The organism is Bacillus cereus group sp. BfR-BA-01382 (assembly GCF_022663475.1).
Lineage (GTDB): Bacteria > Bacillota > Bacilli > Bacillales > Bacillaceae_G > Bacillus_A > Bacillus_A thuringiensis_S.
The window spans coordinates 1-90,374 of sequence record NZ_JAKUFQ010000014.1; the positions used below are offsets into that span (position 1 = coordinate 1).

Below are 90,374 nucleotides of genomic sequence, written 5' to 3' on the forward strand. Positions count from 1 at the left end.
AAGAACAGCAAGAGTGGTTTAATAAAGTGAAAGAGTGGATTCCATCGTTATGGTAAAAGAAAGAGGCGAATTTCGTTATTCGCCTCTTTCTCATGTAAAAAATGAAGTGAGCTCATAATTAGTGGGGTAAATGCTACTATTCATTAAGAGTAATGTTGGTACTGCCAAAGGATTGAGAATCGTATGTGATGATTATTGTTCCTTTACTAATCGGTTCGTATGGTAATTCTTCTTCATAACTACCATTATTTTCATTATGGATAGTCAGCGTGATTTCATCAATTCCTTTATTTGTATACTGATCTTTAATCGTTTCAGTAATTTGAAGTAGAGTTTCGTAACTAGAAGCTTTCGTAATAAGCATTCCTTTTATAACTTTTTTTTCATTATTTGTGGAATTGGAATAAAGGATGTTGTTTTGTTTCGTATACAAAAGTGTGTATGGAACTGTTTTTCTCTCTGCTTTTGAAATAGTAGAATATTTTAGAGTTAAAAAAAACCCTACACATAAAATAATGCATATCATAAGAGCAATCCAAATGCGTATCGGTGACATAACTCTCATTTTTCATCCCTCTTTCATATCTTTGACTTCATTATTTATCATACAAAATGAGGATTAAGATAGAGTAAATTTGAGGTAAAGAAACGTAAAGAAGGAGCACTTATCCTCCCAAATAAGTGCTCCTTTTTATTAAAAGAGAGATTTAATAGACAATCAAAAACACACCTATTACTTATAAATGTGTTTAGTCCTCCCAAAATATTATCGGAAATTGTGGTTAGTAAATTCGGAGTACAGATAGTGTCGCAGTTGTATCGCCCGTGTTAGGAATAGAAATAGTATTTGCTGTAGGTTGTACAGAAATCGTTGTACCAGCTTGTAAAGTAACAATTGTAGAGAAAGAAACAGCACTACCGATAACATTAGTTGAAAAATTACGAGTAGGTGGTTGGCCATTGAATGAAATACCGAATCCAAACGGTGAAGAGCCTGGGAAAGTTGTAGATGCCGAGAAACTAATATCATATACGCCTGTAAAGTATGTGTAGTGTCATTAAAGTTAATATTATTTATTTCAAAAACTTGATTTAATTGAATATTAATTCCAGTTGATATTGTTTGAGCATTGGAGTTTCCTATTGCAGCTATAGTTACCCGAATCGGAGTACCCGCTGGTCCAGTAGCGCCTCCACCTAGGAACCAGATCCATATTGAACTAAGACAGCTTGAATAGCTTGGCCGAGAGCTTGAAGAAGTCTAACAAATTATTTAAGTTCGGACTTAGAGATGTTGATATAACTACAAGCTCTTACTTCGCAACAATCATTACCATAAAATACTTTCCCTTTATTTTTGTTGTTTATCTTTGCATTCCTTTCTTTCATAGAATAATAGTCGTTACTATGTATTATAATGAAATTTAAATTAAATTCGTGATGGACAAACTACTATTTCTCAAAAAATAAGAAGTTTACCTACCTAACACGAACAATAAAGAAGTAGAGAAAAATCTATATGTTTTAAAAAACTCCCTTTAATTGTTAGAGTGTGCTTAACAATTAAAGGGAGTTAATAGAACAGCATTCTCATTTTATAAGTTAATTGCTTCACGATTTACTTTAGGTAAAATCGGAATAGAAACAGTGAAGGTTGTACCGTCTGGATCACTAGTCATTTTGAGCGTACCGTTATGATTTTGGATGATTTTTTTTGTTACTGATAAGCCTAGTCCTGTCCCCGAATCCTTCGTTGAGAAGAATGGATCAAAGATATATTCTTGAATAGCTAGAGGAATACCAATTCCATTGTCTGTGAAAGTAATCCGAACGAAGTTATCTAGGCGATAACTAGTGATTTGAATAGAAAGAGGCTTTTCGCCTTGAGCATCGACGGCATTTTGAAATAGGTTTAAAAATACTTGAACAAGTTCATGTCGATCAATATTGACTAAAATATCATCTAATTCATTAGAAAAGTTATAATCAATTGAAATGTTATGCAAGAAGACTTCACTAGCTAGTAACTGTTGAATATAGTCGCATAAAAATGTATTAATAGGAAACGGTTCTCTTGTAAATTCACGTGTTTTTGAAATGGCTAAAAATTTTGTAATAATACTATTTGCACGATCTAATTCAGGGATAAGTAAGCTTTTAAATAACTCTTTATTTGATGGAGAAACACTTTCTTGTAAAAATTGTAAGTATCCTCGTACTGTCGTAAGAGGGTTTCGTACCTCGTGTGCAATTCCGGCTGCGATTCGTCCTGCTAACGAAAACTTCTCTGCATCACGCTCTGTGTTTAAATAATGAAAGACACTAATAACCCTAAAAATCTCCCCGTTATAATCGCGAATAATTCGGTTGTTTATAATGCCATAGTTTTTGTCTAAAACTTCTTCATTATATATTTCTGTTCCCGTTCTTAATGTTTCAATCGCTTTAATTTTTTCTTCCGGCAAGTTTAGTAATTGTTGAATCGGTTTTCCGATAATATCATTTCGTATTACACCGAAATCATCTGCGGCAACTTGATTACATAAAGTAATATTCCCTTTACTATCGACAAAGGTTACATGATGTGAAAAGGCATCAAAAATATGTACAAAGTGTTTTTCAAGTTGTTCAAATAAGAATAATGAATCACAAGTAAGTTGAAAATGAGCCTCTTTATTCTCTTTTGGTATTTCTTGAATGGAATGAGTTGCTCTAGTTTTCTTTATTTGTAAACCAATATGTGGATTTTTGTATGTGAAATGATGTGGTAATTGATTTACAAGTTCTTCATAAAAACGCACTTTATTTTCTAGTTCTTCAATTCGTTTTTCATGAGATACAGTAGCATCGTTTGGAAGCATAAATAAATAACCCCTCATTTTAAAAATTCTTCCATATAGTATATCATATTTTAATAAGGATACTCTTAAAGAAAGGGCCACTTAATGAAATTGATTAGCAAAAGTGTTTGGGGAGTGAATAGAAGATAAAGTTAAAAAGGGAGGAATATATGTGCTGTTCATTGGAGTGACAGGATGGGGAGATCATGATTCTTTATACGTAGATTCCTATGAAAATAGAAATAAATTACGAACATATAGTGAGTATTTTCCTATTGTGGAAGTGGATAGTTCATTTTACGCGATGCAACCTGCACGAAATTATATAAAATGGGCAATGGAAACGCCGAAAGATTTTTCTTTTGTCGTAAAAGCGTATCAAGGAATGACAGGACATATGAAAGGGGAATTTCCTTTTTCTACGTTTGATGAGATGTTTGATGTGTATAAGCAGTCCATTCTTCCTTTAATAGAAGCTAATAAATTAAAAACAATTTTATTTCAATATCCACCATGGTTTGATTGCAAAAAGAAAAATGTAGATTTTCTTCGATATACGAAAGAAAAAATGGAAGGTTTACCATGTGCAATAGAATTTCGAAATCAAACATGGTTTTATCCAGAAATGAGAGATAAGACGTTACAGTTTCTAGAACAGGAGAAATGGGTTCATACAATTTGTGATGAACCACAGGCTGGGATAGGTTCTGTGCCACTCGTATTAGAGGTTACGAATTCAAACATGGCATTAATACGTTTTCACGGTCGAAATGTTCATGGTTGGCTTGATAAAGGGGAAAATTGGAGAGCGGTTCGTTGTTTATATCGCTACAACAATAAAGAACTGGAAGAATGGGTGGAACGACTAGAGCAATTAAAAAAGAAAACAAAGGATATATACGTACTGTTTAACAACAATTCAGGTGGGGATGCAGCAGATAATGCGAAACAGCTTATGAAAATGATGAACATTACATATGGTGAGCCGAAGCCGGAGCAATTAAATTTTTTTGAATGATAATAAACAAGAAAGGCACTGTACAAACAGGGGGAATGTACAGTGCCTTTCTATATGAAAAAGAGGGGTAACAATGTTACTGAGCGTTTGGTTGATTCATCAATTGTTGGCTTCATAATAAATGATAATGGTTATCATTATCATTGTCAATGGTTTTTCTAAAAATATATAAAAAACTTTGTATATTTTAAATAGAGATAAAAAAAGAACAGCATTAATGCTGTTCTTTTCCGTTGATGAATTGTTGTAAATCAAAAGGAGTTATCGCCTGGATAAATTCTTTTGAGATAAGTGTTTGCACGAGAGTGCTCTCAGAGATAGAAGCACCTGTTTTCTTTTCGTAAGCTTGTTTTAATAAATCAAGTTTTTCAGCCGTTTCTTTTGGTAATTCAATTGTAAGTGTGTTCATAATTTCTCCCCCTTATTATTAGAGTACCACTACAGTATAGGAGAGACAAGAAAAGAGAATATGAAATATAAAAAAGGTTACCAAATTTTCAAATGGTAACCTTTTTTATGTATAAGAGTTATTAAGCAATACCGATATACTTTAAAGTTTTTGATGGAGTACTGTGATCAAAGAAGTGTTGTAAAAATGCAATATCAACACCTGATTTGTATGCACAATAACCCCAAGTTTTTCGAAGTGTATGTGAGCTAATCCCTTCTAATCCAACTTCTTTTGCAGCTTTGTTTAAAATGTACCATGCATGTTGTCTCGTAATAGATTTTGTTCCTTTTTGAGATTTTAACAATGGTTCATTACGTTTCCAAGTTTTACGTTCTTTCATGTAGTCTTCGATTGCGTGCTGTAAGTCTTCATTTACAGCAAACCATTTATGTTTCTTCACTTTTTCATTGTAAAATAAAATGGAATGGCGAACATTTTCATTTTCATCGATTACATCACTAACTTTTAATTGTAAGATTTCACTTACTTTTAAGCCAGAATTTACAGCTAATACGAATAATAAGCCATCACGTTTCGAAGATTGTAAAAGTATATTTTTGATAGTTTCTAATTGTTTTTCATTTTGAATAGGTTGTCCTGCTTGTTTCATTTCACGCACTCTCCTCTTTTATATGTGTAAAGGAAAGGATTAACTTGTTTCTTACTATAAAGGGAGAGTGTGAATTTCATGTGAACTCCTAGTGAAATTAAGACAAATTATTTGACTTCTTTTACTTTTTGTAAATTGAAATAGAATACAACACTGTTAGTCGTATTATACACACCGTACTCGGCATGATGGAGGTCTAAAATGTTTTTTACAATAGATAATCCGAGACCGGTACCTCCGGTGTGACGGCTACGTGATGCATCTAGGCGATAGAAGCGATCCCAAATTTTTTCAAGACTTTCTTCAGGGATAGGGTTTCCTGTATTTTCGATTTCGATTTTTACGGTATCTTCTGCTTCTATAATGGAGACTTGTATTTTTTCTCCATCCGGCGTATAGCGGATTGCATTACTTAGTAAGTTCACAACTACTTGCTCAATACGGCTACGATTTGCTTTAACAAGTATAGAAGGGTCTGCATCGACGTTCACTTGTAGATGCTTTTCTTCCATGCTAAATAATAATTTTGTATAGACTTGTTGCGTTAATTCACCAATTGAGAACGTCGTCATATCTAGTTTGTAAGTACCAGATTCTAACTTTGCTAATTCTAACATTTCAACAATCAGCCTGTTCATATTTTCTGTTTCTTCTAAAATAACATCAGTATAATACGAAGTATCCTTACTAACACCATCTTTAATACCTTCTGCAAAACTTCTAATTACACTCAGTGGTGTTTTTAATTCGTGTGATACGCCAGAAATGAATTCTTTTCTTGTTTTCTCTAATTGACGTTCACGTTCAATGTCTTGTTGTAACTTTGTATTGGCAACATTTAATCGATCGATTCGATCTTTTAAATTTACAGATAATGTATTGATACTGCCGGAAAGCCCACCAATTTCATCGTCGGCTGTAACAGGTAATTTCTCGCTGAAATCAAAATTAGCCATTTTTTTTGTAACACGATTCATTTTAATTAATGGCTTAACAATGATTTTTGAGTAGTAGAAGGATAACAAAATAATAACGAGAAACACGATGATTAAGGCATAAACATAATAGTCTTTTAAAACTAGCATCGCTTCATTAACGGGTTGTAAAGACGCTATCGCAAAAGCATATTCTGTAATCTTTCCGTTTTCTATAATCGGCTTTACAAAGATACTATTTTTTATATTTTCGCCGCCATCTAATATGAACGTGTTTAATTGGTTCGAGTTAGAAGTGCCATCTCTAATAATATCTGCAAAATATTGAACGGCTTGTAATGTTTCAATATCATTTGCAAGACGAACCTCAGCTTTTGATGGGAGCTGTAACTTAGTTATAACACCTGTAAAGACGATACGAGTTGTAGATTTGTATCGGCTTGCAAGTCTATTCTTAGAAGGATTACCATTAATTGACTGAAAATCCGAATAGAAATGTTCGTTTTGCCATTGATTATAATTCGTTCCTAATTTTTGTGGTGTAATAATATTATTCTCTTGTACGACTCCATCAACATTAATTATTACATCTTTTTTTAAACCTAAATTTTCGAATTTATTATATTCTTCTGGTGTTAAAAGGTTATTGAGTGGAATGGAATACTGTTTATTATTGTTGGGATTAAATACATCGATATAGTAATTGTTATCACTTTTAATAATACCGTTAGAATCCAAAAACTGCATATCGGCATTTGTTTTATCATGAAATTCTTGTTTTAGTTTTCTAACTTTCTCATAACTTTTATCACTTTTGTCATAATTATCTACGAATTTTTCAAAAGCAGTTTGAACTGTTTTTACTTTTTTATTAATATAAAATTTCTCTAAAAATAGAGATTGTCCTAGGAAAAAAAGTAGGAATATTATTGTAAATAAAGTTGATGTTAATAAAAATAGTTTAAAGACGATACTTCTGTTTTTCACTGCGTCACCTCTTATGAGAAATACTGTAAATGATTTCTTTATCCCGCTCGGGCAATAAGACTTCCACTTCAAAATTCGGCGAATACAAGGGAGTTAGTAGGTGGGAGATCAACTGTCCGTAAAAGCCTGATTGGTTCAACTAATAATCAGTGGGGGATGGAAAAAAACCACTGATTAAAGTTTCACTTTATTATAACAAACGTTACAATAAAGTAGAGGGGAGAAATCTGTCTCTTTATAAAATAGTTATTTATAAAAAGTCACATAAAAAGAACTCGCCAGACGCATGACAAGTTCTTTAGTGTATTATTGTTGAATTGCTGCATCTAAAGCGATTTCAATCATTTCGTTAAATGTAGTTTGACGCTCTTCAGATGTTGTTTCTTCGCCAGTGAAGATGTGATCGCTAACTGTTAATACAGATAATGCATTTACGCCGTATTTCGCTGCTAATGTATAAAGAGCAGTTGTTTCCATTTCTACTGCTAATACACCGTAATCTCCAAGTTTTTTAACCATGTCCATGCTTTCGCGATAAAACACATCTGCTGTTAAGACGTTACCGACACGAACGTGTAATCCTTTTTCAGTTCCAGCATCGTAAGCTTTCTTTAAAAGATCAAAGTTTGCAGCTGGTGCGAAATCAAATCCTGGGAATGTTAAACGGTTCATATTAGAATCAGTACAAGCCGTCATTGCGATAATAACATCACGAACTTTTACATCTTTTTGAATTGCACCGCAAGTGCCAACGCGAATTAAATTTTTAACTCCGTAGCTTTGGATTAATTCGTTTACATAAATAGAAATAGAAGGAACACCCATACCTGTACCTTGAACAGATACACGTTTTCCTTTATAAGTTCCAGTAAAACCTAACATACCACGTACGTTATTATAGCAAGTAACATCCTCTAGAAATGTTTCAGCGATATATTTTGCACGTAATGGATCACCTGGTAATAGAATAGATTCAGCGATTTCGCCTTGTTTTGCTTCGATATGTACACTCATGAAAAGTCCTCCTTATAATGTATTGATAGAAATCAATATCATTTGCATTATACACTACGAATCCTTTCAATTAAAATCTTTTTATTATTTGTAATATGTGCAAAATAGGAGGATTTCATAAATCATAATCTAGAATATATAGCTTAAGAAGTTTTATGTGAACAGAGACAATAAAAATGGTAGGTGATGTTTTGAAAAATCTTGTCATTGGGCTTATTGCGTTAGTACTTATTGTGGCAGGAGGATTTTACATAAAAAAATATCAAGAAAACGAAGAGACTGTAGGAGATGTTCAGGAAGTAAAGTGGGATGTGTCAAATGGAAAGGGAAATGAGAAAGTAGATATTGTATTTCAGTTGTTAAACAAAAAGAATAATGAAATTCGTGGTGTAAATGATCAAATACGGGCAGTGATTGTAGATGGACAGTTAAAACACATACAACAAATTAAACCTACATTTGCAGGGAACGGGTCATATAAGTTATCTTCCAAAATAGCGAAAGATGAAGAATATACGATATTTTTATACGAAGATAAAAATAAGTCCGTAGAGTCATTCGCTAGGAAAGATTTTGGTAGAACGAAAGAGGAGAACAATAAGAAAAAAGTGAAATTTCCAATCGACAGTGTACTTACAAAAAAAATAGGGGAGTATGAAGTTTCTCTTTTATTTGGCGCATTACATCCGAATGAACCAGTTACGTTAACATTTCAGTTTCAAGCGAAAAAGGGTGAAAAATTGAAATTACATTCAGAGAGAGGAGAAGTAGAGTCACTCTATATCGTGGATGAAACGAAGGAGAACTTTTTATACGCTATGCCTGTGGATACGGATGAACAATTACAATACCGTATTACATTTCCTGCCGAGGGTACGTATAAAATGTGGGGGAATTTCTATATAAATGGTAAGAAATATGAAAAAGAATTTATTGTACAAGTTCAAAAAAGAAAAAACAGCTAAGAATTTAGCTGTTTTTTCTTTTTCCTATTAATTTTGTTACAGAGAGCATTGTAATTGGTAAAGAATGATTCTTCCTAAATGCTAAATATTTACCGCTCCATGCTGGTTTATATTTTTCTTTAAAATGTCGTAATCCGCTGAAACTATACGTATAACGAACGTTATTAAAGATTGCAGCAGCCACTCGTTCAGACCAGAAAGACTGTGTGGATAAACCAACATTTGAAAGTGGTGCCATACCAATATTAAAGGAGTGGTATTCATTTTCTTTTGCCCATTGGAATAAGTGGATGAAAATTGCGTCCATAATGCCGCTAGGCGCATCTGGATAATATCGCATTAAATCGACAGATAATGATCCGTTTTGATATACGGGCATGAATGTTGTGAATGCAATAATTTTTCCATCCGCATCAGATAATGTTGCAATGGGAGCGCGACTAATATATTCACGATCGAAGTATCCGAGTGAAAAACCTTTCTCTTTTTTTCCACCAAGCCATGCATCTGAAACTTTTCTTAACTCTTCATATAATTCGTCTGAGAAAGGTGGCTCATGAATAGAGAATGTATAGCCTTCTCTTTCAAAACGGTTGAAAGTAGCTCGCATGCCAGCGCGTTTCTTTCCTGTTATTGTAAATGTATTTAAATCAACAACAGCTTCTTCACCGAGCTTAAAGAAGTTATAACCAAAATCGTGATATAAACTCATCCATTTACTTTCAATTTGGTAGAATACACAAATGTATCCAAATCGATCAGCCTCAGCTAAAAACTCTTGCAATACAGTACGATAGGAGGAAGGGTCCCCGATTGGATCACCTAGTACAATAAGTCGTTTTCCAGTTATTGAGAAGAGAATGAGTGCTTTTCCATCACTACTGAAAAAGAACTGTTTATCTCCTAAAAAACCTAAATGACTAAGTACATTTCCACCATGTTCATCTAAGAAGTTTTGTAATCTTTTATCATTAGCTGGTTGCCCGGGAAATTCATTTCGATAACGATTTGCAATGAGTGAACCAATTAGTAAAAAAGTAGGAACAAAAAAGGCAGCTGCTAATGCACTTCGTTTCACTTGTGTAATATTACGAACGACAAAATCAGGTTGGAAAGCTTCTTTTGCACTTGCAAATAAAATACCTAAGTTTTTATATAAATATAACGTTACAAGTAGGAATATAAAAACTTTTACGATATCGGAAAGTGAGACTTCCATTTTCTCACGTACAAACCTTTTACGAAGCATATACAATACAGCGAGTACGATTAATAAAATAAAAGTTTCTTCAACATCAATTCCTTTTAGTGTATTAAAAATAGCCGCTCCAATTAAAGAAACAATCGTCATATAATAAGAACGTTTTGTTCCGTAATATATCCCTCGTGAAAGAATGAGGAGGAGAATACCGAATGTTAGCGATAAGCTAAAAGAAAATTGAATAAGATGTTTTGGAGCTAGAATATGTAAGGCGTGTGCCCGATTTATACTTGTCGGTAGAATAGTTGATAAAATAACCATTAAGCCAGCAAATACTGTTAAAGCAGCAGATGCCCAAGAACCTAACTTTCCTAGAAAGTCACGCTGCAAAGTCCATATAACACCAGTTGTCTCTAATGCAGGCGCAATAAAGGGTTTATCTTCAAACTTTTTAATGGCTACTCCTGTCATTTCAAAAGCTGCAAAAATGAGACCAAGGCAGAATGGTAAGATGTAATAGACGAGACGATATAATAACATAGCAGGAAGCAAAACACCTGTATCGATGCCGTATTGCCCAAGCCCAGTTAAGAAGACAAGATCAAATGATCCAAGACCACCAGGAACAAGACTAACGACACCAGCTAAAGCAGCAATGACATATACGCCTAAAAACTTTTGGAATTCGATTTCAATGCCAAATAATAGTAATATGACGTACATAACAATACCAGCAGATACCCATTCGACTAATGAAACTAATGAGTATAAAACAGTTGGGTTTTTCTCCTCTTCTTCTTGTCCCTCTGTTTGCATCGCTTTTCTATTTTTTAATTTAGAAAATCCGATATATATAGGGACGAAAAGAGCAAAGAAGATAAGAACAGGCCATAGCCATGGTTTTTCATGCAAAATAAATCTCGTGTCTAATATTCCGATAAGACCAAGAAATGAAAGAATGGCTAATCCATTAATAAAGGCAGTTGTCATCCAAGCGATACTTTTAATAAGTTTTCCATTTTCTTTTATGTATGGACGATAAAGCATTGTGCGTACGCCAGCTCCAACTAGACCACCAAACCCGATAAATCCATTTAAAGTATTAGCAATCCACGAGATACGGAAAATCTTTTGGACAGGGATATCAGCTTTTAAGTAACGAAGCATAACATAGTCATAAAAGAACATTGTTGATACAGCGAATGCACCAAGTGTAATTGCTAAAAAGACTCCTCCAGTTGGAATGTTTTTAATTGTATCAATCGCTTCTAAAAAAGAAATGCCCGCTAATTCTTTTTTTGCTTGAAAGAATACAATTGTTAATACAACAAATGGGAAGATAATTTTCCCGATTTGTAAGAAACGTTTCCATGAAAACGACATAAATACAACTCTCCTTGTATAAGAAAACTGAGACAATAATATTATTATGACAAACTTCAAGAAAAATAAAAAGGTAAATTCCTGTATAGGGGAGCTATTTTTTATATAGGTATATTTAAAAGAATATTTTGTTTATCAGAAAATTAAGTTAGAATAAGATGAAAGAAGGTGGAGGGGAGTATATGATTATAAAAGGTTATGTAGGATATGAGTTAGAAAAGGCGAAACCTAATACATCAGAAGATTTTTTTAACAGATCTGAAGTGACATATATATTAAATGATAAAGAGAAAACTTTTTCGGTTTTATACGTTCGATATTTTGAAGAAGTTTTACAAGAAATTACTCCTTTTGAAGGAAATCCAGTGTATAAAGTAGAAGAACAAAACATATATTTGCGCGATATTGTAGCGATATGTTGTTTAGTGAAGGATAGGGAACTTCGTGCGCAAAAACGTTTGTATTTAAATAACCTGGAAGAATTTCAACAATATTTTGATGAGGGAACGGTGTCGAAAGTACAAGAAATATTGGCTGAATTACATAAAAATAAAAGAGTAGAAATAGCGTGAAATGGCAAAGGAGAGAGAAAAAATGTCTAATTTGATGGTTGAAAATCAAACAGAACAAGTTTCTATATTTTTAGAAGATGCTATTAATTTGATAACCAATTATGTAAATTATCATACGTTGCCTTCTTTATTAGAGGAAACACCAGCAGGGAATGAGCAATATTATAAAGGGTTATTAGCATCAATGAGACGACTTCTCGTTTTTTGCGAAGAAGGACATGATGCATGTTTTGTTTTGTTGAATAGTCAGCCATTTCGAAAAACAGCAGCTGAAAAAATTTTATATAAGATTTACCATCAAGTAATTGCAGAGTTTTTTTCACCAAAGAGTGATTATTGGTATGAAAATAGTCGGTCTGCATATACAGGAAAAAATTCTATCGTTTTTCAACAAACACCACCTGCATCTTTGGGGCAAGTGATGAAGAGTTTAGAAGGTAAATTTCAATTGATGCGTGAAGAACTAGAATATTATGAGACGGATTATCAGACAAAGATGTTACACAAATATTGATTGCGGAAAAGAAGCTAAGGTGACTTAGCTTCTTTTCCTTTTGTACAGTTATATAAGGGATTTTCATTGAATATAGTTAAGTGGATAGCATTAGGGAGGTGCAACATGAATCAGCAAGGTGTATTTACAGATTACTTTCATGAAGTAGAAAATTGGTGTGAAAGTGTTCTTCACGTATTAGATAGCCGCGCAATGGAAGTGTATGATGTCCATATGCTTGCTTATAAAATTCAGGCGTTGTTAGAGCGTATGAAAGAGCATGAGTATGAAACAGATGCAGAGTTTATGTATGAAATAAGTGATGATGTAGAACATATTCAGCATCACTTGCAGGAAGTATTTATGCAAGAAGAAGAGGAATATGAATTATATGAAAGAGGGGATAGCGAACGAGCTGTTCCAATTGGAGGACATACACTCCCGCCATTACCTTATCCGTATAATGCGTTAGAACCTTATATTTCTAAAGAAATTATGATGTTACACCATGATAAACATCATCGGAGTTACGTGGAAGGATTAAATAAAGCAGAGAAGATGATGGAAGAAGCGAGAAAAACAAATCAATTTGATTTAATTAAGCATTGGGAAAGAGAAGCGGCTTTTCATGGGTCAGGTCATTACTTACACACGATATTTTGGAATAACATGAAAAAAGACGGTGGTGGGAGTCCAAGAGGTGCTTTTTCACAACAAATCGAACAAGATTTTGGGAGCTTTTTACGTTTCCAAAAACATTTTACAGAAGCGGCCTCTAAAGTAGAAGGTTCAGGCTGGGCAATTCTCGTTTGGGTGCCCCGGTCTGGAAGGTTAGAAATTTTGCAAAGTACACTTCATCAATTATTTACACAATGGGATACGATACCACTCCTTGTACTAGATGTCTGGGAACATGCGTATTATTTACAATACCAAAATCGAAAAGATGAATATATTAAAAACTGGTGGAATGTTGTAAATTGGCCTGATGTAGAAAAAAGGTTTGAAACTGCGAAACAAATTGAATGGACACCATATTAGACGCAAATTCTCTGCGTCTTTTTTAATGGAAGCAGAAGGAAGATTTCGTTCATATTTTAAAAGGCCAAGCATACACTTGTACAAAAAGTGCCAAAAGGACGTGGGGGGAAATATGAGACGAATTTGTGTAATCATTACGCTTCTTATTATGTACGCAAGCGTTATGCCGATTCCTACATATGCAAAGATGAACAGCAATGTCAGTGCTCGAAATGCTGTATTAATGGAGCAACAGTCTGGTCGTGTATTATACGGAAAAGCAGAACATGAACCTCAAAAAATTGCTAGTATAACAAAAATTATGACTGCCTTGTTAGCTGCTGAATCAGGGAAGATGAAAGAAATGGTGTCAGTTAGCAATGAAGCGGTGAGGGTGGAAGGATCAGCAATCTATTTAAAGCCTGGACAAAAAGTGAAGTTAGAAGATTTAGTATACGGACTCATGCTTAGATCTGGTAATGACGCAGCGCAAGTAATTGCTGAAAGTGTGGGTGGGAGTATAGATGGATTCGTATATTTAATGAATGAAAAGGCGAAAGAAATTGGAATGAAAGATACTCACTTCTCAAACCCTCATGGTTTAGATGGAGATGGATCACATTATTCGTCGGCTTACGATATGGCGTTATTAACGAAGTATGCAATGGGAAACGAGTCATTTAAAAAAATCTTTGGAACAAAAACGTATAAATCCGATTCTTGGGATTACCCGTGGAAAAATAAACATAAGTTGGTAACGTCTTATTATGAATTTGCAACAGGAGGAAAAACAGGCTTTACGAAGAAAGCAGGAAGAACGCTTGTTACAACGGCATCAAAAGATGGACTAGATTTAATTGTCGTAACTTTGAGTGCTTCTAGTGATTGGGATGATCATATGAATCTATTTGATAAAGGATTTGAACGTTTCAAGCAAACGAAAGTTTTAGGACAAGGAGCAATTGCTGAAATAAATGAAAAGAAGTATGCCAACCATGTTTATACGAAAAATAGTTTTTCCGTGCCGTTAACTGAAGAGGAAAGAAAGAACGTATTATTAAAAGTTGAACTGGATAAAAGTATAACGCTTGAGGATGGAGTAAAGGTTGGAAAGACAGATGTTTATGTTGGCAATGAGAAAGTTGGAGAACGGAATTTATTTTATAGTAAACGGAAGTTAGTAGCTACAACGGGACTTTACTGGAATAATGTGAAAGAAATTTTTTCTTACATGATAGGTGTTGGGAACAATGGTTAATCTCGTATGGGTAGCGATGGCTGTCATTGGGATTGTATACGCCATGATAAATGGAACGATGGAAGAAGTGAATAAGGCTGTATTTGACGGAGCAAAAGATGCAGTAACGATTTGTATAGGACTTATTAGTGTTTTAGTATTTTGGCTTGGTTTAATGAAAATTGCAGAGGAAGCCGGATTGTTAAAAAAATTAGTTTCACTTTTTATGCCGATAGTAAAAAGGTTGTTTCCAGAAATACCAAAGGATCATCCGTCCATGGGATTTATTCTATCAAATATGATGGCAAACTTTTTTGGTCTAGGTAATGCAGCAACCCCTCTTGGTATTAAAGCGATGGAACAACTAAAAGAGTTAAATGGAGGAAAGGATTCGGCGAGCCGTTCTATGGTGACGTTTCTAGCATTAAATACATCAGCTATTACATTAATTCCTACGACAGTCATTTCAATTCGAATGACATATGAATCAGCCAATCCTACTGAAATTGTTGGGGTAACATTTATTGCACAAGTACTTTCTATGATTGGAGCAATTTGGATTGACCGCTATTTTTACCGAAGAAGGAGTAGAAAGGGGCGGAAAAAATGAGTATTGTAAATACAATTTCCTTATGGGTAATCCCTTGTGTAATTGGTTTTATCCTTTTATATGGCACGATAAAGAAAGTGCCGACGTATGAATCGTTCGTTGAGGGAGGAAAAGAAGGGATTCAAATTGCAATTTCCATTTTACCGTTTATGGTTGGAATGCTTGTGTCTATTTCTATATTCCGATCGTCAGGTGCGCTAGATGCAATGATATCAGTAATGAAGCCAATGCTAGATTTAATTCACGTTCCAGCAGAAATCGTTCCATTAGCACTAATACGTCCTATTTCAGGTTCTGCTGGTCTAAGTATTACGACTGATTTAATTGCTACATATGGGCCAGACTCATTCATTGGGAGATTAGCTTCTACGATGCAAGGGAGTACAGATACGACTTTTTATATTTTAACAGTATACTTCGGAGCTGTTGGTATTAGAAAAATGGGAGATGCATTAAAAGTAGGTCTTTTTGCAGATTTAATCGGAATTATTTGCTCTATTGTCTTTGTTTCCCTATTGTTTCAGTAAAGCTATTCATTTTTTATGCTATTTCGCGTATAATACGTATACGACCACTATTAAGGTGTAGCTTAATAGTGGTTTTTTTATGCAGTATTTTTGACAAAATGATGAACTTTTATTGTGAGAAATATGAAAAATATGGACAATAATAAAGGATAAAAACATGATTTGACCTTTATATGTTTAATATCATCGCTATGTTGTTTAAGGGAGATGGAGCGAATAACCGTAAAGCGTATGCGGTTGCCAAGTCTTTCTAATGTAAGGTAAGATAAATTCGAGGTGAAAAAAAGAAATGGAACGATTACAAAAAGTGATTGCGCAAGCAGGTATTGCATCGAGAAGAAAGGCTGAGGAATTAATTCAGCAAGGAAAAGTGAAAGTTAACGGAAAAATAGTGAAAGAGTTAGGAACAAAAGTAACTCCTCAAGATAAAGTAGAAGTAAATAACATCCCTCTTGAAAAAGAAGAACCTGTTTATTTTTTACTATATAAACCAACTGGTGTAATTTCAAGTGTATCAGATGATAAAGGTAGAAGTGTTGTAACAGACTTTTTCCCTGAAATTACACAACGTTTATTCCCAATCGGACGTCTAGATTATGATACGTCAGGAGTATTATTAATGACAAACGACGGGGACTTCGCAAATATATTAATGCATCCTAAATATAAAGTTGAAAAAACGTATGTTGCAAAAATAAAAGGCCCATTAACAGGTGAGAAAATTCGCATGTTAGAACGCGGTGTTGCATTAGAAGATGGTAAAACAGCACCAGCACATGTGAAAATTATTTCTTGGGACAAGCGTAAAGAGATGGCTATTGTACAATTAACAATTCATGAAGGACGTAATCGTCAAGTACGTCGTATGTTTGAAGCGTTAGACTGTAAAGTAGTGAAATTAAAACGTGAACGTTATGCTTTCTTAGAAGTAGGAAGCCTGCGACCTGGTGATGCGAGAGAATTGACACCACATGAGGTGAAACAATTACGCGCGCTTGCTTCTACAAAGCCAAGATAAGCTATAGAGTTAAAAATTCACCAGTGGAGTGCTCTGCTGGTGATTTATTCAATACAACATTTACAGAAGATAATACATAACATTTACCGAGGAGAGGAGAGGTAATATGAAGAAAAATCGCTTATTATTTCGCGTTATTATTCTACTCATTTTATGTGGTGCTGTAGGATTTACCCTTTATCAAGGATTCTTTGCTAATAAAGAGAAAATGCAAATCGGAAAAGAAGCACCTAACTTTGTTGTGACAGATTTAGAAGGGAAGAAAATTGAACTAAAAGATTTAAAGGGAAAAGGTGTATTTTTAAACTTTTGGGGTACGTGGTGTAAACCTTGTGAAAAAGAAATGCCTTATATGAATGAATTATATCCAAAGTATAAAGAAAAAGGCGTTGAAATCATAGCGTTAGATGCAGATGAAACGGATATTGCAGTAAAGAACTTTGTGAACCAATATGGTTTGAAATTCCCAGTTGCTATTGATAAAGGACAAAAGATTATAGGAACATATGGAGTAGGTCCATTACCGACAAGCTTTTTGATTGATAAAGATGGAAAAGTAGTGGAGCAAATTATAGGTGAACAAACGAAAGAACAGTTAGAAGAGTATTTAAAGAAAATTACTCCGTAATAAAGAAAGCCTTTACATAAGAGGTGCGTGTCTATAGTGCCTCTGATTTAAAAATTCTGAGTATTGCGGTAACTCGAGGTTAGAATATACAATAGTACATATAGATACAGGGGCGGTGAGAGTGTTGAAAGAAATTAAATGTGAATGTGGACATGTTAATCCGATAGGAACCGTTTTTTGTGAAGCTTGCGGGAAACCATTTGAAAGCAATGAAAATGCAAAACTATTGGATATGCGCTATGAGGGGAGTGCACGGAGATCTCTCACGCAAACAAAAACGATAGTCGATAAAATTTGGAGCTTTTTCTCTTCTGTAAAAGTCGGTGTATGGCTAATCGTAATAACTTTAGCTGCATCAGCGATAGGAACTATTTTTCCGCAAGAAATGTACATAACTCCAGGGATTGCACCAGCTGAATATTATAAGCAAGAATACGGATTTTTAGGGCAATTATACTATCAATTAGGATTTAATAATTTATACGGTTCATGGTGGTATATGATTTTGATTGCTTCTATCGGTATTTCACTTGTGATATGTAGTTTAGACCGCGTTATTCCACTTTATAAAGCTTTAAAAAAGCAAGGCGTAAAAAGACATCCTAGTTTTTTAAAGAGACAGAGATTATATGGGACTGGTACACCGCAAGATGGTGACCTGGAAAGAGTGCAAAAGAATTTAAAGAAAAGAAACTATAACGTGAAAGTGGAAGACGGAAACGTTTTAGCAGAAAAGGGACGCTTCTCGCGTTGGGGTCCATATGTAAATCATATCGGTCTTATTATCTTTTTATTCGGTGCGATGCTTCGTTTTTTACCGAGTATGTACGTAGACGAAGCACTTTGGTTACGTGATGGTGAAACGAAAGAAATACCAGGGACGGATGGACAATACTACTTAAAAAACGAGAAATTTATAAAAGAAGTTTATGATAAAAGTAAGGACAAGGAAGTTTTTGAGGAAGCGATTGATCGTGTAGGCGATAAAATGATTGCGAAAAACTTCCAAACGAATGCTGTATTATATAAAGCTGTGGGCGAAAATATAGCAGGGCAAAAACCAAAGTTGGAAAAAGTAAAAGAAGCGGAAATTCGAGTAAATGAACCACTGAAATTTGATCAATTTGCAGTGTATCAAGTGGATTATAAAGAAAGTGAATTTAAAAGTATGTCCTTCAACTTGCAAAATAAAGAAAATAATCAAAAATGGGGACCGATTAAAGTAGATTTAACGAATCCTAAGGAAAAATATGATTTAGGAAATGGTTATTCTCTAGAACTATTAAGCTATTTTCCTGATTTTTATTTTGATGAGAATGGAAAACCGAATACAAAAACGAAATTACCGAACAATCCTGCATTTGTATTTAAAATGTTTACACCTGAAACACCAGATGGTGAAGTGAGTTTTGTTGGTATTCAGCAAAATATAGAACCTGGTGGAAACAACAAATATAAAATGTCGTTTGCGGGTGTTGAAATGCAAAATGCAACAGCACTTACTGTAAGAAAAGATTTAACGCTTTGGATTCTCGGTATTGGAGGATTTATATTTATGGTTGGTGTCATTCAAGGTATGTATTGGAATCATCGCCGTATTTGGATACAACGTGTTAATGATGAATGGTGGATTGCAGGGCATACGAATAAAAATTGGTTCGGTTTAAAGAAAGATATTGAAAGAGTAATAGAAGGTACAGCAATTCCACAGCCAAATGATAAAGTAATCGATAAAAAAATTAGTTAAGGTGGGGAAACGATATGGTGCAAATAAGTAGTAACTTTCTCTTTACCGCATTTATTTTATATTTAATTGCGACTCTATTTTTTGGTGGAGCCATTAAAGAAAAGGGTCATAAATGGGCAAATGTAGGAATAACAATTACAATTTTAGGGTTTATAGCACAAACAGTATATTTTGTTACAAGGTGGATTGCATCAGGGCATGCGCCAGTTAGTAACTTTTTTGAATTCGGTACATTTTTCGGCATGATGCTTGTAGGAGCATTTATTGTAATGTATTTTATGTACCGCGTAAGTATAATTGGACTATTTGCATTACCAGTTGCGCTTTTATTAATTGCCTATGCAAGTATGTTTCCGAGGGAAATATCTCCGCTTATTCCATCTTTAAAAAGTAATTGGTTACATATTCACGTGACGACTGCAGCAGCAGGACAAGCAATTTTAGCGATTAGTTTTATTACGGGCGTCATGTATTTATTAAAAAATGTAGATCAATCAACGAGAAGTAAACGGACATTTTGGCTAGAGACGGTAGTGTTTACGCTTGTTTGTACAGTTGGATTTATTGGAGTAACAACGGTATTTTCTAGTATGAAATATGAAGCGAAGTTTCAATGGGTTGATAAAAATGAACAACAACTGGAAATGAAGTACAATCTTCCAGCTTTAGTAGGACCGCATGAAGGGAAGTTACAGACAGAAAATAAATTAGAACCGGTAGTTGAAGTTCCAGCGATTGTAAATGCGAAAAAATTAAATACTGTTATTTGGTCAGTGTTAGTTGGAACATTACTTTATATTGTATTAAGGCTTGTTTTACGGAAGCGAGTATCGGCGGCACTTCAGCCGTTAGTAAAGAATACGAATAGTGATTTACTAGATGAAATCGGATATCGATCTATTGCAATTGGATTCCCAGTTTTCACATTAGGAGCGTTAATTTTTGCAATGATTTGGGCTCAAATAGCGTGGACGCGTTTTTGGGGCTGGGATCCGAAAGAGGTTTGGGCACTTATAACGTGGCTCTTTTATGCTGCAGTACTACATTTACGATTATCTAAAGGGTGGCATGGAGAGAAATCAGCTTGGCTTGCAGTAATTGGTTTTGCAATTATTATGTTTAACTTTATTGTAGTAAACTTAATTATTGCCGGTTTACATTCATATGCATAGAGAAATAAAATAGGAGAGTGCATGTCACTTTCCTATTTTATTTTTGTCAACTTTTCTTCTTTTTTGAGAAAAACATGACAAAGTAGCGGTTGATTTTGTAAAATGATGTCGAGGACATTATATACTGTTCAAAAAAAATACATAGTTTTGGAAAAAAATTGAACAAAATTTATTATTCTTGTGAAGCATAATATGGGAAGTGAAACATTTAGAAGATTGCTTAAATAAACGAGAATAGCGCAACATAATAGTAAAGAAGGGTAGGTGTGAACCGCTGAGGTGAGAGTACGCAGCGGGTAGAGATGGAAAATGAATCAAGAATTTTAATTGTAGATGATGAGGATCGTATTCGTCGTTTATTGAAAATGTACTTAGAAAGAGAACAATACACAATTGAAGAAGCAGATAATGGTGATACAGCTTTAGAAATGGCGTTGCAAAATGATTACGATTTAATCTTATTAGATCTTATGATGCCTGGTAAAGATGGCATTGAAGTATGTAAAGGGGTTCGTGAGAAGAAAGCGACACCAATTATTATGCTGACAGCAAAAGGTGAAGAAGTAAATAGAGTACAAGGATTTGAAGTTGGAACAGATGATTATATTGTAAAGCCATTTAGTCCACGTGAGGTCGTGCTACGTGTGAAAGCGGTATTACGTCGTGCTGTACCAACAACATTCTTTACACAAGATACAACGACAAAAGATGTTACTGTATTCCCGCACTTAACAATTGATAACGATGCACACCGTGTTACTGCAGATGGTAATGAAGTAAACTTAACGCCGAAAGAATATGAGTTACTATTATTTTTAGCGAAAGCTCCTGATAAAGTATTCGATCGTGAGCAATTGTTAAAAGAAGTATGGCAATATGAATTCTTCGGAGATTTACGTACAGTTGATACGCATGTAAAGCGTTTACGTGAGAAGTTAAGTAAAAAATCACCAGATGCTGCGAAGATGATTGTTACCGTTTGGGGCGTAGGTTATAAATTTGAGGTTGTGAACGACTGATGCTTTGGAGAAGTGTAGTAGGGAAGTTATGGATGACTATATTACTTCTCGTTTCGTTTGTGCTTGGATTTGTTGCGATTTTACTTTCACAGTTTTTTAGAACATATTATGTTGATATGAGTGAAGATAGGCTTCAAAAAGTTGCAACAAGTGTTTCAGAGTTAATTGAAGAAGGTGCCGATGTAAAAACGATTGAGAATATCGCGTACAAATTCTCTGATTCACTTTCAAGGATCATTATTGTAGAAGATGGTAAAGAAATATCATCTTCGCCGAAACAAGAAGGGTTAGTCACTCTTACAATGGATGATTTGAAAGAAGATAAAGAATTAGCGGCTGTTTTCACAGACAAAAAAGAAATTAAGAATAACATTAGAAAAGCCTCTAATAGTAGAAAGAATAAAAACACTGAAAATGATATTATGATTGTCGGAAAACCAGTGCAGTCAAAAAATCAAAGTGCAGTGTTCGTATACGAATCTTTACAAGTACCGATACAAGGCATGGAGAGAACGACTGATTTTATATTCTTATCAGCAGGGATTGCGATTATATTAACAACGTTCTTTGCATTCTTCTTGTCTACTCGAATTACAGCACCACTCCGTAAAATGCGTGAAGTTGCTTTTGAGGTGGCGCGTGGGAAGTTTGATGCGAAAGCTCCTATGGTGTCTCAGGACGAGATTGGTGAGCTTGCAACGGCCTTAAATCAAATGGGGAAACAGTTGAAGTTTAATATGAATGCACTGCAGCAAGAAAAAGAACAGTTAGCTAGTATTTTAAGTAGTATGGCAGATGGGGTTATTACGTTAAATCAAGAAGGTGAAGTCGTTGTAATTAATCCGCCGGCCGAACATTTCTTACAAGTTTGGCAAGAAGAAAAAGAGATAGAGCTAAGTAAAAAACTACCTTCTGAACTTGTGGAACTATTCCATCTTGTTGTAGAAAGTGAACAACAACAAGTTGTTGAAATTAATTTACAAAAAGGGAACTATGTAGTTCTTATGACGCCGCTTTACAATCAAACGAAAATTCGTGGAGCTGTAGCGGTACTGCGAGATATGACGGAAGAACGCCGTCTTGAAAAGATGCGTCAAGACTTTATTGCGAATGTATCGCATGAACTTCGTACACCAATGGTAATGCTGCAAGGGTATAGTGAAGCGATTTTAGATGATATTGTGCAAACGAAAGAAGAAATTGATGATTTTGTTCAAATCATTTATGATGAATCCGTTCGTTTAGGTAAACTTGTAAATGAATTATTAGATTTAGCACGCATGGAAAGTGGTAATGTAGAGTTACATATAGGTGAAGTTGATATTCATCCTTTCGTTGAAAAAATAGGTCGTAAATTCCAAGGGATTGCAAAGGATAAAGAGGTCGCGTTAACGGTTGATTTCAAAGATTCAATTGAACAATACCCGTTTGATGCAGATCGTATGGAGCAAGTATTGACGAATTTAATTGATAACGCAATACGTCATACAAACGCAGGCGGACATGTAACGCTTGTAATTGATTCGAAAAATAATGGCCTCATTTTTGAAGTACAAGATTCGGGTGCAGGCATTCCAGAAGAGGATATTCCATTTTTATTTGATCGTTTCTATAAAGCTGATAAAGCAAGAACACGTGGGAAAAAGGGTGGAACAGGACTCGGGCTTGCGATTGCGAAAAATATTGTTCAAGGTCATGATGGTAAAATTTCTGTTTCAAGTGTTGTTGGAGAAGGAACTACATTCTCTGTATATTTACCGAATCGTATAATTTAGATATGTGTTTTTAAAGTTGATAATGAATAAAGTTCTGCTGTTTTTTATTTTTTTGTAAACTCAATTAAATAAAGAATGGTAGAACTTTTTTCTATGTTGCTCGAATAAAGAATAACAAGAGAGGTGCTGTGAAGAAATGAAATTATATACAAAAACAGGAGATAAAGGAACGACAAGTGTAATAGGCGGTAGGGTTGATAAAGATGATATCCGTGTGGAAGCGTATGGAACAATAGACGAGGCGAATTCTCATATCGGATATGCAATGACTAAGCTTCAAGGCGGGACTTATAGAGATATTTACAATGAGCTCGAAAATATTCAACATGAGCTATTTGATTGCGGAGGAGACTTGGCAATAGTGGAACAAAAAATTCCTTATAAGGTGACAATTGAGATGGTTGAAAGCTTAGAAAGAAAGATTGATTTGTATATAGAAGAAGCACCGCCGCTAGAGCGCTTTATTTTACCAGGTGGAAGCGAGTCGGCAGCTGCTATTCATATTGCACGTACAGTTGTAAGGAGAGCAGAACGATGTATCGTGTCCTTACAAAAAGAAGGAGAAATAAATGAAGTTGTTCTAAAGTATGTAAATAGATTATCTGACTATTTATTTGCAGTAGCTAGAGTAATAAATGCCCGATTACAAGTGAAAGATGTGGAGTATAACCGTAGTGCATTAGTTTTTCGTGATAAGAAAGAGAAGGAAGTGGAGTAATTCACTTTCTTTTTTTGTATACTTTTTTCTGTAATATACCAAAATAGAGAAGGTATGGTGGTAATTAGAAAACGGAGGATGTATATGAAAGTTTTAAAATGCGGAGTCATGTTATTGAGTATACTGTTTGTATCTCAATTACATGTTTATGCAGAAGAAAATCGATGGACATGGCCTGTTGAAGGTCAGATAAGTGATTATTTTGGGACAAGGCATGGAAAACACTATGGTATTGATGTAGCTGCACCGATTGGAACGCCTGTGGCAGCTATCCAAGATGGTAAGGTAACGAAGTCTTATTATTCAAGTAGTTATGGAAATGTTGTATTTATTAAACACGGAGAATATGAGGCTGTATATGCACATTTAAATAAGAGATATGTGGGTCAAGGAGATTATATTTCAAAAGGTGAAAAAATTGGAGAAGTAGGGAACACGGGAGAATCGCGAGGTGCACACTTACATCTAGAACTTCATCAAGGAAGATGGACGATGGCGAAAAAGAATGCGATGAACCCATTGCTTGTTTTAAGTGAACAAAGAAATGAAGTTGTTTCTTCATCATTATATGTCGTACAAAAAGGGGATACTTTAGTTAGTATTGCACGGAAATTTAGTATGACACTTAAGGAAATTAAAGAAAAAAATGGATTGCAGCAAGAGCTAATTTATCCTAATCAACAATTATATGTTAAGTAAAGGTAACGTCTCAAAAATTAAACTTTGAATATTCTTAAATAAGGTTCAATGTAAATGAAATTATATGGGCGCTTCTGCTAGAAGTATTGAGTGAATTAGAGTATTTATATCTAAAAGAAAACCGTCCCAAAATTTATTTTGGGACGGCTTCTTTTACCAAAAAATAAAGACACATATAAATCCAGAAATAGCTAAATAGCTATATAAGTAAAAAACTTTTGTTCTTGTTTTCTCTTTTGTTCGAAACAGTACGATAGTCGGTTCAATTAAACCGATTGTCAAACAAAGTAGGCCAAGAAGCATACAACCAATCGAAATAGAATACAGGGCGATTTGTGGTGCTTGAAATGGAATCATCCATTTTAATAAAAATGCAATAAGTGCAGTGTAACAAATGCTACCGATGTATTTATTCAGTGGTGTATTAGAACGAAAACCAGGAAGTTTTTTTAAGAAAGAGCGGGAAACAACTTCTGTTTGTAAAGATGTATGCTCTTCAATAATTCTTTGAGCTTCTTTTCCTTTTTGAAAAAGGGATAAGATCCAATTTCGCTCACCCTGAAAAATAAATTGAGAAGTTGTCAAATAGTGATCAATCTTCACTTTACTCCAACTTTTCCACGGATGACGCTCACACAATTTTAATTTACTTTCTGTTTTTTTATCATACTGATAAATACTGATGCCATCTTCATCGAAAGTAGCATAGTATGTCTCGTTTGAGAATGTGCCTAAATCAATTGGGCAGTAGAAAAGTAATTCTTTTTTTAAGTAAAAGTATTCTTTTCTTAAGTTTTTTTTCATTGCTTCTCGAATAGAATATCTCTTTTCTTTTTTCATGACATTTCCTCCATAACTCAGAAAATGTTCTTATCTTAACAATTCAATATCTTATCACTTTTAATTATATATGACTAGGTAATTCAAAAGAGAAATGCCGAATAATAAAAAATATGGATTGTATTGTAAAATATCTCGCAATTTATTTATTGTTACGAAAAATAAATAACTAATTTTAAATAAGTTACAATTTTTTTGTTCACAATGTTATGAGGTTGTTGTATAATGAAGGGGAAAATAGAATATCGGTCTATCTTCGGGGCAGGGTGAAAATCCCGACCGGCGGTGATGAACTATTTATGATTTTGTTCTAAGCCCGCGAGCCGTTAAGGCAGGATTTGGTGTGATTCCAAAGCCGACAGTACAGTCTGGATGGGAGAAGATGGAGGTTCAAGCGTTCAAAAAAGATATGGATTTGAACGTCTGTTTGATGTGCCTTAAATTCTCCCTTTGTGTAAAACACAAAGGGTTTTTTCGTTCTATGAAAAAATAGGCATAGCAGAACCTTTCCACTTTCCATGAGAAGATCGATGGAAAAGGAGAGAGAAAGATGAAACAAAAAAACAGTGTGGTGCAGATGGTGAGTGTAGCGATGCTAAGTAGTATTGCATATTTACTAATGATGTTAGATTTCCCGTTCCCAGGGCTTCCGCCATTTTTGAAAATTGATTTTAGTGATGTACCAGCTCTAATTGCAGCAATTATCTTTGGACCAGTAGCTGGAGTGATTGTAGAGGCAATAAAGAACATTTTACATTACGGGATTCAAGGAAGTTTAACGGGAGTACCAGTTGGAGAAATTGCAAACTTTATTGCAGGATGTTTATTTATTGGACCAGCAGCTTTCTTATTTAGAAAGTATCGTACTGTGAAGAGTTTAACGACAGGGTTAATGCTAGGGACAATTACAATGGCACTTATTATGAGTGTATTAAACTACATCATCATATTCCCGGCGTACACTTGGTTTTTAAATTCACCAGCTATGTCTAGCGAAGCTATAAGAACAACGGTTGTAACGGCAATCTTACCATTTAATTTAATTAAAGGAATTGTTGTAACAATTGTATTTGTGGCATTATTCTCACGCCTGAAAGTATGGGTGTTTGCAAAAATGAAAAATGCATAATATATATAAACCATTAGTAGTGTGGAACTACTAATGGTTTTTTATTAAGGAAAATAAAATTTAGATACAAAAAATGCCCCTCATCAATATGAGGGGCATTTTTTGAAGTTAATAAAAGACTATTCAAATTTTAAAGCGTCTCCGTCGAATGATTCGTCAGCAACTTTAATTGAGTCAGTTGGACAGCCTTCGAATGCATCCATCATATCTTCAATTAATACATCTGGAATTTCAACGATACCTTGGTTATCGTCTAATGTTACAAATGCAATACCTTCATCATCATAGTCATAAATGTCTGGTGCAGCAGCGCCACAAGCACCACATGCAATACAAGTATCTTTATCAACGATTGTATATTTTGCCATCTTTTTTCCCTCCTGATAATATGTATGTGAAAAGCTTGCCATAAAAATTATAACCTTATTGTAAAACGGTTTGTAAAACTTTTCAACATAAAATTATAATGATAATGCTTATCAATTAGAGTGTCAACTTATTTTTGAATTATGTCATAAGATTTTCAAAATACGTAAATATGATTTCGTTTGATACAATAGAATATATACAAGTATATAGTTCTTATTATGATAAGTTTAATGAGCGACAGTAGATAGTGTAATTGTACTGAAAAGAATGAAGTTAAGATTGGAAGGTGGAAGCGGTCATGCAAATACAATATACTTTGTTGCATTGTTTAAAACAATTGAATGGTGAAAGAACCGTTTCATCTATTTATTATTTACTAAAGGGCAAACGTTCTTCGCAAACTTTACAAGATGGAAATATGTTTAGAATTTCTTTTTTGTTCGGAATATATAAATCATTAAATAGAAATGACTATGATGGTGAAGTTGTAAAGTTGTTGCAAGCAGATTTTATTCAAGAAATACATGAAAATACATATGTGTTAACACCTAAGGGTAAAACGCAGTTACATAAATGGGAGGAAGTTTATGCTTTTCCAGCGCATTTGCATGGTTTACATTATGGAGAATTAGGTGAAACATTTTGGAAAAGATTGTCATTGATTATTCAAACTATATCAAATTTACAACAGAATAATACTAAGTTTATCCCGATTCAACAAGATACAGAAATAATGATGTGGGTGAAACGTTTTTTAACAGGAAGGCCATATAAGAGAAGTGAATTGGCGAGAAAACTGTGGACGGAAGTACATAATCTTTTAGAAAAAAGTAATGCGATAGAAGCGACGATTGTAACATATCGACTAACGGGTTATGAACGGATTGGTTGTACATTGCAACAATTAGCAGAAATTACGAAACAAGATATGTTCAGGGTGTATTTTTTATTTTGGGGTACAATGCATTTCTTTATACAAGAAGTTCGTGATAAAGAAAATGAATTTCCGCTATTAGCTGAAATTATATCTTATCCAAATGAGAGAGCTGAACTATTTAGTTTATCCACGAAAAAAACATATAATTTTTGGAGACAAGGGCGTTCTTTAGAAGAAATAGCAACGATTCGGAATTTGAAGGTTGCAACGATAGAAGATCATTTTGTTGAAATTGCTTTGCGAGAAAAAGATTTTTCTATTGAAATGTTTATGGAAAAAGAAAAGATAGACAAAGTAATAAAAGTAATTGAAGCATTGCAAACGCGGAAGTTACGTGTTTTGAAACAAGCGATTGGAGAAGATATCTCTTATTTTGAAGTTCGTCTTGTATTAGCGCGGATGGAGGGTGTAAATGAAACTTGAAGAATATTTATATAAGTGGTTTGGATATTCTGAATTTCGTCCAGGTCAAAAAGGAGTTATTACAGATTTATTAGAAGGAAAAGATGTGATAGCAATGCTTCCGACTGGAAGAGGAAAGTCTATGTGCTATCAGTTTCCGGGGCTTATGCGAGAAGGAACAGTGCTTGTTGTATCGCCGTTATTATCTTTAATGGAAGATCAAGTGACACAATTAAAGTATGTTGTGAAAAACCGAGTGATAGCATTTAATAGTTTTCGGACATTAAATGAAAAAAGAGAAGCGATGAAAAAATTATCTTCATATAAATTTATTTTTGTTTCACCAGAGATGTTACAGTCGGAGTTATTAATTAGGGAATTGAAGAAAATTCATATTTCATTATTTGTTGTTGATGAGGCTCATTGTATTTCTCAATGGGGTTATGATTTTAGACCGGACTATAAGAAACTAAATGTAGTTATTGAAAATATTGGTTCTCCTACAGTGTTAGCATTGACAGCCACAGCGACAAAAGGGGTACTGCAAGATATCGCAGACAGTTTAAATTTAAAGGGTGCCGCGGAACATGTATACTCTATTGACCGTCCTAATATTGCAATGGAGGTGCAATTTGTAGAGACGATAGAAGAAAAGAAAGAGGCGCTTTTGGAGCAGGTGATGTATTTACAAGGGCCGGGGATTGTATATTGTTCAAGTAGAGCGTGGACAGAAAGGTTAACGGAATACTTGAGAGGGAAAGGTGTTACTGGTGTAGCTTTTTATCATGGTGGTATGGAACATGAAGAGCGTATGTTAATTCAACAGCAGTTTATGAACGATCAATTGCAGCTTGTAATATGTACAAGTGCATTTGGTATGGGGGTAAATAAGGCGAATACGCAATATATTATTCATTTTCATTATCCAACTAATATAGCTTCTTACTTACAAGAAATCGGAAGAGCTGGAAGAGATGGCAAACCGAGTATAGCTATTTTATTGTGTAGTCCGTTGGATCATGATTTACCACTTTCAATCATTGAGGATGAATTGCCAAGTAAGTCGCAAATACAATTTTTATTTTCTTTACTACAAGAAAGAATGTTTCAAACGAAAGAATTACCAATAGAAGATGTAGAAGAAATTTGTTATAATGCAGCAAGATTTAATGAGCAATATTGGCGTTTCGTTCGTTATCATCTCGAACAGGTTGGAATTATACAACAACGAAGATTATTATTAGAGGGTTTGTCAGATGAAATTATGAACCGATTAATAGCTGAAGTAGAAATAAGGTTGCGTAATAAATATAGTGAATTAGAAAATATGAAGTCATGGATACGAGTTAAAGGATGTAGACGTGAATATGTGCTGCAACAGTTCGGTTATAGGAAAGAGAAAGAGTTAAATAATTGCTGCGATTATTGCGGTATTACAAAAGAAGATTATAAAAAAAGACGAGCGCAACAATCGGATTTCGACTATAATTGGGAAACAGAGTTACAAAAGCTTTTCGGCCTAGAAAAGATGGAGGAATGATGAGCATTCAAAGGCATAATGTTGAAGATATGAGTCCGCAGGAAATAAGGCTGAATCTATATATAACACAGTTAATTATTATCGGTATTGGCTGTTTACTAGCATATATATTATTTCAAGATGTAAAAGAAGTGTTTAATTTATGGAAATGGGAACCAGTATCTATACTTATTATAGGTGGTTTGTTAGCGATTGGTATTGTGTTATTAGATTATGTTGCAATGCGAGTGTTTCCAGAGTCTTGGTTTGATGATGGTGGTATTAACGATAAGATGTTTCGAGGAATGTCGGTTCTACATTTACTCGTTATTACGTTCGTAATCGGTTTTGCAGAAGAATTTTTATTTAGAGGTGTAGTGCAGACTCATTTTGGAATTGTAATTGCGAGTTTAGTATTTGCAGTGTTACATATTCGTTATATAACAAAGCCATTTTTGTTTTGTTTCGTCTGTTTCATTAGTTTTGTCTTTGGTTATGTATTTGAATGGACAGGGAATTTGTTTATAACAATCTTTGCACACTTTCTTGTTGATTTTATAATGGGACTCCAATTAAGAAAATAAATGGAAGGTGGTGGTGAACAACATGAGGAAACGAATTCCTGATTTTGAAGAGGAATTAGAAGTTGAGCGAGTGGAAGAAAAAGAAAGTTTACCGCCGCGTAGTGAAATTCATAGAAATAAAGAGAAAAAACAAAAGTTTAAAATAAATCACATTTTCGTCCGGGTTTTAACATTTCTATTCATTCTGCTGCCAATTAGTATTTTGTGGTATACGGATAAATATATTCAGGTGAAGGGCGATAGTAATAATGCCGGGAAAAGTGCGTTTGAAGTAATCTTCTTTGATTCAGCTAAATCTGATTCACAGAAACAGTCTGAAAAAGCGATAACGCATACTGTGAAAGAGGGAGAAACTTTAGAAAGTATAGCGAAGCAATATTTTTCGGATGAAAATGGGATTGAAGTCATTAAAAAGTATAATAACTTGCAAGAAGATGAAGTGAGTGCAGGGCAAGAATTAAAAATTCCGATAAAAGATAAATCCACAAAGCAAGAGAGCTAGTGAATTAGGCGATCACAATTTGTTATAAAAGCCTAGGATTATCTTTATGAGGAGGGGAGTAAAAAATATGATATGGATTATATTATTCAGTACTCTCATAGGCATGGGGATTTTATTACTTCTTGTGATGTATAAAGAAGCAACGCGTAATACGGTGTTGGAACATACTTTAGTATTTAAAGAATTTCCGAAAAGTTTTCAAAAAGTAAATGTGTTTTTTATTTCTGATATTCATAGAAGAGTTATTTCGAATTTGTTAATTGAACAAGTAAAAGGAAAAGTAGATCTAGTAATTATCGGAGGAGATTTAGCAGAGAAAGGTGTCTCTTTATCAAAAATCTCTGCGAATATCCAAAAGTTAAGAGAGATAGCTCCTGTATATTTTGTGTGGGGAAACAATGATTATGAGATAGAATATCATGAATTAGATGCGTTATTATTAGAAAATAACGTAAAAGTTTTAGATAATACAAGAGTGGTATTTGAGTCTGAATTAGGAGAGAGAATTTGTTTGCTCGGTATAGATGATGTTGGATTGCACCGTGATCGTCTAGATTTGGCATTGGCGGATTGTGAAGAAGAAGGTTTTCGTATCTTAGTTAGTCACAACCCTGATATAATAAAAAAGATGTCTGGAAATGAGCAGATTTCACTTGTATTAAGTGGACATACGCATGGGGGACAAATCCGATTATTCCCATCTAAAAAATATTTAAAAGGTGGCGTATATAACCATTTGAATACGATTCTCTTTGTTAGTAATGGGTACGGAACAACATTGATACCACTTCGTTTCCGAGCACCTGCTCAAACACATATCATTACATTGTGCGGAGGGAAATGATGCCAACTCTTAGTGGAAAATATAATATAAAAGCTGTTTCGAATATAATTGGAGTTCAGCCGAGTACGCTTCGTGCATGGGAAAGACGATATCAAATTATTGCCCCAAAGCGGAATCAAGCTGGGCATCGTTTATATACAGAAGAACATATTCAAATTTTAAAATGGTTAATGGAAAAAGTTTCTTCCGGTATGATGATTGGACAAGCAGTTCAGTTATTAGAAGAGAATCGTTTGCAGAGTACAGTTCAAAAAGAGATACCTTTCGATAAAGAAGTTGTTTTAGTGGACGATTTGCTACAAGCTTTGTTAAAATTTGATGAAATTACAATTACTGCATTATTAAACGAAGCTTTTAGTATATATTCAACAGAGAAGGTTGTTGCCAGTATCGTTCTTCGAGTGACAGACAATTTATTAATGTCAAAAAATAATAATGAGATTTCAATGGCGCAATTCCAATATGCACTATCATTTTTACAAACGCGTCTAGGAATGGTGTATCACAATGCCTCAATGTTTTCCTCTTTACACAAAGTTATTGTGTTAGAAAAGAATGCATTGCAAGGATTTATTTTTTCAACGTATTTACGCTTAAAAGGATATGAGGCGATATATATTAGGACAAGCTTAGCTGAAGATGGTATGTTGTCAGCGGTAGAAGAAATACAGCCGAAATATGTATTTGTATCTTGTGCTGACGAATAAGAAATGAAAAAGACGATGAACTTTATAAATTTATTACAAGAAAAAAGGGAATCTCTTTCTGTTGGCTTTATCGGAAAGCTAGGCGTTCTAAACCAGTTGGACATTGAAACAACCTTAATTGGCGAGACAAAAGAAGAATGGGATGAATGGTTAAAAATGTCGGAATAGTTGTTCGAAAAGAACCATCTATTTTCTATTTCATATAATAAAAATTAGATGCATTGGTTACGTAGGGAGGGTATGAGATGAGGCTGGAACGATTAAATTACAATAAGATAAAAATTTTTCTAACATTTGATGATTTATCTGAACGAGGATTAACGAAAGAAGATTTATGGAGAAATGCGCCGAAAGTACAGCAATTATTTCGTGATATGATGCAAGAAGCAAATAAGGAATTAGGATTTGAAGCAGATGGTCCGATTGCAGTTGAAGTATTTTCTCTACAAGCACAAGGGATGGTTGTAATTGTAACGAAAGAAAATCAAGAAATGGATACAGATGATGAGTTTCGTGACGAGTTTATTGAAATGCAAGTGACTCTAGATGAAAGTGAGCATATATTATATGAGTTTGCTACGCTAGATGACATAATTAACCTGTCGAATCGCTTATATAACCTTGGTGTAACTGGCGGAAAGCTATATACGTGGGATAAGCGCTTCTATCTTTGGATGGAAGAAGAGGAACAAATTCAATTGTTAAAGGCGGATTTTATAGCTATTTTAGCGGAATACGGTAATCCGTCTACCGCAACTATTTATCGCATCATGGAGTACGGTAAAGAATTAATGGATTTTAATGCGATAGAACAAATACACAATTACTTTGTGAAAAAACAAAACCTCAGCTAATACAACATAGCTGAGGTTTTGTTTTTATTTGGATAAGGGAAGGGATGATTGTAAATACTCCAACATACTTTTTTAAAATAAAATATGCAGTTTTATGGGAGTATGTTTGAGTAAAATAAAAAATATTTAAATATTTAAGTATTTTACTTTTCTAAAAGTAATAAAAGGACTATAATAATAGTGAAAACGCTTGCAACAGAAAATAGTTTGTATATATTTGTTAGCGTTTTCTATTGCATTCCAAATTTAAGGGTGTATACTAGGCAATGAAGGTTTACTAAACAAGTGAAATTACAGGGGGTTTACTTACTATGGTAGCCGAAAAGGGAACTCAAACAAAAACACAACAACAAAGGGAACAACATTTTGAACTATTGAATTCAACACAAATTGTTATTAGTGAAGCGTTAGAAAAATTGGGTTATCCAAACGAAGTATATGAATTATTAAAAGAACCAATTCGTATGATGACAGTGAAAATACCAGTTCGTATGGATGACGGGACTGTTAAAATATTTACAGGGTATCGTGCACAACATAATGATGCTGTTGGTCCAACGAAAGGTGGAATTCGCTTCCATCCGAATGTAACAGAAAATGAAGTGAAAGCACTTTCAATCTGGATGAGTTTAAAATGTGGTATTGTTGATTTACCATATGGTGGAGGTAAGGGTGGAATTATCTGTGATCCACGTGAAATGTCATTCCGTGAGTTAGAAAGATTAAGCCGCGGTTATGTACGAGCAATTAGCCAAATCGTAGGTCCGACGAAAGATATTCCAGCTCCAGATGTATTCACAAACTCTCAAATTATGGCATGGATGATGGATGAGTATAGCCGTATTGATGAATTTAATTCACCAGGATTTATTACAGGTAAACCGCTTGTATTAGGTGGATCACATGGCCGTGAAACAGCAACAGCGAAAGGTGTAACAATTTGTATTCGTGAAGCTGCGAAAAAACGTGGCATTGATATTAAGGGTGCACGCGTTGTTGTCCAAGGGTTCGGTAATGCTGGTAGCTTCTTAGCTAAATTTATGCATGATGCAGGTGCGAAAGTTATTGCAATCTCAGATGCTTACGGTGCGTTACATGATCCAAACGGATTAGATATTGATTATTTATTAGACCGTCGTGATAGCTTCGGTACAGTAACAAAGCTATTTAACAATACAATTTCAAATAAAGAATTGTTAGAACTTGATTGCGATATTTTAGTTCCAGCTGCAATTGAGAACCAAATTACAGAAGAAAATGCTAATGATATTAAAGCGAAAATCGTTGTTGAAGCTGCAAATGGTCCAACAACATTAGAAGCGACTAAAATTTTAACAGATCGCGGAATTTTACTTGTTCCAGACGTGTTAGCAAGTGCTGGTGGTGTAACAGTATCTTACTTTGAGTGGGTACAAAATAACCAAGGATACTACTGGACTGAAGAAGAAGTAGAACAACGTTTAGAAAAAGTAATGGTAAAATCATTTGATTCTATTTATGAAACAGCACAAGTTCGTAAAGTGAACATGCGCTTAGCGGCGTACATGGTTGGTGTTCGTAAAATGGCTGAAGCAAGCCGCTTCAGAGGTTGGGTATAAAATATTATATCTTGAGAAAACGTGATTTCCTTTCGAGGGAATCACGTTTTTTTGTTGAAGTATTAAATGAGGTGTTATATATGGAGAATGAAATGCTGGAACGAGTAGAACAATTAGAAGAAAAGGTTAAGAGGTTAGAGGGAGAACTTGCAAGAACGATGAAAGCTCGAAAAGTAAGTACCGTTAGAATGTTCGGGGAAGGGCTACTGTTTTTGATATTTGGTGTGGTTGTAGTAGGGCCGATTATTGCCGTTGTAATCTCAATTTTTACTTGGCTTGCTGAAAAATAAAATAAAAATAAAAAAAGAACGCTTGTTCTATACGAACAAACGTGCTATACTCTCCTTAGATAAACAAAACGGAAATGATTTTAAGGAGAGATAAATGATGAAAATGACAGTAGACCAAAGATTTATGATGCCAGCAGATGTTGTAGAGCGAGTGGAAGTATTACGAAACAAACAAAGCAAGCGTGGCACATTATTACAATCGGTAAATAAATTTTTCGGTTTAGATACGAAAGAAGATTGTGTTTGGTTTTACGGTTTTTATGGAGTGGCTGTAAGTATCTTGTTGTTTATGGTGTTCACTTCAAATATTTTCGATTTTCTCTTCGTGTAAGAAATATGCGATAAGGACGTTGCTACCGAATACATATATAAGGAAGTAAGGTAATCTTCTAGAGCGGGAGTTGGTAGCAATGGCGATGTTTCCTATAGAACGCAACTATATTGGATATGGAAGTTCACGGCCGGGGATTCCTCTGACTAAAGTGAGATTTATTGTAAGCCATGATACGGGGAATCCAGGAAGCAATGCGATAGGAAATCGAGATTACTTTAATGAATTACAACCGAAAGCTTCGGCGCATACATTTATAGATGATAAAACAATATTGGAGATTATTCCTATAAATGAAGTTGCGTATCATGTTCGATATGGTGTGCCGACGGATAATGACTTATACGGCTATGACGCGAATAAGGCGGCCATTGGAGTGGAACTTTGTTATGGCGGTGATGTTAACTTTTGGGAAGCATATAATCGTTTTACATGGTATCATGCGTATTTATGCCAAAACTTTGGCTTAAATCCGAAAAAAGATATCGTGTCACATAAAACGCTTGATCCAGCTAGAAAGATTGATCCTGAGAATGTATTAGGGAAACAAGGTATTAAATTTCAGCAGTTTTTAGCAGATGTCTATCGGATGTACGTTTCGTTTAGATGACAAATATATGAAAAATGAATACAATAAAGATAGGTACCTACTGCTGTAAGTAGGTTTTTTCTTGTTTTTATAAATAGTGTATTGGTAGAAGACTAGGAGTGGACGAGTATGCAGAAAGAAACAGTTATTATAATCGGAGGCGGTCCGTGCGGATTAGCGGCAGCGATTTCGTTGCAAAAGGTAGGGATAAATCCGTTAGTAATTGAAAAAGGAAACATTGTAAATGCCATTTATAATTATCCAACTCATCAAACATTTTTCTCTTCTAGTGAAAAATTAGAAATTGGTGATGTAGCTTTTATTACAGAAAATCGTAAGCCAGTTCGAAATCAAGCGCTTGCGTATTATCGTGAAGTAGTAAAACGTAAATCTGTACGTGTAAATGCTTTTGAGCGAGTGGAGAAAGTTCAAAAAGATGGAGGAGTTTTTCAAGTTGAGACGACAAAGTGTGACGGAAGTAAAGAAACATATATAGCGAAATATATTGTTGTAGCAACTGGATATTATGATAACCCAAATTATATGAATGTTCCAGGTGAGGGATTGAAGAAAGTAGCTCACTATTTTAAAGAGGGGCATCCTTATTTTGATCGAGACGTAGTAGTTATAGGTGGGAAAAATTCGAGTGTAGATGCCGCATTAGAACTTGTTAAAGCTGGTGCGCGTGTAACGGTACTGTATCGTGGAATTGAGTATTCGCCAAGCATAAAGCCTTGGATTTTGCCGGAATTTGAGGCGTTAGTACGAAACGGTACAATTCAAATGCATTTCGGGGCTCATGTGAAAGAAATTACTGAGCATACATTAACGTTTACAGTTGATGGTGAAGTTTATACAATCCAAAACGATTTTGTATTTGCGATGACTGGTTATCATCCTGATCATAGCTTCTTAACGAAGATGGGTGTTCAGATTGATGAAGAAACAGGACGTCCAATTTATACAGAGGATAGAATGGAAACGAATGCTGAAAATATTTTCATTGCAGGTGTCATTGCTGCTGGAAATAATGCAAATGAAATATTTATCGAGAACGGTAGATTTCATGGAGATGCGATTGCGCAAACCATTGCATCAAGAGAAAAATAAAAAGGAGTTGTCGAGAAAATCTCGACAACTCCTTTTTATTCGTGCATAAACATATTTTGAATGGATTCATGAGAATTTGTATTCTCTAATGCGACAAGTAATTTAATACGTGCTTTTTGTGCATTTAAGCCGTATGTGAATACAACGCCCATATCTTTTAAGTGTTTACCGCCACCTTCATACGAATATACGTCTTGAACGATACCGTTGAAACAGCGAGAAACTAATACGACAGGAATACCTTTATTTAATAATCGTTCTAGACTAGGAAGTGTTCTTGGAGGTAGATTACCTTGTCCGAGCGCTTCGATAACAATACCGTCTACAGGAAGATTTTCGATTGCTGCTAATAATGTATCATCCATGCCAGCATATGCTTTTAGAACAACTACATTTTTAGACACTGTGTTTATCGTATATGTTTCATGATGTACTAAAGCGTGATGGAAGACAACGCCGCGTTTTGTTACCATTCCAATTGGTCCGTATTGTGGGCTTTGGAATGTTGCGACATTACTTGTATGTGTTTTCGTTACATTTGTAGCGCAATGAATTTCGTCATTTAATACGACTAAAACACCTTTTTCTGCAGCTTCATCACAACTAGCAACCTTTACAGCTGATAAGAAGTTATATAGGCCGTCAGCACCTAATTCATTGCTAGAGCGCATTGCACCTGTCACAACGATCGGAATAGTTGCTTGTACTGTTAAATCTAAGAAATAGGCTGTTTCTTCTAATGTATCAGTACCATGCGTAATGACTACGCCATGAATGTTGTCTTGTTTTACTCTTTCATCAATGATGACTTGTAATTGTAACATTTCGCTCGGTGTCATATGGGGAGATGGTAAATGGAACACATCTTCAACGATTAAATCAACATCGCCTTCTAAATCAGGAATGAATTTTAAAAGAGGATTTTTTTCACCTGGTTGTACGACTCCAGTTTCTTTATCCTCCTCCATTGCAATTGTTCCACCTGTGTGTAAAACTAGAATTCTTTTCAATTCTTATACCCCTTTCAAGTAAAAAATACATTTAGAACATAACATGTTTTTAGTAAATTCGACAATGGAAATGTATAAAAGTATGCCTCGCAAATGACAATAAAATTAACTGCTATATGTACGATGTATAAAATTACGAAACGAGATGTGTAAATATAGTATAGGAGGGAGCAATTACGGTGGAAAAGATGGAGAGAATTTTTATTCGTATATTAATAATACAATTTATTTGTCTTTCTGTTGTGCAATTGTTATTTATACATAAGTCATCAGTGAAATATTTATCTAAAATTGTTTATTATGAAGGTGTCATGGTAAAAGACAAAGCGGAAATCTTACAGGTGAATAGGTAGTTTTCATTTTCTTCTATGAAGGATTATGCTACAATAATTGAGGATTTAATGACGTGAAGCAAATGAGAAGAAGCAGGGTGAACACCTGCTTTTCGTTTTGTTTTATAAGTGAAAAAATGAGGTGTTACAATGGATAAACGAATTTCAATTGCTATAGATGGTCCAGCAGCTGCTGGTAAAAGTACAGTGGCAAAAGTTGTTGCGAAGGAACTTTCTTACGTTTATATTGATACAGGCGCAATGTACCGTACGCTTACATATGCAGCCCTTGAACAAAAAGTAGATATTGAAAATGAAGAGCAGTTAATGGAAGTTGTAAGGAATGTAAATATTGAATTTCAGCAAGGAGAAAATACACAGCTTGTATTTTTAAATGGACAAGATGTTTCTGAAGTAATTCGTACACCTGATGTGACGAATCGAGTATCTATTGTAGCAAAGCATCGCCTTGTTCGTGAAGAAATGGTACGCCGTCAGCAAGATTTAGCGAAAAAAGGCGGCGTTGTAATGGACGGCCGTGATATTGGTACACATGTATTACCGGATGCTGAAGTGAAAATCTTTATGCTTGCTTCTGTTGAAGAAAGAGCGGAAAGAAGACATTTAGAAAATTTAAATAAAGGTTTCGATTCTAATTTAGAGCAGCTAAAAGAAGAAATTGCTCAGCGTGATAAATTAGATTCAGAACGCGAAGTTTCTCCACTAAAAAAGGCTGATGATGCATTGGAATTAGATACGACTTCTTTATCAATTGAAGAAGTTGTCCAAAAAATTATGAGTATTGTTTCAGGAGTGTTTGCGAAATAAAGAAAGGGGATGATCCCCTTTCTTTTTTGTTTAAATAGAAATGTAAAGGATACGTGAATTGTGAGTCTCTTTCCTTGACAAATGAGCTGATTTGTAAGAAGTTAGTTAAAGAGGAATAAAACTGTCAGAATATATTCGCTATTATATTTCAAAACATACTTTTTTCAAGCTGGTTTTGCTGTATACTATTTATATAGGTTTAATATATTTTCTTATGAATGGTATTGAAAAAAGTATGTGATGAGAAATTCTTAAACATGCAAATGAAAACTTTGTTTTCATTTCGTATATACATAAAAAATGCTTTGTCAATTCTGTAGGGAGGTATTTCCATGGTAGAGAAAATGAATGAAGAAGTTATGGATTCAAAAGAATTACAAGTTGGTGACGTTGTTACAGGTTCTGTAACGAAAGTTGAAGAGAAACAAGTGCTTGTAAATGTTGGATACAAAACAGATGGCGTAATTCCAATTAGTGAATTAGCTAACGTTCATATTGAAAAAGCAAGCGATGTTGTAGAATTAGATCAAACACTAGAGTTGAAAATTATTAAATTAGAAGAAGATGATCTTGTCTTGTCTAAACGTGCTGTTGATGCAGAAAAAGCATGGGTAGAATTACAAGAGAAATTTACTTCTGGTCATGTGTTTGATGTTACTGTAAAAGATATTGTGAATGGCGGATTAGTTGTGGATCTTGGGGTTCGCGGTTTTATCCCAGCTTCACTTGTAGAAGTACATTATGTAGAAGACTTTACTGACTATAAAGGTAAAACGTTAGCGGTGAAAATTGTTGAATTAGACCGTGAAAAAAATCGTGTAATCCTTTCGCATAAAGCGGTAGTAGAATTAGAACTAGATTCTAAGAAAAAAGAAGCAATTTCTTCATTAAAAGAAGGGGACGTTGTTGAAGGAACAGTGCAACGATTAACTGACTTTGGTGCTTTCGTTAACGTTGGTGGCGTGGACGGTTTAGTTCACATTTCACAAATTTCACACGAACGTGTAGAGCAACCTTCTGAAGTTTTAGAGCAAGGTCAAAAGGTTAAGGTAAAGGTGTTATCTGTTGATGCTGATACACAACGTATTTCTTTATCGATTAAAGCAGCTCAACCAGGACCTTGGGAAAACGTTGCTGGCGAAATAAAAGCTGGAGATATTCGTGAGGGCGTAGTAAAACGCCTTGTTACATTTGGTGCATTCGTTGAGATTTTACCTGGCGTTGAAGGACTTGTACACGTATCTCAAATTGCAAATCGTCACGTGAAAAATCCAAATGAAGTATTGGAAATGGGACAAGAAGTAAAAGTGAAAGTACTTGAAGTTCACGCAGCAGAGAAACGTATTTCTTTAAGTATAAAAGAAGCGCTTGAGGAAAATAATGTAATTGAAGATTATAGTCAGTATGAGCCAAATGCTGATTCTGCTACTTTCCAATTAAGTGATATTATTGGTGAACAACTGAAAAAATTAAAGAAATAATGAGGGGTACAAGTGGTAAGGGCAAAACGTAAATTAGATCATATTGAATACGCTCTTTCTACTGGTCAGTCTCGTACGCATGGCTTTCATGATATTGATTTTGTGCATCAAAGCTTGCCAAATTCAAATTATGACACAATAACATGTGAAACAAAAATCGGCGAACTTTCACTAAGTTCGCCGATTTTTATCAATGCGATGACTGGTGGTGGAGGAGAGAAAACGTTACATATCAATGAGCAATTAGCATATGTAGCGAAACAACATAACCTTGCTATGGCTGTAGGTTCGCAAATGGCGGCGTTAAAAGATGAAAGTGAGGCTGCTTCTTATAAGGTGATCAGAAAGGTAAACCCAAATGGTATTTTCTTTGCTAATTTAGGTAGTGAGGCAACTATCGAGCAGGCAGAGCGTGCCGTTGATATGATTGAAGCGAATGCATTGCAAATTCATTTAAATGTCATACAAGAGTTAACGATGCCAGAAGGAGACCGTGATTTTACTGGCGTACTTCAGCGTATTGAGAAAATTGTTTTAAATAGTAAAGTTCCTGTCATTGTAAAAGAAGTTGGATTTGGGATGAGTAAGGAAACAATGCAACAGTTAGCGAACGTAGGTGTAACGGCAATTGATATTGGTGGGCAAGGTGGTACGAATTTTGCTGCTGTTGAAAATGAAAGAAGACAGCGAATGCTTTCTTATTTTAATAACTGGGGCATACAAACAGCAACCTCGATTATTGAAGCAACCTCTACAAATAATAACCTCTCTTTTATTGCATCAGGGGGTATACAGACAGCGCTTGACGTAGCGAAAGCAATCGCATTAGGGGCGAATACAACTGCGTTTGCTGGTTACTTTTTACGTATTTTAATGCAAGATGGTATCGAGAAATTAGTGGATGAAATTGAGCTTCTACATACAGATTTGAAATTTATTATGACAGCTCTTGGTGCGAAGACGATAGAAGAGTTGCAATCTGTACCTCTTGTTGTAAAAGGTGAAACATATCATTGGTTAATGCAGCGTGGTATTGATACTGCGCATTATAGTAGGAGATAAAAAATCAACCGTTCGGTTGATTTTTTGTTTTCTTTTCTTTCTCGTAATATAAAGTGGAGAATGGAATTGGTATTTTATAAAAATTGTAATTGAAAAAAGGTTAAAAAATGAAGATGATTAGTTACTGGATTTTTGAGAGGACTTGCTTTTATAAGGGAAATAGGTGGGGGTAAAAGAAGTGATAGGAGGATATAGTAAACAAAATATTATTTCAATATAAATAAAAATCATTAAAATGATTATGCAAAAGACGGTTTCGTACAACATCGAAACCGTCTTTTTGTATTAATTAGTGCTGGTTTTGTTTTCGAGCCTGCTCTGGTGTATCAAGTCCAGTTGCACCTGGATATTGTAGTGATTGATTACGATCAGATTCAACGCGGCGTGATTCTCGTAGTTTTCGTTCTTGGCGATCTTTACCCATAATAAATAACACCTCCTTGTTAAAAGTGTTGCTGTTATAAGAAAAAACTATGCGTAAATAAAGTGGATTAACTTTCATAAAAAGTTCCCATAATGGAAAACATAGGAGGTGAAGTTGATGGATGGAAGTACTTTTTATTTTGTAGCTTGGATAGGGTGGATCATCGTAACCTTTTTTATGAAAAAGGACCCTATTCGGTGGAAGTTAGGCGCTTGTATAATGATTTTTATAATTTGCTCTCCGTTACATGTAACGATTGCCTCATTCGTGGTATCAGTAAATGCTCTTCTACTTTGTATTATTTCTTTTATAGGAATTACGCTATATTCTGTTTGGAAAAAATTATATAGCTTACTTTCGGCACTTATTATTGCAATGTTATATACAAGTTTTCATTTGTTAGAAATATATGATCCGATTTGGATTGTGGTGGATAGAGTGTTTCTGCTAAGTAGTGCTCTTGTGTATGCATCGGTGTTATTGCATGGGGATCGCATATTACGATTATGTTCCCTATATGTAGGGATGTTACAAGGAGAGTTGCTAGTGACATTTATTTTTCGGAAATTGAATTTTCCATATGATTACGGTAGTTTAGCATTTTTTGATATCGTCGCCGTTTCTACATTATTCATGGCAGTATTGTTTTGGATTGCAAAAGCATCAGTATACATGGAACAGTTTAAGAGAAAAACACGTAAAAGAAAGGCGAGGGTAATGCATGACTGAATATACATCAGCCATTTTATGCGGCGTAATAGCGGGGACAGTTACAAGAGTGTTAATGCTTCGGACGGATACGCGGCAATATCCGACGAGGCTGCATGGGAAAATTATTCATATTGCAATGGGGTTAATTGCAGCTGCTTTAGGAGCGATTGCAATCCCGTCTATTTTGAAAAAAGATTTTTCTGCCATTACATTTCTTACGTTAGCGGCAACACAATTTCGTGATGTACGTAATATGGAAAGAAACACGCTTCAACAATTAGATGGATATGAGCTCGTACCGCGTGGAAATACATATATTGAAGGAATTGCATTGGTTTTTGAAAGTCGCAACTATTTGGCGATGTTAACGTCGTTTGCAACGACATTTGCGTATATAGGGTTCCGTTCATGGATTGCGGGAGTAATTATGGCTATAATCGCATTTTTTATTGCGAAAAAATTAATGTCTGGAAAAAGGCTACATGATCTTGTTGAAATTGAGCACGTGCCCCTTCGTTTTGAAGGGGCAGGACTGTATATTGATAATATTTATATTATGAATATTGGATTGCCGGCGAGGCAAGAAGAGATTATGAAATATGGCATGGGGTTTATTTTAAAACCGAAATCAATTGATGCGATGGTGACAATCTCAAATTTAGGGCAACGGCAAGCTGTTTTACACGATGTTTCGGTGGCGCTAGGGATTTATAGAGATTCTGGTACACCAGCGCTTGTACCGTTAGCAAAGCGTGATTTAGAGGATGGTAGGGTTGGAATTTTTGTCTTACCGCAAGATCAAGATGCAGAGAAAGCGATAAGTGTTATAGGAAATGTACCAACGTTAGAAAGTGCCGTCCATATGTCATCGGAAGCCCCGAAAGGAAGGGGAGATAAGAGATGATGTTAGAAAGCGTTATCCTGGCAGTTATTACAACAGCGCCAGAAAAATTTGCAGGTGGTGCTCCTTTATTTGTTTGTGAGTCGATGGAGGAACTAGAATTTGTTGCAAATAATTTAGAGGCAATTTTAGATGGTATTGCGCATCGCTTACAAGAGAATGTATATATTATTGTGAAACATTAGGAACGTGTGTTATAATGTGAGGTGTTTTGATACGTTGAGAAATATTCTGGAATGCAAATCCCTTCTTGCACAAAGAAGGGTTTTTTACATAATAAACAGAAGCAAGTTGAAAGGATGAAAGTATATGCCGAAACCAGTAATAGCAATAGTAGGCCGCCCGAACGTAGGAAAATCTACTATTTTCAATAGAATAGTTGGAGAAAGAGTTTCAATCGTAGAAGATATCCCAGGTATAACTCGAGACCGTATTTATAGTGCGGGAGAATGGTTAAATCATGAGTTTAACATTATTGATACAGGTGGAATTGATATTGGAGACGAGCCGTTCTTGACACAAATTCGTCAACAGGCGGAAGTTGCGATTGATGAAGCAGATGTTATCATTTTTATGACGAATGGTCGCGATGGTGTAACTGCAGCGGATGAAGAAGTTGCTAAAATTTTGTATCGTTCTAAAAAACCAATTGTACTTGCGGTAAATAAGGTTGATAATCCAGAAATGCGTAGTGATATTTATGATTTTTATTCATTAGGATTTGGCGAGCCATTCCCGATTTCAGGTACACACGGTTTAGGACTTGGTGATTTGTTAGATGAAGCTGCAAATCATTTTCCAAAGATTGAAGAAGAGGCGTATGACGATGAAACAATCCGTTTCTCTTTAATTGGACGTCCAAATGTAGGGAAATCATCGCTTGTAAATGCACTTCTTGGTCAAGAACGTGTAATTGTAAGTAATATCGCAGGAACGACGCGTGATGCTGTCGATACACCATATAGTAAAGATGATCAAGATTATGTAATCATTGATACAGCTGGTATGCGTAAAAAAGGAAAAGTATATGAAAGTACAGAAAAGTATAGTGTACTTCGTGCACTTAGAGCGATTGAACGTTCTGACGTTGTTTTAGTTGTTTTAGACGGAGAAGAAGGAATTATTGAGCAAGATAAAAAAATCGCTGGATATGCTCATGATTCAGGACGAGCTGTTATTATCGTTGTAAACAAATGGGATGCAGTGAAAAAAGATGAAAAAACAATGAAAGCATTTGAAGAAAATATTCGTGCTCATTTCCAATTCTTGGATTATGCACCGATTGTATTCTTATCTGCAAAAACGAAAAAACGTACACAAACGTTATTACCGGTTATCAATGAGGTAAATGAAAGCCATAGTATCCGTGTACAAACAAACGTATTAAACGATGTAATTATGGATGCGGTAGCGATGAATCCAACACCGACTCATAATGGTAGCCGTCTGAAAATCTTCTATGCGACACAGGTTGCGGTAAAACCACCGACATTTGTTGTGTTTGTAAACGATACGGAATTAATGCACTTTTCATATGAGCGCTTCTTAAAGAATCGTTTACGTGAAGCGTTCGGTTTTGTAGGAACGCCGATTCACATTATTGCTCGAGCAAGAGACTAATGGAGAGGATGTGATTTTATGACAAAAATCACAGTAGTAGGAGCAGGTAGCTGGGGAACAGCGTTAGCGATGGTATTAGCTGACAATGGACATGATGTACGTATTTGGGGAAATCGCTCAGAACTTATGGATGAAATGAATACGAAACATGAGAATAGTCGATATCTCCCAGGCATTACATTGCCAAGCACAATCGTAGCCTACTCTTCTTTAGAAGAAGCATTAGTAGATGTAAATACAGTACTGCTAGTAGTACCGACGAAAGCGTACAGAGATGTATTACAAGAGATGAAAGAAATTGTTACAGAACCGATTACTTGGATTCATGCGAGTAAAGGGATTGAACCTGGTACGTCAAAACGTATTTCGGAAGTGATCGAGGAAGAAATTCCAGAGAACTTAATTAAAGATGTTGTTGTATTGTCTGGACCGAGTCATGCTGAAGAAGTTGGTTTACGACAAGCGACAACAGTTACGTCTGCAGCAAAGCGTATGGAAGCGGCTGAGGAAGTACAAGATTTATTTATGAATAGTTATTTCCGTGTATACACAAATCCAGATATCGTTGGAGTTGAACTTGGTGGTGCGTTAAAAAATATTATCGCATTAGCTGCTGGTATAACTGATGGTCTTGGATTAGGTGATAATGCAAAAGCGGCATTGATGACACGTGGTTTAACAGAGATTGCTCGTTTAGGAAGAAAAATGGGCGGGAATCCGTTAACGTTTGCTGGTCTAACCGGTATGGGAGACTTAATTGTAACTTGTACAAGTGTTCATAGCCGAAATTGGCGCGCTGGAAATATGCTTGGAAAAGGACATTCTTTAGAAGAAGTGTTAGAAAGCATGGGTATGGTTGTAGAAGGTGTAAGAACAACGAAAGCTGCTCATGAATTGGCAGAGAAAATGGAAGTTGAAATGCCGATTACAGCTGCTTTATATGACGTGCTGTTCAATGGGAATAACGTAAAAGATGCGGTAGGCTCATTGATGGGACGTGTTCGAAAACATGAAGTGGAAGCTATACCTGACTTACTGTAAAGAAAAGCGACAGAAGTACATTTGTACTTCTGTCGCTTTTTTATTTTATGGGTCTTTTCACCATTTTTTTATTTTTGCATAGGATGAAGAGTAACTTGAGGAGAGGGTGAAAAGAATGGATAATAACATTTTTAATAATATTGAGAAGGAAGCGAAAGTAAATAAAGAGGATATTTTTAAATTAGCGTCATCCGTGCAAAATGCGAATTTACGTGATGAAACTGTACTTCGTCAATTAATTCATCAAGTGGCTCTTATGGCGGGACGTGAAGTGCCGAAAGAGCAAGAGGATCAAATTGTAAAAGCGATTATTAATAATAATATGCCAGCAGATTTTGGCTCGTTAAGCAAAATGTTTAAAAAATAAATTATGAGAAACAAAGAGTTTGTAGATTGCATATGATAGCCATGAAAGAATGGGAATAGAGCTGTTTTTGGGCATATTTGGTCAACCGAAGCGAGAGATACAATCGCTTCGGTTTTATTTTTATCTAGATTAGTGGAAAATGCTGAAAAACCTATTGATTAAAGTTACATATTCGTAATTTGTAGTAAAATGTTCTTTTTGTATTTGTTTAAAGATTTTAATTTGTTAAAATAGTATAAAAATAGATTAATAAAAAGGGGTGTGTATATGTCAGAAGGGCTTATGAAAATGTGGTTGGCTTTAGGGGCAATTGGATTTATGTTTTTTGCAGTAAGTTTTATTTTATTAAGTAGACATAAAATACAGAATAAATTTTTGAAAGGGATTACAGCGTTAGTAGCGTACACCCTTATGGTTGTGTCAGGAATTGTTATTTTTCTTGTTGTATTTAGTGGACCTGTACAGCAGTAAATGGAATGGTCTCGAAAATACTACATACGGAGCAAGTTATATTAGTATGAAAAGGTGATGCTAGTGAAAAAAGTCCATATTATTTTAATATTTTGTTGTATGAGCCTTTTAACGGGGTGTCTGTATCCGAAAGAAAATATGAAGCAAAATGCGGTTCCTTATGAAGATCAGCTACAGGTTGTTCAAAAAGCTGTTGTGACATTTAAGGAGCAAAATGATGGGATATTGCCAATTAAGACGAGGGATATGAGTACACCTATTTATCAAAAGTATCCAATCGACTTTCAACAGATTGCCCCGCGTTACATACAAGAAGCACCAGGGAATGCATATGAAAGTGGAGGAGTATATCAATACGTATTAATAGACGTTGAAACAAATCCAACAGTAAAGTTAATTGATGTTAGGATGGCTGAACAAATTCAGGAACTATCTTTAAAGCTTAGGATGTATCGTGATGAACATCAATATCCACCTTTTAAAAAAGTAATTTCAGATGGTGTATATGAATTGGATTTTAAAAAACTAGGATATAAAGATGTGCCACAAGTGACAAGTCCATATTCTGGTAAAGGACTTCCTTTTGTAATTAATGAAAAAGGAGAAGTTTTTGTTGATTATAGAATCGACTTATATGACGCTTTGAAAAAAAATGAAGGGCAGTTTACGGAGGGAGAAGATATTCGAAATATACTTTCGAAAGGTTCCCCGTTTGTACCAGCTTATTCTTTACCGTACACAGTAAAGGACGGAGAACCAATTTTTTTAAAATCATAAGTCATGAACCTTTCTTTTAGTGAATAAGTTCTAGAAGAAAGGTTTTTTATGTTATACAACTTACGATGCAAACAAAAGATATTTTTTAATAGTCATATGAAATTGGACAAAATTATATGATATATTGTCCGAACTTCTAGAATACCATTATATTATATCAGATATTATAGGCAACGTTAGAGAAGGTATTAGTTGACTATAAACGCGGAATTATTCCCAAAAATTTTGAGGGAGGGAATCACTTGGAAAAGGTAGATATTTTTAAAGATATTGCAGAACGAACAGGCGGTGATATTTATTTTGGAGTTGTAGGAGCTGTTCGAACAGGGAAATCAACATTCATTAAAAAATTTATGGAACTTGTAGTTATTCCAAATATTGAGAATGAGTCTGACCGTCAAAGAGCGCAGGATGAATTGCCTCAAAGTGCTGCTGGTCGTACAATTATGACGACGGAACCGAAGTTTGTTCCAAACCAAGCGGTTTCTATCGAAGTAGATGAAGGACTTGAAGTGAATATTCGATTAGTAGATTGTGTTGGATATACGGTTCCAGGAGCGAAGGGCTATGAAGATGAGAATGGCCCGCGCATGATTAATACCCCTTGGTATGAAGAACCTATTCCATTCCATGAAGCTGCAGAAATCGGCACGCGTAAAGTAATTCAAGAACATTCAACAATTGGTGTTGTAATTACAACAGATGGAACAATTGGTGAAATTCCAAGAAGAGATTATATAGAGGCAGAAGAACGCGTTGTAAATGAATTGAAAGAAGTAGGAAAACCTTTCATTATGATAATTAATACGGTACAGCCGTATCATCCAGATACAGAGCAATTACGCCAAAGTTTATCAGAAGAATATGATATCCCGGTTATTGCAATGAGTGTGGAGAGTTTAAGAGAAACAGATGTATATAATGTACTTCGTGAAGCGCTATTTGAATTCCCTGTATTAGAAGTGAATGTGAACCTTCCGAGCTGGGTAATGGTGCTAAATGAAGGGCATTGGTTGCGTCAAAGTTATCAAGAAGCAGTTCAAGAAACTGTGAAGGATATAAAACGTCTTCGTGATGTGGATCGGGTTGTTTGGCAGTTTAGTCAATATGAATTTATTGATCGAGCGAGCTTAGCTGGCATTGATATGGGGCAAGGTGTGGCGGAGATTGATTTATATGCGCCAGATGAATTATATGATCAGATTTTAAAAGAAGTAGTAGGGGTAGAAATTCGGGGGAAAGATCATTTATTGAAGCTTATGCTCGATTTATCTCATGCGAAAACAGAATACGACCAAGTCGCAGACGCACTGCGTATGGTTAAACAAACAGGATATGGTGTAGCAGCGCCTGCGCTAGCAGATATGAGCTTAGATGAGCCAGAAATTATTCGTCACGGTTCAAGGTTTGGTGTGAAGTTAAAAGCGGTAGCGCCATCCATTCATATGATTAAAGTAGATGTAGAGTCAACGTTTGAACCGATCATTGGTACTGAAAAGCAAAGTGAAGAATTAGTTCGTTATTTAATGCAAGATTTTGAAGATGACCCGTTATCAATTTGGAATTCTGATATATTTGGACGTTCGCTTAGCTCAATTGTTCGAGAAGGAATTCAAGCGAAATTATCCTTAATGCCAGAAAACGCTAGATATAAATTAAAAGAAACGCTAGAAAGAATTATTAATGAAGGATCTGGCGGATTAATTGCGATTATACTATAAGAAAAATCCCTCTCATTGTAGAGGGATTTTTTGTTTTTTTTTGATTATAAAATAGAAAAATAAACAGTCATTATCTAATACATTGTTGTAAATTGTCAAGTTTCATCAGATTTTCACATTTTCACAGTAACAATTTCCTTAAAAATATTGAATTATAAAGGAGAATCGTATAATATAGGCGTTGATAATGATTTATCTACATCTTTGTAGTATAGAATTTGTAAAAATTGCCTACAAATGAAAGTAAGACTCATTTTATGATCATTATACAGTCTTATCTTTGGGAGGAGGTGAATGGCATGAACAAGACAGATTTAATCAATGCTGTTGCAGAAGCAAGTTCCCTTTCTAAAAAGGACGCAACAAAAGCAGTAGACGCTGTTTTTGATTCTATCTTAGAAGCTTTAAAACAAGGTGATAAAGTACAACTGATCGGATTCGGTAACTTCGAAGTTCGTGAGCGTGCGGCTCGTAAAGGTCGTAACCCACAAACAGGTGAGGAGATTGAAATCGCTGCAAGTAAAGTACCTGCATTCAAACCTGGTAAAGCGTTAAAAGATGCGGTTAAATAATCCTTACATATTAACAGGGAAGAAGAGTTTCCTTTTTGGGAACTCTTCTTTTTGCTTTTAAAAACATAAATATGCTAGAATGTGTTCGTATCACTTTTAGGTTTTCGGGAGGGCTAGCGGATGGCAAAAGTTAATTTAGAACAAATTGAACATGCAGTACGCCTTATTTTAGAGGCGATTGGGGATGATCCAAATCGTGAGGGAGTACTTGATACACCAAAGCGTGTTGCAAAAATGTACGCAGAAGTGTTCTCAGGTATGCATGAAGATCCGAAAGAGCATTTGCATAAAGTATTCGGAGAAGATCACGAAGAGCTTGTACTAGTAAAAGATATACCATTTTATTCGATGTGTGAGCATCATTTAGTTCCATTCTATGGAGTTGCTCACGTTGCATATATTCCGCAAGGTGGAAAGGTGACAGGGTTAAGTAAATTAGCTCGTACTGTAGATACAATTGCACGTCGTCCACAACTGCAAGAACGTATTACATCAACAGTAGCGAACTCTATTATGGAAGTATTAGAGCCTCATGGTGTAATGGTAGTAGTAGAAGCAGAACATATGTGTATGACGATGCGTGGTGTGAAAAAACCAGGTGCGAAAACAGTAACGACAGCAGTGCGTGGTGTGCTTGAAAATGATGCTGCAGCGCGCAGTGAAATTTTATCGTTTATTAAAACGAAGTAAAGAAAAGCGGGAAACTGCTTTTCTTTTTTTTTTTAGTAAATAAATGATATAGTTTTAGCTAGACAGAGTGAGATTAGAAAAATTGCTTACATGAATGGTAGGTGTAGCCAAGTTTTGGTTATAGAAAATAGAGTGTATGTGTTATAATAAGTTTTATGAATTAGAAAACAAGGGTGATTTTTTGTGTGTGACATCTACGGAGGGTATGCGGGTATAAAAGAGAAATTGATGGAGAAATTACGCCATCCTTATTTTATAAACTATATTGAAGAACCATTTATTGATGAAGAAAAGATAGCATTGTTATATGGTGCTTTAAAGAGTGCAAACTTACATATAGAACAAATTGAGCATTACGTAGTAACGATTATGCTTGTGCAAATTGCGCTTGATACGCATGAAAAGGTATCAAATAAAGCAGGCGAGGAAGCGATTGAATCGCATAAATGTCGTCAATTAACAGTACTTGCAGGCGATTACTATAGTGGACTATATTATTATTTATTGTCTATGAATCGTGATATTGTTTTAATTCGTGCACTTGCTGAAGGAATTAAAGAGATAAATGAACACAAAATTATGTTATACCAAAAAGCGCATGAAACGACGGATGACATAATGAAAAGCGTAGTAACGATTGAGTCTGCGCTCCTTCAAAAAACATGTGATCATTTTCATTTATCACATTGGAAGCCATTTATCACATACGTATTAGGTGGAAATCGTCTTCAAAAAGAAATTCAATTGTATGCTGATAAACAACATTCACCTGTTTTTCAAGCGATGCAAGATGCTTTAGGGGATAAAGCAGAAGTAGTGATTAATAGTTGGATGATGGAATTGAGAAAGAAAGAAAAACAATTTTTAGAAAATCACATAGACATTAATGAAATAAATTCTGTGTTAAGGGATAAATAGAAGACATAAGCAATTTTACATTGGAAGAAGGTACGAGCATGCAACAATCAAAAGAAGAAAGAGTACATGACGTATTTGAAAAGATTTCTGATAAATACGATGTGATGAATTCTGTAATTAGTTTTCAAAGACATAAAGCGTGGCGTAAAGAAACGATGCGAATTATGGATGTACAACCAGGCAGTCAAGCGCTTGATGTATGCTGTGGAACCGCAGATTGGACAATTGCGCTAGCTGGAGCGGTAGGTGAACAAGGAAAGGTTGTTGGCTTAGACTTCAGTGAAAATATGTTATCTGTCGGTAAGCAAAAGGTAGAGGCGTTACAATTAAAACAAGTAGAACTTCTACATGGGAATGCAATGGAACTTCCATTTGAAGATAATACGTTTGATTATGTGACGATTGGGTTTGGTTTACGTAACGTACCGGATTATATGCACGTATTAAAAGAAATGACACGTGTAGTAAAACCAGGTGGAAAAGTAATCTGTTTAGAAACATCTCAACCAACAATGATTGGTTTTCGACAAGGGTATATTTTATACTTTAAATATATCATGCCGTTATTTGGAAAGATGTTTGCGAAAAGTTATAAAGAATATTCATGGCTTCAAGAATCTGCTAGTACGTTCCCAGGGATGAAAGAACTGGCTCAAATGTTTGAGCAAGCTGGACTTGAACGTGTGCAAGTAAAACCATTTACTTTTGGGGTAGCAGCGATGCATTTAGGTATTAAACCAGAATCAAAATAGAAAAAAGAAGTTTTAGGTTAAGGTGAACAATATGAAGTTACAACTTATGTACTCTTTTTTACGATCGGATATTAATGTGATAGAAAAAGAATTAAAAAAGACAGTCGCTTCTGAACAGCCATTAGTAGAAGAGGCAGCATTACAGCTTATTGAAGCTGGTGGGAAGCGAATTCGTCCTGTATTTGTGTTGCTTGCAGGGAAATTTGGAGATTATAAGTTAGATGCAATTAAGCATGTTGCTGTTGCGTTAGAACTTATTCATATGGCTTCTCTTGTTCACGATGATGTTATTGATGCTGCATTTTTACGACGCGGCAGTGCGACTGTGAATGCAAAATGGGGAGATCGTATTGCGATGTATACAGGGGACTATCTGTTCGCTAAGTCTCTTGAATGTATAACAAATATCGAAATTCCAGAGGCACATCAAGCGTTATCGCATACTATTTTAGAAGTCTGTAAAGGTGAAATTGAACAAATTAAAGATAAATACAATTATGACCAAAATTTAAGAACGTATTTAAGAAGAATAAAGCGAAAAACAGCATTATTAATTGCCGCGAGTTGTCAATTGGGAGCGATTGCTGCTGGTGCTAATCGTGATACGGTAAATCGTCTATTTTGGTATGGGTATTTTGTAGGAATGTCTTATCAAATTATTGATGACATTTTAGACTTCGTTTCTACAGAAGAGAAACTTGGAAAACCTGCTGGTGGAGATTTACTACAAGGGAATATTACACTTCCTGCTTTATATGCGATGGAAGATCCCGTACTTCGTCAGAAAATCACATCTGTACATGAAAATTCAACAGCAAGTGAAATGCAAGAAATTATTGATGCTGTAAAAAATAGTACAGCAATTGATCAAGCATTTGCGTTTAGTGAACGTTATTTACATAAAGCTTTAGAAATAATAAAACCACTCCCACGTGGACAAGCAAAGTACGCATTACAAAATGTTGCAAAGTATATTGGAAAACGAAAATTTTAATGTTTATTCTAAAAAATAAAATAATCTCTCTATTTCAAAACTATTGCACAATTGTGATAAGGGTGATAATATGTGTGTGGGGATATACAATTACATACATAATTCAGAAGTGGAGAGATTTTTTATGGAAAAAACATTTCTAATGGTAAAACCAGACGGTGTACAACGTGCCTTCATTGGGGAAATTGTAGCTCGTTTTGAGAAAAAAGGCTTTCAATTAGTTGGTGCAAAATTAATGCAAGTCACTCCGGAAATTGCTGGACAACACTACGCTGAGCATAAGGAAAAACCTTTCTTTGGTGAGTTAGTAGACTTTATTACATCTGGACCTGTGTTCGCAATGGTATGGCAAGGTGAAGGTGTAGTAGATACAGCGCGTAACATGATGGGGAAAACAAGACCACATGAAGCAGCTCCTGGAACAATTCGTGGAGATTTCGGTGTAACTGTTGCGAAAAACATTATCCATGGTTCTGATTCTTTAGAAAGCGCAGAGCGCGAGATTGCTATTTTCTTTAAAGAAGAAGAATTAGTTGACTACTCAAAATTAATGAATGAATGGATTTACTAATTATTTTGAAATAATTTGTAAACGCTTTAATCACTGTGATAATAGTAAAAAGTGCAAGAAGAATAGGGGTATTCTTCTTGCACTTTTTTTATTTTCAATTAGTTACGAAGTTTGAGCTGTTATGATATATTGATATTTAAATTAGGCCTATCGGAAATATAGAATAAGAAAATGGTCGATATATGATATAATTTCTTTAATATTTTTAGAATGATAAAAGTTAATATAGTGAGATAAATACATATACGAAAAGAGGAATAACGTATGCGATATATTACAGCTGGTGAATCTCATGGTCCGCAACTTACAACAATTATAGAGGGTGTTCCAGCAGGATTGTCTTTAGTAGCGGATGATATAAACGAAGAGTTAGCTAGAAGGCAAAAGGGGTATGGGCGTGGTAGACGCATGCAAATTGAAACGGATCAAGTGCAAATTTTAAGTGGTGTTAGACATGGAGAAACATTAGGTTCCCCTATTGCACTCGTTGTTGAAAATCGTGATTTTGCCCATTGGATAAAAGTTATGGGTGCAGAACCTTTAACGAAACAAGAAGAAAAAGAGATGAAAAGGAAAGTGACAAAACCAAGGCCTGGGCATGCTGATTTAAATGGTGCAATTAAATATGGTCATAGAGATATGAGGAATGTACTGGAACGTTCGTCAGCGCGCGAAACGACGGTGCGTGTTGCTGCTGGTGCGGTTGCTAAAAAGGTGTTAGCAGAACTTGGTATTAAAGTGGCGGGCCATGTAATTGAAATTGGCGGTGTACAAGCTAAGGAGGTTACGTATAGTTCAATTGAAGAATTAAAGAGTATTACAGAAGCATCTCCTGTACGTTGCTTAGATGACGAAGCTGGTAACCAAATGATGAAAGCGATTGATGATGCGAAAGCAAATGGTGATTCAATTGGTGGAATCGTTGAAGTAATTGTGGAAGGAATGCCAATTGGAGTAGGTAGCTACGTGCATTATGATCGAAAACTGGATGCGAAATTAGCAGCTGCAATTATGAGTATTAATGCTTTTAAAGGTGTCGAGATTGGAATTGGTTTTGAAGCAGCGCATAGACCGGGAAGTGAAGTTCATGATGAAATTCTATGGAATGAGGAACATGGATATACAAAAAGAACAAATAATGCAGGTGGATTGGAAGGTGGTATGACGACTGGAATGCCAATTGTTGTGCGCGGTGTGATGAAACCGATACCTACACTTTATAAACCTCTTCAAAGTGTAGATATTGATACGAAAGAGCCTTTTACAGCGAGCATTGAACGTTCAGATAGTTGTGCAGTACCAGCAGCTAGTGTCGTTGCAGAAGCGGTTGTGGCTTGGGAATTAGCAACAGCTTTAATAGAACAATTCGGATTAGATCGTATGGAACTGATTCGTGAAAATATTGAGAAACATAATGAATATGCGAGGGGATTTTAATGGGAAACATACATATTCAAACGAAATCAAAAGAATATGATGTACATGTTGGTAAAGAAGCGTTGTCACACTTAACAATGATCGTTCAAAATATGCAGCCAGCTGTATCTAACGTAATGATCATTTCAGATGAAGCTGTTGCATCACTACATTTACAGACAGTTATCGATGCATTACAAGTGGAGCAGGACGTGTTTTCGTTTGTTGTACCAAGTGGCGAAAAAGAGAAGTCTTTCGAAAATTTCTATGCGGCTCATACGTCAGCTCTTGAAAATAAATTAGATAGAAATTCTTTAATTCTTGCACTGGGAGGCGGAATGATTGGAGATTTAGCTGGTTTTGTTGCTGCATCGTTTATGCGTGGTATTCGCTTTGTGCAGGTTCCGACGACTTTATTAGCGCACGATAGCGCAGTAGGTGGGAAAGTAGCGATTAATCATCCGTTAGGTAAAAATATGATTGGTGCATTCCATCAGCCAGAAGCAGTTGTATATCATACACCGTTTTTACAGTCTCTTCCTAAAAAAGAGTGGCGTTCAGGTTATGCAGAGGTGATAAAGCATGCTCTTATTGGTGATGTGGAGCTATATCATTGGTTAAAAGAAGAAGTGCAAACATTAGCGGATCTTCGTGATGAGAAGTTAATCCATATATTAACGAAGGCGATTCCTGTAAAGGCAAATGTTGTATCACAAGATGAAACAGAGAAGGGTGTACGTGCCCATTTGAACTTTGGACATACGTTAGGACATGCTCTTGAAAAAGAGCTAGGGTATGGAAATATTACTCACGGTGACGGCGTAGCGGTTGGAATGTTATTCGCCATATTTTTAAGTGAGCAAGTGTACAAGGTTAATCTTGCTTATGAAGATATGAAGCAGTGGTTCTTGAAATACGGCTATCCAAAAATGCCAAGAGATTTGAATGTAGAGCGCCTCGTTCAATTGATGAAACAAGATAAGAAAGCAAATGCAGGAGCAATTCATATGGTGCTTATGCAGGAATATGGGGTAGTGAATGTCGTATCTATTTCAGATGAGACTGTTCATATTGCGTTAGAGGCATTTCAAAAAGATATGGTTTAAAATGATAGCGAAGTGTTGTGAAGTGCTCATTTAGAGGTATTCTCGTAATAGTGACGGTTATGATAAAAGATTACAGTAAGGGGCTATAACTGTATTGTAATCAAATTGAATGAAATGACTGGGGGAAGAAAAATGAGAGTGAAAGAGCAATTGTTAACTTTGAGAGCGTATGTACCTGGGAAAAACATTGAAGAAGTAAAAAGGGAATATGGATTATCGAAAATTGTGAAATTAGCATCGAACGAAAATCCATTCGGTTGCTCAGCGCGTGTGACAGAAGCATTAACTTCTTTAGCGAGCCAATATGCCCTTTATCCAGATGGATATGCCTTTGAACTTCGGACAAAAGTAGCGGAACATTTAGGTGTAAAAGCAGAACAACTACTATTTGGTAGTGGATTAGATGAAGTCATTCAAATGATTAGCCGAGCGTTACTACATGAAGGAACAAACGTTGTAATGGCGAATCCTACGTTTTCACAATATCATCACCATGCTGTTATTGAAGGAGCAGAAGTTCGTGAAGTATCACTTAAAGATGGTATTCACGATTTAGATGCAATGCTAGAGCAAGTAGATGATAAAACGAAAATTGTATGGATTTGTAATCCGAATAATCCGACAGGTACATATGTTGAGAAACAAAAATTACTTTCATTTTTAGAATCGGTTCCTAAGTCGGCTCTCGTTATTATGGACGAAGCATATTATGAATACGCGGAAGCAGAAGACTATCCGCAAACATTACCACTTCTTGAAAAGTATGAAAATCTTATGGTTTTACGCACGTTTTCAAAAGCATATGGTTTAGCTGCTTTTCGTATTGGATATGCGATTGGGGATGCGAAGTTAATCGGACAGCTAGAAGTAGCAAGGTTACCATTCAATACATCAACTGTAGCGCAATCTGTAGCACTCGCTGCATTAGAAGATCAAGCCTTTTTACAAGATTGTGTGAAAAAGAATGCTGAAGGTCTAAATCAGTATTATGCATTTTGTAAAGAATATAACGTATTCTATTATCCATCTCAAACAAATTTCATTTTCTTAAAACTTGGTATACCGGGTAATGAAGCTTTCGAACGATTAATGAAAAAAGGATATATCGTTCGTTCTGGTGCTGCATTTGGTATCGATGATGGTATTCGTATTACTGTCGGTTTGAAAGAAGAAAATGATGAAATTATAGAGTTGCTGAAAGAGCTTGTAAATGAGCAAGTACAGAAAGAAGAAACATATTCTTAAGAGATTGTGAAGGCTCCTATTATAGGAGCCTTTTTTATCGTATTAAAAATAAAGGTTGAAGACTGGTAATTAAGTTGTTCTGTAAATCACGGTTTGTATGGCTTGATAATTAGTGAGAGAAGTTATTTGCACGGTCATAAAAGAAAGCGGTACAATAGAAGATGATGATAAGGTATCGGTGTCATATCCGAACCTTTTGAACAATTACCTACTCTGTAAGAAGAAGTATAAGAAGAAGCATGCTCATTCTAAAGGTTGCGTTCTAACAGTGAGTTGCTTATGATAAAGTGAAACTTTAATCAGTGGGGGGATGTTTATCCCCCGCTGATTATTAGTTGAACCAATCGGGCTTTTACGGGCAGTTGATCCCCAAACTAACTTCTTTGCCTTAGCTGAATTTTGAGGTGGGGGTCTTACTGCCCGTTAATAGCGGGGTAAATGAACAGAAGAGAATATTTTTTAGAATTAAAGGAGACGTTTATGCAAAAGTTTGAACAAGTTGTTTCATATATTGAAAATGGTGAAGCGGAAAAAGGATTACAATTATTAAAAGAACAATTAAAAATTGCAAATGATGAAGAGAAGTATGATATCGCTCGTTACTATCATACACTTGGATTTACAGATGAGGCATTAGCGATTACTGAAGACTTACGTTTACTGTATCCGGAAGAAAGTGAATTCACTGTATTTTTAGCAGAATTATATATTGATCTAGATAAAGAAGATGAAGCGATTGAAGTACTTCATGATATTCCAGAAAATGACGATTTATATGTTCAATCTTTATTACTTGTTGCAGATTTATTCCAAATGCAAGGTTTTGATGATGTAGCAGAGCAAAAACTATTAAAGGCGAAAGAAATGATGCCTGATGAACCTGTTATTACGTTTGGGTTAGCAGAATTATATAGTAGTAAAGGTGAAGAACAAAAGGCAATTACTTATTATGAATCGCTATTAGCGGAACATAAAGTAATGGGTGGTGTTGTAATCGCACTTCGTCTTGCAGAAACGTTAAGTGCGATTGGAAACTGGGAAGAGGCGATTTCTTATTATGAAGCAGGCCTAGAGGAACAAAAAGATATTCACTCATTATTTGGATATGCCTTCACATTATACCAAGGTGAAGAATATCAGAGAGCAATCGGTGCTTGGCAAGAACTAAAAGAATTAGACCCTGAGTACGCATCACTGTACATGTATTTAGCGAAAAGCTATGAAAAAGAAGGAATGCTTCAAGAAAGCTATGAAACGCTTCATGAAGGAATTAAAGTAGATGAGCTTTCAGTTCCGTTTTATGTAGAGTTAGCGAACATTGCGGCGAAATTAGGAAAAATAGTAGAAGCAGAGGAAGTTCTTCAAAAAGCACTTGAGTTAGATCCAGGGCATTTAGGCGCAACATTAAAATATGCGTATATCTTAAAAGAACAAGAAAAGTACGAAGATTTAATTGCAATTGTAGAGCGTGCTATTGATAGTGGAGAACCAGATACACAACTACTTTGGGACCTTGCGTATGCAAAAAAACAATTAGAAATGTATTCGGATGCATTAAAACACTATGAAAGTGCATATACTTCTTTTAAGAATCATCCAGACTTCTTAGAAGAATACGGTTATTTCTTATTGGAAGAAGGAAAGCGAAAAGAGGCGAAAGAAGTATTTACCCAGTTATTACAACTAGACCCGACACAAATTCATATTGAAGAGTTGTTATATAATTTAGAGGATTTTTCATAAGTTGGAAGGAAACTGAATGCCGCTTCTTGAATCTAAAAAGAAAAGAGAAAGACAGAGGAGGGACTTAATTGCTATGAATACCCCTGTTTCTGTAAACGAGAAGAAGGATTTTGTAAAATGGTTTTTGAATAATTACCAACTGAAACAGCGTGAATGTGTATGGATTCTGAATTATTTAATGAGTCACGACCAATTGATGCATAAAGTCCACTTCGTAGAGCATGCAAAATATTGTCCGCGTGGCTTAGTGATGTCAGCGAATTGTGTGAAAGACACACCGTTTCACTTTTTTAAACAAAATGTTATGACAACAGATGCTGAAAAATCGTTTCATGATATTCGTTTAAATCGAGATGAGGATATTTATATTCAACTCAACTTTAAATCATCGTTTCAAAATGCGAATTATGTAGCTGTATTAGAAGAAAACCCATATCTACCAAAGCATATTGAAGTAAATGAAAAAGATCGTTTACTTGCAGAAAGGTTTTTGGAAGAAAGTGTATTTTCGTTTAGAAGAGAACGCCTTTTGAAACAAATTGATGAAGCGTTAGATAAGCAAGATAAGGAAGCGTTTCATAGATTAACGGCAGAGTTAAAAACTTTATAGAATGTATTTGGATTAATATTTTTACAAATTTCAGACTTTTATCAAGAAAAACTACCTATATTGGGTAGTTTTTCTTTTTTTACCTCTTTTAGTATGGTTTAATATATATAAAGTGAAAGTTCTGTTATTTGTAAATGAAGGGGGGAAGAAATTTGAAATGGATTGTAAAAGATGTGGAACAGTTTGAGCAAGCAAGAGAGTATGTTGATACAGGAGTAATACCGCTTTTATCAATTTCGGCAGCGAAAGAAATAAAAATGGTTGTAGAACAAGGTGAATTTATCGAATTGTTGAGTATGGAATTGGAAAGAGAGTATAAAGGAAGAGTGCTTTTACTGCCTGCTTTTACGTATTTAGTAGAAAGTCAAAAGAATGAAAAAGGTCGTTTGCAAGAATGGACAAATCATTTACGAAGAGAAGGTTTTAAGCATATTGCTTATGTTACAAGTGATTTTTCATGGAAAGAGGATATACAAGAGTTACAGGGAGATTTATTTTGGTTTCCTTCATTAGCATTAGAACAATTTAGTGATCAAGCAAAGAGAGAAGTTATTCATGCACATATAAAAAATATAATGGTGATGTTGGAAGAGAAGTGGGGAAACTCGCAATAAACAGAAAGTTCTTATTATTATGAGTAGTATGATATTGACCTGTGCATGAGCGTATTATATCATGATAGTGTCCTAGTTTTTATTTTTTATATAATTTATCACGAGGGGACAATTTCTGATAGAGGGGGGAAATTTTCGTGAGCGAGAAAGAACATCGCGTGTCAAGAAGACAATTTTTAAATTACACACTCACAGGGGTAGGAGGCTTTATGGCTGCCGGTATTTTAATGCCGATGACGCGATTTGCGCTTGATCCGGTGTTAAGAAAAGAAGCCGGAACAGATATGGTTGCTGTTGCGCAAGTAAAGGATATTACAACAGAGCCGAAGCGTTTCGATTTTAAAGTGAAGCAGGTTGATGGTTGGTACAAGTCTGAAGAACCAAAATCGGCTTGGGTTCATAAAGATGAAAGCGGAGACATTGTTGCGTTCTCTCCAGTATGTAAACATTTAGGATGTACAGTTAACTGGAATTCGGACAAAGCACATCCGAATCAATTCTTTTGCCCATGTCACGGGGGGCGTTATACAAAAGATGGGATGAACATTAAGGGTACGCCACCCCTTGCTCCGCTTGATGTGTACGAGTCTAAAGTGAAAGATGGAACGCTGTATCTAGGAAAAGCAAAGCCAAGAGGGGGTGCAAAGTAGATGTTAAATAAAATTTATGATTGGGTAGATGAAAGATTAGATATTACACCAATATGGCGTGATATCGCTGATCATGAAGTACCTGAACATGTAAACCCGGCACATCACTTTTCTGCATTCGTCTATTGCTTTGGAGGACTTACCTTTTTCGTTACTGTAATTCAAATTTTATCTGGAATGTTTTTGACGATGTATTATGTGCCTGATATTAAAAATGCTTGGGAATCCGTTTACTATTTACAAAATGAAGTTGCTTATGGGCAAATTGTTCGTGGTATGCACCACTGGGGTGCTAGTCTCGTAATTGTAATGATGTTTTTACATACACTCAGAGTTTTCTTCCAAGGTGCGTATAAAAAGCCCCGTGAGTTAAATTGGATTGTTGGTGTTCTTATTTTCTTTGTTATGTTAGGTCTTGGTTTTACTGGATATTTATTACCGTGGGATATGAAAGCTTTATTTGCTACAAAAGTAGGGATTCAAATTGCAGAGCAAACACCGCTCATTGGTCCTTATATTAAAACATTACTCGCTGGTCATTCCGAAATTGTTGGCGCTCAAACATTAACTCGCTTCTTTGCTATTCACGTCTTCTTCTTACCAGCAGCACTTCTAGGTTTAATGGCCTTCCACTTCATCATGATTCGCAAACAAGGTATTTCCGGTCCACTATAAGAGATTGCTAAATTAAAGGGGAAAGAACTAAAGGAGGGAGATTATGCATCGCGGCAAAGGGATGAAGTTTGTAGGAGATTCTCGGGTACCAGTAGCTCGGAAACCAAATATTCCAAAAGACTATTCTGAATACCCAGGGAAAACAGAAGCATTTTGGCCGAACTTCTTGTTAAAAGAATGGATGGTTGGTGCAGTTTTTTTAATCGGTTATTTATGTTTAACAGTGGCGCATCCGTCGCCACTTGAGAGAATGGCGGATCCAACAGATGCTGGATATATACCACTTCCAGATTGGTATTTCTTATTCTTGTATCAGTTATTAAAGTATTCTTATGCTTCCGGTTCATTTACTGTAATTGGAGCGTTTATTATGCCAGGGATTGCGTTTGGTGCATTACTGTTAGCTCCATTTCTTGATCGAGGTCCAGAAAGACGTCCATTGAAGCGTCCTGTAGCAACTGGATTTATGCTTTTAGCAATTGCATCGATTATCTTTTTAACTTGGGAATCTGTAGCACACCACGACTGGGAAGCTGCAAAGAAACAAGGAGCAATTGTAAAAACAGCGCCAGTTGATAAAAATGATGATGGCTATAAATTAATGCAAAAAAATACTTGTTTAACATGTCATGGTGACAACTTACAGGGCGGGGCGGCAGCACCAGCACTGCAAAACTTAACTTTAAAGCCAGAAGAAATTGCTAAAATTGCTAAAGATGGAAAAGGTTCCATGCCTAAAGGAGTATTTAAAGGTACAGATGAGGAACTGAAGAAGCTTTCGGAATTCGTTGCAAAGTATAATAAAAAATAATAAAAAGCTGACTACAAAATTTGTAGTCAGCTTTTCTATTTAGTTGGATGAAGTTTGTTATAATAGAGTAGGATTTAGTGAATGAATTACTTTGCTTGAAAGGTGTTGGACATACAGATTGGTGTACTTGTATGCAATGTTAAGACAACGCTCGGTATTATTATTTTTATTGGTTGTTAACATATTAGGTACAATTTACGGGTTTATATGGTACGGAAATCAATTGAAAGAAACGTCACCTATATTTTGGCCGTTTGTACCAGATAGTCCTATGGCGAGTCTCTTTTTTTTCTTTGTTTTAATTGCTTTTTTGACAAAGAGAAACTGGGGATTAATAGAAGCACTAGCGATTGTTACTTTAATAAAATATGGTATTTGGGCTGTTGTTGTAAATGCGATTATGATTTACGTAAAAGGTTCTATTGGCCTTATGGGCTACATGTTAATGCTTTCGCACTTTGCGATGGCGGTGCAAGGTGTTTTATATGCTCCATTTTACCGTATAAAAAAATGGCATTTTATAGTAGCGGGTGTGTGGACGTTGCATAACGATGCAATTGATTATTTATTTTGGCAAATGCCGCGATATGGAATTATGCATTTGTTTGTAGAGAAAATTGGTTATTTTACGTTTTGGTTAAGCGTTGCTGTACTATGTATTACATATTATTGTTGCTTACGTGAGCACAGGAAACAATTTTCTTTATGATGGTTAGAACATTTAGGGGGAGAACATGGAGAAAAATAAGAGTGGTACAAAAATATTGGATCGATTGATTACTTTAATTGTTTCATATAGCATAGCATTTTCTATTTTTGCACTTGCAACAACTGCAGTTGTGTATGGAAAATGGCTGTATTATTTTGAAATTGATTTTTTAAATATTCCTGATTTAGCGGATATGACGAAGGATGAAATTAAAAGAAATTACGATGTGCTTATTACATATTTATCCCCGTTTTATGACGGAGCATTACATTTGCCAACATTAGATATGTCTACAAATGGCCGTATTCATTTTGTAGATGTTAAAAATATTTTAGTAAAGATTCAATATGTGATGTATGCGACAATTATGATTGCAGTGATAGGCGGAATTTATTTATTAAAAAAGAAAAATGAAAAGTTTTTACTGCACGGATCGATTTTAACAATCATTTTTCCGATAGCGCTTATGTTACCAATCGCTATTAATTTTGAAAAGAGCTTTGTATTATTCCATAAGCTTTTATTCAGTAATGATTATTGGATGTTTGATATTGAAACGGATCCAGTTATATTAATGCTACCAGAGGAGTTCTTTATGCATGCTGCGTGTGCTATTTTATTATTCATTTTAGGTGGTAGTATACTTTGTTATAGTTTATATAGATATTTCGTAAAAAAGAAAAGGATGTCAAAGAAAAAATTCTCTGCTTAAAGAGAATTTTTTCTTTGTAAAACGATAATATATTTTTCGGTTCAGTTCTGTTCTATTCTTGTCCCAATTAACATATTTTGTACTAGTAGTTATAGGGGGGACCGGGATGAAGAGAACATTAATTGGATTGATAGCATTTCTAATTATAATGTTTCCATTACGTATATATGCTGAAGAGTGGAATGAGCTAACAGGGTTGTTAGATGACTCGTTACAGTTAGTGAAGCGTAATGAAGATGAAAAAGCAGTACAAGTATTACAACTTTTCTCAGAGCAATTTTTAATCAAGGGGAATGAAAAGAAGCAGGAAGTAACACCAGATCAAGTTAGAGTTATTTCTTTAGCTTACGACAAGGCGCAACAATCGCTCTTTGAAGAAGGTTTAGGTAAGCAAGCTAAAATGGATAATGTGCTGGCATTACAACTTGCTGTTGATGCGCAAGTATCGAAATATCAACCGCTTTGGATGGAAAGAGAAAGAAAAGTAATGGATGCCTTTTCTCAAATGGAAAAAGCGATGAAAAAAGAAGATGTTGGGCAGTTTCAACAAACGTTAAATACATTTTTAAATGAATTCAATATTATTTATCCAAGCTTAATGATTGCTTTGCCAGAAAACGAGGTACAGCGTGTAAATGCTCATTTATCTTATTTGGATGAATTTCGTAACGTTATGTTAAAAACGAAAGGCGGCCAAATGCAATTAGGGATTATTAAAGGGGATTTGCAAAAGATATTTCACACAGTAAAAAAGGATGAAATTGCACCCTCTCTCATTTGGTTTATGACAATTACTGGGGGACTTATTTTATTCACATTAACTTATGTTGGATGGAGAAAGTATAAAGGAGAGAGAGAGAAAAGAAAAAGTAATGTACATTCTAAAAATAGATAATGTAATAAGTAAAGATATGGATTGTAAGGTTTATTTATTGACAATAGTGGCAGAAGAAAATAGAATGAGAAGTACTATAATTAAAACTTCAATGGAGGTTCATGATGTTTTATTTAATTTACTTCGCGATCATAATGATCATACCGTTGTATGCACAGTCAAGAGTACGTAGTGCCTATAGCAAGTATTCACAAGTTTATTCAACATCAGGTATGACAGGAGCGGAAGTGGCTCGAAAAATTTTAGATGAAAATGGATTATACAACGTAGCTGTAGAAGAAACACCAGGTCATTTATCAGATCATTATGATCCAACCGCTAAGACGGTTCGATTATCAACAGATAACTATTATGGACATTCAGTTGCTGGTACGGCAGTTGCAGCACATGAAGTAGGACACGCAATTCAAGATGCAAAAGATTACAAATTTATGCGCGTTCGTCATTCGTTAGTGCCAGTTGCAAACTTTGGTTCGAATATGTCTTGGGTTTTCGTCCTAATCGGTATATTTGCACAAATGTCTGGTTTGTTGTTATTAGGTATCATTCTAATGGCAGCAGGTGTTGTGTTCCAGCTCGTTACATTACCAGTTGAGTTTGATGCGTCAAAGCGTGCGATGCAACAAATTGAAGCGTTAGGTATTGTATCAACAGATGAATATGGCCAAGCTCGTAAAGTATTAAATGCGGCAGCATTAACATATGTAGCAGCTGCAGCTGTAGCGGTATTTGAATTATTACGTCTCGTATTAATGTATACTGGTATGCAGCGTAGCGACGACTAAAGACTATCAATTTTGATAGTCTTTTTTTGTTGTGTGGCTTGAATTATATAATGTATTGCAAATAGAAATAATAGAAGTAATGCGGAAAGGCGGTGGGGGGAAATGAAATATCCAGACCATTTAGTAAAACAAGTGAAAGAGCGTAGTGCTCCTTATCAACTAGAAGGTTTTTTAAGTGGACAAGGCCCTGAAAATCCCAAATTTATGTTGTTAGGAGAAGCGCCTGGTGAAACAGAAATTCATAATGGGATTCCGTTTAGCGGGAGGGCGGGAAAACAATTAATGGGTTTTTTAGAGCGTATTCACGTTACAAGGGAAGAAGTATATATTACGAGCGCTGTTCGGAGTAGATCTTATAAATGGCGAGAGAAAAAAGAACGAAATGGTGAAATCATACAAAAAAAGTATAATAGAACGCCAAATCAAGGAGAAATAGTTGCCCATGCGCCTTTATTAGATTATGAATTAGAGAAAATAAATCCGAAGCTTATCGTCACGCTTGGAAATATCGGTCTTCAACGTTTAACAGGAAAAAATAAAAAAATCACAGATGTACATGGGCAATTATTAAAACAGCCCATTCAAAAATTAAAGGATATGCAAAGTGCAGAGTTTATATGGTCAGAGAATGAATATCATGTTTTTCCAACTTTTCATCCAGCTTCTATTTTTTATAATCGGAGTTTATTGGAGCTTATTTATGAGGATTTGGAGAAGCTTAAAAGACTTGTAATAAAAAACTAGAAAAGCTAAGGTGCTTTTCTAGTTACATTTAATTATGTAAAGGGTTTTTATTTTCATCTAACGTAAATCCTTCACCAACTACATCATGTACATCACTTACAGCGACAAAAGCATGAGGATCTACAGACGTAATAATATTTTTTAATTTCACGATTTCATTTTTAGCAACAACGCAATACAATACGTTACGTTCCACTTTTGTATACGATCCAACGGCTTTTAAAAAGGTTGCTCCGCGCTCCATTTCAGATAAAATTTTGGCAGCAATTTTATCGTTTTTCTCTGAGATAATAGTCGCTCCTTTTGCAGCATAAGCCCCTTCTTGCATAAAATCAATGACTTTAGCACCGATAAAAACAGCAACTAGCGTATACATGCCCTCGCGGTATGATAAATAGGTAAGAATAGAGACTACGATAACGACAGCATCAAACATAAACATTGTTTTTCCCATACTCCAGCCAACATATTTGTGAGCTAGTCGTGCGATAATATCTACACCGCCAGTAGTCCCGCCATATTTAAATATTATTCCAAGGCCGATACCTATAAATGCCCCAGCGAATAAAGCTGCGAGTGTCATATCATTTTGCAAGTTTAAATGTAAGTTTAGCACTTCGTAACGCTGGAAAATCCATAGAAATAAAGATACGCTAAAGGTGCCGATTAATGTATATAAAAATGTCGTTCTGCCAAGTAACCTCCAACCAATAAAAAATATAGGGATATTTAAAATTAAGTTTGAGTAGGAAGGATCAAACTTAAATAAAAAATACAATAATAGTGTAATACCAGTAAACCCACCCTCTGCAAGGTGGTTTTCAATATTGATATTGACAATACCGAAAGAAAATATAGCGGAACCGATTAAAATAAAAATAATATTTCGCATCTTCAATTTTGATGTCATATAGAAATCCCCCTAATTATGTAATGATTGCATTGCTCCGCTGAAACAGTAAAACATAATAATAAGTAATTTCTAGTTGCAACCCGATTGGTGTGCGCTGATTTTTTGCGAAAAGCACATAAAAGAAGTTTCACTTTACCCCGTACCAACGGCTTGTAGGAGATAAAGTTCTGAAGAAAGGCGAACCAGCCGTAGGAACCCGATTAGTTCGGGCTGATCTTTTGCAAAAATCGCAAAAGAAGTTTCACTTTATTATAGTCTATCCAAAAAAGGGTCGCAAATAGGTGTTTGGCGGGGAATAATATTTGTCAAATCGCGATGAATTGGCTAACATGAAAGAGGAAGGATTAGAGGTGAATAGTATGGAAGCAAAAACGATGAAAGATATGCAGAAAGAAGTAGATGCATATATTGGTCAGTTTAAAGAAGGTTATTTCAGTCCGCTTGCAATGATGGCTCGTTTAACGGAAGAAATGGGAGAGCTTGCAAGAGAGGTAAATCATTATTATGGTGAGAAACCGAAGAAAACAACTGAAAAAGAAAATAGTATTGAAGAAGAGCTTGGAGATGTATTATTTGTTATGATTTGTATGGCAAATAGTTTAAATATTGATTTAGAGACAGCACATAACATTGTAATGAACAAATTTAATACACGTGATAAAGATCGCTGGACACGTATTGATGAGGGAGAGAAAGAATAATGAAAGAAATTAAAGTAATTATCGCCGGACCAAGAGGACGTATGGGACATGAAGCAGTCCTTCTTATGGAAAGAACGGAACATTTAAATTTAGTAGCAGCAGTGGATTATAAGCATGGTGGTGAGAAGATTTCTGATTTACCTGGCATGCCAGCATTACATGCACCGATTTACGCTGATTTACATACTTGTTTAGATGAAGTAGAAGCAGACGTGTTGTTAGATTTAACAACACCAGAAGTTGGGAAACAACACGTTACACTTGCAGTTGAGCGTGGACTTCGTTCTGTTATTGGTACAACTGGATTTACAGAAGAAGAATTGGCACGTTTAACAGAGAATGCAAAAGAAAAAGCAGTAGGAACAATTATTGCTCCAAACTTTGCAATTGGTGCAGTTCTTATGATGAAATTCTCACAAATGGCAGCGAAATATTTCCAAGATGTTGAGGTAATTGAATTACATCATGATCAAAAATTAGACGCACCATCTGGTACAGCTGTAAAAACGGTAGAATTAATTCGTCAAAATCGTGAATCAAAGCAGCAAGGTCATCCAAATGAAGTAGAGCAACTAGCAGGTGCACGTGGTGCAAATGTAGACGGTATTCACATTCATAGTGTACGTTTGCCAGGGCTTATTGCACACCAAGAAGTAATGTTCGGTGGAGATGGACAAATGTTAACAGTTCGTCATGATTCATTCAATCGTGCATCATTTATGTCAGGTGTAAAACTATCAATTGAGACAGTAATGAACCTGGATCATCTTGTGTACGGTTTAGAAAATATTATCGACTAAAGGGGAGACAACGGATGAAAATTGCCTTAATCGCACATGACAAAAAGAAAAATGATATGGTTTCGTTTGCATACGCATATAAACCAATTTTTGAACAACATGAATTATTTGCAACAGGAACGACAGGGCTTCGCATTATGGAAGCGACTGGATTAGTTGTAACAAGATATCAATCTGGCCCTCTTGGTGGAGATCAAGAAATTGGTGCAATGATTGCAAAAAATGATTTAGATATGGTGATTTTCTTCCGCGATCCATTAACAGCACAGCCGCATGAACCGGATGTGAATGCATTGCTTCGTTTATGTGATGTATATGCGATTCCACTTGCAACGAATATGGCAAGTGCTGAAATGTTAATGCACGCATTAGAGCGAGGAGATTTAGATTATCGTAAGTTAAGAAAATGAGGGGAACAATTATGAGTGGATTACATATATTAGCGTTTGGTGCTCATGCCGATGATGTTGAAATCGGCATGGCTGGTACCATCGCTAAATATACAAAGCAAGGGTATGAAGTAGGTATTTGTGATTTAACAGAAGCTGATCTTTCTTCAAATGGAACGATAGAGTTGAGAAAAGAAGAAGCAAAGGTTGCAGCTCGTATAATGGGAGTAAAAACGAGACTGAATTTAGCGATGCCAGACCGTGGTTTGTATATGAAAGAAGAGTATATACGTGAAATTGTCAAGGTGATCCGTACATATAAACCAAAACTAGTTTTTGCGCCGTACTATGAAGATCGCCATCCAGATCATGCAAATTGTGCAAAGCTTGTGGAAGAGGCTATTTTTTCAGCAGGAATCCGTAAATATATGCCGGAACTTGCACCACATCGTGTGGAGTCTTTTTATAATTATATGATTAATGGTTTTCATAAACCGAATTTTTGTATAGATATAAGTGAGCACCTCTCTATAAAGGTGGAAGCATTAGAATCGTATGAAAGTCAGTTTTCAACAGGGAGTGATGGGGTTAAGACACCGTTAACAGAAGGATACGTTGAAACGGTGATTGCTCGTGAGAAGATGTTTGGAAAAGAAGTTGGAGTCTTGTATGCCGAGGGATTTATGAGTAAGAAACCGGTTTTATTACATGCTGATTTATTAGGGGGATGTAAATGAAATTAAAAATAGGTATTACATGTTATCCTTCTGTAGGTGGTTCTGGAGTTGTTGGAACAGAATTAGGAAAGCAATTGGCGGAACGCGGGCATGAAATTCACTTTATTACATCGGGTTTACCATTCCGGTTAAATAAAGTATATCCAAACATTTATTTTCATGAAGTGACGGTAAACCAATACTCTGTATTTCAATATCCACCATACGATTTAGCGTTAGCAAGTAAAATGGCAGAGGTTGCACAAAGAGAAAATCTAGACATTTTACATGTGCATTACGCAATACCACATGCGATTTGTGCATATTTAGCAAAACAAATGATCGGAGAGCGTATTAAAATTGTTACAACCTTGCATGGAACAGATATTACTGTGTTAGGTTCCGACCCTTCGTTAAATAATTTAATTCGTTTTGGTATTGAGCAATCGGATGTTGTAACTGCTGTCTCGCATTCATTAATTAACGAAACGCATGAGCTTGTAAAACCAAGTAAAGAAATTCAAACGGTATATAACTTTATAGACGAACGTGTATATTTCAAGCGTAATATGTCTCAATTAAAGAAAGAATACGGTATAAGTGAGAGCGAAAAAGTACTTATTCATATTTCGAATTTCCGTAAAGTGAAACGTGTGCAGGATGTTGTTCAGGCATTTGCTAAAATTGTTAAAGAAGTAGATGCGAAGTTGCTTCTTGTTGGAGACGGACCAGAATTCTGTACGATTTTACAGATAGTGAAGAATTTACATATTGAAGATCGCGTTTTATTCCTAGGCAAGCAAGATAATGTTGCAGAACTACTTGCGATGAGTGATTTAATGTTGCTTCTATCAGAGAAGGAAAGTTTTGGTCTTGTTTTATTAGAAGCAATGGCGTGTGGTGTACCTTGTATCGGAACACGGGTCGGAGGTATTCCAGAGGTTATTCAACACGGGGAAACAGGATATTTATGTGAAGTTGGCGATACAACAGGAGTGGCAAATCAAGCTACTCAGCTATTAAAGGACGAGGAACTTCATCGTAATATGGGAGAACGAGCAAGAGAAAGTGTTTATGAGCAATTTCGCTCAGAAAAAATTGTTTCACAATATGAAACGATTTACTATGACGTACTAAGGGATGACAAAAATGGAAAGATTTAAAAAAGCTAGTTCTATTATTGAGACATTAAAGCAACAAGGACATGAGGCTTACTTTGTTGGTGGGAGCGTACGAGATCTTATTATCGATAGGCCGATTGGAGATATTGATATTGCGACATCTGCTTTACCAGAAGAAGTGATGGCTATATTCCCAAGAAATGTTCCTGTTGGTCTTGAGCATGGAACTGTAATTGTTTTAGAAAATGGTGAGCCTTATGAGGTAACTACTTTTCGAACAGAAAGCGAATATGAAGATTTTCGAAGACCTAGTAGTGTTCAATTTGTTCGTTCATTAGAAGAGGATTTAAAACGTCGTGATTTCACTATGAATGCAATTGCTATGACAGAAGAAGGCGAAATGGTTGATTTATTCGCTGGACAGGAAGCCATTCAACAGAGAGAAATCGTGACAGTTGGAAATGCTGCGGATCGTTTTCAAGAAGATGCCCTGCGAATGATACGTGGTATTCGGTTTGTAAGCACGTTAGGTTTTTCAATAGAAACGAAAACGAAGCAAGCGATTGAAACGTATGGGCATTTGCTAGAACATATAGCAATTGAGCGCATTACAGTAGAGTTTGAGAAAATGTTAACTGGTACATATTGTGTGAAAGGTCTCAAAGAATTAGTAGAGACGAAGCTATTTTCTCATTTGCCATATTTACAAATGTCAGAAGAAAGACTCTTAACAGCTACGCGGTATAAATGGGATTCTTTCGAAACGGATATTGAGGCGTGGGCATTTTTCTTATATTGTATCGGAGAAGAACATCCATCTGTCTTTTTACGTCAATGGAAGTTTTCGAATAAAAAAATAAAAGATATTGTTGCAGTTTTATTGGCAATCCGTACTAGAAAGGAGAGGGGTTGGGATACAGTCCTTCTTTATAAAACGGGAATTCATATCGCTGAAATGGCAGAGAGAGTATATGAAGCGATGATTGAAAGCTATGACCCTACATCTGTTAAACGAGTACAATCAATGTTTCATGTATTGCCAATCCAGGAGCGTCAAGAAATGAATGTGACTGGTAATGATTTATTAAACTGGGCAAACAAAAAGCCTGGTCCGTGGGTTGCTGAAATGCTTCAGAAAATCGAGGAAGCAATCGTACAAGGGAACATAGTTAATGAGAAAGAGCGTATAAGGGAGTGGCTGCAAGGATGCAATCTACTATAAGAAAGCAGTTATTACAAGTTTTTTCTGAAGCGGATGGCGAGTTTGTATCCGGCCAAACGATTAGTGATAAACTTGGTTGTTCAAGAACTGCTGTATGGAAACATATGGAAGATCTCCGGAGTGAGGGATATGAACTTGAAGCTGTGCGTCGATTAGGTTACCGAATTGCAAGTAAGCCAGACAAAGTGACTGCTAATGAAATTCAGTTAGGGCTACAAACGAAGCGAATTGGTAGAACAGTGTATTTTGAAGAAACTGTTGAATCAACGCAGCACATTGCAGCAAAACTGGCTTATGAAGGTGCAGAAGAAGGAACTATCGTTGTAGCAGAAGAACAAACAGCGGGAAGAGGTCGTTTAAGCAGAAAATGGCATTCACCAAAAGGAACAGGAATTTGGATGAGTATTATTTTACGCCCATCGATTCCAGTTCATCATGCACCGCAACTTACTTTGTTAGCGGCTGTTAGTGTTGCACAGGCAATTGAAAAATGTACAGGTGTAGGCGTGGGAATAAAATGGCCAAATGATATTTTAATTCAAGGTAAAAAGGCTGTAGGTATATTAACAGAAATGCAAGCGGATCCTGATAAAATTAATGCTGTCATTATGGGCATCGGTATTAATGCGAATCAAAAGCAAGAACATTTTGATGAAGAAATTCAGCACATTGCTACTTCATTAGCGATTGAATCAGGTAAGCCGATTGTTCGTGCAGAACTTATGCAACAAATCTATTTACAACTAGAAAAATTATATGAAGAGTATTTACAAAATGGTTTCTCTGTCATTAAAATTCTTTGGGAAAGTTACGCTGTGAGCATCGGGAAAGAAATTACTGCTCGAACGATGAGAGAGACGATTACGGGGTTAGCGAAAGGAATCACAGAGGATGGTGTATTACTTCTGGAGGATCATGAGGGGAAAGTACATCATATTCATTCTGCAGATATCGAAATTAAGTAAAAGAAGTTCCTCTTTTGGAACTTCTTTTTATTTCAATATTTTTGAGTTGAATTTGTAACATGATAATAAATTCTTTTCATATTTAAAGTTCACTTCAAAATATCTTCCGTCTAGTTGGCCTGGCATGTTATTTGACGATTACTTTGCCTTCCATTCCTTTAAGAAGATGGTATCGACATATTAATTCATATGTACCAGTATTTTTAGGTTTCACGGTAATATTCTTTTCTTTTCCTGACTCGACTACGACGTCAATGCCGAGTTTTTTCACTGTAAAGGTGTGCTCGTTTTTACCTTTATTTTTCAATAGTAATGTTGTAGATCCTTCAAGCGGAATCGTGATGACATTTGGATTAAAGTAATCATCATTTAGTTCAACCTCAATCACGTTCGTTAAATCGGTGGGTTGTGTTACGACATTAACTGAGGAAAATACATGAAAGGATCCTAAAGACATCCACCATACAATCATTACAAGCAAACTGCTGAATCGAAATAACCACCTGTTCATAGACATCTGCAATTCTCCTTTGTTAAGTCCTTTTCCTCAATTAACCTGTATCATTAGTTTAAGAGTTATACTATACAGTTCAATTGATTATAGAAGAAATTAACTTAGATTTTTTTAACATGCGTTGAAAAAACATGTATCTTTTCAAGATTGAATTATCTATAAAAACTTTATCCCGCTATTTGTCGGGCTGATTAAATTTTCACTTTATAGCATATATACTCTCTTGTTAAATTTCATATACCGTAATAAGAATAAAAAATTATTTTTTCAAAAAAATGTAGTAATTCCTTTTTGTAGTTTGCTATAATTAGTTCGAATGTGGGCAGTATCAGAGTGAACTGCACCATGATTCGAAGTAATATGAAAAATAATAACTTGGATTCTGCCTTGATCCAATAACGGACTGGGACAGAGGGATGAATAATGCCGACTAACACACAACCCTTCTGCCCTTTTATGGCCAGAGGGGTTTTTTATATGATTTCGGCCATCTCCTCTCTCCTGCATAAAGGAGGAGTAGTTTTTGAAAACAAAAACAGATTTTTTGAAGATGAAAGAGCAAGGTGAGCCGATTACAATGCTAACGGCGTATGATTATCCATCTGCTAAATTAGCAGAAGAAGCTGAAGTTGATATGATTTTAGTTGGAGATTCTCTTGGAATGGTTGTACTCGGATACGATTCAACAGTACCTGTAACAGTAGAGGATATGATTCATCATACGAAAGCTGTACGCCGCGGAGCGAAAGAGACGTTTATTGTAACTGATATGCCATTTATGTCGTATCACGTATCATTACAAGAAACGATGATGAATGCACGCCGCATCGTTCAAGAGAGCGGGGCGCATGCATTGAAGGTAGAAGGTGCTGGAGAAGTTATATCAACGATTCAATATTTGACGAACGCAGGAATTCCTGTTGTAGCGCATTTAGGTTTAACACCTCAATCTGTAGGAGTGTTGGGTGGATATAAAGTGCAAGGAAAAGATGCGGAGAGTGCAAAAAAATTAATAGAAGATGCAAAGAAATGTGAAGAAGCTGGTGCAATAGCGCTTGTGTTAGAATGTGTACCAATGCAGTTAGCAGAACTTATTTCAGAACAACTAACAATACCAACAATCGGGATTGGTGCAGGACAAAAAGTAGATGGGCAAGTGCTTGTTTATCATGATCTTATCTCATATGGCGTAAATCGTGTTCCAAAATTTGTGAAGCAATATACGTCTGTTCAAGAGGAGATTGTGCGCGGGATTTCACAATACGTTACTGAAGTAAAGACAAGGCAATTTCCTGAAGAAAAACATTCGTTCACAATGAAAGAAGAAGACCGCTTAGCGTTATACGGGGGAAAACAATAATGAAAATCGTAACTACAGTGCAAGAGATGCAGCAAATTACAAACGAACTGCATGCAAGTGGAAAAAGTATTGGTTTTGTTCCAACGATGGGTTATTTACATGAAGGGCATGCTACCTTATTACGTAAGGCAAGAGAAGAAAATGAAATTGTAGTTTTAAGTGTATTTGTAAACCCGCTGCAATTTGGCCCAAATGAAGATTTAGATCGATATCCTCGTGATATTGATAGAGATGAAAATGTAGCAAAAGAAAACGGTGTAGATTATTTATTTTATCCGAGTGTAGAAGAAATGTATCCATCAGAACAAACAACAACAGTAGAAGTTGTGAAACGCACGGACGTATTATGCGGTAAACAAAGACCTGGTCATTTTGCTGGTGTTGCAACTGTACTAATGAAACTATTTAATATTACGCTGCCAACGCGTGCTTATTTCGGTATGAAAGATGCTCAACAAGTTGCAGTAATTGAAGGATTTGTAACTGATTTCAATATTCCAGTTACAATCGTACCAGTTGATATTGTAAGGGAAGAAGATGGATTAGCGAAAAGTTCTCGTAACGTGTACCTATCACAAGATGAACGTGAAGAGGCTCTTCATTTATACCGCAGTCTATGTATAGCGAAAGAAAGAATTGAGGCAGGTGAACGTAATCCAGAAATCATTACAAATCTTGTGAAAGAGTATATTGAGACGCATACGAAAGGCACTGTAGATTATGCGGATTTATATGCATATCCGTCATTAACAATGGTAGAGAAAGTCGAAGGACGAATCATTTTAGCTATTGCAGTTAAATTTGAAAATGTAAGATTAATTGACAATATAACATTAACGGTTAAATAAGGGGGAGCATCTATGTTTCGCACAATGATGAGAGCAAAGTTACATCGTGCAACTGTAACGGAGGCAAATTTAAATTATGTAGGTAGTATTACAATTGATGAAGATTTAATGGATGCAGTAAATATTGTAGAAAATGAAAAAGTCCAAATTGTAAATAATAATAATGGTGCTCGCTTAGAGACATACGTTATTAAAGGGGAACGCGGTAGTGGTGTTGTTTGTTTAAACGGTGCTGCGGCAAGGCTTGTACAACCAGGGGACAAAGTAATTATTATTTGTTATGGGCTAGTTACGGAAGAAGAGGTTCATAAACAAGAACCAAAAATTGCAGTACTAGACGACAATAATCAAATTATTGAAATGTTAGGTGCTGAAAAAGCGGGTACGATATTATAAGTAGAAAAGCTATCTCCATTGCGGAGATAGCTTTTTTGTGCATCTTTTCATTAAGATGAGATAAAACGTGGTATAGTAACATTATATAAATTATTGTTGTTTGAACGGTAAGAAATTGAGGTGTTACATATATGAGTAAGCGTTATGTCGTTGTTGATTTAGAGACGACAGGGAACTCCTGGAAAGATGGGAAGGATAAAATTACCCAAATTGCAGCTGTTGTAGTAGAAGATGGAGAGGTATTGGAGATTTTTTCGTCTTTTGTTAACCCAAAGAGAGAGATCCCACCATTTATTACAGAATTAACAGGGATTGATGAAAGTCTTGTAAAACAAGCCCCGTTATTTCAAGATGTAGCCCCGATGATTGTTGAGCTATTACAAGGTGCGGCTTTCGTTGCGCATAATGTTCACTTTGATTGGAATTTTTTAAATGAAGAATTAAGGCAGGCTGGATATACAGAAATACATTGTCCTAAAATCGACACGGTTGAATTGGCTCAAATTCTTTTACCGACAGCTGATAGTTATAAATTACGTGATTTAGCTAAGAAGCACGAACTAGAACATGATCAACCACATCGTGCGGATAGTGATGCTCTTGCAACAGCGGAATTATTTTTACAATTTTTAAATGAAATTGAAAAGTTACCACTTGTCACGTTGCAATCGCTTTATGAATTAAGCGACGTGTTTCAAAGTGATATAGCTGATGTGCTTTCTGAAAATATTTTAAAGAAAGTAATGCATGGTAAAGAAGATATAGCGGAGTATGAAATACATCGAAATATTGCGCTGAAAAAGCGGAACTATTCCTTAAACCTTGGAGAAACGTGTTCATCAAAGTTTGATGCTTTCTTGAATAAAACGATGGATAAATTGGAATCACATATGCCAAAGTTTGAAAGAAGAGAAAGTCAACAACTGATGATGAAAGAGATATATACGGCGTTAAGAGATTCTCGTTTTTCACTAATTGAAGCCGGTACAGGAACAGGAAAGACTCTTGCGTATTTGCTTCCTAGTCTTTATTTTGCAAAGAGAAAAGAAGAACCTGTCATTATAAGTACACAAACGGTACAACTCCAACAACAAATATTAGAAAAAGAAATTCCGTTATTACAAAAAATAATGCCATTTTCATTTGATGCAGCTCTTCTAAAAGGAAGAAAGCATTATCTTTGCTTACACAAATTTGAGTATGCTTTACAAGAGGAAGAAAAAAATTATGATATGGCACTTACGAAAGCGAAGATTTTAGTTTGGCTATTGCAAACTGAAACGGGTGATCGAGACGAATTAAATATTCCTGAGGGCGGAAAGTTACTTTGGAATCGTATTTGTAGTGATGCGTATAGTCCAGGCGGTATGCAAAGTAATTGGTTTAGTCGTTGTTTTTACCAGCGAGCGAAGAATAAAGCTTTATTTGCAGATATCGTTATTACAAATCATGCGTTATTATTTCAAGATTTTTCAAGTGAAGAACCGCTGTTTGCTTCATGCGAACATATTATTTTTGATGAAGCTCACCATATTGAAGAAGCTGCGAGTAGAACATTGGGTGAACAGTTCTCTTGTATGTATTTTCAATTGGTTATATCTCGTCTTGGGACGCTAGAAACAGAAGATGTACTCTCCAAAGTATATAAAATGATGAAAAAATCAGAGCAAGCATCTCGTTCAACTTTCCGTATGATAAGTTATAGTTTGAAGGAACTTAAGTTTGATGCGGATGAACTCTTCCAAATGTTACGTACTTTTATATTTAAACAAACAAAGCAAGAACAAGGAACAAATAATATGCCGCTCATCTATAGGTATAACGCAGAACTAGAAAAAGGTAAGTTGTGGGATAGTATCGTCGAATTAACAAATCGTTTTATATATGAATTAAGAAGGGTAGTAACTGCTCTTGAGAAGCAAGTGGATATATTGCAAAGTAAGTTAGAATGGGAGATGCATGTTGTAACAGGTGAATTTATGCATTTAATTGAGTTGCTGAGAAAGATGGCAGAATCATTACAGTTACTCGTATTAGAAAAGAATTCGTATGTAACTTGGATGGAGACTGAAACGAAAGGGACGATTCATTCAACAGTTCTATATGCACAGCCTGTTCATATTGGTGAAAGATTTGCTGATAAATTTTTAACAGAAAAAAAGAGTGTTATTTTTACATCCGCAACACTAACAGTTAACGATACGTTTGATTATATAAAAGAGGAACTTGGTTTACATGATTTCGCTCCAAATACTTTAAAGGTTCCGTCGCCATTTCGTTATGATGAACAAATGAAATTAATGGTTTCAACGGATGTACCTTTTATTAAGCAAGTAAGTAATGAGCGATATATTGAATCTGTATCGGAACATATTGCAAAGATAGCGAAAGCCACAAAAGGCAGAATGCTTGTTTTATTCACTTCGTATGAAATGTTAAAAGAAGCGTATGCGAATTTAAAAAATAATGATGAATTAGAGGGTTATTTATTACTCACACAAAGTGTGAATAATAGAAGTCGAAGCCGCTTAATTCGAAAGTTTCAAGAGTTCGACAAATCAATTTTATTAGGGACGAGTAGTTTCTGGGAAGGGATAGATATTCCAGGAGATGCCTTAAGTTGTCTTGTTATTGTCCGTCTACCATTTACGCCTCCTCATCAACCTATGATGGAAGCGAAAGGTGAGTGGCTAAAAAATCAAGGTGAGGATGTATTCGCTAAATTAGCGTTGCCACAAGCAATATTACGTTTCAAACAAGGATTCGGCCGCTTAATTCGAACGAATACAGATACAGGAACGGTAGTAGTGTTAGATCGTCGTTTGACGAGTTCTTCCTATGGAAAACGATTTCTACAATCGATCCCTAACGTACCTCTTTATGAAGGGCCATTAGAAGAATTATTAGTACAATTAGAAGAACCATTAAATGAATAAAAATGGAAGAAAAATACGCCTGAAGTACTTATAAACTTCAGGCGTAAAAAATGTGGGTAGGAGGAATTTTATTTTTCTTACTTCTTGTATACAAAATGTGTTGGTTTTCGACTTGAAACCTTTTTTTGCTGTACATGTCCTGCTATAATAGATGGGTGATGAAGCAGGGGTTGTAAAGAATGTACTCTTATTGTAACCGCATTGCGTTCTTCTATAATTAGAAATTTTTGTGTAACGGAGGAGTTTTTTCATGGAGAAGAAAATCGAAGTACTATCAACGACGCGTATTAAATATTCGTCTGATTTGTATAAAATTGTTGATAGTTTGAATCGTACGTTAAAAGAGCAGGACCTCATGTTCGGACTAGCATTAGACGAAAAAGATAAAGAAACAGCTGTATTTACGATTTACAGAACGTAGCGATACAATGAAAAAGTGGATTTTTGCAATCATTATTGTTATCGTTGCTAGCGGAATATATGGGGCGTATGTTTATAATAAAGCGATGGGAAAGAAAATTCCAAAAGAGTCGAAATTTGTAGAAATTGCTAAAGAAAAAGCAAAGCTTACAAAGGTGAAATCTGTTGATTATTACAACGGAAAATCTGCATATATAGTCGTGCAAGGTACAGATGAAAAGGGAGAACAACTTATCGTTTGGGTGCCTGAGAAAAAAGGGGATACTGTAGTAAGGAAAAAGAGCGAAGGTATTTCTGAAAAAGAGGCTATACAAAGAACAATAGAGCAAGTCGGCAATGAAAGTAAGGAATCAAAAAGTAAGCCGAAAGAGATTATGAAAGTGAAATTAGGCTTTGAAAATGATGTACCACTATGGGAAGTTACATATATTGATGATGACAATCGTTATAGTTATTACTATCTTGAATTTAAAGATGGAAAATTTTTAAGACGATATAGCATTGAAAAATAGATGTAGGGGGAACTACAAATGAAATTAGCAAAGCGAGTAGCTGCTTTAACACCGTCTTCAACTTTAGAAATTACAGCAAAGGCACAAGCATTAAAAGCAGAGGGTCATGATGTAATTGCATTAGGGGCAGGGGAACCTGACTTTAATACACCAGAGCATATTATGGATGCTGCACATAAAGCAATGTTAGAAGGGCATACGAAGTATACACCAACAGGTGGATTACAATCGTTAAAACAAGAAATTGTGAAGAAATTTACTCGCGATCAAGGTATTGCGTATGATCCATCTGAAATTATTGTATGTAATGGCGCAAAGCATGCATTATATACATTATTCCAAGTATTACTTGATGAGGGAGATGAAGTTATCATCCCAACTCCTTACTGGGTAAGCTATCCAGAGCAAGTAAAGCTTGCTGGCGGTAAGCCGGTTTATGTAGAAGGTTTAGAAGACAATGAGTACAAAATTACAGCAAAGCAGCTGCGTGAGGCAATTACAGAGAAAACGAAAGCAGTTATTATTAATTCACCGAGCAATCCAACAGGAATGATTTATAGCAAAGAAGAATTACAACAGCTTGGAGAAGTATGTTTAGAACATGATATTTTAATCGTTTCTGATGAAATTTATGAAAAATTAATTTATGGTGGCGTAGAATATATTTCAATTGCCCAGCTTTCTAATGAATTAAAAGAACAAACACTTATTATTAATGGTGTATCTAAATCTCATTCTATGACAGGATGGCGTATTGGATATGCTGCAGGAAATAAGCAGCTTATTAAAGCGATGACGAACTTAGCGAGTCATAGTACGTCAAACCCTACTTCAATCGCTCAATACGGCGCAATTGCGGCATATGCAGGCTCACAAGAACCTGTGGAAACAATGCGTCAAGCCTTTGAAGAGAGATTAAACATCATTTATGATAAATTAATTCAAATCCCTGGCTTTACTTGTATTAAACCGCAAGGTGCATTTTACTTATTCCCTAACGTAAAAGAAGCTGTAGCTTTATCAGGATATGCAACAGTTGATGATTGGGCAAAAGCTCTATTAGAAGAGGAAAAAGTGGCTCTTGTACCAGGTACAGGATTTGGTGCTCCAAATAATGTTCGTTTATCATATGCGACATCTCTTGAACAAGTAGAGAAAGCATTGGAACGCATCCATACATTTATGAAAAGTAAAGTGCAAGCTTAATTGTATATTTCATTTATGTAATATACAAAACCTCCCTATTAATGGGGAGGTTTTTTTGACGAATTGTGGCAAAAAGAAATAGCTAAAGGTGTGTTATACTAGAGAGCGAGGTGTTTGGTGATGAAAAAGAAAATGATGTTACAGTGGTTTGAGCAGGGAAGCATTGCAATTCCAAAATTGCTTATGATGCATTATAAAAAATTAGGTTTAAATGAGACGGAATTTATGGTTGTACTTCATATACATACATTTTTAGAATCAGGTAATTCGTTTCCGACTCCTTCAGAGATTTCTGAACGGATGACGATAACAGAAATGAAATGTATGGAAATAATTCAAGCGTTGATTCAAAAAGGTTTTTTATCACTAGAAGGTGGACAAAGATCAGAAGCGATGATGTGCGAAAGTTATTCTTTACAACCGTTATGGGAAAAAATATTACATTTCTTAATGGATGAATCAATAGAGGAAGAGCAAAAAGAAAAAAAACAGCTGCAAGTAAATTTATATACAGTATTCGAAAAAGAATTTGGAAGACCACTTTCGCCGTTCGAATGTGAAACGTTAGGAATGTGGGAGGACCAAGATCAACATCATCCAAATTTAATTCAAGCGGCTCTTAGAGAAGCTGTAATGAGTGGAAAACTAAATTTCCGATATATTGATCGTATTTTATTTGAGTGGAAAAAGAATGGAATTAAAACGGTAGATCAGGCTCAAAATCAAGGTCAAAAATTTAGAGCGAATCAACAAAGAGCACAACAAATGACAAAACAAGAGACGAAATTTACTGGAAAAGTGCCTTTTTATAATTGGTTGGAGCAGTAATATAGGAGGGGAAATATGCTTAACAAAACGCAAATCCGTTATTGTTTAGACACAATGGCGGATATGTATCCAGAAGCACATTGTGAATTGGTTCATGACAATCCATTTGAACTTGTAATCGCGGTGGCGTTATCTGCACAATGTACAGATGTACTTGTAAATAAAGTGACAAGAAATTTATTTCAAAAATATAAAACACCAGAAGATTATTTAAGTGTTTCTCTAGAAGAATTACAACAAGATATACGCTCTATCGGATTGTATAGAAATAAAGCAAAAAACATTCAAAAATTATGCCGAATGTTATTAGATGACTATAATGGGGAGGTACCGAGCGATCGAGATGAACTTACGAAATTACCAGGTGTAGGAAGGAAAACAGCGAATGTTGTAGTTTCCGTAGCGTTTGGGATTCCGGCAATTGCTGTTGATACACATGTGGAGCGAGTGAGTAAACGATTAGCGATTTGTAGATGGAAAGACTCTGTGTTAGAAGTAGAAAAAACGTTAATGAAGAAAGTATCGATGGATGAGTGGGGGGTTACGCATCATCGTATGATTTTCTTTGGACGTTATCACTGTAAAGCACAACGACCGCAATGTGAGGAGTGCAGGCTGTTAGAAGTATGTCGTGAAGGAAAGAAGCGAATGAAGGTGAAATAAAGGATGGAGCGAGTTATAGAAATACCGAAAGAATTTCATTGCTTACCATTTTTTAAAGAAAGCGTAAATTCAATTGAGTATCATACAGACGAGTCTTTTGAAGAAATAATACAAAATACTTACTTTATATTTGATATTGAAAGACAGTATGAGCCATGGAAGGAAATTGAAAACAGTATTCCAGCAGTGTTGAATGTATGGAAAAATAAGCATGAAGACATTGCTATACTGTTTCGAAATAGAGATAAGCAAGAGGCTGAGGGGCCAATGATTCTTTTTGCAGCTCACTTGTTATCGGTTGTCTATTGGTTAAATGAGCAACCTGTTCATAGTTTGAATGAAATGCAAATAAATACGAATAAATTAAAAGTGCAACCTGTTAATTTTATGGAAAGGTATTCATTCATTATAAAGAAACCGAGTAATTATCATTCTTATATTCAATTAGCGCAGTTATATATCGAAATAGAAAAGCTGTTTGTAAAGAAAATGATAACAAAAAAGAAGTCTGCTTCTCGTTAAGAGAAACGGACTTCTTTTTTTGTTTATTAGGACTCTGTTGTAACAACAGCACCGTCTGCCTGAGGTGTATCTCCTCCGGTATTTTGGTGTTGCTGTTCTTGTTGTTTCTTAGCTTCGTCTTCAGCTTTTTTCTTGGCCTCTTCTTCAGCTTTCTTCTTAGCTTCGTCTTCAGCTTTTTTCTTAGCTTCGTCTTCAGCTTTTCTTCTAGCTTCCTCATCAGCTTTCTTTTGAGCTTCTTCTTGCTGTTTACGTTGTTGTTCTTGTTGTTGCTGCTGTTCTTGTTGTTTCTTAGCCTCTTCATCAGCTTTTTTCTTAGCTTCGTCTTGTTTTACTTTATCTTCATTAGCTTTTTTCTGGGCTTCCTCATCAGCTTTTTTCTTAGCTTCTTCATCGGCCTTTTTCTTAGCCTCTTCATCAGCTTTTTTCGCATCTGGAGTTCCGCCAGGCGCAGTGAAGGATGCACCAATTGCTGGGCTTGTTCCAGTACCTTTTTTCGCTACTACAGAGAAGCTGTAAGTAACACCTGGTTTAATACCACCAAGAGTAGCTGTCGTACCACTTATTGATAGGCTACCACTTGAACCGTCAGTTGCTTTATAGCTGGCTGCATATGCGTCAACTTCTGCTGGTCCAGACCAGTTTAGTGTAACTGTGCTAGCGCCATCAAAAGTGACATTCAGACCACTAGGGGCATCTACTTTAATTTGTTTAATTGCATCTTTTTTCGCACCTTTAACGTATAACTCTCCGTTTATTTCTTGTACAGAAGAAGGACGTTCAAAGCGTGATTTATCTGTAGCGAATTTGCTCATCATTATTTGGAACATTTGCTGTGCAATTCTAGTGGAGCGATCACTAACATAATTTTTTGGACCATCTTTTTCGTAACCAGTCCAAACAGCCATTGTGTATTGTGGTGTATATCCAGCAAACCAGCTATCTCTGTTTGCATCAGCTGGGATATCATATTTTTGAAGAACTGATGCATCAAAGTTTTGTGTTCCTGTTTTACCTGCTACGTCAACACCTGAAACGTATGCTGTTGGACCTGTACCACCAGAACCAGGTTTTACTACGTCACGAAGAACGTCAGTAACCATGTAAGCTGTATAGTCTTGCATTGCGCGTTGTTCCTTAGGTTTAAAGCTTTTCTTTTTCCCGTCCGGGAAGGTTACTTCTTTTACGAAGTGTGGTTTATTATAGTTACCACTATTACCGAAGGTTGCATATGCACCTGCTACTTCCAATGGAGACCCCTCGTTACTACCGATTGCTGTTGATTCGTAGACTTTTCCTTCTTTAAAGGTCATGCCTAAACCTTCAGCGAATTCTTTTGACTTATTAAGACCAACTGTTTGTGCTGTCTTTAAAGCTGGAATGTTTAATGACTTTTTCAAAGCTTCACGTAGTGAAACGTCACCTTTGTAGCTCTTTGTTGCATTTTGTATTTTTTTACCATTGGAATACGTATACTCTGAATCGTTTAATTGATGGTATGTAGACCATTGTAAATTTTCAATTGCCGGACCGTAGTCGAAAATTGGTTTCATTGTTGAACCAACTTGGCGTTTTAAATCAGTTGCCATATTATGACCTTTGAAAGTAGACTTACTTTCTTTACGTCCAGCACCAATTGCTCGAACTTCTCCAGACTGTGTATCCATAAATACGAATGACCCTTGGAATTGATCGTCTGGATACTTAATAAGATTGCCATCCATAATTTTGTCAGCGTAATCTTGAGCATCTTGATCAAGTGTTGTATGAATCGTTAAACCATCTGAACCGATATTTACATCAGGATATTCTTTTTCAACTTCTTTTACAACCGCATCTAAAAATGCTTGATACTTCATCTCAGTTACTTCTGAAGACGGTTGAAGGCCCTCTGTTACTGGGATCTTAACGGCGTTATTCATTTCTTCTTTTGTTATATAACCATGTCGATTCATTAATGATAATACAACATTACGACGATTTGTTGCTCGTTCAACATTTTCCTTTTTTGTTGGATCATAAATGTTTGGACCTTGGGGTAAACCAGCGAGCATAGCAGCTTCATGTAATTGCAAGTCTTTTAAATCTTTACCATAATATTTTTGCGCTGCTGTCGCAATACCATATGAACGGTTACCTAAATTAATCTTATTTAAGTACATTTCTAAAATCTCATGTTTAGAGTATTGTTGCTCTAATTTATAAGATAAGTACCATTCTTGTACTTTTCTCTTAGCAGTTTTATCCATCGTTAGAAAATAGTTTTTAACGACTTGCTGTGTAATCGTACTACCACCTTGGGAACCGAAACCACCAGTGACATTTTCCATAACTGCTTTTGTAGTTCGTTTAAAATCAATTCCATTATGATCATAGAAACGCGAATCCTCAGTTGCAAGGAATGCATTTTCAACTACTTTTGGAATTTGATCATAAGTAACATGCGTTCGTTTTTCAGCACCGTATTCATAGAAGAAATTCCCGTTTTTATCAAGAAACTTTGTTGATAAAGGATTAACAAGTTTGGATTTGTCTAATTTTGGAGCGTCCTTTACCATAACAAAGAAAGCGGAAACGCCGGCTACGAGACCAACGATACCAAGAAGTAGACAACCTATAAGGAATTTCTTGAAAAAGGAGCCTTTTTTCTTTGGTTTTTCTTCTTTATGTGTTTTTTTCTCTTGATTTTTCACATGATTTCGTTCTGTACGAGAACGATAATTATCTGACATTATACTTTCTCCTACCTTTCATTCTCTCCCCAAAAGTCGAAAAAAGAGCCTTAGTGATGACTCTATCACGAAAAATAAACCGTGTCTAGTACACGGATATAGTCAATCCGAGGGTGATAACCGCATGATAATAAGGATCCATGCTCTTCTATTTCTTCTTTCGTAATCGACTTGCGTCCACCAGTATTTTGACGATTCCAAAATGCAATAATATGTTTTGCATCTAATAAATAAAATTCATCAAAAAGTGTAAATTTAATAATGACAAATGCAATTCCATTATGAGCAACCACTTGCTTCATATGTTCTATTTGATGAAGGTGGAAGTTTTGAAGTGGGAAACTAGTTTTATTTTTTGTTTCCTTTGCTTCAAAATCGATGTATTTCCCTTTGTATACACCGTTGTAATCTGTTGTAGAAGGTTGTTTAAAATACGCTTCTTTTACCACTGCAGCACTTCGAGCGGGGTAATCTACTTTTACAATTTGAAGAGGTGTAGGTTTTTTATGTACACATGCAATATTATGGGTTAAGTAATATTGATTTGTTTCATTCAATTCCTCTTCAAGGGACATACCTCTGTTGCTATAAGTATGTGTTTTTATAGGTGTTTTTTGAGGTTGTGAAGCTTGATTATACCTTTTTCCATTTGGGTAACGAATGGTCATAGTGTGTCCACTCCCAACTTACTAAGAATTACTTACAAAGGTGATTATATCAAAAAATGAAAAAAGATGTGACCTTTTTGATGAAAGGTATGATGACTTATTTATGTTGACATGGAATGATTATATGAAAATTAAACAAAATCGAGAAAAAAAGTTTTGTACAGAGGAAGAAAAAGCAATCATTCGCAATATTACAAAGAAAACAGAAATAGCTAATGTGGACAATATTTCTCGGACACAATCTTATCAAGAATATTATTTAAGAAATAGTGAAATCAGGTGGGCCTTTTTAGCGAGTATGGTTTCGAGAAATGCGGGATGGAATATGACCGATTTAGAAGGGAGATATTATGCTACTGTTTTACCTAAAACGGTAAAAAAACATTTATTTCTTCTGTACGAACAAGCTAATTGGATTATTTTCTTAGATGCCTTTCCTCAGCTATTATTGTATGAGGAAAGTAAGAAGAGACGTACACCTCTCTTTCATTTGTTGCAATATTTCAGCGTATCAATTTTTATGGAAAAAGAATGGTTACTTTTCTGGGAGAAAAGAGATATGAATAGGCTTATAACAGCCCTTATTATAAATGAACAAAATAAAATTCAAAAACCAGTCATTGAGAGCACATATTTTAAAAAACATGTATTCCATACTGCACTTTTTAAAGTACAAGAAAGATTTCATATTAGTGCAGTTATCTTCCCAACAATTGAAGGGAGGATGTATGGATTTTCGGTTTATCAATTTGAAACGTTACAACAGCGTATAGAATTGGGAAAAAAATTAGCATGGTTATTGTTTCATCCAATTTATAATGGTTCGTTTTATAAGTTTGCAGTGCAAACTACACATACTGGGTCTAGAGAAGATTATGAATTTTACTCAAAGGAAACTAGAAAATCGTGTACGCCAGCACTTAGAGATAGTTATCCTGTTGTTTTACATGAAGAAATAGAAATGAGAGATTGGTTTTGTGCAAATATGAAAATGAATGTGCTATTTGTACTTGAAGAACCTAAAGAGGAAGTTAATATAACAGAATGGTATAGGAGAAAGAGGGAACAAATCTATAGGATATCTATCGTAAATCGTTTCGTTAAAAGGATGGATGAGTTCATGATATAATGAAAAAGAAGTCCCGTCTTCCATTTTGAAGACGGGACTTCTTAATTTGAAATAATCCTGCTATGCTTGCTACGACTTTAATCTCAAAACGTAATGCTAGTAGGAGATTAAGGGTGACTTGAAATTTAACCGTACGTAATAAAGTCTCGCTTTATGTAGCAGGGAAGTTTGGACCATCTAGCTTTGGATTGCCAGTCTCGGGTTTATTTTGTTGTTTGTTTTGGTTTTTCTTTTTTTCATTTTTGTTCTTTGCCATTGTACTACACCTCCTTTTTGTATTGTTACCATTTCTATAAATGACATACGAAATGATTTCTTTGACGAATAACAACTAGTTTTGTCATGTGGGCAGGAGTGGTGAATCGTTCGGCGAAATTACATGACAAAGGAAAAGCAAAGAAGGAGGCGTTTTGTATATGGCGATGGTTCAGAAGGAAGATGTAATGAAAAAAATGGATCAAATGTTAAGTTCTCTCGATTTGCTGGAAATGAATATAGGGATTAGAATGAATCATGCATTAAAGGATGCGAGTGAAAAAATATGTAATAAGATAGAAATAACAGAAATGCATATTGAACATATGGAAAATAAATTAGTGCATCACGAAGAAAAAGGGAATTGGGTAAAGACATTTCAAAACGTCGTAGTGAGTGCATAATAAGGTGGGAAAGAGATGAAGAATGAAGCATTAATACAGTCTTCAGAAAAACTCATGCAGTATAATAATGAAGCGAATATAAAAAAAAGAGAACTAATCGAATACGACTTTTATAAGGATATGAAACCATTTGTAGACATGGTAGATGAGGAATTAAAGAAGTGGAAAGAATTAGCTTATTCGTGGATTAAAGAAGAAAAGCCAAAGTATATACATGTACAGCAAATTGATCAAGTATACGATAATTTACAAACGAATGTGTTACAATGCTTTGTAAATAAAGGTAAAGGTAAACGATTCTTTGAAACACACCAAGCCATTTCGTATACTTTGCAAAATATAGTTGAGCAATGTAAATAACAAGAGGGAGAACCCTCTTGTTATTTTTATGCTTCTGTCATTGTTGTAGGTTTTGTTGCGCCGTTTATTTCTAATTCTTTTATTAATGTTCGATAATCTGAAATGCATATTTTTCCTTCGAGATACCAATGTCTCGCAAAGTCTAATAATTCATTTGCATTCTCTGTGCAATACCCCTTTTTTTGAGAAAACGCTTGTTTTAAATCCCCTAATACCATGTTGATTCCTCCCCCATGAGAATCTTCTTCTTAATTATCATAGCATGGAAGGGTTTTCTTTTTTAATTTTTTAAAAATTTAAACTTCCGACAAAAATAGACAGATACTCCATCACACATATTATTTTATAGGTACATATTATATATGTAGAAACTTATGTGAAGGAGGAGAGAATGCATGTTTCAACAATCTAACGTATATCAGCAAACAAATCCATATGCACAGCAAAATATGTACCAATATAATACGGATACATATTTACGGTATAATATGTATCCTTTCGAGCCTTATTATGGAAATCAAAATTATTATCAACCGTTTGAAGTGTCGTTTATGAATCAAGCTCAACCACAACAGCAGCAACCTTATGTGAATCA

General features: G+C 35.4%; 98 protein-coding genes, 3 pseudogenes and 1 riboswitch. Of the genes and pseudogenes, 83 read left to right on the forward strand and 18 right to left on the reverse strand.

Annotation, left to right across the window (positions count from 1 at the left end; translation table 11 throughout):
- Window positions 1-136 precede the first annotated feature (136 nt).
- From MR160_RS08515 to MR160_RS08530, 3 genes and pseudogenes are all read right to left on the reverse strand, one after another.
- Entirely contained in the window at window positions 137-565 is a 429-nt protein-coding gene (locus MR160_RS08515) for a hypothetical protein (protein ID WP_001265587.1), read from the reverse strand.
- A 217-nt stretch (window positions 566-782) separates the two neighbouring features.
- Window positions 783-1,389: pseudogene (locus tag MR160_RS35295) on the reverse strand (Gly-Xaa-Xaa repeat protein).
- 206 nt (window positions 1,390-1,595) lie between these two features.
- Window positions 1,596-2,861, reverse strand: a complete 1,266-nt coding sequence (locus MR160_RS08530; protein ID WP_063675147.1) for an ATP-binding protein — start codon at window positions 2,859-2,861, stop codon at window positions 1,596-1,598.
- 151 nt (window positions 2,862-3,012) lie between these two features.
- Between MR160_RS08530 and MR160_RS08535 the strand changes: the two genes are divergently transcribed.
- Window positions 3,013-3,858: a DUF72 domain-containing protein gene (locus MR160_RS08535; RefSeq protein ID WP_000897362.1), complete on the forward strand. Its 846-nt coding sequence runs from the start codon at window positions 3,013-3,015 to the stop codon at window positions 3,856-3,858.
- 214 nt (window positions 3,859-4,072) lie between these two features.
- Here MR160_RS08535 and MR160_RS08540 read toward each other — a convergent pair whose 3' ends face one another.
- The 4 genes from MR160_RS08540 to deoD form a co-directional block, all read right to left on the reverse strand.
- Entirely contained in the window at window positions 4,073-4,267 is a 195-nt protein-coding gene (locus tag MR160_RS08540) for a DUF3924 domain-containing protein (RefSeq protein WP_001094856.1), read from the reverse strand.
- A gap of 121 nt (window positions 4,268-4,388) precedes the next feature.
- On the reverse strand, window positions 4,389-4,919 hold the full coding sequence (locus tag MR160_RS08545) for a tyrosine-type recombinase/integrase (RefSeq protein WP_000806236.1): 531 nt from the start codon (window positions 4,917-4,919) through the stop codon (window positions 4,389-4,391).
- Window positions 4,920-5,026: 107 nt separating this feature from the next.
- A complete protein-coding gene (locus MR160_RS08550; RefSeq protein ID WP_000797506.1) occupies window positions 5,027-6,841 on the reverse strand; it encodes a sensor histidine kinase in 1,815 nt (604 codons plus the stop codon).
- A 306-nt stretch (window positions 6,842-7,147) separates the two neighbouring features.
- Window positions 7,148-7,855, reverse strand: coding sequence for a purine-nucleoside phosphorylase (gene deoD / locus MR160_RS08555; protein ID WP_000110707.1), 708 nt, complete (start codon window positions 7,853-7,855; stop codon window positions 7,148-7,150).
- 176 nt (window positions 7,856-8,031) lie between these two features.
- On the opposite strand from deoD, the gene MR160_RS08560 reads away from it, so the two are divergent.
- Window positions 8,032-8,820 (forward strand): hypothetical protein, encoded by a 789-nt coding sequence (locus MR160_RS08560; protein WP_000232602.1) that lies wholly within the window; start codon window positions 8,032-8,034, stop codon window positions 8,818-8,820.
- 4 nt (window positions 8,821-8,824) lie between these two features.
- Here MR160_RS08560 and mprF read toward each other — a convergent pair whose 3' ends face one another.
- Window positions 8,825-11,404, reverse strand: coding sequence for a bifunctional lysylphosphatidylglycerol flippase/synthetase MprF (gene mprF / locus MR160_RS08565; protein WP_000010842.1), 2,580 nt, complete (start codon window positions 11,402-11,404; stop codon window positions 8,825-8,827).
- Between the two features lie 182 nt (window positions 11,405-11,586).
- Between mprF and MR160_RS08570 the strand changes: the two genes are divergently transcribed.
- The 14 genes from MR160_RS08570 (at window position 11,587) to MR160_RS08635 (ending at window position 24,639) form a co-directional block, all read left to right on the forward strand.
- A complete protein-coding gene (locus MR160_RS08570) occupies window positions 11,587-11,976 on the forward strand; it encodes a hypothetical protein (RefSeq protein WP_000584359.1) in 390 nt (129 codons plus the stop codon).
- A gap of 22 nt (window positions 11,977-11,998) precedes the next feature.
- Window positions 11,999-12,490 carry a YpuI family protein gene (locus tag MR160_RS08575; RefSeq protein ID WP_000067555.1) on the forward strand — a complete coding sequence of 164 codons (492 nt, stop codon included), beginning with the start codon at window positions 11,999-12,001 and terminating at the stop codon, window positions 12,488-12,490.
- A gap of 105 nt (window positions 12,491-12,595) precedes the next feature.
- Entirely contained in the window at window positions 12,596-13,510 is a 915-nt protein-coding gene (locus tag MR160_RS08580) for a superoxide dismutase (protein WP_001075736.1), read from the forward strand.
- A 112-nt stretch (window positions 13,511-13,622) separates the two neighbouring features.
- Window positions 13,623-14,747, forward strand: a complete 1,125-nt coding sequence (locus tag MR160_RS08585; RefSeq protein ID WP_001252627.1) for a D-alanyl-D-alanine carboxypeptidase family protein — start codon at window positions 13,623-13,625, stop codon at window positions 14,745-14,747.
- The gene (gene spmA / locus MR160_RS08590; RefSeq protein WP_000247810.1) at window positions 14,740-15,336 is read left to right on the forward strand and encodes a spore maturation protein SpmA; all 597 of its coding nucleotides are present in this window, start codon (window positions 14,740-14,742) and stop codon (window positions 15,334-15,336) included. Before MR160_RS08585 ends, spmA begins: the two co-directional genes overlap by 8 nt.
- A complete protein-coding gene (gene spmB / locus MR160_RS08595; protein ID WP_000029514.1) occupies window positions 15,333-15,863 on the forward strand; it encodes a spore maturation protein SpmB in 531 nt (176 codons plus the stop codon). Before spmA ends, spmB begins: the two co-directional genes overlap by 4 nt.
- A 289-nt stretch (window positions 15,864-16,152) precedes the next feature.
- Window positions 16,153-16,881: a 23S rRNA pseudouridine(2605) synthase RluB gene (gene rluB, locus MR160_RS08600; RefSeq protein ID WP_000440553.1), complete on the forward strand. Its 729-nt coding sequence runs from the start codon at window positions 16,153-16,155 to the stop codon at window positions 16,879-16,881.
- A 106-nt stretch (window positions 16,882-16,987) separates the two neighbouring features.
- Window positions 16,988-17,509: a thiol-disulfide oxidoreductase ResA gene (gene resA / locus MR160_RS08605; RefSeq protein WP_000742193.1), complete on the forward strand. Its 522-nt coding sequence runs from the start codon at window positions 16,988-16,990 to the stop codon at window positions 17,507-17,509.
- Window positions 17,510-17,630: 121 nt separating this feature from the next.
- Window positions 17,631-19,256, forward strand: coding sequence for a cytochrome c biogenesis protein ResB (gene resB, locus MR160_RS08610; RefSeq protein WP_242297224.1), 1,626 nt, complete (start codon window positions 17,631-17,633; stop codon window positions 19,254-19,256).
- A 14-nt stretch (window positions 19,257-19,270) separates the two neighbouring features.
- Window positions 19,271-20,428: a cytochrome c biogenesis protein ResC gene (resC, locus tag MR160_RS08615; protein ID WP_000250089.1), complete on the forward strand. Its 1,158-nt coding sequence runs from the start codon at window positions 19,271-19,273 to the stop codon at window positions 20,426-20,428.
- 302 nt (window positions 20,429-20,730) lie between these two features.
- A complete protein-coding gene (gene resD / locus MR160_RS08620) occupies window positions 20,731-21,447 on the forward strand; it encodes a DNA-binding response regulator ResD (RefSeq protein WP_000426861.1) in 717 nt (238 codons plus the stop codon).
- Complete coding sequence (resE, locus tag MR160_RS08625) at window positions 21,447-23,222, forward strand: sensor histidine kinase ResE (protein WP_000964692.1); 1,776 nt, start codon at window positions 21,447-21,449, stop codon at window positions 23,220-23,222. Before resD ends, resE begins: the two co-directional genes overlap by 1 nt.
- Before the next feature lie 136 nt (window positions 23,223-23,358).
- Window positions 23,359-23,940, forward strand: coding sequence for a cob(I)yrinic acid a,c-diamide adenosyltransferase (locus MR160_RS08630; protein ID WP_000781274.1), 582 nt, complete (start codon window positions 23,359-23,361; stop codon window positions 23,938-23,940).
- Between the two features lie 84 nt (window positions 23,941-24,024).
- Entirely contained in the window at window positions 24,025-24,639 is a 615-nt protein-coding gene (locus tag MR160_RS08635) for a peptidoglycan DD-metalloendopeptidase family protein (protein ID WP_000866113.1), read from the forward strand.
- A 153-nt stretch (window positions 24,640-24,792) separates the two neighbouring features.
- On the opposite strand, the gene MR160_RS08640 is transcribed toward MR160_RS08635, so the two are convergent.
- Window positions 24,793-25,479: a hypothetical protein gene (locus MR160_RS08640; RefSeq protein ID WP_242297226.1), complete on the reverse strand. Its 687-nt coding sequence runs from the start codon at window positions 25,477-25,479 to the stop codon at window positions 24,793-24,795.
- A gap of 248 nt (window positions 25,480-25,727) precedes the next feature.
- Window positions 25,728-25,867, forward strand: a riboswitch (FMN riboswitch).
- Window positions 25,868-26,029: 162 nt separating this feature from the next.
- On the opposite strand from MR160_RS08640, the gene MR160_RS08645 reads away from it, so the two are divergent.
- A complete protein-coding gene (locus MR160_RS08645; protein ID WP_000810856.1) occupies window positions 26,030-26,608 on the forward strand; it encodes an ECF transporter S component in 579 nt (192 codons plus the stop codon).
- 119 nt (window positions 26,609-26,727) lie between these two features.
- Here the strand turns inward: MR160_RS08645 and MR160_RS08650 are convergent, their stop codons facing one another.
- Window positions 26,728-26,976: a ferredoxin gene (locus MR160_RS08650; RefSeq protein ID WP_001151993.1), complete on the reverse strand. Its 249-nt coding sequence runs from the start codon at window positions 26,974-26,976 to the stop codon at window positions 26,728-26,730.
- Window positions 26,977-27,275: 299 nt separating this feature from the next.
- Here MR160_RS08650 and MR160_RS08655 point away from each other — a divergent pair, with 299 nt between their 5' ends.
- From MR160_RS08655 to MR160_RS08710, 12 genes and pseudogenes are all read left to right on the forward strand, one after another.
- Entirely contained in the window at window positions 27,276-28,337 is a 1,062-nt protein-coding gene (locus MR160_RS08655) for a YpbB family protein (RefSeq protein ID WP_001167015.1), read from the forward strand.
- On the forward strand, window positions 28,327-29,856 hold the full coding sequence (gene recQ, locus MR160_RS08660; RefSeq protein ID WP_000762978.1) for an ATP-dependent DNA helicase RecQ: 1,530 nt from the start codon (window positions 28,327-28,329) through the stop codon (window positions 29,854-29,856). Before MR160_RS08655 ends, recQ begins: the two co-directional genes overlap by 11 nt.
- On the forward strand, window positions 29,856-30,419 hold the full coding sequence (locus MR160_RS08665; RefSeq protein ID WP_098900034.1) for a CPBP family intramembrane glutamic endopeptidase: 564 nt from the start codon (window positions 29,856-29,858) through the stop codon (window positions 30,417-30,419). The genes recQ and MR160_RS08665 overlap by 1 nt, the downstream gene beginning before the upstream one ends.
- A gap of 22 nt (window positions 30,420-30,441) precedes the next feature.
- A complete protein-coding gene (locus MR160_RS08670) occupies window positions 30,442-30,921 on the forward strand; it encodes a LysM peptidoglycan-binding domain-containing protein (protein WP_001231548.1) in 480 nt (159 codons plus the stop codon).
- A 67-nt stretch (window positions 30,922-30,988) separates the two neighbouring features.
- Window positions 30,989-31,765, forward strand: coding sequence for a metallophosphoesterase (locus MR160_RS08675; protein ID WP_242297228.1), 777 nt, complete (start codon window positions 30,989-30,991; stop codon window positions 31,763-31,765).
- Window positions 31,765-32,640 (forward strand): annotated as a pseudogene (locus tag MR160_RS08680) (MerR family transcriptional regulator). The gene MR160_RS08675 and the pseudogene MR160_RS08680 overlap by 1 nt, the downstream one beginning before the upstream one ends.
- 77 nt (window positions 32,641-32,717) lie before the next feature.
- Entirely contained in the window at window positions 32,718-33,326 is a 609-nt protein-coding gene (locus MR160_RS08685) for a genetic competence negative regulator (protein WP_001235399.1), read from the forward strand.
- Between the two features lie 311 nt (window positions 33,327-33,637).
- The gene (gene gudB / locus MR160_RS08690; protein ID WP_242297232.1) at window positions 33,638-34,924 is read left to right on the forward strand and encodes a Glu/Leu/Phe/Val family dehydrogenase; all 1,287 of its coding nucleotides are present in this window, start codon (window positions 33,638-33,640) and stop codon (window positions 34,922-34,924) included.
- 80 nt (window positions 34,925-35,004) lie between these two features.
- Window positions 35,005-35,214, forward strand: a complete 210-nt coding sequence (locus MR160_RS08695; RefSeq protein ID WP_000426765.1) for a hypothetical protein — start codon at window positions 35,005-35,007, stop codon at window positions 35,212-35,214.
- 94 nt (window positions 35,215-35,308) lie between these two features.
- Window positions 35,309-35,545: a DUF3961 domain-containing protein gene (locus MR160_RS08700; protein ID WP_002083150.1), complete on the forward strand. Its 237-nt coding sequence runs from the start codon at window positions 35,309-35,311 to the stop codon at window positions 35,543-35,545.
- A gap of 79 nt (window positions 35,546-35,624) precedes the next feature.
- Entirely contained in the window at window positions 35,625-36,155 is a 531-nt protein-coding gene (locus MR160_RS08705; RefSeq protein WP_001240655.1) for a peptidoglycan recognition protein family protein, read from the forward strand.
- Window positions 36,156-36,263: 108 nt separating this feature from the next.
- Entirely contained in the window at window positions 36,264-37,244 is a 981-nt protein-coding gene (locus MR160_RS08710) for a YpdA family putative bacillithiol disulfide reductase (RefSeq protein ID WP_001168517.1), read from the forward strand.
- Window positions 37,245-37,279: 35 nt separating this feature from the next.
- Here MR160_RS08710 and ansA read toward each other — a convergent pair whose 3' ends face one another.
- Entirely contained in the window at window positions 37,280-38,254 is a 975-nt protein-coding gene (ansA, locus tag MR160_RS08715) for an asparaginase (RefSeq protein ID WP_000822011.1), read from the reverse strand.
- Between the two features lie 179 nt (window positions 38,255-38,433).
- Between ansA and MR160_RS08720 the strand changes: the two genes are divergently transcribed.
- The 4 genes from MR160_RS08720 to MR160_RS08735 all read left to right on the forward strand — a co-directional run bounded on the left by MR160_RS08720 (window position 38,434) and on the right by MR160_RS08735 (window position 41,957).
- Window positions 38,434-38,607 carry a YpfB family protein gene (locus tag MR160_RS08720; RefSeq protein ID WP_000413849.1) on the forward strand — a complete coding sequence of 58 codons (174 nt, stop codon included), beginning with the start codon at window positions 38,434-38,436 and terminating at the stop codon, window positions 38,605-38,607.
- A gap of 129 nt (window positions 38,608-38,736) precedes the next feature.
- Complete coding sequence (cmk, locus tag MR160_RS08725) at window positions 38,737-39,414, forward strand: (d)CMP kinase (protein WP_000361254.1); 678 nt, start codon at window positions 38,737-38,739, stop codon at window positions 39,412-39,414.
- A gap of 332 nt (window positions 39,415-39,746) precedes the next feature.
- Window positions 39,747-40,895, forward strand: coding sequence for a 30S ribosomal protein S1 (gene rpsA, locus MR160_RS08730; RefSeq protein WP_000229557.1), 1,149 nt, complete (start codon window positions 39,747-39,749; stop codon window positions 40,893-40,895).
- Between the two features lie 12 nt (window positions 40,896-40,907).
- Window positions 40,908-41,957 carry a type 2 isopentenyl-diphosphate Delta-isomerase gene (locus MR160_RS08735; RefSeq protein WP_000251041.1) on the forward strand — a complete coding sequence of 350 codons (1,050 nt, stop codon included), beginning with the start codon at window positions 40,908-40,910 and terminating at the stop codon, window positions 41,955-41,957.
- Between the two features lie 289 nt (window positions 41,958-42,246).
- On the opposite strand, the gene MR160_RS08740 is transcribed toward MR160_RS08735, so the two are convergent.
- Window positions 42,247-42,381, reverse strand: a complete 135-nt coding sequence (locus MR160_RS08740; protein WP_000513902.1) for a YpzI family protein — start codon at window positions 42,379-42,381, stop codon at window positions 42,247-42,249.
- A 117-nt stretch (window positions 42,382-42,498) separates the two neighbouring features.
- On the opposite strand from MR160_RS08740, the gene MR160_RS08745 reads away from it, so the two are divergent.
- The 29 genes from MR160_RS08745 (at window position 42,499) to MR160_RS08885 (ending at window position 67,202) form a co-directional block, all read left to right on the forward strand.
- Window positions 42,499-43,110, forward strand: a complete 612-nt coding sequence (locus MR160_RS08745) for a YphA family membrane protein (RefSeq protein ID WP_000349104.1) — start codon at window positions 42,499-42,501, stop codon at window positions 43,108-43,110.
- The gene (locus MR160_RS08750; RefSeq protein WP_000141605.1) at window positions 43,103-43,996 is read left to right on the forward strand and encodes a YIEGIA family protein; all 894 of its coding nucleotides are present in this window, start codon (window positions 43,103-43,105) and stop codon (window positions 43,994-43,996) included. The genes MR160_RS08745 and MR160_RS08750 overlap by 8 nt, the downstream gene beginning before the upstream one ends.
- A complete protein-coding gene (locus MR160_RS08755) occupies window positions 43,993-44,178 on the forward strand; it encodes a capping complex subunit for YIEGIA (RefSeq protein ID WP_000979048.1) in 186 nt (61 codons plus the stop codon). The genes MR160_RS08750 and MR160_RS08755 overlap by 4 nt, the downstream gene beginning before the upstream one ends.
- A 124-nt stretch (window positions 44,179-44,302) precedes the next feature.
- On the forward strand, window positions 44,303-45,613 hold the full coding sequence (gene der / locus MR160_RS08760; protein WP_001125890.1) for a ribosome biogenesis GTPase Der: 1,311 nt from the start codon (window positions 44,303-44,305) through the stop codon (window positions 45,611-45,613).
- An 18-nt stretch (window positions 45,614-45,631) separates the two neighbouring features.
- A complete protein-coding gene (locus MR160_RS08765; RefSeq protein WP_000161783.1) occupies window positions 45,632-46,654 on the forward strand; it encodes an NAD(P)H-dependent glycerol-3-phosphate dehydrogenase in 1,023 nt (340 codons plus the stop codon).
- 115 nt (window positions 46,655-46,769) lie between these two features.
- Entirely contained in the window at window positions 46,770-47,021 is a 252-nt protein-coding gene (locus MR160_RS08770; protein WP_000369753.1) for a stage VI sporulation protein F, read from the forward strand.
- A gap of 267 nt (window positions 47,022-47,288) precedes the next feature.
- Window positions 47,289-47,492 carry a DUF2768 domain-containing protein gene (locus MR160_RS08775; RefSeq protein WP_001289006.1) on the forward strand — a complete coding sequence of 68 codons (204 nt, stop codon included), beginning with the start codon at window positions 47,289-47,291 and terminating at the stop codon, window positions 47,490-47,492.
- A gap of 63 nt (window positions 47,493-47,555) precedes the next feature.
- The gene (locus tag MR160_RS08780) at window positions 47,556-48,269 is read left to right on the forward strand and encodes a hypothetical protein (RefSeq protein WP_000755479.1); all 714 of its coding nucleotides are present in this window, start codon (window positions 47,556-47,558) and stop codon (window positions 48,267-48,269) included.
- Between the two features lie 242 nt (window positions 48,270-48,511).
- Window positions 48,512-49,990 (forward strand): stage IV sporulation protein A, encoded by a 1,479-nt coding sequence (spoIVA, locus tag MR160_RS08785; protein WP_000416521.1) that lies wholly within the window; start codon window positions 48,512-48,514, stop codon window positions 49,988-49,990.
- Window positions 49,991-50,289: 299 nt separating this feature from the next.
- Window positions 50,290-50,562, forward strand: coding sequence for an HU family DNA-binding protein (locus MR160_RS08790; RefSeq protein WP_001043860.1), 273 nt, complete (start codon window positions 50,290-50,292; stop codon window positions 50,560-50,562).
- Window positions 50,563-50,682: 120 nt separating this feature from the next.
- Window positions 50,683-51,252, forward strand: a complete 570-nt coding sequence (gene folE, locus MR160_RS08795; protein WP_001151482.1) for a GTP cyclohydrolase I FolE — start codon at window positions 50,683-50,685, stop codon at window positions 51,250-51,252.
- Window positions 51,253-51,435: 183 nt separating this feature from the next.
- Window positions 51,436-52,170, forward strand: coding sequence for a heptaprenyl diphosphate synthase component 1 (locus tag MR160_RS08800; protein ID WP_000332840.1), 735 nt, complete (start codon window positions 51,436-51,438; stop codon window positions 52,168-52,170).
- A 38-nt stretch (window positions 52,171-52,208) separates the two neighbouring features.
- Window positions 52,209-52,922: a 2-heptaprenyl-1,4-naphthoquinone methyltransferase gene (gene menG / locus MR160_RS08805; protein WP_001187674.1), complete on the forward strand. Its 714-nt coding sequence runs from the start codon at window positions 52,209-52,211 to the stop codon at window positions 52,920-52,922.
- Between the two features lie 31 nt (window positions 52,923-52,953).
- Window positions 52,954-53,916: a heptaprenyl diphosphate synthase component II gene (gene hepT / locus MR160_RS08810; protein ID WP_000776078.1), complete on the forward strand. Its 963-nt coding sequence runs from the start codon at window positions 52,954-52,956 to the stop codon at window positions 53,914-53,916.
- Window positions 53,917-54,040: 124 nt separating this feature from the next.
- On the forward strand, window positions 54,041-54,487 hold the full coding sequence (ndk, locus tag MR160_RS08815; protein WP_000415883.1) for a nucleoside-diphosphate kinase: 447 nt from the start codon (window positions 54,041-54,043) through the stop codon (window positions 54,485-54,487).
- A 264-nt stretch (window positions 54,488-54,751) separates the two neighbouring features.
- The gene (aroC, locus tag MR160_RS08820) at window positions 54,752-55,924 is read left to right on the forward strand and encodes a chorismate synthase (RefSeq protein ID WP_001269378.1); all 1,173 of its coding nucleotides are present in this window, start codon (window positions 54,752-54,754) and stop codon (window positions 55,922-55,924) included.
- Window positions 55,924-57,009 (forward strand): 3-dehydroquinate synthase, encoded by a 1,086-nt coding sequence (gene aroB / locus MR160_RS08825; RefSeq protein ID WP_000526805.1) that lies wholly within the window; start codon window positions 55,924-55,926, stop codon window positions 57,007-57,009. Before aroC ends, aroB begins: the two co-directional genes overlap by 1 nt.
- 132 nt (window positions 57,010-57,141) lie before the next feature.
- Window positions 57,142-58,254 (forward strand): histidinol-phosphate transaminase, encoded by a 1,113-nt coding sequence (gene hisC, locus MR160_RS08830; protein WP_001264022.1) that lies wholly within the window; start codon window positions 57,142-57,144, stop codon window positions 58,252-58,254.
- Window positions 58,255-58,734: 480 nt separating this feature from the next.
- Window positions 58,735-59,997 (forward strand): tetratricopeptide repeat protein, encoded by a 1,263-nt coding sequence (locus tag MR160_RS08835; protein WP_001168695.1) that lies wholly within the window; start codon window positions 58,735-58,737, stop codon window positions 59,995-59,997.
- 73 nt (window positions 59,998-60,070) lie between these two features.
- Window positions 60,071-60,607 (forward strand): ReoY family proteolytic degradation factor, encoded by a 537-nt coding sequence (locus MR160_RS08840; protein WP_001095925.1) that lies wholly within the window; start codon window positions 60,071-60,073, stop codon window positions 60,605-60,607.
- Window positions 60,608-60,741: 134 nt separating this feature from the next.
- Complete coding sequence (locus MR160_RS08845; RefSeq protein ID WP_003258820.1) at window positions 60,742-61,221, forward strand: YpiF family protein; 480 nt, start codon at window positions 60,742-60,744, stop codon at window positions 61,219-61,221.
- Between the two features lie 137 nt (window positions 61,222-61,358).
- On the forward strand, window positions 61,359-61,871 hold the full coding sequence (gene qcrA, locus MR160_RS08850) for a menaquinol-cytochrome c reductase iron-sulfur subunit (protein ID WP_001290420.1): 513 nt from the start codon (window positions 61,359-61,361) through the stop codon (window positions 61,869-61,871).
- On the forward strand, window positions 61,872-62,546 hold the full coding sequence (qcrB, locus tag MR160_RS08855; protein WP_000932700.1) for a menaquinol-cytochrome c reductase cytochrome b subunit: 675 nt from the start codon (window positions 61,872-61,874) through the stop codon (window positions 62,544-62,546). It begins immediately after the preceding gene.
- 43 nt (window positions 62,547-62,589) lie between these two features.
- On the forward strand, window positions 62,590-63,357 hold the full coding sequence (gene qcrC / locus MR160_RS08860) for a menaquinol-cytochrome c reductase cytochrome b/c subunit (protein ID WP_000554601.1): 768 nt from the start codon (window positions 62,590-62,592) through the stop codon (window positions 63,355-63,357).
- A 118-nt stretch (window positions 63,358-63,475) separates the two neighbouring features.
- Entirely contained in the window at window positions 63,476-64,066 is a 591-nt protein-coding gene (lhaT, locus tag MR160_RS08865) for a lipoprotein heptaprenylglyceryl N-acetyltransferase LhaT (RefSeq protein ID WP_136803961.1), read from the forward strand.
- 25 nt (window positions 64,067-64,091) lie between these two features.
- Window positions 64,092-64,778, forward strand: a complete 687-nt coding sequence (gene lit / locus MR160_RS08870) for a lipoprotein intramolecular transacylase Lit (RefSeq protein WP_000414366.1) — start codon at window positions 64,092-64,094, stop codon at window positions 64,776-64,778.
- Between the two features lie 106 nt (window positions 64,779-64,884).
- Window positions 64,885-65,673: a sporulation protein YpjB gene (gene ypjB / locus MR160_RS08875; RefSeq protein ID WP_079245298.1), complete on the forward strand. Its 789-nt coding sequence runs from the start codon at window positions 64,885-64,887 to the stop codon at window positions 65,671-65,673.
- A gap of 101 nt (window positions 65,674-65,774) precedes the next feature.
- Window positions 65,775-66,458 (forward strand): zinc metallopeptidase, encoded by a 684-nt coding sequence (locus tag MR160_RS08880; RefSeq protein WP_003258828.1) that lies wholly within the window; start codon window positions 65,775-65,777, stop codon window positions 66,456-66,458.
- A 102-nt stretch (window positions 66,459-66,560) separates the two neighbouring features.
- Window positions 66,561-67,202, forward strand: coding sequence for a uracil-DNA glycosylase (locus MR160_RS08885; protein ID WP_098900035.1), 642 nt, complete (start codon window positions 66,561-66,563; stop codon window positions 67,200-67,202).
- 28 nt (window positions 67,203-67,230) lie between these two features.
- Here MR160_RS08885 and MR160_RS08890 read toward each other — a convergent pair whose 3' ends face one another.
- Window positions 67,231-68,112, reverse strand: a complete 882-nt coding sequence (locus tag MR160_RS08890; protein WP_079245299.1) for a YitT family protein — start codon at window positions 68,110-68,112, stop codon at window positions 67,231-67,233.
- A gap of 362 nt (window positions 68,113-68,474) precedes the next feature.
- Between MR160_RS08890 and MR160_RS08895 the strand changes: the two genes are divergently transcribed.
- From MR160_RS08895 to MR160_RS08925, 7 genes are read left to right on the forward strand one after another with little or no spacing between them, the layout of a single operon-like run.
- Complete coding sequence (locus tag MR160_RS08895; protein ID WP_014894810.1) at window positions 68,475-68,816, forward strand: nucleotide pyrophosphohydrolase; 342 nt, start codon at window positions 68,475-68,477, stop codon at window positions 68,814-68,816.
- A complete protein-coding gene (gene dapB, locus MR160_RS08900) occupies window positions 68,816-69,616 on the forward strand; it encodes a dihydrodipicolinate reductase (protein WP_000658818.1) in 801 nt (266 codons plus the stop codon). Before MR160_RS08895 ends, dapB begins: the two co-directional genes overlap by 1 nt.
- Window positions 69,617-69,630: 14 nt before the next feature.
- On the forward strand, window positions 69,631-70,026 hold the full coding sequence (gene mgsA, locus MR160_RS08905; protein ID WP_000684765.1) for a methylglyoxal synthase: 396 nt from the start codon (window positions 69,631-69,633) through the stop codon (window positions 70,024-70,026).
- A gap of 11 nt (window positions 70,027-70,037) precedes the next feature.
- Window positions 70,038-70,742, forward strand: a complete 705-nt coding sequence (bshB1, locus tag MR160_RS08910) for a bacillithiol biosynthesis deacetylase BshB1 (protein WP_000015671.1) — start codon at window positions 70,038-70,040, stop codon at window positions 70,740-70,742.
- Window positions 70,739-71,884 (forward strand): N-acetyl-alpha-D-glucosaminyl L-malate synthase BshA, encoded by a 1,146-nt coding sequence (gene bshA / locus MR160_RS08915; RefSeq protein ID WP_000768306.1) that lies wholly within the window; start codon window positions 70,739-70,741, stop codon window positions 71,882-71,884. The genes bshB1 and bshA overlap by 4 nt, the downstream gene beginning before the upstream one ends.
- Window positions 71,871-73,064: a CCA tRNA nucleotidyltransferase gene (locus MR160_RS08920; protein ID WP_000439310.1), complete on the forward strand. Its 1,194-nt coding sequence runs from the start codon at window positions 71,871-71,873 to the stop codon at window positions 73,062-73,064. Before bshA ends, MR160_RS08920 begins: the two co-directional genes overlap by 14 nt.
- Window positions 73,049-74,029 (forward strand): biotin--[acetyl-CoA-carboxylase] ligase, encoded by a 981-nt coding sequence (locus MR160_RS08925; protein WP_001192058.1) that lies wholly within the window; start codon window positions 73,049-73,051, stop codon window positions 74,027-74,029. The genes MR160_RS08920 and MR160_RS08925 overlap by 16 nt, the downstream gene beginning before the upstream one ends.
- 127 nt (window positions 74,030-74,156) lie before the next feature.
- On the opposite strand, the gene MR160_RS08930 is transcribed toward MR160_RS08925, so the two are convergent.
- A complete protein-coding gene (locus MR160_RS08930) occupies window positions 74,157-74,546 on the reverse strand; it encodes a cupredoxin domain-containing protein (RefSeq protein ID WP_000062384.1) in 390 nt (129 codons plus the stop codon).
- Window positions 74,547-75,066: 520 nt separating this feature from the next.
- On the opposite strand from MR160_RS08930, the gene panB reads away from it, so the two are divergent.
- The 10 genes from panB to MR160_RS08980 all read left to right on the forward strand — a co-directional run bounded on the left by panB (window position 75,067) and on the right by MR160_RS08980 (window position 84,234).
- Window positions 75,067-75,903, forward strand: coding sequence for a 3-methyl-2-oxobutanoate hydroxymethyltransferase (gene panB, locus MR160_RS08935; protein ID WP_000851105.1), 837 nt, complete (start codon window positions 75,067-75,069; stop codon window positions 75,901-75,903).
- Window positions 75,903-76,751: a pantoate--beta-alanine ligase gene (gene panC, locus MR160_RS08940; protein WP_000707008.1), complete on the forward strand. Its 849-nt coding sequence runs from the start codon at window positions 75,903-75,905 to the stop codon at window positions 76,749-76,751. Before panB ends, panC begins: the two co-directional genes overlap by 1 nt.
- Window positions 76,752-76,763: 12 nt before the next feature.
- On the forward strand, window positions 76,764-77,147 hold the full coding sequence (gene panD, locus MR160_RS08945; RefSeq protein WP_000490186.1) for an aspartate 1-decarboxylase: 384 nt from the start codon (window positions 76,764-76,766) through the stop codon (window positions 77,145-77,147).
- Between the two features lie 131 nt (window positions 77,148-77,278).
- On the forward strand, window positions 77,279-80,083 hold the full coding sequence (gene dinG / locus MR160_RS08950) for an ATP-dependent DNA helicase DinG (RefSeq protein ID WP_097826062.1): 2,805 nt from the start codon (window positions 77,279-77,281) through the stop codon (window positions 80,081-80,083).
- A gap of 250 nt (window positions 80,084-80,333) precedes the next feature.
- Window positions 80,334-80,504, forward strand: coding sequence for a YpmA family protein (locus MR160_RS08955; RefSeq protein WP_000412179.1), 171 nt, complete (start codon window positions 80,334-80,336; stop codon window positions 80,502-80,504).
- 7 nt (window positions 80,505-80,511) lie between these two features.
- Window positions 80,512-81,015: a cell wall elongation regulator TseB-like domain-containing protein gene (locus MR160_RS08960; RefSeq protein ID WP_000758739.1), complete on the forward strand. Its 504-nt coding sequence runs from the start codon at window positions 80,512-80,514 to the stop codon at window positions 81,013-81,015.
- An 18-nt stretch (window positions 81,016-81,033) separates the two neighbouring features.
- Window positions 81,034-82,221 carry an aspartate transaminase AspB gene (gene aspB / locus MR160_RS08965; RefSeq protein ID WP_000761559.1) on the forward strand — a complete coding sequence of 396 codons (1,188 nt, stop codon included), beginning with the start codon at window positions 81,034-81,036 and terminating at the stop codon, window positions 82,219-82,221.
- Window positions 82,222-82,341: 120 nt separating this feature from the next.
- A complete protein-coding gene (dnaD, locus tag MR160_RS08970; RefSeq protein WP_000728537.1) occupies window positions 82,342-83,049 on the forward strand; it encodes a DNA replication protein DnaD in 708 nt (235 codons plus the stop codon).
- A gap of 15 nt (window positions 83,050-83,064) precedes the next feature.
- Entirely contained in the window at window positions 83,065-83,712 is a 648-nt protein-coding gene (nth, locus tag MR160_RS08975) for an endonuclease III (protein WP_098900036.1), read from the forward strand.
- Window positions 83,713-83,715: 3 nt separating this feature from the next.
- Complete coding sequence (locus MR160_RS08980) at window positions 83,716-84,234, forward strand: YpoC family protein (RefSeq protein WP_000442661.1); 519 nt, start codon at window positions 83,716-83,718, stop codon at window positions 84,232-84,234.
- A gap of 26 nt (window positions 84,235-84,260) precedes the next feature.
- Here MR160_RS08980 and MR160_RS08985 read toward each other — a convergent pair whose 3' ends face one another.
- Together MR160_RS08985 and recU are read right to left on the reverse strand one after the other, a co-directional pair.
- On the reverse strand, window positions 84,261-86,963 hold the full coding sequence (locus MR160_RS08985) for a PBP1A family penicillin-binding protein (protein WP_001283103.1): 2,703 nt from the start codon (window positions 86,961-86,963) through the stop codon (window positions 84,261-84,263).
- Window positions 86,964-87,028: 65 nt separating this feature from the next.
- Window positions 87,029-87,631, reverse strand: coding sequence for a Holliday junction resolvase RecU (gene recU / locus MR160_RS08990; RefSeq protein ID WP_000155599.1), 603 nt, complete (start codon window positions 87,629-87,631; stop codon window positions 87,029-87,031).
- Between the two features lie 103 nt (window positions 87,632-87,734).
- Here recU and MR160_RS08995 point away from each other — a divergent pair, with 103 nt between their 5' ends.
- Window positions 87,735-88,760: a DUF2515 domain-containing protein gene (locus MR160_RS08995; protein WP_003277507.1), complete on the forward strand. Its 1,026-nt coding sequence runs from the start codon at window positions 87,735-87,737 to the stop codon at window positions 88,758-88,760.
- Window positions 88,761-88,911: 151 nt separating this feature from the next.
- On the opposite strand, the gene MR160_RS35075 is transcribed toward MR160_RS08995, so the two are convergent.
- On the reverse strand, window positions 88,912-89,091 hold the full coding sequence (locus MR160_RS35075) for a hypothetical protein (RefSeq protein ID WP_003277508.1): 180 nt from the start codon (window positions 89,089-89,091) through the stop codon (window positions 88,912-88,914).
- A gap of 85 nt (window positions 89,092-89,176) precedes the next feature.
- Between MR160_RS35075 and MR160_RS09000 the strand changes: the two genes are divergently transcribed.
- Both MR160_RS09000 and MR160_RS09005 read left to right on the forward strand, forming a co-directional pair.
- Window positions 89,177-89,419 (forward strand): hypothetical protein, encoded by a 243-nt coding sequence (locus MR160_RS09000; protein WP_001252036.1) that lies wholly within the window; start codon window positions 89,177-89,179, stop codon window positions 89,417-89,419.
- 15 nt (window positions 89,420-89,434) lie between these two features.
- Complete coding sequence (locus MR160_RS09005; protein ID WP_079245304.1) at window positions 89,435-89,779, forward strand: YppE family protein; 345 nt, start codon at window positions 89,435-89,437, stop codon at window positions 89,777-89,779.
- 26 nt (window positions 89,780-89,805) lie between these two features.
- Here the strand turns inward: MR160_RS09005 and MR160_RS09010 are convergent, their stop codons facing one another.
- The gene (locus tag MR160_RS09010; RefSeq protein ID WP_000242652.1) at window positions 89,806-89,997 is read right to left on the reverse strand and encodes a YppF family protein; all 192 of its coding nucleotides are present in this window, start codon (window positions 89,995-89,997) and stop codon (window positions 89,806-89,808) included.
- Window positions 89,998-90,174: 177 nt separating this feature from the next.
- Here MR160_RS09010 and MR160_RS09015 point away from each other — a divergent pair.
- A pseudogene (locus MR160_RS09015) lies at window positions 90,175-90,374 on the forward strand (YppG family protein); the annotation flags it as partial.

Coding starts and splice junctions, on each gene's coding strand:
- deoD (WP_000110707.1), bottom strand. CDS start 7,855: ATGAGTGTACATATCGAAGCAAAACAAGGCGAAATCGCTGAATCTATT.
- rluB (WP_000440553.1), top strand. CDS start 16,153: ATGGAACGATTACAAAAAGTGATTGCGCAAGCAGGTATTGCATCGAGA.
- resE (WP_000964692.1), top strand. CDS start 21,447: ATGCTTTGGAGAAGTGTAGTAGGGAAGTTATGGATGACTATATTACTT.
- panD (WP_000490186.1), top strand. CDS start 76,764: ATGTTTCGCACAATGATGAGAGCAAAGTTACATCGTGCAACTGTAACG.
- MR160_RS08750 (WP_000141605.1), top strand. CDS start 43,103: ATGACTGAATATACATCAGCCATTTTATGCGGCGTAATAGCGGGGACA.
- recQ (WP_000762978.1), top strand. CDS start 28,327: ATGAAACTTGAAGAATATTTATATAAGTGGTTTGGATATTCTGAATTT.
- MR160_RS08575 (WP_000067555.1), top strand. CDS start 11,999: ATGTCTAATTTGATGGTTGAAAATCAAACAGAACAAGTTTCTATATTT.
- MR160_RS08960 (WP_000758739.1), top strand. CDS start 80,512: ATGAAAAAGTGGATTTTTGCAATCATTATTGTTATCGTTGCTAGCGGA.
- mgsA (WP_000684765.1), top strand. CDS start 69,631: ATGAAAATTGCCTTAATCGCACATGACAAAAAGAAAAATGATATGGTT.
- bshA (WP_000768306.1), top strand. CDS start 70,739: ATGAAATTAAAAATAGGTATTACATGTTATCCTTCTGTAGGTGGTTCT.
- recU (WP_000155599.1), bottom strand. CDS start 87,631: ATGACCATTCGTTACCCAAATGGAAAAAGGTATAATCAAGCTTCACAA.
- MR160_RS08765 (WP_000161783.1), top strand. CDS start 45,632: ATGACAAAAATCACAGTAGTAGGAGCAGGTAGCTGGGGAACAGCGTTA.
- MR160_RS08775 (WP_001289006.1), top strand. CDS start 47,289: ATGTCAGAAGGGCTTATGAAAATGTGGTTGGCTTTAGGGGCAATTGGA.
- MR160_RS08995 (WP_003277507.1), top strand. CDS start 87,735: ATGTTGACATGGAATGATTATATGAAAATTAAACAAAATCGAGAAAAA.
- MR160_RS08920 (WP_000439310.1), top strand. CDS start 71,871: ATGGAAAGATTTAAAAAAGCTAGTTCTATTATTGAGACATTAAAGCAA.
- MR160_RS08545 (WP_000806236.1), bottom strand. CDS start 4,919: ATGAAACAAGCAGGACAACCTATTCAAAATGAAAAACAATTAGAAACT.
- MR160_RS08640 (WP_242297226.1), bottom strand. CDS start 25,479: ATGAAAAAAGAAAAGAGATATTCTATTCGAGAAGCAATGAAAAAAAAC.
- MR160_RS08755 (WP_000979048.1), top strand. CDS start 43,993: ATGATGTTAGAAAGCGTTATCCTGGCAGTTATTACAACAGCGCCAGAA.
- MR160_RS08880 (WP_003258828.1), top strand. CDS start 65,775: ATGATGTTTTATTTAATTTACTTCGCGATCATAATGATCATACCGTTG.
- MR160_RS08695 (WP_000426765.1), top strand. CDS start 35,005: ATGGAGAATGAAATGCTGGAACGAGTAGAACAATTAGAAGAAAAGGTT.
- MR160_RS08770 (WP_000369753.1), top strand. CDS start 46,770: ATGGATAATAACATTTTTAATAATATTGAGAAGGAAGCGAAAGTAAAT.
- MR160_RS08885 (WP_098900035.1), top strand. CDS start 66,561: ATGAAATATCCAGACCATTTAGTAAAACAAGTGAAAGAGCGTAGTGCT.
- MR160_RS09000 (WP_001252036.1), top strand. CDS start 89,177: ATGGCGATGGTTCAGAAGGAAGATGTAATGAAAAAAATGGATCAAATG.
- MR160_RS08685 (WP_001235399.1), top strand. CDS start 32,718: ATGAGGCTGGAACGATTAAATTACAATAAGATAAAAATTTTTCTAACA.
- MR160_RS08980 (WP_000442661.1), top strand. CDS start 83,716: ATGGAGCGAGTTATAGAAATACCGAAAGAATTTCATTGCTTACCATTT.
- MR160_RS08650 (WP_001151993.1), bottom strand. CDS start 26,976: ATGGCAAAATATACAATCGTTGATAAAGATACTTGTATTGCATGTGGT.
- MR160_RS08570 (WP_000584359.1), top strand. CDS start 11,587: ATGATTATAAAAGGTTATGTAGGATATGAGTTAGAAAAGGCGAAACCT.
- MR160_RS09005 (WP_079245304.1), top strand. CDS start 89,435: ATGAAGAATGAAGCATTAATACAGTCTTCAGAAAAACTCATGCAGTAT.
- menG (WP_001187674.1), top strand. CDS start 52,209: ATGCAACAATCAAAAGAAGAAAGAGTACATGACGTATTTGAAAAGATT.
- MR160_RS09010 (WP_000242652.1), bottom strand. CDS start 89,997: ATGGTATTAGGGGATTTAAAACAAGCGTTTTCTCAAAAAAAGGGGTAT.
- MR160_RS08745 (WP_000349104.1), top strand. CDS start 42,499: ATGGATGGAAGTACTTTTTATTTTGTAGCTTGGATAGGGTGGATCATC.
- MR160_RS08700 (WP_002083150.1), top strand. CDS start 35,309: ATGATGAAAATGACAGTAGACCAAAGATTTATGATGCCAGCAGATGTT.
- MR160_RS08985 (WP_001283103.1), bottom strand. CDS start 86,963: ATGTCAGATAATTATCGTTCTCGTACAGAACGAAATCATGTGAAAAAT.
- MR160_RS08925 (WP_001192058.1), top strand. CDS start 73,049: ATGCAATCTACTATAAGAAAGCAGTTATTACAAGTTTTTTCTGAAGCG.
- dapB (WP_000658818.1), top strand. CDS start 68,816: ATGAAAGAAATTAAAGTAATTATCGCCGGACCAAGAGGACGTATGGGA.
- panC (WP_000707008.1), top strand. CDS start 75,903: ATGAAAATCGTAACTACAGTGCAAGAGATGCAGCAAATTACAAACGAA.
- MR160_RS08540 (WP_001094856.1), bottom strand. CDS start 4,267: ATGAACACACTTACAATTGAATTACCAAAAGAAACGGCTGAAAAACTT.
- aspB (WP_000761559.1), top strand. CDS start 81,034: ATGAAATTAGCAAAGCGAGTAGCTGCTTTAACACCGTCTTCAACTTTA.
- der (WP_001125890.1), top strand. CDS start 44,303: ATGCCGAAACCAGTAATAGCAATAGTAGGCCGCCCGAACGTAGGAAAA.
- MR160_RS08560 (WP_000232602.1), top strand. CDS start 8,032: ATGGTAGGTGATGTTTTGAAAAATCTTGTCATTGGGCTTATTGCGTTA.
- MR160_RS08645 (WP_000810856.1), top strand. CDS start 26,030: ATGAAACAAAAAAACAGTGTGGTGCAGATGGTGAGTGTAGCGATGCTA.
- ndk (WP_000415883.1), top strand. CDS start 54,041: ATGGAAAAAACATTTCTAATGGTAAAACCAGACGGTGTACAACGTGCC.
- MR160_RS08670 (WP_001231548.1), top strand. CDS start 30,442: ATGAGGAAACGAATTCCTGATTTTGAAGAGGAATTAGAAGTTGAGCGA.
- MR160_RS08835 (WP_001168695.1), top strand. CDS start 58,735: ATGCAAAAGTTTGAACAAGTTGTTTCATATATTGAAAATGGTGAAGCG.
- hisC (WP_001264022.1), top strand. CDS start 57,142: ATGAGAGTGAAAGAGCAATTGTTAACTTTGAGAGCGTATGTACCTGGG.
- lit (WP_000414366.1), top strand. CDS start 64,092: ATGGAGAAAAATAAGAGTGGTACAAAAATATTGGATCGATTGATTACT.
- MR160_RS08530 (WP_063675147.1), bottom strand. CDS start 2,861: ATGCTTCCAAACGATGCTACTGTATCTCATGAAAAACGAATTGAAGAA.
- MR160_RS08635 (WP_000866113.1), top strand. CDS start 24,025: ATGAAAGTTTTAAAATGCGGAGTCATGTTATTGAGTATACTGTTTGTA.
- aroC (WP_001269378.1), top strand. CDS start 54,752: ATGCGATATATTACAGCTGGTGAATCTCATGGTCCGCAACTTACAACA.
- resA (WP_000742193.1), top strand. CDS start 16,988: ATGAAGAAAAATCGCTTATTATTTCGCGTTATTATTCTACTCATTTTA.
- nth (WP_098900036.1), top strand. CDS start 83,065: ATGCTTAACAAAACGCAAATCCGTTATTGTTTAGACACAATGGCGGAT.
- mprF (WP_000010842.1), bottom strand. CDS start 11,404: ATGTCGTTTTCATGGAAACGTTTCTTACAAATCGGGAAAATTATCTTC.
- MR160_RS08585 (WP_001252627.1), top strand. CDS start 13,623: ATGAGACGAATTTGTGTAATCATTACGCTTCTTATTATGTACGCAAGC.
- MR160_RS08740 (WP_000513902.1), bottom strand. CDS start 42,381: ATGGGTAAAGATCGCCAAGAACGAAAACTACGAGAATCACGCCGCGTT.
- aroB (WP_000526805.1), top strand. CDS start 55,924: ATGGGAAACATACATATTCAAACGAAATCAAAAGAATATGATGTACAT.
- folE (WP_001151482.1), top strand. CDS start 50,683: ATGGCAAAAGTTAATTTAGAACAAATTGAACATGCAGTACGCCTTATT.
- MR160_RS08705 (WP_001240655.1), top strand. CDS start 35,625: ATGGCGATGTTTCCTATAGAACGCAACTATATTGGATATGGAAGTTCA.
- qcrC (WP_000554601.1), top strand. CDS start 62,590: ATGCATCGCGGCAAAGGGATGAAGTTTGTAGGAGATTCTCGGGTACCA.
- MR160_RS08840 (WP_001095925.1), top strand. CDS start 60,071: ATGAATACCCCTGTTTCTGTAAACGAGAAGAAGGATTTTGTAAAATGG.
- spmB (WP_000029514.1), top strand. CDS start 15,333: ATGAGTATTGTAAATACAATTTCCTTATGGGTAATCCCTTGTGTAATT.
- MR160_RS08930 (WP_000062384.1), bottom strand. CDS start 74,546: ATGTCTATGAACAGGTGGTTATTTCGATTCAGCAGTTTGCTTGTAATG.
- bshB1 (WP_000015671.1), top strand. CDS start 70,038: ATGAGTGGATTACATATATTAGCGTTTGGTGCTCATGCCGATGATGTT.
- resC (WP_000250089.1), top strand. CDS start 19,271: ATGGTGCAAATAAGTAGTAACTTTCTCTTTACCGCATTTATTTTATAT.
- MR160_RS08630 (WP_000781274.1), top strand. CDS start 23,359: ATGAAATTATATACAAAAACAGGAGATAAAGGAACGACAAGTGTAATA.
- rpsA (WP_000229557.1), top strand. CDS start 39,747: ATGGTAGAGAAAATGAATGAAGAAGTTATGGATTCAAAAGAATTACAA.
- MR160_RS08890 (WP_079245299.1), bottom strand. CDS start 68,112: ATGACATCAAAATTGAAGATGCGAAATATTATTTTTATTTTAATCGGT.
- MR160_RS08845 (WP_003258820.1), top strand. CDS start 60,742: ATGAAGGGGGGAAGAAATTTGAAATGGATTGTAAAAGATGTGGAACAG.
- MR160_RS08955 (WP_000412179.1), top strand. CDS start 80,334: ATGGAGAAGAAAATCGAAGTACTATCAACGACGCGTATTAAATATTCG.
- hepT (WP_000776078.1), top strand. CDS start 52,954: ATGAAGTTACAACTTATGTACTCTTTTTTACGATCGGATATTAATGTG.
- resD (WP_000426861.1), top strand. CDS start 20,731: ATGGAAAATGAATCAAGAATTTTAATTGTAGATGATGAGGATCGTATT.
- dnaD (WP_000728537.1), top strand. CDS start 82,342: ATGAAAAAGAAAATGATGTTACAGTGGTTTGAGCAGGGAAGCATTGCA.
- spmA (WP_000247810.1), top strand. CDS start 14,740: ATGGTTAATCTCGTATGGGTAGCGATGGCTGTCATTGGGATTGTATAC.
- MR160_RS08895 (WP_014894810.1), top strand. CDS start 68,475: ATGGAAGCAAAAACGATGAAAGATATGCAGAAAGAAGTAGATGCATAT.
- MR160_RS08655 (WP_001167015.1), top strand. CDS start 27,276: ATGCAAATACAATATACTTTGTTGCATTGTTTAAAACAATTGAATGGT.
- MR160_RS08675 (WP_242297228.1), top strand. CDS start 30,989: ATGATATGGATTATATTATTCAGTACTCTCATAGGCATGGGGATTTTA.
- MR160_RS08580 (WP_001075736.1), top strand. CDS start 12,596: ATGAATCAGCAAGGTGTATTTACAGATTACTTTCATGAAGTAGAAAAT.
- MR160_RS08665 (WP_098900034.1), top strand. CDS start 29,856: ATGAGCATTCAAAGGCATAATGTTGAAGATATGAGTCCGCAGGAAATA.
- qcrB (WP_000932700.1), top strand. CDS start 61,872: ATGTTAAATAAAATTTATGATTGGGTAGATGAAAGATTAGATATTACA.
- ypjB (WP_079245298.1), top strand. CDS start 64,885: ATGAAGAGAACATTAATTGGATTGATAGCATTTCTAATTATAATGTTT.
- MR160_RS08710 (WP_001168517.1), top strand. CDS start 36,264: ATGCAGAAAGAAACAGTTATTATAATCGGAGGCGGTCCGTGCGGATTA.
- cmk (WP_000361254.1), top strand. CDS start 38,737: ATGGATAAACGAATTTCAATTGCTATAGATGGTCCAGCAGCTGCTGGT.
- gudB (WP_242297232.1), top strand. CDS start 33,638: ATGGTAGCCGAAAAGGGAACTCAAACAAAAACACAACAACAAAGGGAA.
- MR160_RS08790 (WP_001043860.1), top strand. CDS start 50,290: ATGAACAAGACAGATTTAATCAATGCTGTTGCAGAAGCAAGTTCCCTT.
- MR160_RS08515 (WP_001265587.1), bottom strand. CDS start 565: ATGAGAGTTATGTCACCGATACGCATTTGGATTGCTCTTATGATATGC.
- dinG (WP_097826062.1), top strand. CDS start 77,279: ATGAGTAAGCGTTATGTCGTTGTTGATTTAGAGACGACAGGGAACTCC.